The organism is Citrobacter sp. CRE-46, assembly GCF_059615875.1.
This window is the reverse complement of the sequence record NZ_CM184341.1, coordinates 3,902,879-4,018,221: the sequence shown is the minus strand read 5'-3', so window position 1 is coordinate 4,018,221 and position 115,343 is coordinate 3,902,879. Positions and strand designations below refer to the sequence as shown.

Genomic DNA, 115,343 nt, shown 5'->3' with positions numbered 1-115,343 from the left:
AATAGTTATGCTCTTCTTCCAGCCCTTTCGCCTGCGCCAGACGTACCGTTTCCAGTGAGCAGGTACGGTAGATCAGATCTTTATTCATATTGATCTGCTTCTCGCGCTGTTTGTCCGCAGACAGCGCCAGCCAGCTCTCTGACAGCGAGTAATCGTAGACTACCCGATTCCCTTTCGCCTGCACGTTCTCAATGGTAATGAATTGGTCGATTTTCAGTCTCGGCTGCCCACGCATTTTTTTCTTATCTTCTGCTGCGGCATATTGGGCCAGGGTATTAATATCCATACTGGCTATCTTCTGTTTATAAGTCTCGACATAGGCGGCGGGTTGCTGATAATGCTGAGCGTAAGCATTTCTTAATTCCCCGTCGCTCATCGTACAACCCGCCAGAAACAGAGGTAATAGCAGTGCCAGTTTTATTTTAGTCATAATGCTGTCCCGTTTATTATTGGATGTAGTCGCCCATAACATAATAGAAAATGAATGATCACAGGAGATAGTTAAGGTTGTATAAACCGGTGCGCGAAGGCACAAGTTCAATAGTCTTAAAATGGCGGAACAGGCGGGAAACCCTGCCAGAATTGGCAGGGTTATTAAAAATTAATGGCCGATCATTTTAGCCTTCGGGATCAGCTGGAAATACATGTGTTCGGGCACCGGCGTATCCCAGACATTGGCATAAACCGCATAGCCAATGGTGGCAAAAAGGATACCCAGCACCAGGATAGTCATGACAACGCCTGACAATGCCGTTTGCCGCCATAACGATTTGCCGTTTCCTTGTTCCCCCGCAGGGGTGTGCAGTGAAAAGCTCAGCGTAGAGGCCACCGGGCAGGATTCAACGCAGGTCATACAGCCGGTACATTCCACGGTACGCACTTGAATCAGTCGATCGACCGGGATAGTAGACGGGCAGTTTTTCGCACATTTCCCGCAGTCAATGCAACTGTCTGCATTACGCCGGATTTTAAACGGCGAGAGCAGAGAGAACAGGCCAAGCAGTGCGCCATAAGGGCACAGATAACGGCACCAGGCATTGCGAATAAACACGCTCAGGACGCTGATAATTATCAGGAAAATAAGCGTGGCGGAGCCGATATGACGAAAGAAATCGAGCATCTTCACGTCAATGATCATGCCATAGGCCGACATCAGAAAGTACTGGATTCCCTGGGCGGGCATCGACAGAGCGATATACAGAAAGAATCCCAACAGCAGATACTTCAGACTGAGCAGTGGGATATCCAGCCAGCGCGGCAGCGTGAAGTTGCGACCCAATACTTTTTTTCCCAGAGTACCAAGCAGTTCGGAAAGCGTGCCAACCGGGCATAGCCACGAACAGAAGGCTTTTTTTAACAACAAGCTAATCAGGATAAACGCAACTAACAGCAGCATGGAGGCGGCATGGATGGGCGGGAGAAAACCGGTCTCCAGCGTGTAGCGGATATTCATCAAACCCGCGATCGGCAGCCACCCCTCAATACCGCCGGGTCTTGGAATATAGACGCTGGTACCGGCAGTTTCAAAATAGCGGACCCAATAATAAAACGTCACGCCAATATAGATATTGCTGGCCAGCAGGAGAAACTGGGTGGCTTTTCGCCAGGTACTGGCGTTACGCCAGTCATTCCACGGCAATTTGCCTCCGGTCGTGCCTGGGCGGCGCTGCCAGCGCGTGCTCTTTTTCCCGTTCATGGTTTTACACTATCCCTCATATTTCCCCTCCCGCATTCAGAAGGCGTCATCATCGGGATATGCTAGCGCTATTCAGATTTAGTGTATTTGACTTACATCTTATTAAGCGGCTGTTATTTTTATAGCGCCAATAGGCCTGAATAAAAATAACAGCCCGATACTTATCGCAGGTCAGATAAATACCCTTAACGGGGTATTTATTTCTCCGTGGGAAAATAGGTTATTCCTGAAATATCTCTACGCGGTCGCGGCCATTACTTTTCGCCAGGTACAGCGCCCGATCGGCTTTATCAACCAACTGCTTGTAGTCAGGATGGTAGTCATATTCAGCGATGCCAATACTGACGGTGACAGAAAATACTTCTGTCGCTGAGGCCGCCATGCGCATCTCGGCAATTTTCATACGCAGCGTTTCGAGGATAATACTGGCCTGAGACTGATCTGACTCGACAAGCAGAATCATAAATTCTTCACCGCCGTAGCGGAAAACATAATCGCTGCTGCGAATATGATCATAAATAACCGCCGCGACGTTTTTGAGCGTCATATCACCGGTGTTATGCCCATAGTTGTCGTTAATTTGCTTAAAGTAGTCGATATCCAGCATCGCCAGGGTAAAGGGCTTCCGGGTATGTAACGCCAGCGAGATCTCACGGCGCATAATGGTCGGGATAAAGCGTCGGTTAAGTAATTGAGTCAATGAGTCTTTACCATTTTCCTGCTTGACCAGCGCGTCGAACATTGAGGCGAGCAGGAAATGGATTTTTGCCGAGAGCTGGCGTACATCCTGCAGCAAGCTCATCCGTTCAGGCTCTGTCGCCTGATGCTGATGCGACAGCGTGGTTGTCAGGCGGTTGTCGATTTCCGCAATCAGCGACTCCATTTCTTTCAGCAGATTGCTGTTACCCAGAATGTATTTTCCCTTATGCGCGAACCACATACCAAAATCAGAATTCGCCAAAAGGACCAGCTCACCGAAAGGCATTCCGGTGGCTATGTTATAGATAAACTGGTTTTCCCAGTCGGTAAATGAACGTATTTGCCGCTCGCGTTCGACGTTGACGTCATCGTAAATGGTCTGCAGGCGATACTGTTCCTGGGTATGCAGTGAGTTTTGATAGCTGGGAGAATAGGAGACGGTCATGGCCTCCAGGGCGGTATCCATTGCCAGACTGCTGAAACAGATGGCATCGCTCAGCAGGGCGGGCGAGTATTCCGCTTTCTTTTTCAGGACCCGATACAACTCATCTTTCAGCTTGCGCGCGCCGCGATTAACCAGATCGATAGGCAGCCCGATGCGGGCATGCACCACGCCAATTTTGCGCTGTTTTGCCAGCAGTTGTGAGAGGTCTTCATTCGCGCTACCAAGTACGCTGCGTAGCCAGTCAAACATACTGCCGCTGAGACGGGTGCTGACCTGTTCCGTATTGAGGAACAATGCGCTCTCCGCATGGGAGAGCATATAGTCATAAAAAACGCTCACTAAATGGCGGATCTCTTCGTCGCTTAATGATGTCAGGATCGTGTGAACTTCAGGGGATGTTTGACGTAACAACGCCTGCCATTCTGTAAGGAGTAATGTGTCGTTTACCGGAGCAACCTGTTCCATCTCACTGCCACTCAAAATGCGATTTAAAATTCAGGCGGTATTACGGACAATTACGTCACGATGGTCAAGTTAAACTCGCTTAACGATGGCTGATACCTTCATAAATAAGCCTGAGCGCGAAAACGCCGATAATGGCGCCTATCACCCGGCTGGCAACCCGCTGGATTCGTCCATACGCACGGCGTACGGTGGGCAAAGAAAACGCCTGGCTGAGAAAAATACGCCAGATAACGGAAGACAACACAATACCTGCCCAGGCCATGAGCCTCGCCCACGTAGGCGTTTCTGCGCTGAGGGTGACAGAGAAGATACTAATAAAAAACAGAACGGTTTGCGGATTAGATAAATCCGTTAATAACCCGCGGCGGAAAAATACATACCAGGGGGCGGAAATCGGCTGCTGTAACGTTGGCATTTGCGGTGTAGCCTGATGGCGAACACTATTCCAGGCAAACCATAGCAAGTAGGCGCCGCCGACAATTTTAATCAGTGAAAATATCTCTTCGCATTGGGTAATCAGCGTCGCCATGCCAAAGAGCCCGAGACCGGAGTAGAACGCATCGCCTAAGGCCACGCCCAGACCGGTCATCACCCCTGCGCGTCGTCCTGACGCCAGGCTGGTTTGCACCACCACGAACAGGTTAGCGCCGGGATTAAAAAAGGTTAAAACAAACAGGCTGATGGTAAGTACGACGGCGTGTAAAGGTTCCATAGACAACGATTCCATTAGTAAGAGCGGGCCTGGGGCATGCTTAGACTGCTAACACTATAATTTTAGCGCGCTCATCATTCTGCGTATTTACTCACACTGTATTGTGAAATGCGCCTAAATTTGCCAATAGCGTCTACGCCTGGTTTCTGTAACCAAGCAGCGCCGGATAATGCCGCGGCGTGGGATCTTCTGTTATACGCGATACGCAAAATATCTTTATATTTCCGCCAGCTCTGGATCTTTTTTGCGGCCTGAACTACTTATTAATCATCCTTGAATCGCATGGCGAATGTTCAGGGGGCGATGATGGCATATATAACAAAACCTGGAGCTTTTATATGAAAACTGGAATTAAAGTACTTATTGGTGCGTTAGCTTTTGTTGTGTCCAACGCGTATGCCGCGGAATTTATGACGAAGGTTGAGTTTGAAAAGGTTGAGTCGCAATATACCAAAATCGGCGATATTTCAACAAGTAATGAAGTATCAGCCGCTGATGCGAAAGAAGACCTTCTGAAGAAAGCCGAAGAGAAAGGCGCAGATGTGGTGGTATTAACCTCCGGCCAAACGGACAATAAAATCCACGGTACAGCCAATATTTACAAGAAAAAATAATGCGCGGTACTGAAAGATAACGTACCCGCCAGTCATTGCACTGGCGGGTTTTCTTTTAGCCTGCGCCAGAACGTAGTTCTGCTGATCCCAAGATATCTCGCCGCCGCGGTTTTATCGCCATTGAATTGCGCCAGCACCTGCTGCGGCGTCAGTGATGAAGTGACCTGCGGTGGGGCAGCAACAGCGGCCAGTTCAGGTAATAGCTGCTGTAGAAATTGTACGTTCAGCTCCGGCTGCGGTTCGACGCTTAAAAACAGCGCCAGACGCTCCATCATATTGCGTAACTCGCGGATATTTCCCGGCCAGCCATAATTGAGCAGCGTAGGCTGGCTCAGGGCTAATCCCTTACGCACGGGTTCAGAAAACGGTACATCCAGTTCTGCCAGCGACTGTTTTAAAAAGCCTTCCGCCAGCGGCAGAATATCGGGCAGCCGCTCGCGTAGCGGCGGCAGTTTAAGGCGCAGAATGCTCAGGCGATAAAACAGATCGGTACGAAATTCTCCCTGTTTCATCTCTTGTTCCAGGTCGCAGTGCGTGGCGCTGATCACCCGCACATCGACCGGAATCGGCTGATGTCCACCGACCCGGGTGACCTCTTTTTCTTCCAGCACGCGCAATAACCGGGTTTGTAACGGTAGCGGCATTTCGCCTATCTCATCAAGAAACAGCGTCCCGCCGTGGGCAATTTCAAACAGGCCCGCGCGTCCTCCCCGGCGGGAGCCGGTAAACGCGCCATCCTCATAGCCGAACAGCTCCGCTTCCAGCAATGATTCGGTGATGGCGCCGCAGTTGACGGCAACAAACGGCGGCGAAGGTTTTCCGCGCCGATTCTCCTGACGCGTAAAATACTCACGATGAATAGCCTGCGCCGCCAGCTCTTTACCTGTGCCGGTTTCACCCTGAATCAGCACCGGCGCACGCGAACGGGCGTAGAGCATAATAGTGTGCCGCACCTGTTCCATTTGCGCAGAGTGACCGCGCATATCTCCCAGCGCATAGCGGGTGCGCAGCATATCGCCAGAGGCGTATTGCCCGTTTCTGCGCAGCGTCAGACGGGTCATATCCAGCGCGTCGACAAAAGCCTGACGCACGGTGGCCGCCGAATAGATAAAAATGCCGGTCATGCCCGCTTCTTCCGCCAAATCGGTAATCAACCCCGCGCCGACCACCGCCTGGGTGCCGTTGGCCTTCAGCTCATTGATTTGTCCACGAGCATCTTCTTCGGTGATATAGCTGCGCTGTTCAAGCTGCAAATTGAAGGTCTTTTGAAAGGCGATTAGCGCGGGGATGGTTTCCTGATAGGTAATGACGCCAATCGACGAGGTCAGTTTTCCCGCTTTCGCCAGCGCCTGGAGTACGTCAAACCCGCTGGGTTTAATCAGGATCACTGGAATCGATAAACGGCTTTTCAGATACGCGCCGTTGGAGCCTGCCGCAATGATGGCATCGCAACGCTCGGTGGCCAGCTTCTTACGGATATAGGCCACCGCTTTTTCGAAACCCAGCTGAATAGGGGTAATGGTCGCCAGGTGGTCGAACTCCAGACTGATGTCGCGAAACAGTTCGAACAGGCGCGTGACCGAAACCGTCCAGATAACCGGTTTGTCATCGTTCACTCGCGGCGGAAGATGCGTATCAGCCATAAGCAACCCAAAAAGTAAGGAACCGAGTATAAGGGTTTAGTTGTGTTTCATAAATGTTGCAATGAAACATTCAAGTCGGTTTCATGAAACGATAGCTGACACGCTTTTGTGCAATAAAAACACAGACTCTAAATGTAATCATCTGATTCAAAAAGTAAAAATTGAATTTGAACAAAAATTTCGGTCTTTGGCATACCCCTTGCTTTAGGTAAATCAACGAATGGTAACAAGTTGATAACAAGAGGACGGATATGTCTCTACACTCCCCCGGGCTGGCGTTTCGCGCCGCGCTCAGCAAAGAAAATCCATTACAAATCGTCGGCACCATTAACGCCAATCACGCTCTGCTGGCTCAGCGTGCCGGATATCAGGCGATTTATCTCTCCGGCGGCGGCGTCGCGGCGGGGTCGTTGGGATTGCCGGATCTCGGTATTTCTACCCTTGATGATGTACTGACCGATATTCGTCGTATCACCGATGTTTGCCCGCTGCCATTGCTGGTGGATGCGGATATTGGTTTTGGATCGTCGGCGTTCAACGTGGCGCGTACCGTGAAGTCGATTGCCAAAGCCGGGGCCGCCGCGCTGCATATTGAAGATCAGATCGGCGCCAAGCGTTGCGGGCATCGTCCGAACAAGGCGATCGTCTCTAAAGAAGAGATGGTCGACAGGATCCGCGCCGCCGTGGATGCCCGCACCGATCCCAACTTTGTGATTATGGCGCGCACCGATGCATTGGCGGTGGAAGGGTTAGAGGCGGCTATCGATCGTGCCCAGGCGTATGTCGAAGCGGGGGCCGACATGCTGTTCCCGGAAGCCATTACCGAGCTGGCGATGTACCGCCAGTTTGCTGATGCGGTGCAGGTTCCGATCCTCGCTAACATTACCGAATTTGGCGCCACGCCGCTGTTCACTACCGATGAACTGCGTAGCGCGAACGTCGCCATGGCCCTGTATCCGCTGTCTGCTTTCCGCGCCATGAACCGTGCGGCTGAACGGGTCTACAACGTGCTGCGCCAGGAAGGCACGCAAAAGAGCGTGATCGACATTATGCAGACGCGCAACGAACTGTACGAAAGCATCAACTACTACCAGTTCGAAGAGAAACTCGACGCGCTGTACACAAAAAAGTAACCGTCGTAGGCCGGATAAGGTGAAGCCGCCATCCGGCAATAAATTTGTACCCTACATATTATAAAAATGACGAGGACAACATGAGCGACACAACAATCCTGCAAAACAACACGCATGTCATTAAACCTAAAAAATCGGTTGCGCTGTCAGGCGTCGCCGCCGGAAATACCGCGTTATGCACCGTGGGTAAAAGCGGTAATGACCTGCATTATCGCGGCTACGATATTCTCGACCTGGCGCAGCAGTGCGAATTTGAAGAAGTCGCGCACCTGCTGATCCACGGGAAATTACCTACCCGCGACGAGCTCACCGCCTATAAAAACAAACTTAAAGCGCTGCGCGGCTTACCCGCAAACGTGCGCACCGTGCTGGAAGCGCTGCCTGCCGCATCCCACCCGATGGATGTGATGCGCACCGGCGTCTCCGCGCTGGGTTGTACATTGCCGGAAAAAGAGGGACATACCGTTTCCGGCGCGCGCGATATTGCCGACAAGCTGCTGGCGTCCCTCAGTTCGATCCTTTTGTACTGGTATCACTACAGCCATAACGGCGAGCGCATTCAGCCGGAAACGGATGATGATTCCATCGGCGGGCACTTCCTGCATCTGCTGCATGGCGAAAAACCGTCGCAAAGCTGGGAAAAGGCGATGCACATTTCACTGGTGCTGTATGCCGAGCACGAATTCAACGCGTCCACCTTCACCAGTCGTGTGATTGCGGGAACCGGCTCCGATATGTATTCCGCGATTATCGGCGCGATTGGCGCGCTGCGTGGGCCGAAACACGGCGGGGCGAATGAAGTTTCGCTGGAGATCCAGCAGCGTTATGAAACGCCGGATGAAGCCGAAGCGGATATCCGCAAACGCGTGGAAAATAAAGAAGTGGTGATTGGGTTTGGTCACCCGGTTTACACCATTGCCGACCCGCGCCATCAGGTGATTAAACGCGTGGCGAAACAGCTTTCTCAGGAAGGCGGTTCGCTGAAAATGTACAACATCGCCGACCGTCTGGAAGAGGTGATGTGGGAAACCAAAAAGATGTTCCCTAACCTCGACTGGTTCTCGGCGGTCTCCTACAACATGATGGGCGTCCCGACCGAAATGTTCACTCCGCTGTTTGTTATCGCCCGCGTGACCGGCTGGGCGGCGCACATCATCGAACAGCGCCAGGACAACAAAATTATCCGACCCTCCGCCAACTACACCGGCCCGGAAGATCGCGTATTTGTACCGATCGAAAAGCGTTGCTAATTAAAACCTCTAAATATAAAAACAGGAGTTGTACCCTATGTCCGCACATATTTCGAACGTTCGCCCAGACTTTGACCGTGAAATCGTTGATATCGTTGATTACGTTATGAATTACGAGATCACCTCAAAGGTGGCGTACGACACCGCGCATTATTGCCTTCTCGACACCCTTGGCTGTGGCCTGGAAGCGCTGGAATATCCGGCCTGTAAAAAACTGTTAGGACCGGTGGTGCCGGGGACCGTAGTGCCGAACGGCGTTCGCGTACCGGGCACCCAGTTCCAGCTTGATCCGGTGCAGGCGGCGTTTAACATCGGCGCGATGATTCGCTGGCTGGACTTCAACGACACATGGCTGGCCGCGGAATGGGGCCATCCTTCCGATAACCTCGGCGGCATTCTGGCGACAGCTGACTGGCTGTCGCGCAACGCGGTGGCGGCGGGGAAAGCGCCGTTGACCATGAAAAAAGTGCTGACCGGGATGATCAAAGCTCATGAAATTCAGGGCTGTATCGCACTGGAAAACTCCTTTAACCGCGTTGGTTTGGATCACGTTCTGTTGGTAAAAGTCGCCTCCACGGCGGTGGTCGCGGAGATGCTTGGGCTGAGCCGGGATGAAATCCTCAACGCCGTTTCGTTGGCGTGGGTCGACGGCCAGTCGCTGCGTACCTATCGTCATGCGCCAAATACCGGCACGCGTAAATCCTGGGCGGCAGGCGATGCGACCTCCCGCGCGGTACGTCTGGCGTTGATGGCAAAAACGGGCGAGATGGGATACCCGTCTGCGCTGACGGCGAAAACCTGGGGCTTTTATGACGTCTCCTTCAAAGGGGAATCGTTCCGCTTCCAGCGTCCATACGGCTCTTACGTGATGGAAAACGTGCTTTTTAAAATCTCCTTCCCGGCTGAGTTCCACTCGCAGACTGCGGTAGAAGCGGCAATGACGCTGTATGAGCAACTGCAGGCCGCGGGTAAAACGGCGGCGGATATCGAAAAGGTGACCATTCGCACCCACGAAGCCTGTATCCGCATCATCGATAAAAAAGGCCCACTGGATAACCCGGCGGATCGCGATCACTGCATCCAGTATATGGTCGCCATCCCGCTGCTGTTTGGGCGTTTAACCGCGGCAGATTACGAAGACGGCGTGGCGCAGGACAAACGCATTGATGCCCTGCGCGAGAAGATCACCTGCTTCGAAGATCCGGCCTTTACCGCCGATTATCACGACCCGGAAAAACGCGCCATTGCTAACGCCATCACTCTCGAGTTCACCGACGGTTCACGTTTTGAAGAAGTGGTGGTGGAGTACCCAATCGGTCATGCGCGCCGTCGCCACGACGGTATGCCGAAGCTGGTCGAGAAGTTCAAAATCAACCTGGCGCGTCAGTTCCCGACCCGTCAGCAGCAGCGCATTCTGGATGTCTCCCTGGACAGAGCCCGCCTGGAGCAGATGCCGGTCAATGAGTATATGGATCTTTATGTAATCTAAACCTGCGTGCGGCAAGGCGTAAGTTCAACAGGAGAGCATTATGTCTTATAGCGAGTTTTATCAACGTTCGATTACGCAACCGGAGTCGTTCTGGGCCGAGCAGGCCCAGCGTATTGACTGGCAGCAGCCGTATACGCAGGTGCTGGATCACAGCAACCCGCCGTTTGCCCGCTGGTTTTGCGGCGGTAAGACCAATTTGTGTCATAACGCCATTGACCGCTGGGTGGAGAAACAGCCTGAGGCGCTGGCGCTGATTGCGGTGTCATCGGAAACCGAAGAAGAACGTACCTTTACCTTTCGTCAGCTGTACGACGAAGTGAACGTGGCGGCGGCAATGTTGTTGTCTCTGGGCGTACAGCGCGGCGACAGGGTATTGGTTTATATGCCGATGATCGCCGAGGCGCACATTACGCTGCTGGCCTGCGCTCGCATTGGGGCGATCCATTCGGTGGTGTTCGGTGGCTTTGCCTCGCACAGCGTGGCGGCACGTATCGACGACGCCCAACCGGTGATTATCGTTTCGGCGGATGCCGGCGCGCGCGGGGGTAAGATCCTGCCGTATAAAAAGCTGCTCGATGATGCAATCAGTCAGGCGCAGCACCAGCCACGTCATGTGGTATTGGTCGATCGTGGTCTGGCGAAAATGGCGCGGGTAGAGGGGCGCGACCTCGACTTTGCCGCGCTGCGCCAACAGCATCTTGGCGCGCGGGTGCCGGTGACGTGGCTGGAATCGAATGAAACCTCCTGCATTCTCTATACCTCCGGGACAACCGGTAAACCGAAGGGCGTCCAGCGTGACGTTGGCGGCTATGCGGTCGCGCTGGCAACCACGATGGATACCATTTTCGGCGGTAAAGCGGGCGGCGTGTTCTTCTGCGCGTCGGACATCGGCTGGGTGGTTGGGCATTCGTATATCGTGTATGCCCCACTGCTGGCGGGGATGGCGACGGTGGTGTACGAAGGGCTGCCAACATATCCGGACTGCGGCGTGTGGTGGAAGATTGTTGAGAAGTATCAGGTTAGCCGGATGTTCTCCGCGCCAACGGCGATACGCGTACTGAAGAAATTCCCGACCGCGCAGATCCGCAATCACGATCTCTCCTCGCTGGAGGTGCTGTATCTGGCCGGGGAACCGCTGGACGAACCGACCGCCAGTTGGGTAACGGAAACGCTGGGCGTCCCGGTTATCGATAATTACTGGCAGACCGAATCCGGCTGGCCAATTATGGCGATCGCCCGTGGGCTGGACGACAGGCCGTCGCGGTTGGGCAGCCCTGGCGTGCCGATGTATGGCTATAACGTGCAGTTGCTCAATGAGGTCACCGGCGAACCCTGCGCAGCGAATGAGAAGGGTATGCTGGTGATTGAAGGGCCACTGCCGCCAGGGTGTATTCAGACCATCTGGGGCGATGACACACGGTTCGTAAATACCTACTGGTCGCTGTTTTCTCGTCAGGTATACGCCACTTTTGACTGGGGCATTCGCGATGCCGACGGCTATTACTTCATCCTTGGTCGGACTGATGACGTCATTAACGTCGCCGGACATCGACTGGGTACGCGTGAGATAGAGGAGAGTATTTCCAGCTATCCAAACGTCGCAGAAGTGGCGGTGGTCGGCGTGAAAGATGCACTGAAAGGGCAGGTGGCGGTTGCATTTGTCATTCCGAAGCAGAGCGATAGCCTGGAAGACCGTGACATCGCGCATTCAGAAGAGAAGGCGATAATGGCGCTGGTGGACAGCCAGATTGGTAATTTTGGCCGTCCGGCACACGTCTGGTTTGTGTCGCAGTTGCCGAAAACGCGCTCCGGTAAAATGCTGCGTCGCACCATCCAGGCAATCTGTGAAGGCCGCGATCCCGGCGATCTGACGACCATTGACGATCCGGCGTCGCTGCAGCAAATTCGCCAGGCGATCGAGGAGTAGCCGTTATTCATTGGCCCGGTGGCGCGATGCTTACCGGGCCTGAATTTTAATCGACTTTCTTATACGGTCCATGATAGTAATCAAACGGCGCATAGACCGTATCTGCCACAAAAGACAGTGGTACATCGATAAATAACAGCGCTAAATCGAAATAGTTATAATCATAAGCGCCTGGATTTTTTAGTTTAGCCATGTCGTGGTGCGTACCCACATAATAGGTATTCGAATCCTCGCCTTCCGTGCGCGCATTAATGCTGCCACATCCTGAAAGTAATGCGCTGATAAAGAACGCCATTACCGCAACCGTCTTTCTGCTCATCCTGTGACCTGGGTTTACCGTCTCGTTTACCATAGCAGGTTAAAAGCGGCTTTTTGCCCGCAAAACTTAAACCACCGGGTCAGGACTCACAGAGTGAGAATTGCACGTTGTAGGCCGGATAAACCGCGTGAGTGGTGCATCCGGCAAAGAGGCTTTTACAGCGCGACGCTTTCGCGACGACGCAGCAGGGAAAATGGCCCCGGTCCACTTAGGGTAAATACGGAGATCAGCGTGAAGCTCAATGCAATTATCCCCAGCACCAGATAAGCCCCCTGGAAACCAATGTTCTCATACATTTTCCCGGCCAGAACTGACATGAAAATCATTGCCAGCTGTTTGAAGAAACAGAAACACACCAGGTAAATCGTGGCCGAGAAACGCACTTCAAACTGACTGGTGATGTATTTGAAGCAACCGACAATCAGGAACGGTATCTCGAACATATGCAGCGTTTTGAGGATAACGACTTCCAGCGCCGTGGTGGCGAATGATGAACCAATGATCCGTACCGACATGATCGTACCGGCCAGCAGCAGGGCGTTCTTTCCGCCGATGCGGTTCACGATCAGCGGAGCAAAGAACATGATCGAGGCGTTGAGTAATTCCCCCATGGTTGTGACGTAGCCAAACACACGGGTGCCCTGTTCGCCAGTGGCAAAGAACGAAGTAAAGAAGTTGGCGAACTGCTGGTCAAACACATCATAAGTACAGGAAACGCCGACCACGTACAGGGAGAGAAACCAGAGTTTTGGTTGTTTGAATAATTCCAGCGCCAGCTTCAGGCTGAATGCTGAGTTGTTGGCGCCTACCGCATCCGCGACTTTTGCAGAAGAGGGGGCATCTGCTTTTGAAAAGAACAGCAGCAATGCCAGAATGACCGCACAGCCAGAACCTAACCAGAAGACAAACTGGTTATTGATGGTGAACATAATTCCTGCAATCGAGGCGCACAGCGCCCAGCCCACACAGCCAAACATGCGTGCGCGACCAAATTCAAACTTGCTTCGGCGGCTGGCCTTTTCAATATAGGCTTCAATCGCCGGAGCGCCGGCATTGTAAATAAAGCCAAGATAAATCCCGCCGACAATCGACCCCAGTAAAATATTAACCTGCAATAGCGGGCCAAAAACGTAAATAAAGAACGGGGCAAACATTACCAGCATTCCAGTAATTACCCACAGCAGGTGTTTTCGCAGGCCAAGCTTATCGGAAAGTAGTCCGAAAACAGGCTGGAATAATAATGAAAACAGTGAAATACAGGCGAAAATGATCCCTGTGTCGCCTTTACTGATATGGTTCACATCGTGTAACCAGATCGGAAAGAAGGGGAAATAAGCACCCATAATGAAAAAGTAAAAGAAAAAGAAAAAGCCGAACATCCAAAAGTTAGTGTTTTTTAAATAATACATGACAGACTTCCTCAGGAAAAATAAGGGCAGGTCATAACCTGCCCATTATTATTATGTTTAACCCCAGATAACCTGGTAGTGATAACGTCCGGCACTCAACAAAAACTCCGGCGACACGGAAGGACTCCATGAATCATCGCCGCCGACACCCATATGGAAGCCATCAATATTGAGCCAGGTACCCGCCTCCGGTTGCAGCAGATGACGGTGGCTGGTTTCCATTAGTTGCTGTTGGCTAAAGCGGCTGATGTTGAACAGGAAGTCGCCACGCCATTGATGCGTGCCGTATCGCAGTTCGCGCGTGCCGCAGCGCAGACCGTTTTCGCTCGGGAAAACATACGGGGTGTACATCTCATCGAGTGACAGATCCCAACGGTCAAAACAGGCGGCGCTCAGGCGATCCGGGTAGTTCTCATGCGGGCCGAGACCTAACCAGTTCACACGCTCGGCGACCTGCGACAACTGGCAGCTCAGGCCAATACGCGCCGGATGCGGCGTGCCGCTGGCAACATCGACATCCACCGCTACCTGCATCTCGCCATGACCGTTGATACGATACGATTTACGGCTGATAAACAGCGTTTCACCCTGATACTGCCACGCATGTTCGGTGGTAATCAGTACTGCGTTGCTGAGCGCGTCGGCAGCACAGTGCAGTAACGTTGCTGCAACCTGATAATGACCGGCGGCCTTCCAGCGTTCAACCCAGGCATTCGGGTCAATGCGGGTTGACTCGCTGACGCCGATGTCGTTGTCCAGCGGCGCGCGGGTGAACTGGTCGGTCAGTGGGGATAACAACTGGGCTGTATCATCAAGCCAGTATTGTGTCAGCAGGCCAGACCGACGGTCGAATTGCCAACGCTTGTTGTCGTTCTCAACAGTAAAGCTGTTTTCGCTAACGTTGAGCTGTGGCGCGGTGCGGACAGTTGGCAGCCGCGCCAGGCTGAGTTTCTCTTCCAGTTTCCACTGCTGCCAGGCGCTGATGTGCCCGGCGTCTGACCAGGCGGTGGCGCGAGGCTGTTCCACGCGCACCGACAGCCACAGTTGGCCTGCGGTTTCCGGCATCGGGCAATCTGGTAGGGTAATCACCTGGCGGCCCTGCGGGGCAATATCCAGAACGATTTGTCCGGCGGCCAGCGGGTTGCCGTCCTGGGCAATCGACCAGTGCAGAACTTCGTTATCGCTGCGGCGGAACAGATATTCGCTGGTCACTTCAATCTGGCGTTCAGCGCCCGGCAGTAACGTAAACTGGAAAAACTGCTGTTCATGTTTGGCCTCGTATAACGCCGGATGCGGGGTGCGATCGGCGAACACCAGTCCGTTCATGCAAAATTGACGATCGTTAGGCGTGTCGCCAAAGTCGCCACCGTAGGCTGACCATGCCTTGCCATTATCATCGTGTTTAATCAGCGATTGATCCACCCAGTCCCAGACAAACCCGCCCTGCAGGCGCGGATACTGACGAAATGCCTGCCAGTATTTGGCGAAGCCGCCGAAACTATTGCCCATCGCATGGGCATATTCACAGAGAATGAGTGGACGCTGCTCGCCGGGCATCGACAGCCACTTTTTAATCGACCATTTAGGTACCGCCGGGAAGGGCTGATCCTGATCGACGCGGGCGTACATCGGGCAAATAATGTCGGTCGCCGCGGTATTCGCGCCGCCGCCTTCGTACTGTACCGGGCGTGACGGGTCTTCTGATTTTATCCAGCGATACAGCGCGTCGTGATTGACGCCATGACCGGATTCATTGCCCAGCGACCAGATGATAATGCTCGGATGGTTGCGATCGCGCTGCACCATGCGCGTCACGCGCTGGCTCATGGCAGGCAACCATGTGGGATCGTCGCTCAGGCGATTCATTGGCACCATGCCGTGGGTTTCGATATTGGCTTCGTCGACCACGTACAGGCCGTAGCGATCGCACAGGGTGTACCACAACGGATGGTTCGGGTAATGGGAGCAGCGCACGGCATTAAAGTTGTTCTGCTTCATCAGCAGAATGTCCTGCACCATCGTCGCCTCGTCCATCACCTGACCGTTGACCGGATGGTGTTCATGACGGTTGGTGCCGCGAATCAACAGCGGCTTACCATTTAACAGTAGTAGGCCGTTTTTGATATCAATCTGACGAAAGCCGACGTCACAGGCTTCTGCTTCAATCAGCACTCCATCCGCGTTATGTAATTGCACAACGGCACGGTACAGATTGGGCGTTTCAGCACTCCACAGCGCTGGCTTTTCGACGTTCAGCCGCAGGCTAACCCGGTCATGATAAGCGCCGCGTTCATCAATAATCTCGCCGCCGAGTGGGGAGGTCGTTTCGTCAGTCAGCGTTTCAGCTTCCCACAATTGTAGGGTAACGCGTAAATCTTCGCTCGCGTTGCCCGCCACTTTGACTTCCGCTTCCAGCACGGCGCGGCTGAAGTCATCGTTAAAACGGGTGTTAATGCGCAGGTCGCTGATTTGCGTGGTGGGCTTATGCAGCAAAGATATGTCGCGAAAGATACCGCTCATGCGCCACATATCCTGGTCTTCCAGATAGCTGCCGTCGCTCCATCGCAGCACCATCACGGCCAGGCGGTTTTCGCCGCGCAGCAGATAATCGCTCAGATCGAATTCAGACGGCAGACGACTGTCCTGACCGTAGCCGACCCAGCGACCGTTGCACCACAGATGAAATGCGGAATTGACGCCGTCAAAAATAATGCGCGTCTGACCTTCATCTAACCACGCGTCTTCGATATTAAATGTGAGCGAGTAACATCCCGTTGGGTTCTGTGCCGGAACGTACGGGGGATTAACCGGAATCGGGTAGGTGACGTTGGTATAAATTGGCGCGTCGTAACCGTCCATCTGCCAGTTAGAGGGGACGTTGATAGTGTCAGCCTGTGGCAGATCGCTTGTCAGCCAGCTTTCCGGCACAGCCTCCGGCGCGGGAAACCACGCGAATTGCCACTGGCCATTCAGCGAGCGTAACTGAGTTGAGCGTTGATTAGTTCGCGCATCATCTGCTGAGCGCCAGCTACAGAAAGGTGGGTGCGCCTCCAGGCGGTTGAGCTGCGTGACGCCGGGATTTTCCCAGTCGCGGCGGGCCAGAACAGCGGAGAGTGAATCTGTGTTCAGGTTCATAACGGTATCCTGTTTGAATTTGTTATTCGCTCACAATTTCAATCAAAATACGGATAAGCGCTCCCGGCTGTAAAGGATGGGGCGTTTAATGAGTGAACTGACTCACATAATTGTTATGCGTTCACATTTTGGGTGTGAGCTGAGAAACTTGCCGCGCAAGCTGGATGAGTGAATCCGCCAGCGCCTGGGGAGAGGTGGTTTGCGTATCAGGAGGCAGAACCGTTTTGCGCTTCACCAGAGTTACGGGCAGCAGTTGGTTGCCCTCGGTTGATTCGCCATGGGGATGTTGCAGCAGCCTGTCGACGCTGGTTTCACCCAATAATGGAAAATCCTGCCTGATGGTGGTTAGCGGTGGAATGTAGCAGGCGCTGTCTTCTGTGTCATCGTAGCCGATCACCGAGATATCCATCGCCACCCGCAGGCCGAACTCGCTGATTGCCCGCATCGCGCCCAGCGCCATTTGATCGTTAGCAACCAGCATAGCGGTGGGGAGATTACCGCTATTGAGCAGTTGCAGTGTTTGTTGAAAACCAGACATCGCGCTCCAGTCGCCTTCCAGCTCCGCGACGGGTTGCAACTGGTAGTACGCCAGATATTTATGCCACCCCGCATGCCGAAGCCTTGCCGAAACCGAAGTGTGCGGCCCGCTCAGCAGGGCGATACGCTGATGTCCGTGCTGTACCAGATGTTCAACGCCAAGGCGTGCGCCGTCATCATGGGAGAAAATCACACTGTTAATTGGCGTCTGGTCAGAGACATCGAGAAACAGCACCGGCACCGTACCGCAGGCGGCAGCCACGGCAATGGCGTCTTCTTCATCCAGCGGATAGTTAATGATAAGTCCGGTTACGCGTTGGGAAAGCAGGTTGTGGACCGCGGCTTTGCATGCTTCAACGCCGCTGCGCTCGACCATGGCGATCACCACGCTGGCACCGGACTGGTCGGCGCGGGATTTTATGGCGGCAACGATTTGTGAAGGGGCGTGCAGGGCAAGATTCGCCGTCACGACGCCAATAAGCGACGTCTGTTTACCTGCCAGTTGCTGTGCGACGCGGTTAGGGATGTAATTGAGTTCCGCCATCGCGGCCTCAACTTTCTGTCGGGTTTTTGCAGAAACGTGGCTGGCCTGATTTACGACGCGCGAGACGGTCTGGTAAGAGACTCCTGCATGGTCTGCCACATCGTATAGCGTTACCGGTTTCACGTTTATCACCCCTGTCATGATGTTTTCTACGCGCTATGATGCCACAGCGGAACAGTTTTGGGGGATTTGCGCATGGGTTCTGCGAGGCGCATTCCAGGGTTGCGTCTCTGGCAGCGGAGGATTTATCGTCGTGATTATTAACAGAATAAAAAAGTGAGTACATCGTGAGCGACGTTGCGGCAAACAACATTCTGTCCATCTACCGACGTCATGCGGATGCCTTTGCTAGTCAGCGCTCTCGTACACTGTTCGAGAAAAGCTGGCTGGATAAGTTCATCACCGTGATGGGCGGGCAGGGCAGCATTGTGGATATTGGCTGCGGGAATGGTCAGCCGATTGCCGGGTATTTTATCCAGCAAGGTTTTCAGCTCACAGGGATTGATGGTTCCGCAGCGATGCTGGCCCGCGCCCGGCAATCCTTTCCCGCGCAGCGCTGGCTGGAGCAAGATATGCGGGAGTTGGTACTTAACGAGACGTTCGACGGCCTGATCGCGTGGGACAGCTTTTTCCATTTAACCCAGCAAGACCAACGAAAGATGTTCCCGATCTTTGACCGGCTTAGCCATCCCGGCAGCGCGCTGATGTTTACCAGCGGTACCGGGAACGGCATTGCGATGGGGCAATTTGAAGGCGAGCCGCTATTTCACGCCAGCCTCGCGCCGGACGAATACCGCGCATTGTTGTCAGCGCATGGCTTTGCGGTGGTCGAGATGGTGATGGAAGATCCGGAATGCGCAGGGCACACGGTGTGGCTGGCGAAAAAAAGCTAAATGCCGCGAAAGGTTTTGCGCCATTCGGCGGGGCTGACGCCGAAATGAGATTTAAAATGCTGACGCCAGGTGACCGGCGACTGAAAACCGACCTGTTCGGCGATGCGTTCAACGGGCAACTGACTGGACTCCAGTAACGCCTGGCTGCGGCGAAGACGCTCGACAATCAACCACTCTGCCACGCTCGATCCGGTGGCTTTCATAAAGTGACGGGTTAACGTGCGACGGCTCATCATCAGCCGCTGCGCCAGCTCATCGATACTATGCTGCTCGTGGATATGCAGGCGTAAATAATCAAGCAGGGCATTTATGCGCTGATCCTGGGTATTTTTCGCCACCGGCTGTTCGATAAATTGTGCCTGACCACCTTCGCGATGCGGCGGCACAATCATCCGCCGCGCAATCTGATTCGCTGCCGTGCTGCCAAAACGTTGGCGGATCACGTACAAACAGCAATCCAGCGCGGCGGCAGTGCCTGCTGAGGTAATAATACCGTCGTCATCCACATACAGAGCGTTGATATCCACACGCGCCGCCGGGAAGCGGGCCTGAAAATCCTGCTCGAACTCCCAGTGCGTGGCAGCCCGTTTGCCATCCAACAGACCGGCATAGCCGAGGACAAATGCGCCCAGACACAGCCCGACAATTTGCGCGCCGTTTTGTCGGGCGTGGTTGAGCGCATCAAGCAACCCTTGCGGCGGGCGATGTGCGGTAGTGCCCCAGTAAGGGATTACCACGATGTCGGCTGCCTCCACCGCTTCATAGCCATGAGCTGCGTTAATCGAGAAACCGTCCTGCGAGGAAACAATACCGGGCTGTTCGGCGCACAATTGCACGTCGAAGCGCTTTTTCGCCGCTACTTTGTCACTGAAAATGATGCACGGCACCGAGAAGTGAAACGGGCTGAAATCTTCCACGGCGACAATAGCGACGGTAAGCGGCTGCATACGATTCCTCTGCGGATATTAAAACGTCAGGGTTTCACCATCTTCCGGCACGTTGACGCATTGCGCAATCTGGTTGTCGCTGGCGTATGACTTCAGCGCGGCGCGGGTCAACAAACAGTGGTTTATCGCCTCCATATGCGTGGCCACAATTTGTGCGTTGGGAAGGGTGAAGTGGGTTTTTAGTACATCTTCTGCGCCCATAATAATTGGGCCAAAACCGATAACGTGGGCAAAACCGGCGTTCAAAATCACCACGTCCGGTTGGAAAGTCAGCATGTTGGCTTCCACTTCGTCACGCCAGATAGTGTCTCCAACCAGATACAGCGTTTTTTCCGCCGGATGCTGAAAGATTACCCCGCAGGCATCGCCTAAACGTTCCGCCATTTGCGGGATGGCGTAAGCGCGATCTGAGCCATGCTGGCCGCCGGTTTTACGCAGGATGATGTCGCCCAGCGTGGTGTTGTGCGTCAGTACGATCAGGTGTGTGAAACCCTGATCTCGCAGTACCTGCGCATCTTGCTCATTTTGCACGTAAATCGGTTTGTCTTTCGGCACGACGTGTGCTGCAACCTCATCCCAGTGATCTTCATGCAGGTGGGTCACGATCAGCGCGTCAACGTTGAGCAGGGTGTCGATATCGACGGGCAGATCAACGGTTGGGTTGCGGATCTCCGCACGTGCCGTTCCGGCAAAGCCCGGATAAGCACTTTTTGCCGCCAGCATTGGATCGATTAGAAAGGTCTTGCCGCCAAAGGTGATGTACTGCGTGGCGTTACGGATTTGCGTGATGTTCATGGTGTTTGCTCCACGTGTTGGGTCAGTGGTGTCATCGTAGAGTGTTGTGCATAAGTTGAATGTGGGCAAATGGGCGACTAGCGATGGGATTGGGCCAATTGCAGAGGCCGATAATGTAATTAGATTTAACGTAATAGAATATTTACTTTATAGCTCTCGGGTTAATTTGTTGCTATTGTACCGACCTAAATAAAAAAACAGATATATAAATAAAGATTAATTAAATGCGAAGCGGCTCCAGAAAATAGTGTTGATATATGTAATGTGTAACAGCCAATAAAACAGATCGCGAACCATGAAATAACAATGCTATCATTCACATCAGACGTGGCAGACAACTGCTGGCACACGCATTCACCCCGGAGCACCTCATGAATAACGACATTCCGCTAAAATATTATGATATCGCCGACGAGTACGCGACCGAAGCCGCAAAGCCGGTAAACGATGCCGAACGCGATGCGCTGGCGCACTACTTCCAGCAACTGATCACCCGTTTAATGAACAACGAAGAGATTAGCGAAGAAGCGCAGCAGGAGATGGCAACCGTGGCCGGTGTCGACGCGCAGCGTATCGACGATATCGCGGAGTTCCTCAATCGCTGGGGTAACGAGTAGCCAAAGACGTGGTCTGTGTTTTACACTGCGCGCAAATTCAGTAGATATACTCTGCGAGTATTAGATTTAATCAGGTGGAAACAGCAATGAACGGAACAATCACAACGTGGTTTAAAGATAAAGGCTTTGGATTTATCAAAGATGAAAATGGCGATAACCGCTATTTTCATGTGATTAAGGTTGCTAATCCTGAGCTAATCAAGAAAGACGCGGCGGTAACCTTTGAACCGACCACCAACAACAAAGGTCTGTCTGCCTATGCGGTGAAAGTCATACCAGACAGCAAATACATCTATATCGCGGGCGAGCGTCTGAAGCTCACGGCGATCAAGTCGTACCTGGTATACAGTGAAGAAGTTCCTGTCGAAACCCGTATTGATAAAGAAAACGCGGTGCTGTCTGTCGGCGTGCTGATGAACAGCATCCGGCCGAAATCAGAGGTGAAGCCAGGCGAAATGCGTAAGCTGAAAAAACTGGCTATCACCACTTTCCAGGGTACGACGCTGATCTTCTCTGAAGATGAAATCGACATCGATGCGACAGTAAAATTGCTTAAGGTCTGAAGCTCTTCAGACTGATAAGTGCCGCAACTCTGTTATTCATTGCCCCATGCGGATAGTGTTGCTCTGAGCGCTGAGGATGCAAGAAACCGCTCGCCCAGAGCAGAACACTTTATGTAATTGCTGAAGCCGCCGCTGGCTTCGCGTCCTTATTATTGCAGTGGTCCAATTAGTTAGGATAAAAACAAAAGAACCAGCAGGGAGTCTGGTAATAACCTATTCATAATGTTAATTATTAATTAAATAAAAGTAGCAGCTCATGAAGTTTTGATATTTTCATTTCTCATAGACGAGAATTTACACATCATGATATAATATGGTGGAGAAAGCTCGCGGTTTATTAATCTGCGCGTAATGTAAATAAATTTTCGGGGAGTGTATTCCAGTGGGACGTAAATGGGCCAATATTGTTGGTAAAAAAACGGCTAAAGACGGTGCAACGTCTAAAGTATATTCAAAATTCGGTGTGGAAATCTATGCTGCCGCTAAACAAGGTGATCCAGACCCAGAATTAAACACAGCTTTAAAATTCGTTATTGAACGTGCGAAACAAGCCCAGGTTCCCAAGCACGTTATTGATAAAGCTATTGATAAAGCCAAAGGTGGCAGCGACGAAACGTTCATGCAAGGGCGTTATGAAGGTTTTGGCCCAAGCGGTTCCATGATTATCGCTGAAACCCTGACATCAAACGTTAACCGCACGATTGCTAATATTCGCTCAATCTTCAATAAAAAAGGCGGGAATATCGGGGCGGCAGGTTCTGTCAGCTACATGTTTGACAATACTGGTGTAATCGTATTTAAAGGCACTGACCCTGACCATGTTTTTGAAATTTTGCTTGAAGCTGAAGTTGATGTTCGTGATGTCACCGAAGACGAAGGAAATATCATTATTTATACTGAGTCTACCGACCTTCACAAAGGCATTGCAGCGTTAAAAGCAGCGGGAATTACAGAGTTTTCAACAACAGAATTAGAAATGATTGCTCAATCAGAAATTGAACTGTCGCCAGAAGATTTAGAAATCTTTGCAGGGCTTGTTGATGCTCTTGAAGATGACGACGATGTTCAAAAAGTATATCATAACGTTGCAAATCTCTAATTCTAAATTAAAGAAATCTGTCATTGTGGCAGATTTTTTTAACGATTAGATTTGTTATAAAAAGTATATCTGGCCTGACAGTACGGCAGAAAATAAAATTAAATATCTGCTGGCTCAATTCTGGCTCTGTCTCGCCAGCCACTGACCGACGATAGGCCATAATTTATCCGCACTCCGCGTTCGAAAAAAGCCCATGTGTCCAACTGAAGAAAGACCATAATCTGCGTGCCGAATTTCGCGATGTTCGATTTTTGCGTTTTGCACTGGCTCCATCAGGGATGCAATGGCTTCAGGGTTAGCCCACGGGTCGTCATCAAAACCCATCACCAGTAAAGGCAAGGTTATCTCACTTGCCCGTTGGCGTGCATCCCAGTCTGGATCGTCGTAGAAATAACCCGGCATTGCGCTCCAGCGTCCCCACTGAAGCATCACTGGAGCTGGCAAATCTTCGCCCAGCCCAAGGCGCCTGGCAGGCATATACCCGAAGATTCGGCAAAGAACCGGGGCCAGAACACGCAGCAGGCACCAGACCCGCACTTTCTCTGCCGTTTGTTTTATTGTGCTCGTTACCCCGGCATGGGAGGCCACAATGACGGCCGCGTGCAGGGCGGAAGTGGCCGTGGAAAGCAGAACCGCATGCCCGCCGACACTGTGTCCTACCGCCAGCAGGTTAAGTCCGGGAAAACGCGTTTTAGCCCAGGCAGTAATGCAGCCCACGTCCTGCTCGATCCAGTCTGACATTGAGATGCTGTAGCTACGGAGCTTCCCGGATTTCGAGCGGCCCGTTCCCCGATAATCGTAAGTGACGACACTGAATCCCTGGTTAAAAAGGTACTCTGCGAACCCCTCATAAAACGCCTGTACAACCGCCGTGGCTGGATGAAGAATAACGATCGCTTTGGCATCGCTTCTTTCCCAAATCGTGGCGGACAGAAATCCGCCTTCATTTACGGGTATTATTATTGAATTCATTCATTGAGCCTTATCTGTGTGGTCATACCAGTTGGTTCTGAATTCAATGTAGCTTTAACTAGCGAATCTGGCGATTTTTTTGTTCTGTATCCCGGTCTCGTTAAAGGAGACCGGGAATGCGGAAGGTTATTTAAGCTTTGGATAATCCGCCAACAAATGTGATCTACTTCACCTCCCGGCAACCAAAATCTCTTGTGACTCCACGCCGTCCTCTATCTGTTTCGCCACTTTTTGTAAGGCCGGAAGATGCTTTTCCGCTGCCTGCTCGATGGTCATGGCGCTGGCCATATACACCAGGTTCAGACAACCAATAACCCGCTGTTCGCTGCGGATGGGAACGGCGATGGAGGCGATTTTTTCTTCCTGATCCCACCCGCGATAGTTCTGTCCAAAGCCGTCTTTACGTGCGCGGGCCAGAATAGCGTCGAGCTTTAGCGGTTCGCGGGCTAACTGGAACTCTTCTCCTGGTCTTGAGGCAAGCATTTCAATCAGTTGCTGACGTTCATTCTCCGGGCAAAATGCCAGCCAGGTCAGGCCGGATGCGGTTTTTAATAGCGGTAAACGACGTCCGACCATCGCCCGGTGAAACGACAGGCGGCTGAAGCGGTGGGTGGTTTCACGCACTACCATCGCGTCAACGTCCAGCGTGGACACGTCGGTCGGCCAGATGACTTCGCGCAGCAAATCCCCCAACAGCGGGGCGGCGAGCGCAGAAATCCACTGCTCGTCACGAAATCCCTCGCTGAGCTGACGGACTTTAATGGTTAAGCGAAAGCTATCATCGGACAGGCTGCGCCGGACGTAACCCTCATCCTGCAACGTTTCCAGCAGACGTCTGACCGTGGTGCGGTGCAGGCCGCTCAGCTCTGCCAGCAGGCCAACGCTGGCCCCGCCGTCAAGCCGATTTAACATATTTAATAACATTAACCCGCGCGTTAACCCGCGCACGGTTTTGTATTCGGTACCGTCGTCACTTTTCATATTCATTGACAAATATATAGGTAAAACAACGTTGTGCACTTAGTGCACATCCAGGCATGTTTTGATTGTAGCGCAAAAACTCACTTCTATACTGACCGCACAATAAAAACTATTCACATATTTTTAACAAAACAAATTGCGCCTCACCAGGGCCTGCAATTGCGTTTTGTCCGAGTAGTGAGGTTCTGAAATGACAACTATAAATCCTGATATCCAACCCGCAGTGCAGCACACCGCGCAGGTAGCGATTGCTGGAGCCGGCCCGGTAGGGCTGATGATGGCGAACTATCTTGGCCAGATGGGCATTGAGGTGCTGGTGGTAGAGAAGCTCGACACGCTGATCGACTATCCCCGCGCCATCGGTATTGACGATGAAGCGCTGCGCACCATGCAGTCCGTTGGTCTGGTCGAGAACGTTTTGCCACATACCACGCCGTGGCACGCGATGCGCTTTCTTACCCCGAAAGGCCGCTGCTTTGCCGATATCCAGCCGATGACCGACGAATTTGGCTGGTCGCGCCGCAATGCGTTCATTCAGCCGCAGGTGGATGCGGTGATGCTGGAAGGGCTGTCGCGTTTCCCCAACGTGCGTTGCCTGTTTTCTCGCGAACTGGAAGCCTTCAGCCAGCAAAATGGTGAAGTGACGCTGAACCTGAAAGCGCCGGACGGCCAGCGGGAAACGGTGAAGGCCCAGTGGCTGGTGGCCTGCGACGGTGGCGCCAGCAACGTCAGGCGCTCGCTGAATGTGCCATTTGAAGGTAAAACCGCGCCGAATCAGTGGATTGTAGTGGATATCGCCAACGATCCGCTGAGTACGCCGCATGTGTACCTGTGCTGCGATCCGGTGCGCCCGTATGTTTCTGCCGCGCTGCCGCATGCGGTGCGCCGCTTTGAATTTATGGTGATGCCGGGGGAAACCGAAGCCCAGCTTAGCGAGCCGCAGAATATGCGCCAACTCTTGAGCAAAGTGCTGCCGAACCCGGATAACGTCGAGCTGATCCGCCAGCGCGTGTACACCCATAACGCCCGGCTGGCCGAACGCTTTCGTATTGACCGTGTGCTGCTGGCGGGCGACGCGGCGCACATTATGCCGGTCTGGCAGGGGCAGGGGTACAACAGCGGTATGCGCGATGCCTTCAATCTGGCGTGGAAACTGGCGCTGGTGATTAATGGCAAAGCCGGTGATGCGCTGCTGGATACCTACCAGCAGGAGCGCCGCGATCATGCCAAAGCGATGATCGATTTGTCGGTTACCGCAGGCAACGTGCTGGCGCCGCCAAAACGCTGGCACGGCGCGGTGCGCGACGGAGTTTCCTGGCTGTTGAACTACATTCCGCCGGTCAAACGTTACTTCCTTGAAATGCGCTTTAAGCCGATGCCGCAGTACCACATCGGGGCGTTGGTGCGTGAAGGTGACGCGAAAACCTCGCCAGTCGGCAAGATGTTTATCCAGCCGAAGGTCACGCTGGAAACCGGCGAAGTGACGTTGCTCGATAACGTCATTGGCCCGAATTTCGCGGTGATTGGCTGGGGCTGTAATCCGCTATGGGGCATGAGTGAAGCGCAGATCCAGCAGTGGCAGGCGCTGGGGACGCGGTTTATCCAGGTGGTGCCGGATACGCAGATACATACCGATCAGGATAACCATGACGGCGTTACCCGCATTGGCGATACGCAAAACCGTCTGCGCGCGTGGTTTGCCCAACACAATGCCGCGCTGGTGGTGATGCGCCCGGACCGCTTTGTCGCCGCCATCGCTATTCCGCAAACCCTGGGCAACACCCTGAATAAACTGGCGTCGGTGATGACGCTCACCCGCGTAAATACCGATCTTCCTGTTGAAAAGGTAGCCTGATATGCACGCTTATCTTCACTGTCTTTCCCACTCGCCGCTGGTGGGCTATGTCGACCCGGCGCAGGCCGTGCTCGATGAAGTTAACGGCGTGATCGCCAGCGCCCGCGCACGTATTGCGGCGTTCGATCCTGAGCTGGTGGTGCTGTTTGCCCCCGATCACTACAACGGTTTTTTCTACGATGTGATGCCGCCGTTTTGTTTAGGCGTAGGGGCCACCGCAATCGGCGATTTCGGCAGCGCCGCCGGGGAACTGCCGGTGCCCACCGATCTCGCTGAGGCCTGCGCCCATGCGGTGATGAAAAGCGGTATCGATCTTGCCGTGTCCTACAACATGCAGGTCGATCACGGCTTTGCGCAGCCGCTGGAGTTTTTGCTCGGCGGTCTGGATAAGGTCCCGGTATTACCGGTGTTTATTAACGGCGTCGCCACGCCGCTGCCGGGCTTTCAGCGTACCCGCATGCTCGGTGAAGCCATTGGTCGTTTCGCCAGTTCGCTGAATAAACGCGTGCTGTTTTTAGGTTCCGGCGGCCTGTCGCATCAGCCACCGGTGCCGGAGCTGGCAAAGGCCGATGCCCATATGCGCGACCGCCTGCTCGGCAGCGGCAAACAGTTACCCGAAAACGAGCGTGAATTGCGCCAGCAGCGAGTGATCAGCGCCGCCGAGAAATTTGTGCAAGACCAGCACACGCTGCACCCGCTTAACCCCGTCTGGGATAACCGCTTTATGACCCTGCTTGAGCAGGGACGTTGGCAGGAACTGGACGCGGTCAGCAATGAAGAGCTATCCGCGATGGCGGGCAAATCAACGCACGAAGTGAAAACCTGGGTTGCCGCCTTCGCCGCCATTTCTGCCTTTGGCAACTGGCGCAGCGAAGGTCGTTATTATCGCCCGATCCCGGAGTGGATCGCCGGATTCGGCTCCCTGAGCGCCACCACACAGAACTGAAACAGAACTGAATATGCAGGAGAAGAACATGACTTACCAACCGCAAACCGAAGCCGCCACCAGCCGTTTTCTGGAGGTGCAGGAAGCAGGCGAAACCTTACGCGCGCATTTCAATGACTGTGGGCAGGGCGAAGAGACCGTGGTGCTACTGCACGGCTCAGGTCCTGGCGCGACGGGCTGGGCGAACTTCAGCCGCAACATCGATCCGCTGGTTGAGGCCGGATACCGGGTGATCCTGCTGGATTGTCCTGGCTGGGGGAAAAGCGATGGGATCGTTAACCGCGGGTCACGATCCGATCTCAACGCTCGCATTCTGAAAAGCGTGGTCGATCAACTGGATATTCAGAAAATCCACTTGCTGGGCAACTCAATGGGTGGCCACAGTGCAGTGGCGTTTACTTTGAGCTGGCCGGAGCGCGTGGGCAAGCTGGTGCTGATGGGCGGTGGAACGGGCGGCATGAGCCTGTTTACCCCGATGCCGACCGAAGGCATCAAGCGTCTGAATCAGCTATATCGTGAGCCGACCATCGAAAATCTGAAGCTGATGATGGAGATTTTTGTCTTCGACACCAGTGACCTGACTGAAGCGCTGTTTGAGGCGCGCCTGAATAACATGCTGTCGCGCCGCGATCACCTGGACAACTTTGTCCAGAGTCTGGAAGCCAACCCGAAACAGTTCCCGGACTTCAGCCCGCGTCTGGGTGAAATCAAGGCCCAGACCCTGATTGTCTGGGGCCGCAACGACCGGTTCGTGCCGATGGACGCCGGCCTGCGCCTGCTCTCCGGGATTGCCGGTTCTGAACTGCACATCTACCGCGACTGCGGGCACTGGGCGCAGTGGGAACATGCGGATGCCTTTAACCAACTGGTGCTGAACTTCCTCGCACGCCCTTAAGGAACGGACATGACGAATCTTAATCTTGAGCAGTTAGCCGCCGATTTACGCCTGGCAGAGGAAAAAGGAGAAGCTATCGCCCCGCTGCGTGAACTGATTGGCGTGGACAATGCCGAAGCGGCCTATGCCATTCAGCGCATCAACGTGCAGGACAACGTGGCGCGCGGGCGGCGCGTGGTTGGGCGCAAAGTGGGGCTGACGCACCCGAAAGTGCAACAGCAATTGGGGGTCGATCAGCCAGACTTCGGAACGCTGTTTGCCGACATGTGCTACGGCGATAACGACACCATTCCGTTTTCACGTGTACTGCAACCGCGTATTGAAGCGGAGATTGCGCTGGTGCTGAACCGCGATCTACCCAATGCCGACACCACTTTTGATGAGCTATATAACGCCATAGAGTGGGTGCTGCCCGCGCTCGAAGTGGTCGGCAGTCGTATCCGCGACTGGTCAATAAAGTTTGTTGATACCGTGGCGGATAATGCCTCCTGCGGCGTGTATGTGGTCGGCGGGCCGGCGCAGCGTCCGGCCGGGTTAGATCTGAAAAATTGCGCAATGAAAATGACGCGCAATAACGAAGAGGTCTCCAGCGGGCGCGGCAGCGAATGTCTGGGGCATCCGATCAACGCCGCCGTCTGGCTGGCGCGCAAAATGGCCAGCCTCGGCGAGCCGCTGCGTGCGGGGGACATCATTCTCACCGGGGCGTTAGGCCCGATGGTATCAGTGAATGCGGGCGATCGTTTTGAAGCCCATATCGACGGTATTGGTTCAGTTGCCGCCACTTTTTCAGCGGCGGTTACAAAAGGAAGTCAGTCATGAGTAAGCGTAAAGTCGCCATTATCGGCTCCGGCAACATCGGCACCGATTTGATGATTAAAATTCTGCGCCACGGTGTGCATCTGGAGATGGCGGTGATGGTCGGTATTGACCCGCAATCCGATGGTCTGGCGCGCGCCAGACGTATGGGCGTTGCCACCACCCATGAAGGGGTGACAGGGCTTATCGCCATGCCGGAATTTGCCGATATCGACATCGTGTTTGATGCCACCAGCGCGGGCGCACATGTGAAGAACGACGCCGCGCTGCGCGCCATTAAACCGGGGATCCGCCTGATCGACCTGACGCCCGCGGCGATCGGTCCATACTGCGTGCCGGTGGTGAATCTGGAGGCTAACGTTGATCAGCAGAACGTCAATATGGTGACTTGCGGCGGGCAGGCGACCATCCCGATGGTGGCGGCTGTCTCTCGCGTGGCAAAAGTCCATTACGCCGAAATTATTGCCTCGATCGCCAGTAAATCTGCGGGACCGGGCACTCGCGCCAATATTGATGAGTTCACCGAAACCACCTCAAAGGCGATTGAAGTGGTCGGCGGCGCCGAAAAAGGTAAAGCCATCATTGTGCTCAACCCGGCCGAACCGCCGCTGATGATGCGTGACACAGTGTATGTGCTAAGCGAAGCGGCCTCCGAGATTGAAGTTGAAGCGTCTATCAACGAGATGGCGGCGGCGGTACAGGCCTATGTGCCGGGTTATCGCCTGAAACAGCGCGTACAGTTTGAAGTTATCCCGCAGGATAAACCGGTGAATCTGCCGGGTATCGGCCAGTTTTCCGGGCTGAAAACCGCGGTATATCTGGAAGTGGAAGGCGCGGCGCACTATTTACCTGCCTATGCGGGCAACCTCGACATAATGACCTCCAGCGCGCTGGCGACCGCTGAGAAGATGGCGCAGTCACTCACCCGTCAGTCAGGAGAAGCAGCATGAACGGTAAAAAACTCTATATCTCTGACGTGACCCTGCGTGACGGTATGCACGCCATTCGTCACCAGTATTCGCTGGAAAACGTGCGCCAGATTGCGAAAGCGCTGGACGATGCGCGGGTCGATTCTATTGAAGTGGCGCATGGCGACGGTTTACAAGGTTCCAGCTTTAACTACGGCTTTGGCGCGCACAGCGATCTCGAGTGGATTGAAGCGGCGGCAGACGTGGTGCAGCACGCTAAGATCGCCACGCTGTTACTGCCGGGGATCGGTACGATTCACGACCTGAAAAATGCGTATCAGGCCGGGGCGCGGGTGGTACGCGTGGCGACCCACTGCACCGAAGCGGACGTGTCGGCCCAGCATATTCAGTATGCGCGCGAGCTGGGTATGGATACCGTCGGCTTTCTGATGATGAGCCACATGACCACGCCGGAAAATCTGGCGCAGCAGGCGAAGCTGATGGAAACCTACGGCGCGACTTGTATCTACGTGGTCGATTCCGGCGGGGCGATGAACATGAGTGATATTCGCGCCCGCTTCCGCGCCCTGAAAGCGGTACTGAAGCCGGAGACGGAAACCGGAATGCATGCGCACCACAATCTCAGTCTCGGTGTGGCGAACTCGATTGCTGCGGTGGAAGAGGGCTGCGATCGTATCGACGCCAGCCTGGCGGGGATGGGCGCAGGCGCGGGCAATGCGCCGCTGGAAGTGTTTATCGCTGCAGCGGATAAGCTCGGCTGGCAGCATGGCACCGATCTGTATGCGCTGATGGATGCTGCCGACGATCTGGTGCGTCCGCTGCAGGACCGCCCGGTGCGGGTGGATCGCGAAACGCTGGCGCTGGGCTATGCCGGGGTGTACTCCAGCTTCCTGCGTCATTGTGAAGTGGCGGCGGCGCGTTATGGCCTGAGCGCGGTTGATATTCTGGTTGAACTGGGCAAGCGCCGAATGGTGGGCGGCCAGGAAGATATGATCGTCGACGTGGCGCTGGATCTGCGCCACAGCAAATAAAAATGATTACGCGGCTGGCAACGTATCAGCCGCGATTCACCTGCATCGTGACCTCAGAGGTACATCTTATGACTACCCGTACCCCCGCATCCTGGCGCCTGACGTTGACCGTCGGGCTGTGTTTTTTAGTCGCCCTGATGGAAGGGCTGGATCTCCAGGCCGCCGGGATCGCTGCCGTCGGTATCGCTCAGGCGTTTGCGCTGGATAAAATGCAGATGGGCTGGATCTTCAGCGCCGGTATTCTCGGGCTGCTGCCCGGCGCGTTGGTGGGCGGTATGCTGGCCGATCGCTATGGCCGCAAGCGCATTCTCATTGCCTCCGTGGCGTTGTTCGGCCTGTTCTCGCTGGCGACGGCGATTTCCTGGGATTTCTCATCGCTGGTATTTGCCCGTCTGATGACCGGCGTCGGGCTGGGCGCGGCATTGCCGAATCTGATCGCGCTGACCTCCGAAGCGGCGGGGCCACGTTTTCGCGGCACGGCGGTGAGCCTGATGTACTGCGGCGTGCCGATTGGCGCGGCGTTAGCGGCGGCGCTTGGGTTTAGCGGTCTCGCCTCCGCCTGGCAAACGGTGTTCTGGGTTGGCGGGGTGATCCCGCTGCTGCTGGTTCCGCTGTTGATGCGCTGGTTGCCGGAATCGCAGGTTTATACCCAACAAACGCAGGTAGCTGCCGCGCCGTTGCGCGCCCTGTTTGCGCCAGCAGCAGCGAGCGCTACGCTGCTGCTGTGGCTGTGCTATTTCTTCACCCTGCTGGTGGTGTATATGCTGATCAACTGGCTGCCGATGCTGCTGGTGGAGCAGGGATTTCAACCCTCGCAGGCGGCAGGCGTGATGTTTGCTCTGCAAATCGGTGCAGCCAGCGGGACGTTAATTCTCGGGGCGTTGATGGACAAACTGCGTCCGGTGGTGATGTCGCTGCTGATCTACACCGGGATGTTGGCTTCGCTGCTGGCGCTGGGGACAGTATCGACATTCAGCGGCATGCTGATGGCGGGATTTGTGGCGGGGATGTTTGCCACTGGTGGGCAAAGCGTGCTGTATGCGCTGGCGCCGTTATTTTACAACACGCAGATCCGCGCCACAGGCGTGGGCACCGCCGTTGCTGTCGGACGTTTGGGCGCGATGAGCGGCCCGCTGCTGGCCGGGAAAATGTTAGCGCTGGGCACTGGAACGGTGGGCGTGATGGCGGCGTCTGCGCCGGGGATTTTGCTGGCGGGCCTGGCGGTATTTATCCTGATGAGCCGTAAATCGCAGATGTCGATTCCGGCTAACGGTGCTTAAGCGATCGTCTGATGCAGAGTTGACGCATCGCCATAATTGCGGGTGAGCGCGGAGCCTTGCGGGTATGGCTGTGATAGTGTGAGGGCTTATTTCCGTCAAAACAGGAGCCAGAACATGTCGCAGAATAATCCGTTAAGCGCCATCCTCGACAAACAGGATTTCCTGTTACTGGATGGTGCGATGGCGACGGAGCTGGAAGCGCGCGGTTGTGATTTAGCAGACAGCCTGTGGTCAGCCAAAGTGCTGGTCGAAAATCCGCAGCTTATCCGCGAAGTGCATCTTGATTATTTCCGGGCGGGGGCGCAATGCGCGATCACCGCCAGCTATCAGGCCACGCCGGCAGGTTTTGCCGCGCGCGGCCTGAATGAAGCGCAGTCGAAAGCGCTGATTGGCAAAAGCGTGGAGCTGGCGCGTAAAGCGCGTGAAGCCTGGCTGGCTGAGAACCCGCAGGCGGGTACGCTGCTGGTGGCAGGCTCCGTCGGGCCTTATGGCGCGTATCTGGCGGATGGATCAGAGTATCGTGGCGATTACCAACGTAGCGCTGAAGAATTTCAGGCGTTTCACCGTCCGCGCGTGGAAGCGTTGCTGGATGCCGGGGCCGATCTGCTGGCCTGTGAAACCCTGCCGAATTTTACCGAGATTGGCGCGCTGGCTGAGCTGTTGACCGCGTATCCGCGTGCCAGGGCGTGGTTCTCGTTTACTCTGCGCGACAGCGAGCACCTGAGCGACGGTACGCCGCTGCGTGACGTGGTGGCGTTGCTGGCGGGTTATCCGCAGGTGGTGGCGTTAGGCATCAACTGTATTGCGCTGGAAAAGACCACCGCCGCATTGCAGCATCTGCACGGCTTAACGGCGCTGCCGCTGGTAGTGTATCCAAACTCAGGCGAGCATTATGATGCGGCAAACAAAACCTGGCATCATCACAGTGAGCATTGTGCGCAGTTGGCGGATTATTTGCCGCAGTGGCAGGCCGCTGGCGCACGGTTGATCGGCGGGTGCTGTCGCACCACGCCGAAAGATATTGCCGCGCTAAAAGCGTGAAGCTGAGAATTTATCAGGCCTACATCGTTCACTGTAGGCCTGATAAGCGCAGCGCATCAGGCATTGCCGGATGGCGGCACAAGCGCCTGATCCGACCTACAAAGCAACAAAACCTTATGCCGCATCTGCCAGCACAAACATGCCGTACGGGTGGATTTCGAGGTAATACTGCTCGCCGACGTCCGGCTGCAGGCGCGTGGCGTTGACCTGTAACAAGATCTCCTGTCCATGCCACTCCACCGTGACTTCATACTGAGGGCCCATATAGGCGACATGGCGGATCGCGCAGCGCTGGCTCTCCTCGCCGCGATCGCTGAGCGTGATCGCTTCCGGGCGCACGCCGACCATCCCTTCTCCGTGATCGTTAAAGTGCGGCGGTCGCGGCAAACGATAGCCGTAGATATCAACGTATCCTGCGCTAAAGGTGGCCGGAAACAGGTTGGCATCGCCCATGAAACTCGCCATAAAACGTGAGGCAGGCTGACGATAGAGCTCCTGTGGCGAACCGATCTGCATGATGTGTCCTTTATTCATCACCAGTACGGTATCGGAAACCGCAAAGGCTTCGCTCTGATCGTGGGTAACGTACAGCGAGGTGATATCAAACTGCTTTTGAAGCTCGCGGATCTTGTCGCGCATACTGCGACGCAGGTTGGCGTCCAGGTTGCTCAGCGGCTCATCAAACAGCAGCACCTTCGGTTTGAGGATCAACGCGCGGGCCAGTGCCACGCGCTGCTGCTGACCGCCGGAGATCTGATCGACATAGCGCTCTTCGAACCCCTCCAGATCGACCATCGCCAGCGCGTCTTTCACCCGTGCCTTCACTTCGCTGCGCGACACGCCAAGCATCTTCAGGCCATAGCCGACGTTCTCTCCCAGCGACATGTGCGGAAACAGAGCATACGACTGAAACACCATGCAGATGTCGCGTTGCTGAATGGAACGATGGGTGACGTCTTCGCCATCAATAAAAATCTGGCCTTCACTCGGTTTTTCCAGCCCGGCGACAAGGCGCAAAATGGTGGTTTTGCCACAGCCGGAGGGGCCGAGCAGCGTCACCATTTGCCCCTGCGGAATGGTGAGGTTGATGTTGTCGATAACCGTGTTGCTGCCAAATCGTTTAGTGACGTTGCGCAGTTCAACGAAATTTTTCTGAGTCATAGTGCGCTCCATTACGCCTGGTTTTTAGCTTTTGAACGGGAGGTACGTGATTCGCCGATCAGCCAGTCAAAGATGAAAATAATCGCCAGCATCACCACGATCAGAATCGAACCGTAGGCAATCGCCACCCCGTACTCGCCGTCTTCCACGCGGTTGAGGATGTAGGCCGTCGCCACGCGGGTATCCGGCGTCACAAGGAACACAATGGCGCTGACGGTGGTAATGGCGCGCACAAAGCTGTAGATCAGCGCCGAGAGGATCGCTGGGCGCAGCAGCGGCAGCAGGATATGCGTAATGGTCCGCAGGGAACCGGCACGCAGGCTAAGCGAGGCTTCATCCAGCGATTTATCGATTTGGCCTAAGCCCGCGATGCCCGCCCGAATTCCGACCGGCACGTTACGCATCACCATTGAGATAATCACGATGGCGGCGGTGCCGGTGAGGTACACCGGGGCGCTGTTAAAGGCCAGAATGTACGACACGCCCGCTACGGTGCCAGGAACGGCAAAGCACAGCATGGTGGTGAACTCGATGGTTTTTTTACCTTTAAACTGCTGGCGCACCACAATCCACGCGATCAGCAGACCAAAGATCGCGGTGATCGGCGCGGCAATCCCGGCGTAGAGCAGAGTGTCGAGCAGTGAAGGCCACGCGCCGTCGCTCATCCCCTGACCGAACAGTTTGGTAAAGTTCGCCAGCGTCAGGGTGTAGTCCACGCCCCAGTTAACGGTGAAACTGCCGTAGAAAATGCTGCCGTAGAGCAGGGCGTTAAAGGCAATCCACACCGCCAGCAGCGCAACCACGCTCCACACCAGCGTCACTGGCAGCGGCTGGACGTCGCCCCGGTAGGATTTACCGGAGACCGTCACGTAGGAGCGCTTGCCGATCCACATGTACTGCACACAGAATACCAGCAGCGAGAACAGCAGCAGGAACGCGCCCAGCGTACTGGCGGCCTGATAATCGAGCTGCGAGCCGGTGATATAGAAGTAAATTTGCGTTGCCAGCACGTCGAAGTTACCGCCGAGCACCAGCGGGTTACTGAAGTCGGCCAGCGACTGTACCACCACAATTAAAAAGGCGTTCGCCAGCGCCGGTTTCAGTAGCGGGACAAACACGCCGTTAAAGGTCTGCCAGCGGCTGGCACGCAGGGTGTATGACGCTTCTTCCAGCGACGGATGAATGGTCTTGATCGCCCCGTCGAGGATCATAAACGCCATCGGCGTAAAGGCCAGCACCTGCGCCAGCCAGATGCCGGTAAAACCGTACAGCCAGTTGGTGTTGGTTAAGCCGAACCAGTCGACCATAAATTCGGTGATGTAACCAGAGCGACCCATCATCAGCGTAACGCCTAAACCGACGACAAACGGCGGGGTAACGATCGGCAGAATCGAGAAGATACGTCCGATGATGGCGCTACGTCTGGCGATACGGGTCGTGTAGATAGCCAGCACCAGGCCAAAGAAGGTACAGCCGACGCCGACGGCAATCGACAGCATAATCGAGTTGAGGATCACCTGAATGATATGCGCCTGCGACAGCACATTCATAAACGCCAGTGGCGCAAATTCCCCGGCGTCGTTGGTGAACATCGGAATGAAAATAGCGATGCTCGGCCAGACGATAAAAATACCGATCAGCGCGACAATCGCGGTCAGCGAGCCGATGACAAAACGGTCGCCGCCCAGCCATTCAAGACGGGTAAGCGCCAGGGTCATAATTGCGCCCAGCGCCACAAACAGCACGATGGTGGCATAGCCTAAGCCGCGACCTTCAAGCGTGGCGCTGGCGACGATAAAGGCCATGCAGAAGAATGCCCAGCCTGCGTCAAGATAATGGCGGCCGCGCTGTTCGCGTCTGGCTTCATGGAACGGGCGTACCAGCAGCAGGCTCGGTAGCAGATACCATAACCAACTGATATTGAATTGTGACCAGCCGTAGGCGGCGAGAATTTCTTCGCCCGTCGACTCCAGCAGACCGTAGTCCAGGCTCCAGCTTGGCAGCAGGGCAAACGCCAGCCAGCCGAGCAAAACCCAAAGAAATATCGCATCCCGTTTTTTCACGGGATGGAGTGCAAGTGTGTGTGACATAGCGGTTCCGGTATTTCAGGCCGGGCGGGCGCTTACGCCGCACCCGGCAAATGAACGCAACGTGGGCTTATTTACCCATCTTTACTTCGCTAACCCACTTATTGATCAGGGCTTTACGTACGTCGGTCGAGCCGTACTTATCCATGTCGTAGTTGATAAGCTTCAGGTCGTCGAGCTTCAGCGAGTTCGGCGAGGTCTCGGCGGTGGTGTTGGTCAGGATCTGATAGGATTTACCTTTCTTCCATGCCAACTCCTGGGCGTCTTTCGACAGCACCCAGTCAACGAACAGTTTGGCGTTGTCGAGGTTACGCGCGCCTTTCAGGATGCTGACGCCGCCAATTTCATAGCCGGTGCCTTCGCACGGGGAGATCAGCTCCAGCGGGGCGCCCTGTTCTTTTTCCAGCGAGTAGTCATGCAGGAAGCCAATGCCGATCGCCGTTTCGCCACGGGCGGCATTACGCGCCGGAGCAATGCCGGATTTGGTGTACTGGGAGACGTTGGCGTTGAGCTGTTTCAGGTAATCAAAAGCCTGATCCTCACCCCAAAGCTGGGCGAAGGTCGCCAGCGCGGTGTAGGCGGTGCCTGAACTCTGTGGGTCAGCAATCTGGATTTCCCCTTTGTATTCTGGTTTGGTCAGATCCTTCCAGCATTTCGGTACCGGCAGGTTTTTCTCTTTCAGGCGTTGAGTATTAACGCCAAAGCCCAGAATACCGACATACACCGCCGAGGAGAGGTTACCCTTTACTTTTGCGGGATCGCGGAACTTCTCCATGATCTGCGCGAGGTTAGGTGATTTGTACGGCTGCAGCAGGCCCATTTCGCCGGCCTGGGATTGTGGATCCAGCGTACCGCCGTACCACACATCCGCCTGCGGGTTTTTCTTCTCGGCATCGACCTTCGCCAGCGTGCTGCCGGAGCCGTTACGAATAAATGAGGTTTTCACATCATATTTGTCGCCGAAGGCTTTGGTTTCGGTTTCGCACATCTCGTTGGTGGCGCTGCAATACACCACCAGACGTCCTTGAGCTTGTGTCGCACTGCTGAAGGCCGCCAGCGTCAGAGCGGAGGCAATCAGGGTAGAGGTAAGCGTCAGTTTCATTGTTTTATCCTTTGACTGAGAGAAGGGGTAATGCCCGCAATGAGCAATGGCATCAGCAATAAACCCATAAAAACAGCGGCAACCGAGAGCAAACTGAACATTCCCGACCAGCCGTAGTGTTCTATGACCAGCGACAGCGGCCAACCCGCCAGCGCGGCCCCCAGATAGGCGAACAGCCCGAGAAAACCGGTGATTGAACCTGCCGCCGCTTTGTGTCCGCATTCGACAGCAGCCAGACCAATCAACATCTGCGGGCCAAACACAAAAAAGCCCACGGTAAAGAAACAGACTGCCAGCAGCGCATAGTGGTGCACCGGGGCCAGCCACAGGGCGGCGACGGAGACCATCAGCCCCAGCGTGAACAGCAATATCATCGGCGCGCGCTGACCGCTGAACAGCAGATCCGATCCCCATCCGGCAAATAGCGCGCCGAGCAAGCCGCCGACTTCAAACAACATCACCGTGGCATTGGCGCTGAGTAGATTCACGCCGTGGCTTTCCGTCAGCCAGATGTTGCCCCAGTCGTTGAGCGCAATGCGGATCAAATAGACCAGTACATACGACACGCCAAGCAGCCAGATCATCGGATTTTTCAGCATGGTGGTGCGTAACATTTGCCACAGCCCCATCGGCGGGCTCTGCTGCTCCTGACGTAGCTCCAGCGGATCGTGCCGCCACTCTCCAACTGTCGGTAATCCCTCTTCCAGGGGCGTGCCTTTCAGTTGCAGGGTGAGCCAGATACCTAACGCCATGCTGATTATCCCTGGTGCCAGCATCGCTGCCTGCCAGCCCCACCAGAGGGCGGCAAAGGCGCTAATCAGCGGGATGATGGCCCCGCCGATGTTGATCGACATATTCCAGCAACCCCACCAGAAGCCGCGTTCGTTGCGCGAGTACCAGTGGGTCAGCAGGCGGGCGCAGGGCGGCCAGCCCCAGCCCTGGAAAAATCCGTTCAACGTCCAGACCGCCAGCAGCAGCGTCAGCGATTCACCAAAGGCGAACACCACGTTCAAAACACCAGTGGCGAACAGGCCGATTCCCATGAACGCGCGCTGCCCATGGCTGTCGTGCCACAATCCGGCGGCGAATTTCGACAGGCCGTAGGTCAGATAAAACAGCGAGCCCAGCAGACCGATATCGCCTTTATCCAGCCCCAGATCCGTTTGCAGCGCCGGGAGTACATAGTTGACGCTTTTGCGCGTCAGATAAAACGCGGCGTAGCCAATCACCATACACATCAGCAATTGTGGACGTAGCGTCCGGTATTGTTGGTCTGTTTCGCGTGCGTGCATGGCGGTCTCCGTTTGTGCTGACTATAGGAAAGTGAAAGCAAAAGGGGATGAGAGAAAGTCCGCAGTGACTAAGACTTTTTCCTGGTTAGCGGCTGGTTTGTTGCAAATTTGTGGGCAGGTTAACAATTACCCGCGTGCCGTGGTTCGATTCCAGCGTGAGTTCGCCACCGAGGGCGCTTACCCGCTCACGCATGCCCTGGATACCGAAACCGGGGATTTTTTCCGGGAGGATACCCACGCCGTTGTCATCGACTTCCAGTGACAGACGGTGTTCCCGCTGGCGTAGCGTAATCGATACCTCGCTGGCATCGGCATGCTTACAGATGTTATTGAGCAGTTCCTGCATCAGGCGATACAGCGTGAAGCGCACCGTTTCATTTTCTGGCGTATTTTCCAGATGGTAATTAAATCGGCAGTGGATGCCCCGCTCGGCAAAGGCAAATTCATTCACCAGATGATACAGCGCATCTTTGAAAGACAGTTCATCAAGCGCGGGCGGGCGCAACTGGCGCAGAAGCTGGCGGGTGGAGTGGTGAATGCGCCGGGCAAGATCGTTGATCTGATTCGCCGCCTCAAGCGTTTGCTCGCGACCCGGCGCGCGTTTGACCAGTTGCGTCTGAATCTGGATGGCGGTGATGTTCTGGCCTATTTCGTCATGCAGTTCACGCGCTAAACTTTTTCGCGTGTCTTCCTCGGTACGAATCAGCTGTTCGGTCAGCGCACGGCGTGCCGCCAGTTCGGCTTCCAGACGCTGGCGATAATGGTGCAAGTTTTGCGCCAGATGCTGCTGGCGGCTGATGGCGATGCCAAGACCAATACCCAGCAACGCCTGCGTCGCGAGAAAAATCTCCAGTTCAAGAAGATTACTGAACCCCACGCCTATCTGCCGGGCGATGGTGATCATCATGCTGCCGAGCAATCCAGACAACACGCCGCCCTGCCAGCCGAATTTCCATGCCATCACCACGTTTGGTAAAAACACCACGATCAGCAGCAGGCGCTCGATATCCGGCGACAGTACCATCTGCGTGCCAATGCCAATAATAAAAAACAGGCTGCACCAGATGATAAGCGAGGTGCGCAGCGGGGGATTGGTGGTATCCAACCCGAGCAAATGATAACGGTGCTGCTGGCGCAGAAATTCATAGATCAGATAGACAAACGGCGTCAGCAGCACGCCGCCGGTAAACGACGCCAGGCCAATTAACGTTGCCGGGCTTGCGATAAACGGTGACAGCAGGGCGGTATTAAGCAATGAGGTAATTGTTACCGCGGCCAGCAGCAGCGTTAAGCGCTGCCAGTACAGGGGGAAGCGGTGCCAGTATGACTGACCGATGCTTGCCGGAAGAAGGCTAATTAATGGGGCTACCAGCAAAATATAGCCATTCAATAATTGCTCGCTGTGCAGCCAGAACAGCATCAGTACCGGCGGCAGCACCAGCGCGGGCCAGTAGCGGCGAGAAAGCAGAATCAACAGTGCAAGATAGACCCCGTGTGGCAGGAATAATGCCGCCTGCTGACCGTTGTGGGTCAGGTAAAACCCCAGCGTCCACAGCATCAACCAGCCCGATCCCCAGGCCAGCAGAATAAACAGGGAGATTACCCAATGACGAAGGTTACGCGACATTAATGCCCCGTCAGTAGCTGGTGGTCGAGGGCAAAATGCACCAACTCGATAGTGCTGTGGCATTGCAATTTGCCCAGCACGTTCGCGCGGTGGACGTGAACCGTTTTGTGGCTGAGATCGAGCTTAAAGGCAATCTCTTTCACGCTGTCGCCTTTGACCAATAGATCAAACACTTCGCGCTCGCGCGGGGTCAGTACCTCCAGGACCTGCGCGGGCTGCTCGCCGCCGCGTAACGCCCGCAGCGCATCGGCGCACAGATAATGCCCGCCCATACCCACCGACCGTACCGCTTGCACCAGTTCTTCGGGTCCGCAGCGTTTGGTCAGATAGCCGCTGGCGCCAGCATCCAGTGCACTTTGTACAAACGTCGGCGAGTCATAAATGCTGAGAATAATGGCGCGAAAACCGGGCTTCTGCGCCCGCAGTCGTTTTAGCAGGCTCAGGCCATTTTCATCCGGCATGGCGATGTCCATCACCGCGACGTTGACGTCATCATGCAGTAATGCAGGCCAGGCCTCCGCCGCGCTACTGAACTGACCGGTGACGTTGAGATCGTCTTCGAGACTGAGTAATTGCGCAAAGCCGGAACGCACCACCACATGGTCATCCACCAGCACAACATGAATCATGATATTGCTCTCTTGCCTGACAATAGCGTCTATGATGCCTGCCAGCGCAGCGCTGGCAATCATCCAGGCGCAGTTATGTAACGAATGTAACAAAATCGCAATACACTTCATCCTTCAAGCTGCCTCTTTGTTGGCTGCACTCAGAAACCCCAGTCACATAGTTATCTATGCTCCTGGGGATTTCTTCCCTTGCCGCCTCGACGCATCTTGAATGATTTTGTGTATAAGCATTGCCGGTTTTTTTCTAAAAACGCTTTGTTCTTAGCCAGAATTTTTAATTCCTTTATCAAAGTGGGCCGCAACGAAATACTGCCTCCTATAACAAGACAGGGGAGCAGACAATCATGGCTAATTCATCGCGTAACGCACTTCTTGCCGCACTGGCATTCATCGCATTTCAGGCGCAGGCGGTGAACGTCACCGTCGCGTATCAAACTTCCGCCGAACCCGCCAAAGTGGCGCAGGCGGATAACACCTTTGCTAAAGAGAGCGGAGCCACCGTTGACTGGCGCAAGTTTGACAGCGGCGCGAGTATTGTCCGCGCGTTGGCATCCGGCGACGTACAGATCGGTAACCTCGGCTCCAGCCCGCTGGCGGTAGCGGCCAGTCAGCAGGTGCCGATTGAGGTTTTCCTGCTGGCATCAAAGCTCGGCAATTCTGAAGCGCTGGTGGTGAAGAAAAACATCAGTAAACCGGAAGATTTGATTGGTAAGCGCATTGCCGTGCCGTTTATCTCCACCACCCACTACAGCCTGCTGGCAGCGCTGAAACATTGGGGGATTAAACCCGGCCAGGTAGAGATTGTGAACCTTCAGCCACCGGCGATTATTGCCGCCTGGCAGCGCGGAGATATTGACGGCGCGTACGTCTGGGCACCTGCAGTCAATGCGCTGGAAAAAGACGGCAAGGTACTGACTGACTCGGAAAAAGTCGGTGAATGGGGGGCGCCAACGCTGGACGTGTGGGTGGTACGCAAAGATTTTGCCGAGAAATACCCTGAGGTAGTGAAAGCATTTGCGAAAAGCGCCATCGATGCGCAGCAGCCCTATATCGCCAACCCGGATGCCTGGCTCAAACAACCGGAGAATATCAGCAAGTCGGCGCGCTTAAGCGGTGTGCCAGAGGCGGATGTGCCGGGGCTGGTGAAAGGTAACACCTATCTGACTCCGCAGCAGCAAACCGCCGAGCTTACCGGACCGGTAAATAAAGCGATTATCGACACCGCGCAGTTCCTTAAAGAGCAGGGCAAAGTGCCCGCCGTAGCGACGGATTATAGCCAGTACGTGACCGATCGTTTCGTGCAATAAAGGGGACGCTGATGCTGCAAATCTCTCATCTTAATGCCAGTTACGGCGGCAAACCGGTGCTTGAGGATATCAACCTGACGCTCGATAGCGGTGAACTGCTGGTGGTGCTGGGACCTTCCGGTTGTGGGAAAACCACATTGTTAAATCTGATTGCCGGATTTGTACCGTATCAACACGGCAGCATTATGCTGGCGGGCAGTAAGGTCGAAGGACCTGGCGCAGAACGTGGAGTGGTGTTTCAGAATGAAGGTCTGTTGCCCTGGCGCAACGTACAGGACAACGTCACCTTCGGTCTGCAACTGACGGGCATGGAGAAGCCGCAGCGTCAGCGTATTGCTCAGGAAATGTTGCAGAAAGTGGGGCTGGAGGGCGCGGAAAAACGCTTTATCTGGCAGCTTTCCGGTGGGCAACGTCAGCGTGTCGGCATTGCGCGGGCGCTGGCGGCCAACCCGCAGCTGTTGCTACTCGATGAGCCGTTTGGCGCGCTCGACGCCTTTACCCGCGAGCAGATGCAAACCCTGCTGCTGAAACTTTGGCATGAAACGGGGAAACAGGTGCTGTTGATTACCCATGATATCGAAGAAGCGGTGTTTATGGCCACGGAACTGGTATTGCTGTCGCCAGGCCCTGGCCGGGTGCTGGAACGATTGCCGCTTAATTTCGCCCGGCGTTTTGTGGCCGGAGAGGCGAGTCGCAGCATTAAGTCCGATCCGCAGTTTATCGCCATGCGCGAGTATGTGTTAAGTCGTGTCTTTGAACAACGGGAGGCCTTCTCATGAGCGTGGTGATTAATGACAAACCCCGCCGCCCGCGGGCGCTGAACTGGCGCTGGCCGTTCTCGCGCCAGATGACTTTAAGCCTCGGTACGCTGGCCGTCATTTTGGCGCTGTGGTGGACGGTGGCGGCGCTGCAGTTAATCAGCCCGTTGTTTCTGCCGCCGCCGGGCCAGGTTTTGCAAAAACTCATCAGTATTGCCGGGCCGCAGGGGTTTATGGATGCCACGCTGTGGCAGCATCTGGCGGCCAGTTTGACGCGTATTGTTATCGCGCTGCTGGCGGCGGTGGTGTTGGGGATTCCGGTCGGCATCGCCATGGGGCTGAGTCCGACGATTCGCGGCATTCTCGATCCAATCATTGAATTGTATCGTCCGGTTCCGCCATTGGCTTATTTGCCGCTGATGGTTATCTGGTTTGGTATTGGTGAAACCTCCAAGATCCTGCTGATTTACCTGGCGATTTTCGCCCCTGTGGCGATGTCGGCGCTGGCGGGCGTAAAAAGTGCGCAGCAGGTGAGAATCCGGGCCGCGCAGTCGCTGGGGGCCAGCCGTGCGCAGGTGCTGTGGTTTGTGATTTTACCAGGTGCCTTGCCGGAGATTTTGACCGGACTGCGCATTGGACTGGGCGTGGGGTGGTCGACCCTGGTGGCGGCGGAGCTGATTGCCGCGACGCGAGGTTTAGGATTTATGGTGCAATCAGCCGGTGAGTTTCTGGCAACAGATGTTGTGCTGGCGGGGATCGCGGTAATTGCCGTTATCGCGTTTATTTTAGAGCTGGGTCTGCGCGCGCTTCAGCGCCGTCTGACACCCTGGCATGGAGAAGTACAATGAGTGAACGTCTGAGCATTACCCCGCTGGGGCCATACATTGGCGCACAAATTACCGGCGCGGATTTAACGCGCCCATTAAGCGATAACCAGTTTGAACAGCTTTATCATGCTGTATTGCGCCATCAGGTGGTGTTCCTGCGCGAGCAGGTGATTACGCCACAGCAGCAGCGCGCGCTGGCGCTACGTTTTGGCGACCTGCATATTCACCCGGTCTACCCACATGCCGAAGGGGTGGACGAAATAATCGTGCTGGATACCCACAACGATAATCCGCCCGATAACGACAACTGGCACACTGATGTGACGTTTATCGACACGCCGCCCGCCGGAGCGATTCTGGCGGCGAAAGAGCTGCCATCGACAGGCGGAGACACCCTGTGGACCAGCGGGATTGCTGCTTATGATGCTCTTTCCCAGCCGTTTCGCCAGCTGCTGAGCGGCCTGCGGGCAGAGCATGATTTTCGTAAATCATTTCAGGAATATAAATATCGCCAGACGCCAGAGGAGCATCGGCGCTGGCTGGAGGCGGTCGCCAAACATCCACCGTTATTGCATCCGGTGGTGCGTACCCATCCTGTGAGTGGCAAGCAAGCGCTGTTTGTGAATGAAGGGTTTACCACGCGAATTGTTGATGTGACGGAAAAAGAGAGCGAGGCGCTGCTGGGCTTTTTGTTCGCGCATATCACCAAACCGGAGTTCCAGGTGCGCTGGCGCTGGCAGCCTAACGATGTGGCGATTTGGGATAATCGCGTGACGCAGCACTATGCCAACGCGGATTATCTGCCGCAGCGGCGCATTATGCACCGGGCGACAATTCTTGGAGACAAGCCGTTTTATCGGGCCGGGTGAATAACCGCTGGCGCTTCGCTGACCGGACCTGGCGATAACAGGCCGGATAAGGCGAAGCCGCCATCCGGCACAAGGTCAATTAACGCAGGATTTTTTTCTCAGCCAGATCCAGCGCAAAGTAGCTGAAGATCAGATCCGCGCCCGCGCGTTTGATCGAACCTAAGCTTTCCAGCACCACTTTCTCTTCATCGATAGCACCCGCCATCGCCGCGAACTTGATCATCGCGTATTCACCGCTGACCTGATAAGCGCCAATTGGCAATTCGGTGCGTTCGCGGATATCACGCAGAATATCGAGGTACGCGCCGGCCGGTTTCACCATCAGGCAGTCTGCACCCTGGGCTTCATCCAGCAGTGATTCGCGAATCGCCTCGCGGCGGTTCATCGGGTTCATCTGATAGGTTTTACGATCGCCCTTCAGCGCTGTACCTGCTGCTTCACGGAACGGGCCATAGAAAGAAGAGGCAAACTTAGTGGAGTAGGACATGATCGCGGTATCGGTGAAGCCCGCGGCATCCAGCGCCTGGCGAATCGCCTGCACCTGACCGTCCATTGCGGCGGAAGGGGCGATGAAATCTGCACCCGCAGCGGCAGCAACGACTGCCTGTTTGCCGAGGTTGGCAAGGGTTAAATCATTATCGACGCCGTGATCGCACAACACGCCGCAGTGACCATGCGAGGTGTACTCACAGAAGCAGGTGTCGGACATGACGATCATTTCCGGTACGGTCTGCTTACAGATACGCGACATGCGCGCCACCAGACCATCTTCTTTCCAGGCATCGCTGCCGGTGTCGTCGGTGTGGTGGGAAATGCCGAAGGTCATAACCGAACGGATACCTGCATTGGCAATGCGTTCAATTTCGCGCGCCAGGTGTTTCTCTGGAATGCGCATCACGCCCGGCATGGCGTCGATGGCTTTGTAATCGTCGAGTTCTTCTTCAACAAAGATCGGCAACACCAGGTCATTTAAGCTGAGTGTTGTCTCTTCAAACATAGCGCGTAGCGCAGGAGATTTGCGCAGGCGGCGAGGGCGATGGATTAGGTCTGTCATGGTATGCCTGATGTTTGTGGAATCGAAGGTCGCAGTATACCTGAACCTGAGGGCGGGTGGTTTACGAAAGTTGGCGTTATGCGAGTGAGGTTCCACTCTTAATAACCTCTTTTACATATATACTATTTATATTTTTGCGATGTTAATTATTTTAGATATCGATTGGTTTTAATCCTGGTTCAGCTTTGTTTAATGTTTAATTAAGTTGCGAGGGGGTGGTGGTATTTATTGCTTGCGTTTTTTATTTCTTTTTAAATCATAGGGTAAGTGTATGTGTTGGAGTTTTTTATTATTTTAATGCTCTGAATTTAAAAGTGTTTTAATTCTTCTTATAGAATTTTCTTAATTGTCTTATTTATGGTCTGCTTTCGGACTTAAGGCAAAGAATAATTGAACCTTTCATCCATGACGCCGCATAATCCTTCCTGCGAAACATAAAATGTTTTCTTTGCATTGATAATTGATGGATCAACAATATTACGTCCCTGAGGAGGGATGACAAATGCACACCTGGAAAAAGAAACTCGTAGTCTCACAATTAGCACTAGCCTGCACTTTGGCAATCACTTCTCAGGCAAATGCTACCACTTACGATACCTTTGGTTTTCACGACGATGCGACCACATATAACACGCCAGATGCTGACTACATGACCTACAATGGTTATGTTTATAACAACGCAGCAACCGATAGCAGCTATTTCGACACCTCATTCTCTGGCGATACGGTGAATGGCGTTGTTTCGACGTATTATCTGAACCGCGATTATGCAGACGATACGGCAAATACCGTGAATGTAACCAATTCCACGATTCACGGTATGATTACCTCTAAGCAGGTATCTGGCTTTAATGATGCGATTGCGCATGACTGGGTTGACGGTGATATCTTCACATTAAATATCAATAACTCGACGATTGATGATGACTATGAAGCATTTTATTACACCGATACCTATCTGGATGGCACAACATCGAAGTCAGTCTACGAAACATATTCTGTAGCTGGACTGGGAACGGCGGTAACGCTGGATGTCGAAAGCGCTATCAATATTAGTAATAATTCACATGTTGCAGGTATTAGCCTGGAGCAGGGTGATACCACCAATGCGGCGTATACCACTGGCGCAACTCAGTGGGATAACACCATTACGGTAAATGACTCAACCGTCACGTCGGGTTCTTATACTGCTGATGAATCAACGGGGCACTTTGGTAACTCTGCAGAGCCGAGTGATTACAGTAATTCCTCAACCCAGGATGATGTTGCACTATCGTTCACAGATAACAGCGCTTCTGCTAATCGTATGGTAAACACCGTCACGCTGAACAATTCTCAGTTGTTAGGCGATGTTGTGTTTACGAGTACCTGGAACAGCAATTTTGATTCCGCTGGCCATCTGGTTGATGGTTCTACTTCAGATTATACCCACGGCGGCTGGGATGATGACGATCAAAACGTCGATCACCTGACTCTGACGCTGAATAATAGCAGTTGGACGGGGGCAGCCAATATTGACTATGACACCGTGACCCCTTCACAGTTCTATGATATTGCAGCTAACAGCTTAGATCCAAATGCGACAAGTTCTGATAACTGGAACCGTGTTAACAGTGCAAACTCCTTCCAGAGCGGTATATTTGATATCGCACTGAATAATGGATCTGTATGGAATACCACGAAAACGTCTCTGATTGATACCCTGGCTATCAACAGCGGTTCTCAGGTTAATGTTGCCGACGGTTCCAGCGTAACGTCTGATTCCATTACCCTGAACGGTGCTTCTACGATGAATATCGGCGAAGACGGCGCGGTTGATACCGATCACCTGACGATTGACACTAACAGTACCGTGACACTGTCTGATGACGTCAGCTCTGCATGGTCAGGGGCTGCTTTGTATGCCAACACCATTACCGCAACTAACGGCGGTATGCTGAATGTCGAAACCAGCAATAATGGTGCTTCCAGTCTGTTTACCGCCGGTACGCTGGAACTGACCAGCGGAAATGTGGCTGATAACAACGGCAACGTGTACGCCGGTGTATTCAATATTAACAGCAACAACTACGTACTGAATTCAGATCTCGTCAACGATCGTACCTGGGACACCACTCAGGCTAATTATGGTTACGGTATCATCGCGATGAATTCTGATGGTCACCTGACCGTCAACGGGAATGGTGATATCAATAGCGGCGACGAAGCTGATGCCAGCAGCACCAGCGATAACGTTGTTGCTGCAACCGGTAACTACAAAGTTCGCATTGATAACGCAACGGGTGCAGGTTCTGTTGCTGATTATAAAGGCAAAGAGCTGATTTACGTTGATGACGTAAACACCAACGCCACCTTCTCTGCAGCCAATAAAGCTGACCTGGGCGCTTACACCTATCAGGCACAGCAGCAGGGGAACACCGTTGTTCTGCAGCAGATGGAGCTGACGGACTACGCTAACATGGCGCTGAGCATCCCCTCTGCCAACACCAATATCTGGAACCTGGAACAAGATACCGTGGGTACTCGTCTGACCAACGCACGTCATGGTCTGGTCGATAACGGTGGCGCATGGGTCAGCTACTTCGGTGGTAGCTTCGACGCGGATAACGGCACCATTAACTACGATCAGGATGTTAACGGCATCATGGTCGGTGTTGATTCCAAAATTGATGGTAACAACGCGAAGTGGATTGTCGGTGCCGCGGCAGGCTTTGCCAAAGGAGATATGAGCGACCGTACCGGTCAAGTGGATCAGGACAGCCAGACTGCCTATATCTACTCTTCTGCTCGTTTTGCCAACAACCTCTTTGTTGACGGTAACTTAAGCTACTCTCACTTCAACAACGATTTGTCTGCCAGCATGAGCAACGGTCAGTATGTTGATGGTAGCACTTCTTCTGATGCCTGGGGCTTTGGCTTGAAACTGGGTTATGACCTGACGCTGGGTGACGCTGGCTACGTAACGCCTTATGGTAGTGTATCCGGCCTGTTCCAGTCTGGTGATGACTATAAGCTGAGCAACGACATGAAAGTTGACGGTCAGTCTTATGACAGCATGCGCTATGAACTGGGGGTTGATACAGGTTATACCTTCGCGTACAGCGATGACCAGGCGCTGACCCCGTTCTTCAAACTGGCCTATGTTTACGATGACTCGAACAACGATTCTGACATAAACGGCGACTCTATCGACAATGGCGTAGAAGGTTCTGCGGTACGTGTCGGACTGGGTACGCAGTTCAGCTTTACCAAAAACTTCAGCGCGTACACCGATGCTAATTATCTCGGTGGTGGCGATGTCGATCAAGACTGGTCTGCAAATGTTGGTGTTAAATATACCTGGTAAGAAATCTATCGCAGAGAAAAAATAATTTAATCTGGAAAATGCCCGTCACGGATTTGACGGGCATTTATTGCAAGGAACGAGCAATGTTATCTACGAATAAACCTCTTCCTGAATTTAGTAAGCTTGATAAATGTTTATCGAAATATGGCAAGCACTTTGAATGTGATAACGATAAAGAAACTATATATTCCAGTGAGGTAAATAACGATGATACCGTTATTATTTTAAGCGGTGTAGTTTCCCTGAGACGCGGGGAGAATGTACTCGTCGGCATTGCGCAGGCACCATTTATTATGGGGCTTTCAGATGGTGTGATGAAAACCGATGTGCAATACAGATTAATGACCGAAAGTTATTGTACGGGATATCATCTTCCTGCCTTACAAACGATTAATATAATTGAACAATGCCAGCTTTGGCGCGAAGCATTCTGCTGGTTGGCCTGGCAGAACCGCATGCTTGAAATGCGCGATCTGCAGCTGATTGGTAATAACTCCTACGATCAGATCCGCGCGACGTTGATATCCATGACGAAGTGGGACGAAGGCCTGCGTTCGCGTATTGGCGTTATGAACTATATTCACCAACGCACACGAATTTCACGCTCAGTTGTCGCTGAGGTCCTCGCGGCATTGCGTAAGGGTGGTTACATTGAAATGAATAAAGGCAAACTGGTGAGCATTAAACGTTTGCCTTTTGAGTATTGAATCAGGATGCGGGAATAACCTGCGGTTTGTTTCCGCTCAACTCTGTGACCAGATCGTTAATACCGTCACTCATATTGGTAAAGCGCGTCAGCGGAGAACGGGTCACCACGACAAATGCCCCAACGTTTTTCTGCGGGATCATTGCCATATAGGTAATAAAACCACCGCCACCACCGGTTTTTTGAATAATTCCCGGGTGGCCATTCTTCGGTGCCATATACACCCAGCCCAAACCAAGCGCATCGGCTTTGCCCGGAACGTCCATCCCTATCACTTTGGTTAACTGCGTACGCTGATAAATCAGCGTCTGCATACGGTCGGCTTGCTGGCTGCGATGATAAAAATCAGAAGAGAGATACTGTTGCATCCAGCGCATCATATCGCCGGGCGTTGAATAGACGCCGCCGCTACCCATCGCCGCCAGGGTATTGTTACAAGGGCTGGCGCCTTTTTCCGCGACCATCAGACGTCTGCACTGATCGGGGGATGGGGTAAAGGTGGTGTCTTTCATTCCCAGCGGTCGGGTGATTTTTTCTTCAAACACCTGCGGATAAGGCTTACCGGCGGCTGTCCCCAACGCGTCGGCCAACAGGTCGAATGCCAGATTTGAATAAGAAGCCTGCGATCCTGGCGCGGCTTTAAGCGTGGCGGTTGAGAGATAGCTCCAGCGTTGTTCGCGGGTTGGCCAGACAAACACCGGGCGATGTGCTGCGCCGCCAGGCTGTTCGCGCGGCAGCGCGCTGGTATGCGTCGCCAGATTCACCAACGTGATTGGCGTTCCCTGATAAGTCGGCACGCGTGCGCCAGGTGGTGCATATTTACTCAAGGGATCGTTGAGTTTAACCGTGCCCTGATCGAGTAATTTCACCAGCACTTCGCTGGTCATTAATTTAGTGATAGAGGCAATGCGAATCACGGAATCCAGTTGTGGATGAACATTATTGCCGGGGCGCGTTTCGCCGAAGCTACGAAATACGCGTTGATTACCATCAATCACCACGAGCGCCATCCCCGTGGCACCACTGCCGTAAAATATATGGTCGGCATAACGATCGACGATATCTGAGGCGAAGACCGGATCGGTTATAGGCTGTGCCGCCTGGACAGATGTCAATGACGCCGCACACAGCGCGGCAGAAAAAAGCAGACTACGTTTCAACGGTGGTGTCCATGAGTTAGAAAAAGTGAAAAAGGATGTCGTGCGTATGCGTATTTATACTACTCAACGGCGTATTGCAAAGCGCTTATCAGCCAATAATAGTGTGAAAAACGTAACGATGAGTAAACGTGAGTGTTTCCCGGATTGTGGATGTTCGCTTTTGTGATCTCACGCTGTGATAATCTGCACATGCTGGAACGTTGTCGAGTGTGAAAACCACAGAAACAATTCTTCATCGCCGTGGGGCGAACTATGTGCCACGGTTTTGGTCACAATTGTCGGTTTCAGCTTGTGTTTTTTGGCGTAAGCCGTCTCGCCGCCGCATTTCCCGGTGGCAAACGCACAGCAGTCGTCATAACGATAAGAAGTTAGCAGGAGAGCACTATGTTTAAGTCTTTTTTCCCAAAGCCGGGACCGTTCTTTATTTCGGCATTTATTTGGGCACTGGTCGCTGTTGTATTCTGGCAAGCAGGTGGGGGAGCCTGGGTGGCGCGCATTACCGGCGCGTCGGGGGATGTACCGATTAGCGCGGCGCGTTTCTGGTCGCTGGATTACCTGATTTTTTATGCTTACTACATTCTTTGCGTTGGGGTGTTCGCGCTGTTCTGGTTTCTCTACAGCCCGCACCGCTGGCAGTATTGGTCCATTCTCGGCACCTCGCTGATAATTTTTGTGACCTGGTTTCTGGTTGAGGTCGGCGTCGCCGTCAACGCCTGGTATGCGCCATTCTACGATCTCATTCAAACCGCGCTCAGCGCACCGCATAAGGTGAAGATTGAGCAGTTCTATAATGAAGTGGGGATCTTTCTCGGCATTGCGCTGATTGCCGTGGTCATTGGCGTGATGAACAATTTCTTCGTCAGTCACTATGTGTTCCGCTGGCGTACCGCGATGAACGAACACTATATGGCGCACTGGCAGCATCTGCGTCATATCGAAGGCGCAGCACAGCGTGTGCAGGAAGACACCATGCGTTTTGCCTCCACGCTGGAAAATATGGGCGTCAGCTTTATCAACGCCATTATGACGCTGATTGCCTTCTTGCCGGTACTGGTTACGCTGTCGGCGCATGTTCCTGATCTGCCGATTATTGGACATGTTCCTTATGGGCTGGTGATTGCCGCGATTGTCTGGTCGCTGATGGGCACCGGCTTACTGGCGGTAGTCGGGATCAAACTTCCGGGTCTGGAGTTTAAAAACCAGCGTGTGGAAGCGGCTTACCGTAAAGAACTGGTATACGGTGAAGATGATGCCAGTCGTGCAACGCCGCCGACGGTGCGTGAACTGTTCCATGCGGTGCGGCAAAACTATTTCCGTCTCTATTTTCACTACATGTATTTTAATATCGCCCGTATTCTGTACCTGCAGGTTGATAACGTTTTCGGTTTGTTCCTGCTGTTTCCGTCAATTGTTGCCGGTACGATTACGCTCGGTTTGATGACGCAAATTACCAACGTGTTTGGCCAGGTGCGCGGCTCGTTCCAGTATCTGATTAACTCCTGGACAACCTTAGTTGAACTGATGTCTATCTATAAGCGTCTGCGCAGCTTTGAACGTGAACTTGATGGCCAGGATATTCAGGAAGTTACCCATACGCTTAGCTAACAAAAGGAGATGTTATGTCGACGGTTTCCCGTCTTTACCCCTGGTCCGGACTGGCAGCATTGGTGCTGGTGGGATGTAGTAGCCAACCCGCGCAGCCGTTAAAAAAAGGGGAGAAAGCCGTCGATGTGGCGAGCGTGGTGCGCCAGAAAATGCCCGCCAGCGTGAAAGACCGGGATGCCTGGGCGCAGGATCTGGCGAAGACGTTTGAAAGTCAGAAGCTGGCGCCGACGGTTGAAAACATCTGTTCGGTGCTGGCGGTCGCGCAACAGGAGTCAAACTACCAGGCTGACCCGGCGGTTCCTGGCTTAAGTAAAATCGCCTGGAAAGAGATCGACCGTCGCGCCGAGCGCATGCATATTCCGCTGTTTGTGGTGCACACTGCGCTGAAGATTAACTCCCCAACGGGGAAAAGCTACAGTGAGCGTCTGGATACGGTGAAGACGGAAAAACAGCTTAGTGCCATCTTTGATGATTTCATCAATATGGTACCGATGGGGCAGACGCTGTTTGGTTCACTGAATCCGGTGCATACCGGCGGACCGATGCAGGTCAGCATTGCGTTTGCCGAGCAGCACGCCAGCGGCTATCCATGGAAAATGGCAGGGACGGTCCGTCAGGAAGTGTTCAGTCGACGCGGCGGACTGTGGTTTGGCACTTATCATCTGCTCAATTATCCGGCGAATTACAGTGCGCCCATCTTCCGCTTTGCAGATTTTAATGCCGGCTGGTACGCCAGCCGCAATGCGGCTTTCCAGAATGCAGTCAGTAAAGCCAGCGGAGTGAAGCTGGCGCTGGACGGAGATTTGATTCTCTACGGCAGCAGCGAGCCGGGGAAAACGGAGCTGGCGGTACGCAAGCTGGCCGGGAAGCTGGGGATGAGCGAGAGTGAGATCCACCGGCAACTGCAAAAGGGCGATAGCCTGGCCTTTGAAGAGACTGCACTGTACGAGAAGGTTTATAAGCTGGCGGAAGCGAAGAGCGGTAAATCGCTACCTCGTGAAATGCTGCCTGGCATTCAGTTGGAAAGCCCGAAGATCACGCGTAATCTGACGACCGCGTGGTTTGCTAAACGCGTGGACGATCGTCGGGCGAAGTGTATGGCTCAGTCATCGTTATGATGACGGCGGCGCCAGCGGATAATTGTCGCGACGGCGCCAAGAATCAGGCTACCGACCAGGAAAGGGATCAGCCCAAACAGGGTACCGACGCCTAAACCAATTTCAACGCGCGGGCGTCCTGTTTCTTGCATTTGCAACTGCATCAACTGCTCATAGATACCGGGTGCGTGGGCCAGCAAATTTAAAATCTGCGCGCCTGCCCAAAAGCAAAACAGCACAAATATGGCATACGCAATGTTGCCGGGCAGGGAGGAGGTATCCCGATGCTTGCCCTTAAACAGGGATTTTGAGAGCGTAAAATCAGCCATAAAGACCTCCGGAAATAACCTGCTTTTTTGGCGTAATGCCTGTAACTGAGTGTGAGTCTGACAGGTGATTAGGAATGTCAATATCAGAATGTTGGTAATTTCAGGTGGAGATTATTCCTGGATTTCGGTTTTTTGTGGTATATCACAATTATTTAACCTTAAGTTAAATTGAGTTACATTTCAGAAATTACGCCTATGCCACAGACGCCCATGGGGAAATGTGCGAGGATGCTTTCCCATGTTGTATATCCACCGGAGCCGTTATGAACCTGCCTGTAAAAATCCGCCGAGACTGGCACTACTATGCCTTCGCTATTGGGCTTATCTTTATTCTGAATGGCGTGGTCGGGTTATTAGGCTTTGAAGCGCAGGGATGGCAAACCTATGCGGTGGGGCTGGTTACCTGGATAATCAGCTTTTGGCTGGCCGGATTAATTATCCGTCGCCGCGTGGAAAATGAAGATGATGAAGCTAAGGATGCCCAATAGTTATCAGGCATCCTGGCGGGTTTACATACTGGTTTTCAGCGCGCTATCCGCAGCGTGGCGCTCCAGCGCCAGTTCGATCAGACGCGTGATCAAATCGGTATAGCCTAAGCCGCTCGCCTGCCACAGTTTTGGATACATACTGATGTTGGTGAAGCCCGGCAGGGTGTTGATCTCATTGATCACAACGTCGTTGTCTGCGGTTAAGAATACATCTACACGCGCCATGCCGGCACATCCCAGTGTCTGGTACGCCTGAATGGCGATCTGGCGGATCTTGTCGTTAATCTCTGGCGCGATCGCTGCCGGAACAACTACTTTGGCGCCATTATCGTCAATGTATTTGGTATCGTATGCGTAAAAATCACTGTTCAGCACGATCTCACCACAGGTGCTGGCCTGCGGATGATCGTTGCCCAGTACCGCGCATTCGATCTCACGGCCTTTGATCCCTTGCTCTACCACGACTTTATGATCGAACTCAAATGCCAGCGCGACAGCCTGGTTGTATTGTGCTTCACTGGTCACTTTGCTAACGCCAACGGACGATCCCTGGTTGGCGGGTTTCACGAACAACGGCAGACCCAGGCGGGATTGCACCTCAGCAAAGCTAATATTGTTGCGGTTCGCGCGAGTGAGTGTAATAAATGGCGCGATATTTAATCCGGCATCGCGCAGCAGACGTTTGGTTACGTCTTTATCCATACAGGCTGCGGAACCCAGGACATCAGAACCGACGAACGGCAGATTCGCTACGCGCAGCATACCCTGCAAAGAGCCATCTTCACCCAGCGTACCGTGGACGATCGGGAAAATAACATCGACCGTCGGCAGCGGCTGACCGTTTTGCGCATCGATCAACTGGTGCTCTTGTTTACCCGGAACCTGAGCCAGGCTGGTCGCGGAAGGACGCAGCGCAATGTGCGCCGGATCGTCTGAATTGAGCAGATAGTTACTGGCATCGCTAACGTGCCATTGCCCTTGTTTATCAATACCTAACAGCACAACGTCAAAGCGAGTCTTGTCGATGGCATCGACAATATTTTTTGCCGATTGCAATGACACTTCATGTTCCGCTGATTTACCACCAAATACGATTCCTACCCGCAACTTTGCCATCTTAAAAACCCATTCCATGAATGCAAAGCACATACATTACCACGACAAAACGCAGGTTTCCTCGGCTTCTGGCAGATTGTTTGTCTGGGCAACAGGGGAATAGATACGCGCAAACGCGTTGATCTCGCATCAAGCATAATTCCCTGCTTGTATTGTGGGTTTGATGTGAGGCGTATCACAAATATGATGAGCGGGAAGATAAAATTCTAAACTGTGATATATCGCACCTGTGGATCCTTATTTGGCTAAGTAATTTGTTAAGCTGCTCGCAGTTTTCAGCTACTTATCGTTATGAGTCCTTATGGAATCCTGGAGAGTAAACCTTATTTCCGTCTGGTTCGGATGCTTTTTTACCGGACTGGCGATTAGCCAAATCCTGCCTTTTTTACCGCTCTATATCTCCCAATTGGGCGTCACCTCGCACGAAGCGCTCTCTATGTGGTCCGGATTAACGTTCAGCGTCACCTTCCTTATTTCAGCCATTGTTTCACCAATGTGGGGCAGTTTAGCTGACCGTAAAGGGCGCAAGCTGATGTTGTTACGAGCTTCGCTGGGGATGGCGATTGCGATTTTACTGCAGGCATTTGCCACCAACGTCTGGCAGCTTTTTCTGCTGCGTGGGGTGATGGGGTTAACCTCAGGCTATATTCCGAACGCAATGGCGCTGGTGGCATCACAGGTTCCGCGTGAACGCAGCGGATGGGCATTGAGCACGCTTTCTACAGCGCAAATCAGCGGCGTTATTGGCGGTCCGTTAATGGGCGGTTTTATTGCCGACCATATTGGCTTACGGGCGGTGTTCTGTATTACTGCTGCTTTGTTGGTGGTCAGTTTCCTTGTCACGCTGTTTTTGATCAAAGAGGGTGTGCGCCCGACGACCAAAAAAAGCGAACGCCTGAGCGGGAAGGCCGTCTTTGCCTCGCTGCCTTATCCGGCGCTGGTGATCAGCCTGTTTTTTACGACGATGGTGATTCAGCTGTGTAACGGCTCTATCGGGCCAATTCTGGCGCTGTTTATCAAATCAATGGTGCCAGACAGTTCTAATATTGCCTTTCTCAGCGGGCTAATCGCCTCAGTACCTGGCATCTCGGCCCTGATTTCCGCGCCCCGGCTTGGCAAATTAGGCGACCGTATTGGCACTGAGCGGATTTTAATGGCGACGTTGATGTTCGCTGTCGTGCTGTTTTTTGCCATGTCGTGGGTCACCACGCCATTGCAGTTGGGGGTATTACGTTTTCTGCTCGGCTTTGCCGACGGCGCGATGTTGCCAGCGGTACAGACGCTGCTGGTGAAATACTCCAGCGACCAGATAACCGGGCGTATCTTTGGTTATAACCAGTCATTTATGTACCTGGGCAATGTCGCCGGGCCATTGATGGGAGCAACAGTATCAGCCATGGCGGGATTCCGCTGGGTGTTTATTGCTACGGCGAGTATTGTACTGATTAACATCTGGCAGTTGGCCATCGCGTTGCGACGTCGGCGTCACGCGCGCTGACTTCCTGATAAACAACGCTGCCAGTCGGCGTTGTTTATCGATAATTCTGCATTATATCTCTATGTGATTATTCATAATCTTACCTTTTGATATTGAATGATTCTGCTTTACGTCTCATCTCTCCCTTATTTTGTGATGTGATTGTTTTCGCAAATAGTTTAATTTCTTCTAAAAATAAAACTTTTATCACCTAGGCAGTTATGAGCCTTAATGTTAACGTGGCTTATATTTTGTTAAGGGAATACGCAAATGAAAAATCTCGTCACTGAGTTGTTGCTTAAGCTCGCCCAAAAAGAAGAAGAGTCAGAAAACCTGGCCGCGCAGGTTGAAATGTTAGAGCAGGTAATCACCGAAATGCTGCGCAATATGGCGTGGAGCGATCGGCAAATATTGCTGCGTCAAATTGAAGGGGCTCTGGCAGGTGTCAACCCCGTGCCAGCGTTTATGACGACCCTGCATAACGCTGGCGAAAGCGTGTCAAAACGTTTTGATTAATCTGTGGGACGTCCCCACAAATTATCATAAAAGTGTCACATCAAATACTTATAGTCGCTTTGTTTTAATTTTACCGTATTTATACATGGAGAAAATAAAGTGAAACAAAGCGCACTCGCTATTGCCCTGTTACCTTTGCTGTTTACCCCGATTATTAATGCAGAAACATCTACCGTAGCGGTTATGGATAATCGTGCCGCTCAGGGTGATATCACCACGCCAGGCGGCGCCCGCCGCTTGTCAGCCGATCAAACGGCGGCTTTACGCGAATCTCTGAACGATAAACCTGCCAAAAATATTATTTTACTTATTGGCGATGGGATGGGCGATTCAGAAATAACGGCAGCGCGAAATTATGCCGAAGGCGCGGGCGGTTTTTTTAAAGGTATTGATGCCTTACCGTTGACCGGACAATACACGCACTATGCGTTAGATAAGAAAACGGGCAAGCCGGATTATGTGACGGACTCAGCGGCCTCAGCGACGGCGTGGACCACCGGGGTTAAAACTTACAATGGCGCGCTGGGCGTTGATATACATGAAAAAGATCACGCAACAATTTTGGAAATGGCAAAAGCGGCAGGTCTGGCCACGGGCAACGTTTCTACCGCTGAATTGCAGGATGCAACCCCAGCGGCACTGGTTGCTCATGTGACTTCACGTAAGTGCTATGGCCCTGACGTGACCCGTGAAAAATGCCCAACCAATGCGCTGGAAAAAGGCGGCAAAGGGTCAATTACAGAACAATTGCTGAATGCCCGGGCTGACGTCACGTTGGGCGGTGGGGCAAAAACGTTTGCCGAAACCGCTGCGGCAGGGGAGTGGCAGGGCAAAACGTTGCGTGAACAAGCCCTGGCGCGCGGTTATCAGATGGTAAGTGATGCCGCGACGCTGGCTGCGATTACCGAAGCTAACCAGGATAAGCCGTTGCTGGGCCTGTTCTCCGACGGCAACATGCCGGTACGCTGGGAAGGTCCGAAAGCGTCCTATCATGGGAATCTGGATAAACCAGCGGTGACCTGTACGCCAAATCCAAAGCGTGATGACACCGTACCGACGCTGGCGCAGATGACGGATAAAGCGATTGAACTGTTAAGCAAAAATGAGAAAGGTTTCTTCCTGCAAGTTGAAGGGGCATCCATCGATAAACAGGATCACGCTGCCAATCCGTGCGGACAGATTGGTGAAACGGTTGATCTGGACGAAGCGGTACAGCGCGCGCTTGCCTTTGCGAAGCAAGACGGCAACACCCTGGTGGTGGTAACCGCTGACCACGCGCATGCCAGCCAGATTGTCGCACCTGATACCAAAGCGCCTGGTCTGACTCAGGCACTGAACACCAAAGATGGCGCGGTGATGGTCATCAGCTACGGCAATTCTGAAGAGGAATCTCAGGAGCACACCGGTAGCCAACTGCGCATCGCCGCTTATGGCCCGCATGCGGCGAATGTGGTCGGTCTGACCGATCAAACTGATCTGTTTTACACCATGAAAGCGGCGTTAGGGCTGAAGTAACTCTACCCCCGGTGACAATAGTTTTGCCGCCGGGTGGTATTTTTATCGTTAGCAGCCAAACTTACCTGTGTGTCGTCGTTCAGAAAAGGATGGTGCTATGAAAATTACATTATTAATGACGCTGCTCTTTGGACTGGTTTTTTTAACTACCGTCGGTGCTGCCGAGAAGACGTTAACCCCGCAACAACAGCGTATGACCACCTGCAATCAGCAGGCAACTGCGCAGGCTTTAAAAGGGGATGCGCGAAAGACGTATATGAGTGATTGCCTGAAAAACAGCAAATCTGCGCCTGAGGAAAAGAGTTTAACCCCCCAGCAGCAGAAGATGCGTGAATGCAACGTCAAGGCGACGGAGCAGTCACTGAAAGGCGACGATCGTAACAAGTTTATGAGCGCTTGCCTGAAAAAAGCTGCGTAGCACTTACGGGTGAGCAGGTAAAAACGCTCACCCGAAATTTCATACTCCCGCCAGCAGACCCCTACCTATAATTTGGGAAATTTGTTTCAGAATGTTCCCAAATACGATGAATGATGCAAACTTTTTCCAAAAGAAGGTCGTCGCGGATGAAGCGTTTATATCACTTCATCAAAACGACCACCAACGTTCCGGTCTGCGATTTGCCCGACGGATCAGGCTGCCGCGAGCGGTGGGATTGGGGGGGATGTTTTTCCCTATCGCGTCGGTATTAGTTTCCCAGCCTATTACTGGAGGCTGGTGGCTGTTACTGGTGGGATGGGCATTTGTCTGGCCACATCTTGCCTGGCAGTTGGCAAGTAAAGCAGACGATCCTCTGCATAGTGAATTTACCAATTTAAAAGCCGATGCCATCCTCGCCGGAATGTGGCTGGGAATTATGGGGGCAAACCTGTTGCCGTCCACGGCGCTGCTCATGATTACTTGCATCAACCTGATGGGCGCAGGGGGAATGCGAGTATTCCTCGCGGGCGTCGTGTTGATGGCGGTGTCATGCCTGGTGACGTTACAGTTAACCGATATTCCCGTCGCTGTTAGCAGCAGTCAACTGAGCGTGATGTTATCACTGCCGGTACTGGTGATGTACCCGCTGCTGTTTGCCTGGGTCAGCTATCAGACGATCATCAAGCTGGCGGAACATAAACGCCGCTTACAGGTGATGAGTACGCGAGATGGGATGACCGGCGTTTATAACCGACGTCATTGGGAGTTATTACTACGTAATGAATTTGATAATTGCCGCCGCTATCAGCGTGATGCCACGTTGCTTATTATTGATATCGACCATTTCAAGAGCATCAATGATACCTGGGGTCATGACGTCGGGGATCAGGCTATTGTCGCGCTGACCCGCCAGTTGCAGATGACTTTACGCGGTAGCGATGTGATTGGCCGTTTTGGTGGTGATGAATTTGCGGTGATTATGTGCGGTACGCCCGCAACCAGCGCAATTGCGGCCATGTCGCGCGTGCATGAACGACTTAGTCAGTTGCGTTTATCCTGCGCTCCGCAGGTCGCCTTACGTATTAGCGTTGGCGTAGCGCCGCTGACTTCTGAAACTGAGCATTATCGGGAATGGTTAAAATCGGCGGATATGGCGCTTTATAAAGCAAAGAATTCCGGACGTAACCGCACCGAAGCGGCGGCCTGACGTCCGGTGATATTAACTCAGGATCGGCTGAGTTTTTCTGACTGTTCCATGCACTTAACCATCGCTTCAATCACTGATGAACGAAAACCGCGTTCTTCCAGGACGCGTACCGCTTCGATAGTGGTTCCGCCTGGCGAGCACACCATATCCTTCAGTTCCCCAGGATGTTTACCCGTTTCCAACACCATTTTTGCCGAGCCCATTACCGCTTGCGCTGCGAATTTATAAGCCTGCGCACGGGGCATACCGCCTTGCACGGCGGCGTCCGCCATCGCTTCGATAAACATAAAGACATAGGCCGGCGCAGAACCGCTGACGCCGACAACCGGGTGAATCATCGATTCTGCAATCACTTCGGCTTCGCCAAAGCAGCGGAAGATATTCAGTACGTCGGCCGTATCTTCCGGCGTTACTAAGGCGTTCGGCGTGACGGAGGTCATTCCGGCATTAACCAGTGACGGGGTATTAGGCATTGCGCGAATGATTTTGCGATCATGACCCAGCGCACGGGCGAGCTGATCGAGGGTAACACCAGCGGCAATCGAGACAACCAGAGAGTCTTTGTTCAGGCTGGAGGTGATTTCACTCAGTACCTTAATCATGATGCCTGGTTTTACGGCCCCAAAAACAATGTCGGCGATTTGCGCGACTTCTTGCGCAGACTGCGCTGCATTAATGCCATACTGGTCGTGCAACGCAGCGACTTTATCGGGGGAAGGGGTATAGACCCAGATTTGTCCCGGGAGAACCTGGCCGCTGGCGATCATGCCGCCAAGAATTGCTTTGCCCATATTACCGCAGCCGATAAAACCAATTTTTTTGTCCATCTTGTCACTCCCTATGGATGATATTCATTGTTTTATACCCGTCATACTTCAAGTTGCATGTGCGTTGGCTGCGTTCGCTCACCCGAATCACTTACCAGAGTAAGCTCATCGGGACTCACTCTCTTGCCGCCTGCCTGCAACCCGAATTATTTAGGGTAAATCTGGGAAAGCTAAGCTTAGCGCGGAATGAATATGTGCAGAAGGAGAAACAGCACTTTGCCTGCAAGTAAAAGCACGAGACAATGCGCGATTACACACGAGTGGGGAGAGATTATGACAATATGGGTGGATGCCGACGCGTGTCCGAACGTGATTAAAGAAATTTTATACCGCGCCTCTGAGCGCATGCAGATGCCGCTTATTCTGGTGGCGAACCAGAATTTGCGCGTCCCGTCTTCGCGTTTTATCCGTACATTACGCGTTCCCGCCGGGTTTGACGTTGCTGATAACGAGATTGTACGACAATGTAGCGCCGGTGATTTAGTGATCACGGCGGATATTCCGTTGGCTGCTGAAGCCATTGAAAAAGGGGCGGCTGCGCTTAATCCACGCGGCGAACGTTATACCGAAGCGACGATCCGCGAACGTCTGATGATGCGTGATTTTATGGATACGCTACGCGCCAGCGGCATCCAGACCGGGGGACCGGATAGCCTTTCTCCCCGCGACCGGCAGCATTTTGCGGCTGAGCTGGATAAGTGGTGGCTGGAAGTTCAGCGCAGAAAATAGTATCTGTAATTTATTTTTTACACTTTCATCCGTGTGAATTCTTGTTATAGTAGGGTTTAATTGACACCATCACTGTTTGTGTAATTTTTTCTTTACGATTTGGTGGTGTACTAGTTTGGTGATATGATTATATCTTTAATTGCATCAGATCCCGCTCGTCGGCGGTTCTCTGGGGAAATTCTGTGATGACGCAACCTCTTTTTCTTGTTGGCCCCCGGGGGTGTGGTAAAACGACAATCGGTATGGCGCTGGCGAAGGCCATCGATTACCAGTTCGTTGATACCGATCGCTGGTTGCAGTCGCACGTGCAGATGACCGTAGCGGAAATCGTCGAAAGAGAAGGATGGGAAGGGTTTCGTGCCCAGGAAACGACCGCTCTGCAGGCCGTCACGGCTCCGACAACGGTTGTTGCGACCGGTGGCGGCATCATTCTGACCGAATTTAATCGTCATTATATGCGTAGCCACGGTGTGGTTATCTATTTAAGCGCGCCGGTATCGGTACTGGTTGAGCGTCTGGAGGCTACGCCTGAAGAGGGGTTGCGCCCAACCTTAACCGGCAAGCCGCTGACTGAAGAAGTAGAAGAAGTGCTTGCCCAGCGTGATGTTCTGTACCGTGCAGCGGCGCATTATATTGTTGATGCGACCAATCCGCCTTCGCAGGTGGTGGACGACATTTTTGGGATACTGTCGCAGGCAGCGCCACGCTTACAGGGTGGTGTCTATACTTAAAGCTCATTCAGACAAAAGGAAGAGCTATGCCGACAAAACCACCTTATCCGCGTCAAGCAACCATTGTTACCGTTGAAAAGGGGACGCCAGGCCAGACGGTAACCTGGTATCAACTTCGCGCCGATCACCCGGAACCGAATTCGCTGATCAGTGAGCATCCTTCCGCTCAGGAAGCCATGGATGCTAAAAAACGCTACGAAGATCCCGATAAAGACTGATATTAAGCACCGTCCTGGCACGAGTCTGAAAAGTGCCAGGACGGGCGTACATCACATTTTTTTAAATATCGCCGTATACAGTAAAAATTGAAAATTAAACAATAACAATACAGTACTGGAATGATTTGGAATCTTTACAAAATACACCGCCGATCTGCTGCTACGCTTTTGAGCGTTTGTAGCGCAGGTCAGCGCCCGGCAATTATTCGGGAATTCACAGCAAAGTAAGAAGACGGTGGAGCAAAAAATGGGTACGTCGTTGGCTATCCTCACGATTGGCGTGGTGCCGATGCGTGAGGTGTTACCGCTCCTGACGGAATATATCGATGAGCAGCACATCACTCACCACAGTCTGCTGGGGCAGATGCGGCGAGAGGATGTGATGGCCGAGTACGGCGTCTCTCCCGGTGACGAGCCGCTTTTAACGCTGCTCAGCGACCATCAGCTTGCCCATGTTTCGCGCCAGAAAGTGGAACGATCACTACAAGGTATCGTAGAAGTACTCGATAATCAGGGCTTTGACGTGATCCTGCTGATGAGTACGGCCTCAATTGCCCGCCTGACCGCCCGTAAGAGTATGTTACTGGAACCTTTACGTATAATTCCTCCACTGGTCGCCTCGATTGTGGAAGGGCATCAGGTCGGGGTTCTTGTCCCCGTCACGGAATTGCTTAAAGCCCAGACGCAAAAATGGCAGGTGTTGCAAACGCCGCCAGTGTATGCCGTGGCGAATCCGATTCACGGTTCCGAACAACAACTGATTGATGCCGGTAAAGAATTGCTTGAGCAAGGCGCGGATGTGATCATGCTGGATTGTCTGGGTTTTAATCAACGTCATCGCGATTTACTGCAAAAATCGCTGGATGTCCCGGTTCTGCTGTCCAATGTGCTGATCGCCCGGCTGGCTTCGGAATTGCTTGCGTAATTTTGCGTGACAGGTGCAACGCCAGCCCCCTATATTGGTTGTTAACTTAATCACAAGATAGGGTCAGTTGTATGCTTCAAAGTAATGAATACTTTTCCGGCAAAGTAAAATCCATCGGTTTTACCAGCAGCAGTACTGGCCGTGCCAGTGTTGGCGTGATGGCTGAAGGCGAATACACCTTTGGTACTGCGGCGCCTGAAGAGATGACGGTCGTCAGCGGCGCACTGAACGTGCTGCTGCCGGGGGAAACTGAGTGGAAAGTCTATGCCGCAGGGGACGTGTTTAACGTACCAGGCAGCAGCGAGTTTCATCTGCAGGTGGCAGAGCCAACATCCTATCTTTGCCGCTACCTGTAAGCGTAAAAATGACGAATGGCGACATTGAGCCGCCATTCGGTAAACACGGCTTAACGTTGCGCTTCGCCGCCTAATCCTTCTACCAGACTTTTAATCAGCGCCGCCAGTTCGCCCGTCATCAGGATGAAATCGGCATCAAAACGCTGAGCGTAGTCCTCGCGGTCAATATCTTCGTTCTGATCGCGCAATTCGTCGCTAAACTTCAGACGCTTAATCGAGCCGTCGTCACACATAACGAACTGAATGCGCTGCTGCCAGTCCAGCGCCAGCTTGGTGACCAGTTTGCCCGCTTCGATATGTACGGCGATTTCGTCGCAGACCAGATCCTGTTTTTTCGCGCGGATCACGCCGCCGTCTTCAAGGATCGCTTTCAGTTCTGCTTCATCCAGCAACTGGAAGCCCTGCGCCGTTGTACCGGAGCGAACCCATTCGGTTAGCGTCAGCTCAATAGGGTTTTCCATCGTCAGCGGAACGACCGGCAGCGAGCCGAGGCTCTTACGCAGCAGCGCCAGCGTATCTTCCGCTTTCTTCGCGCTCGCACAATCAACCATGATCAGATCGTTAACGGTGTCGATCCACATCATCGTTTGGCTGAAGCGGCTAAAGGCGCGCGGCAGCAATGAGTGCAGAACTTCATCTTTCAGCGAGTCTTTTTCGGTCTTCTTAAGCTTGCGACCTTGCTCAGCTTCCAGTTTGAATATTTTGGCTTCCAGCGCCTGTTTGATAACCGGCGACGGCAGAATTTTTTCTTCTTTGCGGGCGCAGATAATAATTTGGCCATTGGCGGTATGCGTTAATGCATCGCTGTGCGATCCCATCGGCGGAACCCAGCCCATTTTTGCCATATCCTGGCTACCGCAAGGGGTGAACGTCATTGATGCCAGCTGTTTTTCCATCTCTTCGGCACGCAAAGAAACATCGCGGCTAAGACGGTAAACCATTAAATTTTTGAACCACAGCATGATAATTTCCACGGCCTTGTCGTTAAATCCAGCGGGCATGATAGCGAATTGTCGCTATGCTTGCATTGTTAATCGGGAAGAGGAGCAAACAGTGCGTATAGGTATCGATTTGGGCGGTACAAAAACGGAAGTTATTGCGCTTGGCGATGCAGGCGAGCAGCTTTTTCGCCATCGCCTGCCCACACCGCGTGAGGATTATCAGCAAACGATAGAAACCATTGCTGCGCTGGTGGTGATGGCGGAGCAGGCTACCGGGCAAACGGGAACCGTGGGGATGGGGATCCCTGGTTCAATTTCGCCTTACACTGGGGTAGTCAAGAATGCCAACTCAACCTGGCTTAACGGGCAACCCTTTGATAAAGACTTAAGTATGCGTTTGAACCGTGAAGTGCGCCTGGCGAATGATGCCAATTGCCTGGCGGTTTCTGAAGCGGTGGATGGCGCGGCGGCAGGGGCGCAAACCGTATTTGCGGTAATTATTGGCACCGGATGCGGCGCGGGTGTGGCGTTGAATGGTCGGGCGCACACGGGTGGCAACGGTACCGCGGGCGAGTGGGGGCATAATCCGCTGCCGTGGATGGACGAAGATGAGCTGCGTTATCGCCAGGAAGTACCCTGCTATTGCGGCAAGCAAGGCTGCATTGAAACCTTTATTTCCGGGACCGGTTTTGCCACCGACTACCAGCGTCTGAGCGGTAAGTCGCTCAAGGGCAGCGACATTATCGATCTGGTTAACGTGCGGGATGCGGTGGCGGAGCAGGCATTGAGCCGCTATGAGCTGCGTCTGGCAAAATCGCTGGCGCATGTGGTGAATATTCTCGATCCGGACGTCATTGTACTGGGTGGGGGAATGAGTAATGTCGACAGGCTATATCAAAACGTTCCCACGTTGATGAAGCAATTTGTCTTTGGCGGCGAGTGTGAAACGCCCCTACGCAAGGCGCTGCATGGTGACTCCAGCGGCGTACGCGGTGCGGCCTGGCTGTGGCCGCAGGCGTAATCTGTTTTACGTCGCGGCTGCAACTTGTTGCACGCCGCGCTTCAGGTAGCCGTAAATCAGCAGCGATGACATGGCGGAGAACGACAGCAACGCAGCCGGCAGCGTCACATAGTTGTAGGCAAAGCCCAGCGTCAGCATCATACCGCCGCACCAGGCGCCAATTGCGCTACCGAGGTTAAAGGCAATTTGTCCGCCTGCCGCGCCCAGTAGTTCACCTCCTTTGGCATTTTGCAGCAGCAAAATTTGCAGCGGCGCCGATAGGGCGAACAGGCCCGCGCAGCAAATAAAGGCGAAGGTCAGCGATGCGGCTTTGATACCGCCAAAAACAAAAAGCAGCAGCAGAACCAGCACAATGGTGAAGTCGGTTATTACCGCAATGCGCAGCGGCGTATAGCGGCCAGAAAGCTGACCGCTCAACAGATTCCCTAATACCATCCCCAATCCCACCAGCATCATGATGAAGGTCATCAGCGCCTCGGAAAAGCCGGAGATGTACATCATGTACGGCTTGACGTAGCTGAACCAGGCGAAAACCCCGGCGTTGCCAAACATGGTGGCGGAAAAGATCAACCACGGGGCGGGGCTTTTCAAAAAGTGAAATTGCTCGCGCAGATTCCCTTTCGCTTCATCGCTGATGTTGGGCACCCAAAAAGATATCGAGACAATAACGGCGATATTAAAGACGGCAATCAGCAGGAACGTATAGCGCCAGCTAAATTCCTGGCTCAGCCAGGTACCGACGGGAATGCCAATCAGATTGGCAACGGTCATCCCTGAAACCATGCCCGCGACGGCGGCGGTGACTTTTCCTGGGCGCGCCAGCTTCGACAGAATAATAGCTCCAACGCCAAAAAATGCGCCGTGCGGGAAGCCGGAAACCAGCCTGCCCACCGCCAACATAAAATACGAGGAGGAAAGGGTGAAGATGGCGTTGCCAATCACGCACAGCGTGACCAGAAACAGCAGAATATGCTTAAGCGAAAAGCGGCTGGAAAAGAGCGCAATAATCGGCGCGCCCAACACTACGCCAAAGGCGTAAAACGAAATCATATGACCAGCGGCCGGGATAGAAATGCCCACGTCCCGCGCCAGCTCGGTGAGTACCCCCATGATGCCGAACTCGGCCATGCCCAGCCCAAATGTCCCCAGCGCTAAAGAGAAAACGACTTTTTTCATACCACCTGCCAACAAGAAAGACGCCGGATGTGCGTCATAGCGGCGAACGTTCGCCGCCAACAGAGATAGCTTGCGGATAAGCGAAGTGGAATGCCATTTCATATCCGTCTTTGAGTATGCAATATTGTGCTACATATTGTGCCGGATAGCTCCGGCCTGGAGATTTATGCTGATCCCACCGCAAACAGCTTGTCGAGTTTGCTGTAGCCCAGCCCGTTGATTTTTTTAACCTTGATCTGCACCGGAATGCGTTCTTTCATCGCTTCAACGTGGCTGATCACTCCAATGGTTTTGCCGGTGGCGTTCAGCGCATCCAGCGCGTCCAGCGCGGTATCCAGCGTTTCGCTGTCCAGCGTGCCGAAACCTTCATCGAGGAACAGGGAGTCAATTCGCGTTTTGTGGCTGACCAAATCGGATAACGCCAGCGCCAGCGCCAGACTCACGAGGAAGCTCTCGCCGCCGGAAAGCGTACGGGTGTCGCGCACGGCATCGGCCTGCCAGGTATCAACCACTTCCAGCTCCAGCGCTTCGCTGGCCTTACGCTTTAACAGATAGCGACCATGCAAACGAGTGAGTTGGTTGTTGGCAAGCCACACCAGGTTATCCAGTGTCAGTCCCTGGGCAAACTTGCGGAATTTATCTCCCTCTTTCGAGCCGATCAGCGCATTCAGATAGCCCCAGTCTTCAACCTGCTGCGTGACGTTTTCAATCTCCTGCATCAGCGCCTGCTGCTGCTGGCGATGTTCAGTATCCTGTTTCAGCTGCTGGCGAATTTCGCCCTGACGCGTGGTATTTTCCCGTAGCTGCTGGGTGAGCTGCGCCAGCGCGTCGCGAAGCTGTTGTGCCGTGAGCGTGAGATCCGCCCCGGTTGGCAACTGCTGGTGATGGCTCGCCAGCGCCTGCTGAGCCTGATTAAGCAGCGTTTGTGCCTGCTGCTGCTGCTTTTCCAGCGATTGCGTTAACTGCTCCAGACGGCTAAAGGTTTCTTCATCCAGCAGTGCGGCAACAAAGGCGTCACGATCGGCAAAGATGCTGGCCTGCAGTGCGGCATCAAACTGTGCCTGAATTTCTGCGGCGCGCTGTAGGTCCTGCGCCTCCTGCTGTTGCAAGGTTTGCCACTGGCCTTGTAAAGACAGGCAATCGTCATGCACCTGTCGCCAGTTTTCCAGCGACAGATTCTCAGTACTTGCAGACAGCGTATCGCTCTCAGGCAGCGTTTCCAGCAACGGCGTGAGCTGAGCTATTCGCGCCTGTAACTCGGTGAGTTCGTTCTGGCGCTGCTGCCACATTTGCGCTTCTCTCGCCCGCTCACTCAGCCACGAATTAGCGTCATCTGCAGCAGGAAGGGACAGTCCATGGCGGGCCAGCTCGGCGGTTAACGTCGCCTGGCGCTGGTCAATTTGCTGCTGGAGCTGGGTAATCTGCTCGGTATGCGCCGTGATTTGCGCCTGCAGGGTATGACGCAGGCTCAACTGGTGAAGTTGTTGTTCGTATTCTTCCTGGGCGGCAAACCACGGGGCGATATCATCCTGCGGTTGCAGCGTCACGCTAAGGCTGGTAGTGACTGTCTGCCACTCTTGAGTAAGCGCTTGCTCCTCTTGAGAAAGCGTCTGTGCTTCACGCTCATCGCGCTGGAGTTGCTGGGTTATGGCCTCAAGCTGACCGCGTAACGTTGAGCCCTCATCAGCCAGGGTTTTAACCTCTTTTTCCAGTGCTTCACGTCGTGCCTGATTAACACTCAGTTCGAGCGTTTGATAGCGCTCAATCGCCGGATGCGTGGTGGAGCCGCACAGCGGACAAGGCATGCCGGATTGCAATAATGCCCGCTGGCTTTCCAAATCTTTGATGCGGGCTTCCTGCTCGCAAATGATCCTCACATCGGCAAGCTGCTGATTTTTATCTTTATAGCGCTGACGTTTTTCGGCAAGCACCGCGTTGCGCTGCGTTAGCTCTTGCTGACGTTGCACCAGCGTCGCGCGTAACTGCGCCAGCTGCTTTTGCTTCGGGGCGATTTGCCCATGCAGATTGCTCAGACGTTGGCGTAACGGACGGAGCTGCACATGTTGCGCCAGCGCCGCCGTGACCTCCTGCGGCGAAAGTGTCAGCGTGGGAAGCGCCAGCGCATCCAGTTTACGCGTGTCGTTTTCCCGTAATTGCTGCCACTGGCGTAGCTGGGCGCTGGCGTCGGAGTGTTGCGCCAGCAGGGCCTTCCACCCAGCCAGTTCGCTGCCCCACAAGCGGAAGCGATCATGTTCGTTCAGCCAGTCGATTAACGTCTGTTGTCCGGCGAGCAAGGCGGTCGACTGCGTGTGCGCCTGCTGACGGATGCGCCCGCGCAGCGCTAAGCTGCTTTGTAAGCGAGCATTCACTTCCTGAATATTCTGCCGCGTACGCGCTATCGTAGCCGTTTGTTCCTGGATTCGCTCCCAGTGAGGGCGTAACGCTCTGGCCGGTTGTGCCAGACTCAGCGCCGCCAGCTGTGGCTGCGCGTCTTCTTGCGCCTGTTTTGCGGCCTGTAACGCCTGTTGGTGACGGTTGATTTCTGCCTGTAGCTCATTTTGCCGAATGAGCCAGTTGAGATGCTGTTGCTGAGTCTGCTGGCTTGCAAGGTGTTGTTTTTCCTCGTCAGTAAGTACCTGCAAACTCTCTGTCAGGGACTGCACCTGCTCCGCAGCGAGCAGTGCCACGCCGTTGGCCTGCGCCTGCAGTTTTTCCAGCTCTGTACGCGCTGCTTTATGCTTTTCAAACACCATGGCGGAAATTTGGCCGTAGATCTCAGTCCCCGTCAGCTCTTCCAGCAGTTCGGCACGCTCTTTCGGTTTGGCATTTAGAAATGCGGCAAATTGCCCCTGAGACAGCAGCATCGAACGGGTGAAACGACCGTAATCCAGCCCGGTAAGTTCGGCGGTCATTTCCAGCTTGTCTTTGACTTTATCGGCGAGGATTTTACCGTCGGCGCAGCGGGCAAGTTCTACGCGCGGAGCCTGTAGGTTGCCTTCAGGCTGATTGCGCGCGCGGTTCTGGCTCCAGAATGCGCGATAGGCTTCGCCCCGGACTTCGAACTCGACCTCGGCCAGACACTCGGCGGTGTCGCGGGTCATCAGATCGTTTTGCGATTGAGACACGGTATTGAGCCGCGGCGTTTCGTGATACAGCGCGAGACAAATGGCGTCCAGCAGGGTGGTTTTTCCCGCGCCCGTTGGACCCGTGATGGCGAACAGCCCATTGCTGGCAAAGGGCTCAGCCGTGAAATCGACTTTCCATTCTCCTTTCAGAGAATTGAGGTTTTTCAAACGCAGGCTGAGAATTTTCATGCTTCGGTCTCCCCGGCAAGCGTGTGTAAGGTGGTGCTAAACAGTTGATTCAGGCGCTCGCGTTGCGATTCTTCGAGTTCTTCCAGCGCCAGGCGACGGGCAAAAACGTCCGTCACGCTCAGCTCGCTTAGCGTTTCACGTCGTTCATTCGCCATAATACGTTCGCGCTGTTCCCGGCTACGGCGCACCAATAACACCTCTACCGGTAAATCTTCGGTTAATGCCTGAATCTTACGCTGCATGTCGTGCAGATAGTCATCGGTGGTGATTTCGATATCTAACCAGACTGGCGGTTCCTGCTGCACACCGCGCCACTGCTCTAGTTGGGCGGTAATCGCGGCTAAATCACCTTTCAGCACCGCCAACGGCTGGGTGACCGGTACGGTGAGGTGTTCAACAGCGCTCAGCTTGCCGTTTTCGAAGCTCACCAGATGGACGCATTTGCTTTTGCCGCACTCGTCAAAACTGAGCGCAATTGGCGAACCGCAGTAGCGAATATGCTCTGTTCCGCCGATAACCTGCGCCCGATGAATATGTCCCAGCGCGATGTAATCGGCGGGTGGAAAGTTTTGCGCCGGAAAGGCGTCCAGCGTACCAATATAAATGTCACGTACAGCGTCACTTTTACTGGCGCCAACGGTGGTCAGATGCCCGGTCGCAATGATGGGCAGATTCTGGTCGCCGCGCAGCGTACAGGCGTCATGATATTGCTGTTGGTAATAGTCGGTGATAGCCGATAGCAAATGCTGCTGTTTCTCTTGTCCCGTTAGCCCGGCCTGGCTGGTAATGATGTCACGCGGGCGTAAAAAAGGCACCGGACACAGGATCGCGCCCGGCGTGCCGTCGCGTTGAGACAGCACCTGCGGCGCATGGCCAGCGCTGGCGATCACTGTGGTATTGAGAAACGCCAGAATATCGCGGGATTCGTTGAGCGTGGCGACGGAGTCGTGGTTACCTGCCAACACCACCAGATGACAGCCGGTTTGCTGCAGATTAACGACAAAACGGTTATACAGCTCACGGGCATAGCTTGGCGGTGAGCCGGTATCGAAAATATCGCCCGCCACAATAATGGCATCCACCTGCTGGGATTGTGCCGTTTCCAGCAGCCAGTCGAGAAAGGCCTGATGTTCAGCGGCGCGGCTCTTGCTGTAGAAATTTTGGCCCAGATGCCAGTCAGACGTGTGAAGGATGCGCATAAGAGTTCCATGACGATAAAACAGTGGCGGGGATTATAACCCTGCAAGGACGGTAATATCTTGTTTAAGGGCTGTCATAATTCGCGGGGCTGCGTTAAACCTGGACTATCTTTTCATAAATCTGTCATAAAACTGACGCATAATGGCACCGTATTGATGGCAAACGATTTAATTATAAACAGGGCAAATCATGGCGAGACGTATTCTGGTCGTAGAAGATGAAGCTCCAATTCGTGAAATGGTCTGCTTCGTGCTCGAGCAAAACGGTTTTCAAACCGTAGAAGCCGAAGACTATGACAGTGCTGTGAACCAACTCAATGAACCCTGGCCGGATCTCGTCCTGCTTGACTGGATGCTACCCGGCGGCTCGGGCCTACAGTTTATTAAACATCTCAAGCGCGAAGCGATGACGCGGGATATTCCCGTCATGATGCTGACGGCGAGGGGAGAAGAGGAAGATCGTGTACGGGGTCTGGAAACGGGCGCGGATGATTATATTACCAAGCCGTTTTCTCCCAAGGAGCTGGTGGCGCGTATTAAAGCTGTTCTGCGTCGTATTTCCCCCATGGCGGTGGAAGAGGTTATTGAGATGCAGGGGCTGAGCCTTGACCCAACCTCGCATCGCGTGATGACCGGCGAGGATCCATTGGATATGGGGCCGACAGAATTCAAACTGTTGCACTTCTTTATGACCCACCCTGAACGCGTCTATAGCCGTGAGCAATTACTCAATCATGTCTGGGGTACCAATGTGTACGTGGAAGACCGGACAGTGGATGTGCATATCCGCCGCTTGCGTAAAGCGCTGGAGCACAGTGGACATGATCGTATGGTGCAGACGGTTCGTGGGACGGGATATCGTTTTTCGACCCGCTTCTGACTAACATGAATAGGGGCCTGACGGATTAGGCTGTTAATGGAGTAAGACGTTTGCTAGAACGATTGTCATGGAAAAGGCTGGTACTGGAGCTGATCCTCTGCTGCATACCGGCGTTTATCCTTAGCGCTTTTTTTGGTTACCTGCCCTGGTTTTTGCTGGCGTCGGTAACCGGCCTGCTTGTCTGGCATTTCTGGAATTTATTACGCTTGTCCTGGTGGTTATGGGTCGACAGAAGCATGACCCCGCCGCCGGGGCGCGGAAGTTGGGAGCCGTTGCTGTATGGGCTGCATCAAATGCAGCTGCGCAACAAAAAGCGCCGTCGGGAACTGGGTAATCTGATTAAACGTTTTCGCAGTGGGGCGGAATCGCTACCCGACGCGGTGGTGTTGACGACTGAAGAGGGGGGCATTTTCTGGTGTAACGGCCTGGCCCAGCAGGTTCTGGGACTGCGCTGGCCGGACGATAGCGGGCAAAATATACTTAACCTGCTGCGCTACCCGGAATTCACGCAATATCTGAAAACGCGTGATTTTAGTCGGCCAATCAATCTGGTGCTCAATACCGGACGGCATCTGGAGATTCGCGTGATGCCCTATACCGATAAGCAATTGCTGATGGTCGCGCGCGATGTTACCCAGATGCACCAACTGGAAGGTTCGCGGCGTAACTTTTTCGCCAACGCCAGCCATGAGTTGCGTACGCCGCTGACGGTGCTACAAGGTTATCTGGAAATGATGCAGGAGCATCCGCTGGAAGGAACGACGCGTGAAAAAGCGCTGCATACCATGCGTGAGCAAACGTACCGCATGGAAGGGCTGGTGAAGCAGTTGCTGACGTTGTCGAAAATAGAGGCCGCGCCAGCGCTACTGCTTAATGAGAAGGTGGACGTGCCGATGATGCTGCGCGTGGTTGAACACGAGGCGCACACGCTGAGTCAGAATAATCATACGTTTACTTTTGATATTGATAGCCACCTGAGCGTGCGGGGAAATGAGGAGCAACTGCGTAGCGCGATTTCGAATCTTGTGTATAACGCGGTGAACCATACCCCCGCGGGTACGCACATCACCGTGCGCTGGCAGCATGTTGCCTCTGGGGCGGAATTTAGCGTCGAGGACAATGGGCCTGGTATTGCTGCGGAGCATATTCCTCGTTTGACCGAACGCTTCTATCGCGTGGACAAAGCGCGATCCCGACAAACGGGCGGGAGTGGACTGGGTCTGGCCATCGTGAAACATGCTCTGCAACATCACGATAGCCGCCTGAATATCGAAAGTACGCCAGGCAAAGGGACGCGATTTAGTTTCGTCATCCCGGAACGTTTAATGGCCAAAAGTAACGATTAACCCGTATTCGTAAGATAATCTTTCCAAAAGCCAGCGCGAGCTGGTTTTTTTATGTGGTCAATAGTTACATCCTGAATTTTGCGACGTTTGATTGTTTTTTGTTCGAACTATTACCCATACCTTTTTCCATGAAATGGTTTTTTGTGCTAACTGCATTTTTCATATCGCTATATTGTTCTGGTTTTTGGATCCCACCTTGCTTTAAAACGTTATAAGCGTTTAAATTGCGCTCCAGATGCTGTCATACCGACTGCATTTACGCGGTAAATCGAAAAACTATTCTTCGCCGCGCCAGGTCGGGAGTGTTTCCCGCTGGAATTGAGCAAAAATGCCGCTGTATTGTCCCCCAGGGAAAGGCAAAAATTTATTATTTTCAACACCACATCCACAGGCTGTAAGACTTTATGACCCATCAGTTAAAATCGCGCGATATTATCGCTTTGGGATTTATGACATTTGCACTGTTCGTTGGTGCAGGTAACATCATCTTCCCCCCAATGGTTGGTTTGCAGGCAGGCGAACACGTCTGGACTGCGGCTTTTGGCTTTTTGATTACCGCCGTTGGTCTTCCGGTACTTACCGTTGTCGCGCTGGCGAAAGTCGGTGGCGGTGTGGACAGCCTGAGTACGCCTATCGGTAAGGTTGCTGGGTTGCTGCTGGCTACCGTCTGCTATCTGGCGGTTGGTCCATTGTTCGCGACGCCGCGTACCGCAACGGTCTCTTTCGAAGTCGGGATTGCGCCGCTGACCGGTGACTCTGCACTGCCGCTGTTCATCTACAGCGTGGTCTATTTTGCGATTGTTATTTTGGTGTCGCTGTATCCAGGCAAACTGCTGGATACCGTCGGCAACTTCCTTGCTCCGCTGAAAATCCTTGCGCTGGTGGTACTGTCTGTCGCCGCGATTGTCTGGCCGGCAGGCCCGATCAGCAATGCGATGGAAGCCTATCAAACCGCAGCATTTTCGAATGGTTTCGTAAATGGTTATCTGACCATGGATACGCTGGGCGCGATGGTATTTGGTATTGTTATTGTTAACGCCGCCCGCTCGCGTGGCGTTACCGAGTCGCGTCTGCTGACCCGTTACACCGTTTGGGCTGGTTTGATGGCGGGTGTGGGCTTAACGCTGCTGTACCTTGCGTTGTTCCGTCTGGGCTCCGATAGCGCAATTCTGGTCGATCAGTCAGCTAACGGCGCGGCGATTCTGCATGCGTATGTTCAGCACACCTTTGGCGGCGCAGGAAGCTTCCTGCTGGCGGCGCTGATTTTCATCGCCTGTCTGGTGACTGCGGTTGGCCTGACCTGCGCGTGCGCAGAGTTCTTTGCCCAGTACGTTCCACTGTCTTATCGTACGCTGGTATTTATCCTCGGCGGCTTCTCAATGGTGGTCTCTAACCTGGGGCTGAGCCATCTGATTCAGATCTCTATTCCGGTGCTGACGGCTATCTATCCGCCATGTATCGCACTGGTTGTATTAAGTTTTACCCGCTCATGGTGGCATAATTCTTCCCGCGTCATTGCACCTGCGATGTTTATCAGCCTGATTTTTGGTATCCTTGATGGCATTAAAGCTTCTGCAATTGGCGACGTGTTACCGGCCTGGACCCAGCGTTTACCGCTGGCGGAACAAGGGCTGGCGTGGTTGATGCCAACAGTCGTGATGGTGATCCTGGCAATTATCTGGGATCGCGCCGCGGGTCGACAAGTGACCTCCAGCGCGCACTAATCACTGACAATAAGTTTTAACCACGGGGCTATTAATATGGCCCCGTGGTTTTTTTATTGTGTTAACAGGTTAGGAATCGATGGAAAGTAATAACAAGCTAAAGCGTGGGCTGAGCACCCGGCACATTCGCTTTATGGCATTAGGTTCGGCAATTGGCACCGGGCTGTTTTACGGCTCTGCCGACGCGATCAAAATGGCGGGGCCGAGCGTGTTGCTGGCCTATATTATCGGTGGCGCTGCGGCATATATCATCATGCGCGCGCTGGGCGAAATGTCTGTGCATAATCCTGCAGCCAGCTCTTTCTCGCGCTATGCGCAGGAAAACCTCGGGCCGTTGGCGGGTTACATTACCGGCTGGACCTACTGTTTTGAAATCCTGATTGTCGCTATTGCCGACGTTACTGCCTTCGGCATTTACATGGGGGTCTGGTTCCCGGCGGTACCGCACTGGATATGGGTACTCAGCGTGGTGCTGATTATTTGCGCCATCAACCTGATGAGCGTGAAGGTGTTTGGCGAGCTGGAGTTCTGGTTCTCGTTCTTTAAAGTCGCCACTATTATCATCATGATTGTCGCCGGGTTCGGCATCATCATTTGGGGCATTGGCAACGGCGGTCAACCTACCGGTATCCATAACCTGTGGAGTAACGGCGGCTTCTTTAGCAACGGCTGGCTCGGCATGGTGATGTCGCTACAAATGGTGATGTTCGCTTACGGCGGGATAGAGATTATCGGTATTACTGCAGGTGAAGCGAAAGACCCGGAAAAATCTATTCCGCGTGCTATCAATTCCGTACCGATGCGTATCCTGGTATTTTACGTGGGGACGCTGTTCGTCATTATGTCTATTTACCCGTGGAACCAGGTTGGCACCGACGGGAGTCCGTTCGTCCTGACGTTCCAGCATATGGGCATTACCTTTGCCGCCGGGATCCTCAACTTTGTGGTTCTCACCGCATCGCTGTCGGCTATCAACTCTGACGTCTTCGGCGTGGGGCGTATGCTGCATGGTATGGCGGAGCAGGGCAGTGCGCCAAAAATGTTCGCCAAGACGTCGCGTCGCGGTGTGCCATGGATCACAGTGATGGTGATGACTATCGCGCTGCTGTTTGCGGTTTATCTTAACTACATCATGCCGGAAAACGTCTTCCTGGTGATCGCCTCACTGGCGACCTTCGCCACGGTGTGGGTGTGGATTATGATCCTGCTGTCGCAGATTGCCTTCCGCCGCCGTCTGCCGCCGGAAGAGGTCAAGGCGCTGAAATTTAAAGTACCTGGTGGGGTAACAACGACCGTTGTTGGCCTGATTTTCCTCGTCTTTATCATCGCGCTTATCGGCTACCATCCGGATACCCGCATTTCACTGTATGTTGGTTTCGCGTGGATTGCCCTGCTGCTGGTGGGGTGGGTATTTAAACGCCGCCGCGAGCGTCAACTGGCTGAAGCACAGTAATTTTTTGCCGGGTAACGCGTCGCGTCGCCCGGCAATTTTCTCCTCCCCCGAACTCCTCCCCTAATAAACGTTAAGATGATGAGTGATCCTGCTCTTTGCTATGGCAAGGTGGCTTCATTTTCATCAAAGGGGATACGTGATGTTGAACGCCTGGCACCTTCCGGTTGCCCCATTTGTTAAGCAAAACAAAGATCAACTGACAATTACGCTGTGGCTGGCCGGGGAAAATCCACCTCAGCGGGTGACGCTACGCGCAGAAAACGATAACGAAGAGATTTCGCTCTCCATGCACAAGCTGCGCAGCCAGCCGCAGCCGGGCGTGACCGCGTGGCGAGCGGCGATCGATCTTGCCAGCGGCCAACCTCGTCGGCGCTATAGCTTTAAATTATTGTGGCCCGATCGTCAGCTGTGGTTTACACCGCAGGGATTCAGCCGTTTTCCGCCTGCGCGTCTGGAGCAGTTTGCTGTTGATGTGCCGGATAACGGTCCGCAGTGGGTAGCTGACCAGATTTTCTATCAGATTTTCCCGGATCGCTTTGCCCGCAGCCAGTCGCGTGAGCCGGCTCCAAACGTCTATTACCACCACGCAGCCGGGCATGACATCGTGCGTCGCGAGTGGGATGAACCGCTGACCGCTCAGGCCGGAGGATCGACATTTTATGGCGGCGATTTAGACGGCATCAGCGAAAAGCTGCCGTATCTGAAAACGTTAGGGGTGACGGCGCTGTATCTGAACCCGGTATTTACCGCGCCGAGCGTGCATAAATACGATACCGAAGATTACCGTCATGTTGATCCACAGTTTGGCGGCGACAACGCGCTGCTGCGCTTGCGTCACAACACGCAACAGCAGGGCATGCGTCTGATTCTGGACGGTGTCTTTAACCACAGCGGCGATTCACACCCCTGGTTTGATCGGCATAACCGTGGGACGGATGGGGCGTGTTACAACCCGCACTCCCCCTGGCGTGACTGGTATCATTTCTCTGCCGACGGTGTGGCGCTTGACTGGCTGGGCTATGCCAGCCTACCCAAGCTGGATTTTTGTTCGCAAAGCCTGGTCAATGAGATTTATCGTGGGGAAGACAGTATCGTTCGTCACTGGCTGAAAGCACCGTGGAGTATGGACGGCTGGCGTCTTGATGTCGTGCATATGCTGGGAGAGGGCGGCGGGGCGCGCAACAACCTGCACCATGTGGCGGGGATTACGCAGGCGGCAAAAGAAACCCAGCCTGAAGCGTATGTTGTGGGTGAACATTTTGGTGATGCGCGCCAGTGGTTGCAGGCGGATGCAGAAGATGCCGCCATGAACTATCGCGGTTTTACTTTCCCCATCTGGGGATTTCTGGCCAATACGGATATCTCCTACGACCCGCAATCTATTGATGCCCAAACCTGTATGGCGTGGATGGATAACTACCGCGCGGGTCTGTCGCATCAGCAGCAACTGCGGATGTTCAATCAGCTCGACAGCCACGATACCGCCCGTTTTAAATCCTTGCTTGGCAAAGACGTGGCGCGTTTACCGTTGGCGGTGGTATGGCTGTTTACCTGGCCTGGCGTGCCTTGTATTTATTACGGTGACGAGGTGGGGCTGGACGGTAATAACGACCCGTTCTGTCGTAAGCCGTTCCCGTGGCAACCTGAAAAACAGGACACTCATTTGCTTGAGCTGTATCAGCGGCTGGCAAAATTACGCCATCAAAGCCAGGCGTTACGCCATGGCGGTTGTCAGGTGATTTACGCCGAAGATAACGTGGTCGTGTTTGTGCGGGTGCTCAACCGCCAGCGCGTGCTGGTGGCGATTAACCGTGGTCAGGCCTGTGAAGTGGTCCTGCCAGCCTCGCCACTACTGCGTGTCGCTCAATGGCAGCACAAAGAGGGTAACGGCCTGCTCGCTGACGATATCCTGACGCTGCCGGCGATCTCCGCCACGGTGTGGATCGGTCATTGATACAAGCGCGCAATCTCCGGGCTCGCCAGCAGCGTTTCTCGCCACCAGCGCTGCGCCAGCCCGTCGCGGCTGTTACGCCATGCCATATAGGCCACATCTTTTTGGCGAAATGAGATGACCGTTTTTTCCACCAGTTCGCCTGTGGCAAGCCACGGGCTGGCAATGTGGCGGGGAAGAAATCCGCAGCCCATGCCGGCTCGCAGTAACATCACCTTACTGTGGAAGTCATCGACGCGAATCTGCGCCTGCTCGTCCATCAGATTGGTTTGCAGCGGATGGCAAAAGCGGGCGCTGTCGCTGATAACAATGGCCCGATGCAGGCACAGCTGTTCGTTTGTCAGGCCATCTGGCGCGGCGGCCAGCGGATGTTCGGGTGCCACGACAAATACATTATCCAGCGTGCCGAGCATTTTGTAGGACCAGGCGGCTGACGTTGGCGGTTCATTAATCGCCCCCAGAATGATGTCTGCGCCATTATGGGTCAGTTCCTCCCAGGAGCCTGCCAGCGTATGGTGGGTAAAACTCAGCCGGGTTTGCTTATTCAGCGCGTGAAATTCATCAATAATGGGCAGCAGCGTGGCGAAAGGAAAAGAGTCGTCCAGCGCGATTGCCAGCTCTTTTTCCCAGCCTGAACTCAGCTGTACCGCCTGCTTTTCGAGATCTTTGGCCGCACTCAGCAGCAAACGTCCCTTTTCCAGCATCATCAGCCCGGTGTCGGTAAATTTCGCCCGGTGCCCGGAGCGGTCAAGCAGCTCAATATTCAAATCGCTTTCCAGCTTCTGAATCATATAGCTGAGTGCCGCAGGGGTTTTAAACAGCGATTCGGCTGCTGCGGCAAATGAACCCTGTTTGTCGAGTGCGTCGAGGATGAGCAAAACATCCAGATTGATGCGCATAAGCAGAAAATATCCTGAAAAATAAACTCCTCTGTTGTACCGAATGAAGAAAAACAATGCCAGTGAATAAATTAGATGAGTCATGCGCATTTTTTTGATGTTGTTTAGGATATATCGCAACACAGAATTAATAGTTTCACAGGATGGTTAGTTTTCTTTAATAACTCGTTAGAAATTTCCCGCTATACTCAACAAGCTTTCTGATTCAGGATCCTGCTGCTGACGGCAGATACAGACCGTTGCCTTTTAACTTATTGATTAAGAAGGTGTGTTATGTCTATTCGGGAACTGATTGACCCTCAAAACTCTACGCTGATTTTTATTGATCATCAGCCGCAAATGTCATTTGGTGTGGCAAATATTGATCGCCAGACTTTGAAAAATAATACTGTGGCATTAGCGAAAGCCGGCAAGATATTTAATGTTCCAGTGATTTATACCTCTGTGGAAACAAAAAGTTTTAGCGGCTATATCTGGCCGGAATTGTTAGCGGTTCACCCCGATGTGAAGCCTATTGAACGCACGTCTATGAACTCCTGGGAAGATGCGGCGTTTGTGAAAGCCGTGGAAGCGACCGGACGCAAAAAATTGATTATCTCCGCGCTGTGGACCGAAGTCTGCCTGACCTTCCCGGCGCTGATGGCGCTGGAAGCGGGTTATGAAGTGTATGTGGTGACCGACACGTCCGGCGGCACGTCTGTGGATGCCCACGAGCGTTCTATTGACCGGATGGTGCAGGCGGGCGCAGTCCCCGTAACCTGGCAACAGGTTCTTCTTGAGTACCAGCGTGACTGGTCCCGCAAAGAAACCTACGACGCCGTAATGGATTTGGTGCGCGAACATAGCGGCGCCTACGGTATGGGCGTGGATTACGCCTATACCATGGTGCATGGCGCGCCGGAACGTAAAGCCTAAATACACTTCATCCTTCATGCTGCATCTTTGTTGGCTTCGCTTGCGTACCCCGGTCACTTACTGATGTAAGCTCCCGGGGATCCACAACCGTGCCGCCTCGATGCACCATGAATGGTTTTGTGTATTGCTTTCCTGGCCTAAGCGGTCTGTTTCCTCTCAACAAGGAACCCTTCATGGCGCAGAACAAACATGTGACGTTGGTGATTACCCATACCCTGCAGCCTGAGCAGGCGCGGCGGTATGAGCAGTGGCTGGGGAAAATCATGCCGGTGGCGGCCGAGTTTCCCGGTCATCTCGGGGCGAATGTGATTCGCCCTGCGGAGGGCGAGAATCTGTGGAACATTATTATCCGCTTCGACACGCTGGAGCATTTGTACAACTGGACCCAGTCCGATACGCGCCGTGTGCTGGTGGAAGAGATAGCTCCGCTGCTGGCAGAAGGTGACAAAACCGAAATTCGTACCGAAGCGGCGTTCTGGTTTACGCCGCCCGCGCCCCATGTACGCCAGCCCAGGCGCTGGAAACAGTTCCTGATAACTCTGCTGGTGATTTTTCCCAGCACTAACCTGGTGCCGTGGTTGACCGGCATTGTGCTGCCTGCAATGAAGGGCTCGTTACTCCTGCATCTTATCAATGATGCGTGTGTGGTTGCGCTGGTGGTCTGGTTCTGGATGCCCATCGTAACCCGTCTGTTTGCCGGATGGCTGAAAAAAGCCTGACCGGTTTCTCAGGAGATTGTTATGTCGCAAACTGCCACACTGATTCTGACTCACGGAAAAATTCATACTCTCGACAGACAAAGCCCACAGGTCGAGGCGGTCGCGATCGCCAACGGGAAGATCCTGGCGACCGGTAACCACGACCGGATCATGAGCTTTGCCGCCGAAGGAACGCAGATTGTCGATCTGCAAGGACATACGGTGATCCCCGGCTTAAATGATTCACACCTGCACCTGATTCGCGGTGGTCTGAATTACAACCTGGAACTGCGTTGGGAAGGCGTACCGTCGCTGGCGGATGCACTACGCATGCTCAAAGAGCAGGCTGACAGAACGCCGTCGCCGCAATGGGTGCGCGTGGTAGGCGGCTGGAGCGAATTCCAGTTTGCCGAACGGCGCATGCCGACTCTGGAAGAACTGAATGAAGCCGCGCCAGATACCCCGGTATTTGTTCTGCATCTGTACGACAGGGCGTTGCTGAATCGCGCGGCGCTGAAAGCCGTGGGCTACACCAAAGCGACGCCGGATCCGGCAGGCGGTGAGATTGTGCGTGATAGCAACGGCAACCCGACCGGAATGCTGATCGCCAAACCCAACGCCATGATCCTTTATTCGACGCTGGCGAAAGGGCCAAAGCTGCCGCTGGAAATGCAGGTCAATTCGACCCGCCAGTTTATGCGCGAGCTGAACCGTCTGGGACTGACCAGCGCCATTGATGCGGGCGGCGGCTTTCAGAACTACCCGGAAGATTACGAGATCATTGAGCAGTTGCACGCCAACAAGCAGATGACGGTGCGCATCGCCTACAACTTGTTTACTCAGCGTCCTAAGCAGGAGCTGGAGGACTTTGAACGCTGGACCGATATGCTCAAGCCCGGACAGGGCACCGATTTCTACCGTGCTAATGGCGCAGGGGAAATGTTGGTCTTCTCGGCCGCTGATTTTGAAGATTTCCTGCAACCACGTCCGGATCTGCCGGAAGGTATGGAAGAAGAACTGGAACGCGTGGTTCGCCACCTGGTGGAGCATCGCTGGCCGTTCCGTCTGCATGCCACCTATGATGAATCCATCAGCCGCATGCTGGATGTGTTCGAGAAGGTGAATCGCGATATCCCGTTCAATGGCCTGCACTGGTTCTTCGATCACGCCGAAACGATTACCGAACGCAATATCGAGCGCGTCAAAGCGTTGGGCGGCGGGATAGCGGTTCAGCACCGAATGGCGTTCCAGGGGGAGTATTTTGTCGATCGCTATGGCAAAGACGCGGTCAAGCATACGCCGCCGGTGGCGAAAATGCTGGCGGCTGCTGTTCCGGTAGGGCTGGGGACTGACGCCACCCGCGTGGCCAGCTATAACCCGTGGACCGCGCTGTACTGGCTGGTTTCGGGCCGTACCGTTGGTGGTATGGCGATGTATGATGATAACAATCGCCTGCCGCGCGATGTGGCGCTGGAACTGTGGACGGCCGGTAGCGCCTGGTTCTCCAGCGAACAGGGTAAGAAAGGGCGTATCGAGAAAGATCAACTGGCCGACCTGGTGGTGCTGTCTAAAGATTATTTCAGCGTGCCGGAAGAAGAGATCAAAGGCATCGAGTCGGTGATGACTATTGTCGATGGTAAAGTCGTGTACGCAGCCGGGCATTTCACGCCGCTGGCACCGCCAGCCATTCCGGTTGTGCCGGACTGGTCGCCGGTGGTGAAGGTGCCGGGGCACTATCGCTCAGCGCCGCCTGCTGCGGCGAAAATTGGCGCAATGGTACAGATGCACCAGTGCTGTGGTAGCTGCGGCGTACACGGTCATCAGCATGACATCGCGCGTAAGTCGGGGATTCCGGTGTCAGATGACAGGGCTTTCTGGGGCGCGCTGGGTTGTTCCTGTTTTGCGTTTTAATCTCTCATCACAGCCCCTGGCCAAACGCAGGGGCTGATTGGCTTTTCTGAAAAGCGGGTCATAGTGTTAACAGATATGGCACAGCTGCAACAATTTGTGTCATTCTGGTCTGTCTTTACACAGTGAAGGTGGAAACATGGATGAGCTGCTAACCCTTGGCTGCATTGTTTTATTCTTCGCGTTGGTCGTGGTTCCTGGTCTCGCGATCGTGGCATACAGACGCAGTGCGGCGGTACGTTCTGAGCTGGCGGCCTTGCGCCGTCGGGTAGAGGAACTTGAGCTGCGCGGTGTAGCGTCAGAGTCTGTGGCACAGGCTGCCGCCGATGCGCCAACGCCTGCGATGAGCAGCGTGGCGCCGGAACCTGACGCTGAGCCGACGCCTGAACCCGTTAACCCGTGGTCTTCACAGCAAAAGCCGGATAAAGCGGCGGTCTCCACGCCCAACGCCCAGCGGCCTTCTGCTTTTGGCGGGGTGATATCATCGCTGGTGCGCTGGTTTATGCAGGGCAACCCGTTGGCAAAGCTCGGTATATTGCTCCTGTTCCTGGGACTTTCTTTCCTGCTGCGTTACACCGTCGAACATTCTCTGTTTCCGCTTGAGCTGCGCCTGGTGGCGGCCGCGCTGTTTGCTATTGTCCTGTTGGCGCTGGGCTGGCGGTTGCGGCATAAGCAACCGGTCTATGCGCTGATCTTACAGGGCGGGGCCACGGGAGCACTCTATCTCACCGTCTTTGGCGCGTTCCGGCTGTGGCAAATGCTGCCAATGACGCTGGCATTTGCGCTGCTGGTGGCGATTTGCGCGGCGAGCGTGGGTCTGGCTATTTTGCAAAAGGCACTCAGCCTGGCGATGCTGGCAAGCCTTGGTGGCTATCTCGCGCCGCTGCTGCTTTCCTCCGGCGGCGGCAGTCATGTCGCGCTTTTCTCTTTCTATCTTCTGCTCTCGGTCGGCATTCTCGCCATTAGCATCTGGCAGCACTGGCGGGAGCTGAATCTGCTCGGCCTGCTGTTTACCTTTGGCGTTGGCGGTTTGTGGGGGCTGGAGGACTATCGACCTGAGTATTACCTGAGCTGCCAACTGTTCCTGATCGCCAACACCCTTATTTTTGGCGTGCTGAGCGTGGCGCTGTCGCTTCGTGCGCAGGAAAAAGGCAAGCAGATTATTGATGGCGTGCTGCTGTTTGCCCCTCCGCTGGTAGGTTTTGGCATGCAGTACGCCATTACGCGGCATATGGCATATGGTCCGGCGCTGAGCGCGCTAGGCTACGGTGGTTTCTATCTGGTGTTGGCGACGCTGGCGTTGCGGCGTTCGTCTTTGCCGGGGAGACCGCTGGTATTGGCTGCCCTGGCGCTTGGCGGCGCATTTACTACCCTGGCTATCCCGTTGGCGCTTTCAGCCCGTTGGACGGCGATGGCCTGGTCGCTGGAGGGACTTGGGATCCTCTGGCTGGGTATCCAACAGCAGCAGCGACGCATGAGTTATAGCGGTATGGCGCTGCTCGTGCTGGCCGTGGGCAGCGCGCTATGGGCGCTGGCGAACGGCACAACTGCGCTCTCAGTGATGCTGATATTTGCCGTGCTTAGCCTCAGTTGGCTGGCTGCCGCATGGCTATGGCGCAGCATTCGGATGCAGGGCAGTTGGGGGCTACTCGCTGGCGGTTTACTTTTCTGGATTACTGCCCTCGTTGCGCTATCGCAGCTCGTCCTGAAGCAGGAGCGGTGGGTGCTGTCTGGCGTGTTGGCATTAATGGCGGTATCGGTCTGGGGCTGGCGTACGATTGCTGGTCGCCTGGCATGGCGGGAGCTGGATGCCAGTAAATGGCTGTTATGGCCGACGATGCTGGTGATGCTGATGTATCAGATCTCTTGGCAGCAGATTTTTGCTGCGGGCTGGCCGAATCTGGCCTGGTGCGCGGCGCTAATTGTTGCAGTGGCGCTGCTCTGGCGTGACGCACAGATATTACCGCCAACGCTTTCCCGGCTGGCGCATTTGTCATTCTTCTGGATGATTGTACTGGCGCTGGCGGTTGAGCTGTTCTGGTTCGCCCAGGCGCTACCGTGGGGGAAGGCCGCGTGGGGAAGCGGCCTGATGATGGCGGCTGGCGGGTTGCTGATTTTCCTGGTTTATCAAGCTGTTCAGCGCAAGCTCTGGCCATTTCGTATCTGGCCAGCCTTATATTCTGTGCAGGCGATGGTTCCCGTTGCGCTGGTGCTGGTCGGTCTGCTCGTGTTGACGAATTTACAGGATGGCGTGGTTTATCGTCAGACGTATCTGCCGTTGCTCAACCCGCTGGAAGAGGGCGCAGCTTTTGCCCTGCTAGGGTTGATCATGTTTTATCGCGCGTCTGAACGCTATTTCCCGGTGCAGCTTTCGGTGTGCCGCCCATGGCCGGTTGTGGCGCTGATGGCGCTCTGCTTTTGGTGGCTTAATGGTTTGTTGCTGCGCGCGTTGTCCTGGTATGGTGAAGTTGCGTGGAATGTACACGCCCTGTGGGATTCGCGGTTGATTCAAACCTGTTTTGCTCTGTTCTGGATGCTCACGGCATTGGTGGTGATGCTGCAGGCAACCCGGCGTCGCTCGCGGCAGGAATGGCTGTGTGGAGCCGTTTTGCTGGGGATAGTCATTATTAAACTGATGCTGGTGGACAGCGCGGGAGGCGGCGGCCTGGCGCGCGCGGTCGCGTTTATTGGCGTCGCCATTCTGGTGCTGATTATCGGGTATTTTTCACCCTTACCGCCGAAAGCTGGAGAAGAAAAATGAAATGGATTAAAGCGGTTCTCTGGAGTGCTCTGTTAGGAGCAACCGGCGCGGCGTGGGGCAGTAATACGGTTACGGATGCGCCTGCAGACTACGCGAACGGCATGAAGCTCTTAACGCCGGGGTCAGAGCAATGGTATAGCCTGCCTCTCCCTTTAGCGGTGTACCATGAGGCAGTCTGGCCGGATTTACGTGATATCCGGGTGTTCAACCGTCAGGGCGAGGTAGTGCCTTTCACTCTGCTGGCAGAAAAAACGCAGGCAACGTCCCCGAGAACGATTCCTCTGCGCCTTTTTCCGTTTGATTCTACGGTGCAACAGGTGACGCCAAAGCAAGATGATGAAAGACCCGCAGTCCTGCTTCGTGCTAAAAATGGCATCGAAATTCGCTTCGAAAGTGAAAACCTTCAATCCATCGGGCAGAGTTATTTAATCGCCTTGCCAGACGATGTCAAAGAGACGCCATCGCTGTCCCAGTTGCGTTTGAACTGGGATGCGCCAGCGAAAAACTGGCAGGGAACGGCATCGCTTTATTACAGCCGAGATTTACGTGACTGGAGGTTGATTACAGGAAATGCGCCGCTGATGGATCTAACGCATAGCGACGACCGGTTGAAAATGGACACCTTAGGCGTCGATGATTTGCGCATGTCCGCTGGTGGTGTCCCCTGGCTGTTGCTGATTCTTGATTCGCAAAGCCCTGCGTTAAATCTGACCGGCGTGAGTGCGATAACCCGTGAGGAGCCTCCGCTTACCCGGCCTGTTTCGATGGATGCTGAAGCGGAGAGAATTGCCGAAAACCAGGCGATTTGGCGCTGGTCCAGGCCGCAACCGTTGACCTCATTAAAGATTTCACTGGATTACGAAGGCGTATTGCCGGTTGAACTTGAATGGCGCAAGGGAGAAAAAGACGCCTGGCAGCCTTTAACCCGAACGGTTCTCTACAATCTGGAAAATCAGTATTCGGATGATATTCCGCTTTCCGGTGAATTAGTTGAGGCGGTCCGGATGACGACGCTTCAGGCGCGTTTACCCGCCACCTTACCCGTATTGAGAGGGGAGCGCGACAGCTATAAAGTGATTTTTAACGCGCAAGGTCAAAGCCCGTTTATCCTGGCATGGGGAAACAAAGCGGCGGAACCCGCGAGCATCAGTCTGGCGATGCTGGTCCCGGAGGCGTTACGTAAGCACAACGATCCCGATAAAATGCCGCAGGCATTGGAGGATGAACGGGTTACTCTGGGCGGTGAGGGTCGGCTGACGGCAACGTCAGTCGCTGAGCAACAAAGCCAGTGGAAAACGCTGTTGGTGTGGGGGGCGTTAATCCTTGGCGTCGCCGTACTGGCGCTGATGGCGTGGCGAATCTGGCGTGAAGTGAAAAAGGGTAATCCGACATAAACCCATAAAAAAGGCCCGCATTGCGGGCCTTTTGTCGATTCATGCCAATTACAGGCTGGAAACGTTCTCGGTCAGGTATTTTGCCACGCCGTCCGGAGACGCGTTCATACCTTCTTTACCTTTTTCCCACTGCGCCGGGCAAACGTCGCCGTGCTCTTCGTGGAACTGCAGCGCGTCAACCATGCGCAGCATTTCGTCGATGTTACGACCCAGCGGCAGATCGTTAACCACCTGGTGACGAACAACGCCGTTAGCGTCGATCAGGAAAGAACCACGCAGAGCAACGCCCGCTTCCGGGTGCTCGATGCCGTAGGCTTTCTGGATTTCGCGTTTGATGTCAGCAACCATTGCGTATTTCACCGCACCGATGCCGCCTTTGTCGACAGGGGTGTTACGCCATGCGTTGTGGACAAATTCAGAGTCGAAAGAAACGCCAACAACTTCAACGCCGCGCTTCTGGAATTCTTCGTAACGTTTGTCGAATGCGATCAGTTCAGACGGGCAAACGAAAGTGAAGTCCATCGGCCAGAAGAACAGAACGGTGGTTTTACCGTTGGTATGCTGTTTGAAGTTGAAGTTTTCAACGATCTCACCGCTACCCAGTACCGCAGCTGCTGTGAAATCCGGAGCCTGACGAGTTACCAGTACCATATAATTCTCCTGCAATGTTAAGGGGTTTTTGGAACGCAACGCGGGCCAGTATAGAGAGTGTTCGTGAATAAGACAAAGAGGCGCTGGCAATCAATGAGACAGGTTTTGTCTATCAATCTTTTACCGGATGGTGGCTAAGGCTTATCCGGCGCGTTATGCGGGCTACAATCAAAGGGTTTTACGCTGCGCCTGTTCCATCATCTGCGGATAAAACTGCCAGAAACGTTCTTCTAACGCATCATAATGCGTATCCAGGTCATACCATGAGGCGCGCAGGGCATCGAGACGCGGACGGCGGCTGGCCATGCCGTTCAGGACGTTCTGGATAAAATCCATGTCACGATAGCGCTCAAGCCATTTTTCTGACCATATATAGTTGTTTAAGTTAATAAAGCGCGGCGGCGATTCCGGCAAAATTGTGGTCACCTGGGTGCGGGCATAGCGCACAAAGTCTACCAGCGGGAAGTCTGGGGAGATTTCCGCCCAGTGGCGCGACAGAAAGTGATCCCACATCACGTCCAGCGTAATTGGCGCGACGCGGCGCGTTTCGCTACGAAACCACTCTTTGGCTTCACGCACCTGCGGCAGATTATCGGTCATCACATCGATACGACGGTGCATGAAGATGCCTTCCACCACCTCAGGCGAAAAATGCGTTTCCGGATTACCCCGGACAAAATCGGCCAGCAGATTGCCGGAAAGCGAGCTGTCGGCAAGATGAGCGAGATGCAAATGTGCAAGAAAATTCATAGTTAAACGTTTATCCAGAGGGGTAAAGGTTGCAGGGAGAACGCCCCGGCACTAGACTACCCGCCTCTTATTTTAGTCTGAGTCAGTGTCATGCGCGTTACCGATTTCACCTTTGAACTACCCGAATCCCTGATTGCCCACTATCCGCAAGCTGAGCGCAGTAGCTGCCGCTTGCTGTCATTGGACGGGCCGACGGGCGCGCTGACGCACGGTACTTTCACCGATTTGCTCGATAAGCTCAACCCTGGCGATTTGCTGGTCTTTAACAACACCCGCGTCATTCCTGCGCGTCTGTTTGGCCGTAAAGCCAGCGGCGGTAAGATTGAAGTGCTGGTCGAACGCATGCTGGATGACAAGCGTATCTTGGCACACATTCGCGCCTCGAAAGCGCCGAAGCCGGGTGCCGAGCTGCTATTGGGCGACGATGAAAGTATTAAAGCGACGATGGTTGCCCGTCACGACGCGCTGTTTGAAGTGGCGTTTGACGACGAACGCAGCGTGCTTGATATCCTCAATGCCATCGGCCATATGCCGTTGCCGCCGTATATTGACCGCCCGGACGAAGACGCCGACCGCGAGCTGTACCAGACCGTGTATAGCGAAAAACCGGGTGCCGTCGCTGCGCCGACCGCGGGGCTGCACTTTGACGAGCCGCTGCTGGCGAAACTGCGCGCTAAAGGCATTGAAATGGCGTTCGTTACGTTGCACGTCGGCGCGGGTACCTTCCAGCCGGTGCGCGTAGACACTATCGAAGACCACATTATGCACTCTGAATATGCGGAAGTGCCGCAGGATGTGGTTGACGCGGTGCTGGCGGCGAAAGCGCGTGGCAACCGCGTGATAGCCGTGGGCACAACGTCCGTTCGCTCACTGGAAAGCGCGGCGCAGGCTGCCAAAAATGATCTCATTGCGCCGTTCTTCGGCGATACGCAGATATTTATTTATCCAGGTTATAAATACCAGGTGATTGATGCCCTGGTCACCAACTTCCACCTGCCGGAATCGACGCTGATCATGCTGGTTTCTGCGTTTGCTGGTTATAAAAACACCATGCACGCCTACCACGAAGCGGTAAAAGCGGAATATCGCTTTTTTAGTTACGGAGATGCGATGTTTATCACGTACAATCCGCAGGCTATTTCTGAGCGTGTCGGGGAATAAATTTCCGGCATGAGTATTTAACGTCGGACTGTTTTTCTGACGCAGGAGTTAAGATGAAATTTGAACTGGACACCACAGACGGTCGCGCGCGTCGCGGCCGCCTGGTTTTTGATCGTGGCGTAGTGGAAACGCCAGCCTTTATGCCCGTTGGTACTTACGGCACCGTAAAAGGCATGACGCCGGAAGAAGTTGAAGCCACCGGCGCGCAGATCATTCTCGGCAACACTTTCCACCTGTGGCTACGCCCGGGTCAGGAAATCATGAAGCTGCACGGCGATCTGCACGATTTCATGCAGTGGAAAGGGCCAATCCTTACCGATTCCGGCGGCTTCCAGGTTTTCAGTCTGGGCGATATCCGCAAGATCACCGAGCAGGGCGTGCATTTCCGCAACCCGATCAACGGCGATCCGATTTTCCTCGATCCTGAGAAATCAATGGAGATTCAATACGATCTCGGTTCCGATATCGTGATGATCTTCGACGAATGTACACCGTACCCGGCCGACTGGGACTATGCTAAACGCTCAATGGAGATGTCTCTGCGTTGGGCGAAGCGCAGTCGCGACCGTTTTGACAGTCTCGGCAACAAAAATGCGCTTTTTGGCATCATTCAGGGCAGCGTTTACGAAGATTTACGTGATATCTCTGTCAAAGGTCTGGTAGATATCGGCTTTGATGGCTACGCTGTCGGCGGTTTGGCTGTCGGTGAGCCGAAGGAAGATATGCACCGCATTCTGGAGCATGTTTGCCCACAGATTCCGGCAGATAAACCGCGTTACCTGATGGGCGTCGGCAAACCAGAAGATCTGGTTGAAGGCGTACGTCGCGGTATCGATATGTTTGACTGCGTGATGCCAACGCGAAATGCCCGTAATGGTCATTTGTTTGTGACTGACGGCGTGGTAAAAATTCGTAACGCGAAACATAAAAGCGACACCAGTCCGCTCGATGCTGAGTGTGATTGCTACACCTGTCGCAATTATTCGCGCGCTTACTTGCATCATCTCGACCGTTGCAACGAAATATTAGGCGCGCGTCTCAACACGATTCATAACCTTCGCTACTACCAGCGTTTGATGGCGGGTTTACGCAAGGCTATTGAAGAGGGTAAATTAGAGAGCTTCGTGACCGATTTTTACCAACGTCAGGGTCGACCAGTTCCACCTGTGAACGTTGATTAATTTTAATAATGAGGGAATTTGAATGAGCTTTTTTATTTCTGATGCGGTAGCGGCAACAGGTGCTCCGGCGCAGGGCAGCCCGATGTCTCTGATTCTGATGCTGGTGGTGTTTGGTCTGATTTTCTACTTTATGATCCTGCGTCCCCAACAAAAGCGTACCAAAGAACACAAAAATCTGATGAACTCCATTGCGAAAGGCGATGAAGTGCTGACTAACGGTGGTCTGGTGGGTCGCGTGACCAAAGTAGCAGAATCTGGCTACATCGCTATTGCGCTGAACGATACCACTGAAGTGGTTATTAAACGTGATTTCGTAGCTGCCGTTCTGCCGAAAGGCACCATGAAGGCGCTGTAATTTATTGTTTTCCCAAAGGGAACTGCCGTGTTAAACCGTTATCCTTTGTGGAAGTACATTATGCTGGTCGTCGTGATTGTCGTCGGCCTGCTTTACGCACTTCCCAACCTGTATGGTGAGGATCCGGCTGTTCAAATCACTGGCGTGCGCGGTGCCGCCGCCAGTGAGCAAACGCTGATCCAGGTCCAGAAAACGTTACAAGAAGATAAAATCACACCTAAGTCTGTGGCTCTGGAAGAGGGTGCTATTCTTGCGCGCTTCGACTCCACTGATACCCAACTGCGCGCACGTGAAGTGCTGATGGGCGTGCTGGGCGATCAATACGTCGTGGCGCTTAACCTTGCTCCGGCAACCCCGCGCTGGCTGGCAGCCATTCACGCAGAACCGATGAAACTCGGCCTTGACCTGCGTGGCGGCGTTCACTTCCTGATGGAAGTGGATATGGATACCGCGCTGAGTAAGTTGCAGGAACAAAATATCGATAGCCTGCGCAGCGATCTGCGTGAAAAAGGCATTCCTTATACTACCGTTCGTAAAGAAGATAACTACGGCCTGAGCATCACCTTCCGTGACAGCAGCGCCCGTGATGAAGCTATCTCTTATCTGAGCAAGCGTCACCAGGATCTGGTTATTTCCAGCCAGGGCAGCAATGCTCTGCGTGCGGTGATGACCGATGCGCGACTGAGTGAAGCCCGTGAATACGCGGTACAGCAGAACATCAATATTCTGCGTAATCGTGTGAACCAGTTGGGTGTTGCTGAGCCGGTGGTACAACGTCAGGGCGCTGACCGTATTGTCGTCGAACTGCCGGGTATTCAGGATACCGCGCGCGCGAAAGAAATTCTGGGTGCAACCGCGACGCTGGAATTCCGTCTGGTAAACACCAACGTTGACCAGTCTGCTGCGGCATCCGGGCGCGTGCCGGGTGATTCGGAAGTGAAACAGTCTCGTGAAGGTCAGCCGGTTGTGCTGTACAAACGCGTGATCCTGACCGGTGACCATATCACCGATTCCACTTCCAGCCAGGACGAATACAATCAGCCGCAGGTTAACATCTCGCTGGATAGCGCGGGTGGTAACATCATGTCCAACTTCACCAAGGACAACATCGGTAAGCCGATGGCGACCCTGTTTGTGGAGTACAAAGACAGCGGTAAGAAAGATGCCAACGGTCGCGCTGTGCTGGTGAAACAGGAAGAGGTGATTAACATCGCCAACATCCAGTCTCGTCTGGGTAACAGCTTCCGTATCACCGGTATCAACAACCCGAACGAAGCGCGTCAGCTTTCTCTGCTGTTACGTGCCGGTGCATTGATCGCGCCGATTCAGATTGTTGAAGAACGTACCATCGGCCCAACCCTGGGTATGCAGAACATCAAACAGGGTCTGGAAGCCTGTCTGGCCGGTCTGGTGGTGTCTATCCTGTTCATGATCTTCTTCTATAAGAAGTTCGGCCTGATTGCGACCAGCGCGCTGATCGCTAACCTGGTGCTGATTGTCGGCATTATGTCGCTGTTGCCGGGAGCCACGCTGAGTATGCCGGGGATTGCAGGGATCGTCTTAACCCTTGCCGTCGCGGTTGATGCTAACGTACTGATCAACGAACGTATCAAAGAAGAGTTGAGTAACGGTCGTTCGGTACAGCAGGCCATCAATGAAGGTTATGCGGGCGCATTTAGCTCCATCTTCGATGCGAACATTACGACGCTGATTAAGGTCATTATCCTGTACGCAGTCGGCACCGGGGCAATTAAAGGGTTCGCGATTACTACCGGTATTGGGGTAGCGACGTCGATGTTTACCGCAATTGTCGGTACACGTGCCATCGTAAACCTGTTGTATGGCGGCAAGCGCGTCAAAAAGCTGTCAATCTGAGGAGTGCGAAGTGGCACAGGAATATACTGTTGAACAATTGAACCACGGCCGTAAAGTCTGGGACTTTATGCGCTGGGACTACTGGGCTTTCGGCATTTCAGGTTTTCTGCTGATCGCGGCCATCGTGATTATGGGCGTGCGCGGCTTTAACTGGGGTCTCGATTTCACCGGTGGTACGGTCATTGAAATCACGCTGGAAAAACCAGCTGAAATGGACGTGATGCGCGATGCGCTGGAGAAAGCGGGCTTTGTTGATCCGCTTCTGCAAAACTTCGGCAGCAGCCACGACATTATGGTGCGTATGCCGCCAACTGAAGGCGCAGACGGCGGTCAGGTGCTGGGTAGCAAAGTGTTGAGTGTGATTAATGAATCCACCAACCAAAACGCCGCGGTGAAACGAATTGAATTCGTGGGGCCGAGCGTGGGTGCAGACCTGGCGCAAACCGGTGCGATGGCGCTGATGGCGGCGCTGATCTCAATCCTGGTGTACGTCGGTTTCCGCTTTGAGTGGCGACTGGCAGCAGGGGTAGTTATCGCGCTGGCGCACGACGTAATCATCACACTTGGGATCCTGTCGTTGTTCCATATCGAGATTGACCTGACTATCGTCGCATCGCTGATGTCGGTAATCGGTTACTCGCTGAACGACAGTATCGTCGTCTCTGACCGTATTCGTGAAAACTTCCGCAAAATTCGTCGCGGTACGCCTTACGAAATCTTTAACGTGTCATTGACGCAGACGCTGCACCGTACGTTGATTACGTCCGGTACGACGTTGATGGTTATTCTGATGCTTTTCCTGTTCGGTGGTCCGGTACTGGAAGGCTTCTCGCTGACCATGCTTATCGGTGTTTCCATCGGTACCGCGTCTTCTATCTACGTGGCATCGGCGCTGGCGCTGAAGCTGGGTATGAAGCGTGAGCACATGCTGCAGCAGAAGGTCGAGAAAGAAGGGGCGGATCAACCGTCGATTCTGCCTTAAGCGACGCAGAGCGTGTGAAGCGTAAGAACTGGAATCCCGATCGCAAGGTCGGGATTTTTTTTGCTTATGCTTTAGCGGCTGAGCATTATCTTTTTCTGTCGCCACACTACTGACAGTATGCTGTCAGTAGCCCTGTCTTATAGTCCTTCTGAGATTACCCACACAGGCAGGAGGAAGTATGAACAACGTAATTAACTGGTTTGAAATTCCCGTGGCACAAATGGAGCGCGCCATCGCTTTTTATGAGCCAGTGATGCAGGTTTCTTTGCGTCGGGAGAATATGGACTGCGCCGAGCTGGCCGTATTCCCGCATCAGGATCCCGCTCCTGGCGGGGCGTTGGCTAAATTTGACGGTATTTCGCCTTCAGCGCAGGGCGCTATTATTTATCTGCATACGGACAATTTGGCTGCCACGCTTGAACGCGTCGCCACCGCTGGCGGTCAATGCGTGTTTGGCCCGCTCGAACTGGGGCAGGACATTGGTACGATTGCGCTATTTACTGACAGTGAAGGCAATCGTGTTGGTTTACATCAACCCGCGTAATATTTTCAGGCCAGAGGATTAAAATGAGTAGACGCGCCGACCGTTTGTTTCAGATTGTACAAATCCTGCGTGGCAGGCGAGTGACAACGGCGGCGCTGCTGGCAGAACGTCTTGACGTTTCTGAACGGACGATTTATCGCGATATTCGCGATCTCTCTTTATCCGGCGTGCCCATTGAAGGCGAAGTGGGCAGCGGATACCGCTTAATGGCCGGGTTTGATCTGCCACCGTTGATGTTAACCCATCACGAATCAGAAGCATTGATGGTCGCGATTCGGTTGCTGAAAACATGGGGCGGGGATTCACTTTCACAGGCACTGGAGTCCGCGCAGGAAAAAGTGCTGGCGATATTGCCGCCAGAGAGTCGCCGCAGGGCCGAGCAAACGCGGATTTTTGCGCCAGATTTTGGTAATCAGCCGCATTCACGCAGTGCCTTCGATCTCATACATCGCGCGGTTTCGGCGCAGCAGACGCTGGCGCTGCATTATCGAGATGAGTCCGGGAACCTCTCCTGGCGCGACGTTCAGCCGCTGGGATTATTTTTCTGGGGCGAGCACTGGCTTCTGGTTGCCTGGTGCGAGAAGCGTGACGATTATCGCTGCTTTCGCGTTGATCGCTGTCTGAAGATCACGCTGCTCGACAGGCATTTTCGTGAATCGGCAGATCGCTCGCTAAGTGACTTTTTACGTAAAGTACGTTGTGAAGACCAGCCGTAAAAAAGCCAGCGGTTAAGCTGGCTTGTCTGCGATAAATTGTCTGGATTAGAAGTTGTAACCTACGACCAGATAACCACCCCAACCGGTTGATTTCGCGCTGAAGTCGCCTTCGCCCCAGTTCAGGGTATCCCCACCTTTCCACTGGCCGCCGTTATGGAAATAACGCGCGACTACGGAGTAGTGCCAGTGATCGTAGTTCAGCGCCAGCACGTGGCTGGAAGCGATAGAGTTGCTGGTACGGTTAGGATCATCACCCAAATCTGAACCCCAGTCGAAGTTGGTGAAGCCAATATAGGTCAACTGACCGCCCCAAACCTGGGTGATCGGCACAAAGTATTTCACTTTGAAACGGTAACCATCCCACTCGTTTTCGTTGGATGCGCCATAGTTCTGCCACTGGTATTTAGCATACACGTTCAGGGACAGACCCATCGGCAGCCCGGTGTCGATATCGGTACCCAGACCCATATACCAGGTGCTCTGGCGGCTGGCTTTGTTATCACCCATATCGTAGATGTAGTTGTTGGCGAAGTACCATTCTTTGAATGGTCCAAAGCTCAGGTCAGCACCGGTCAGCTTGTCGATGGAGAAACGCGGTTCGATTTCCATAAACAGCGGAGAACCGTCAGACCAGATACCTTTGTCGTTACCGTTACCCCAGTCGAAGGTTTTCGGGATATCGATGTAGCCATAGAAATCAAACCAGTCTTTTTTGGCAAACGCTTCGTATTCCAGATACACGTCGTTGTTCAGTTTCGGAGAGAAACGGGTGTGGTAGCTGCCCACCACGTTGACGCTTTGGTGCCACCAGTCGGACAGATATTGCGGTTTGTCATTTTCTGCTGCATTGGCAGTAAAAGACGAGGAGAGCGCCAGCACTGCACCGGCTGCAAGTAATGTTTTTTTCATATGTATGCCACGGTTTGAAATCCCTTTCGGGAGTGAAAAATGCGCAAATTGCGTTTCTAAATATTTCGTAATTCTTCGGAGCCTATTATAAAAATCATTGTTCACAAAAATATGTCTTGTTTCACAGTTCTATCATTTACGTAATCGATTGCGTTCACGTTTGCGTACTTTAGGCGGCGAATTGTACTGGCTCTGATGAATGTTGCCAAGTTTTGCCAGAAATATCGGTTATGTCAGGGGAGTAACAAAAGGGGACGAATTGATGTTGCGGAACGCACAAAACGTTCCGCAAAAAAGTTTATTGGCTAACAGGCTGTACGTCGTGAATGCGAACAAATCCCAACTGGTCGGGGGAGAGACCATTTATCTGCAACGGAATGTCTACGTCGCTGGGGGCAAGAATACTTGCCGGGGCATTGACCAGTTGATTTTGAACATTCACTTCCTGGTAATTCTCTGTAGTGCCCTGAATTTGTCCGTACTCTACGGTGGCGCTGAAGGCGGGCAAGGGCGTATTGGACTCGCCCTGAATGCGTAGCGTTAACCGTGTGCCATCGGCGTTTGGCGCAATATTCACCAGCGACATACGTAGCGTGCCGATCTGGCTTTCCAGCCGGGCAGGCGTTTTGGAGCCCGGCAACAGATAGGCGCCACTGGTCGATTTGGCATTCAACATATTTTGTTGCGTAATTTTTACCGTTTCCTGATTAAGCTGCGTCATCTCTTTATTTAGCGTGCTTACGCTTTGATGCATCTGGCGTACTTCGCTTTGCTGTGCGCAGGCGCTAAGACTAAAGAGGCTTCCCACCAGGAGAATTCTTAGGTAACGTCTTGTCATTGTGATTACTTCCTTCATTGTCGCGATAGCATAATGGTAGTGTGCACAGAGCACGAAGGCATCGATCCTTTGTCTCAAAAGCGCTGCGCCTTTGTTGTCACGCCAGTTCAGGGTAAAATAGATTTCTGTGAACCACTGAGGTACAGGACGCCGTATGCATTGCCCATTCTGTTTCGCCGTAGACACTAAGGTAATTGACTCTCGTCTTGTAGGCGAGGGCTCCTCAGTACGCCGCCGTCGGCAGTGTCTGGTCTGTAACGAACGTTTCACCACTTTTGAAGTGGCTGAACTTGTCATGCCGCGCGTTGTGAAGAGCAACGATGTGCGTGAACCCTTTAATGAAGATAAGCTGCGCAGCGGCATGCTCAGAGCGCTGGAGAAACGCCCGGTCAGCTCAGATGACGTCGAAATGGCGTTAAACCATATCAAATCACAACTGCGTGCGACTGGCGAGCGTGAGGTGCCGAGTAAGATGATCGGCAACCTGGTGATGGAGCAGTTGAAAAAGCTCGATAAAGTCGCTTACATCCGCTTTGCTTCGGTTTACCGCAGTTTCGAAGATATCAAAGAATTTGGCGAAGAGATTGCTCGCCTACAGGACTAAGCCATGCAGGATGAATTGTACATGGCGCGCGCGCTGAAGCTTGCTGCGCGCGGACGTTTCACTACTCACCCAAATCCCAACGTCGGCTGCGTGATTGTTAAGGACGGGGAGATTGTCGGTGAAGGATATCATCACCGCGCGGGCGAGCCGCATGCCGAAGTCCATGCCCTGCGCATGGCCGGAGAAAAAGCGCAAGGGGCAACCGCCTACGTGACGCTTGAGCCCTGTAGTCATCATGGCCGTACGCCGCCGTGCTGCGATGCATTGATTGCGGCGGGCGTAGCACGCGTCGTTGCCGCGATGCAGGATCCCAATCCACAGGTAGCAGGCCGTGGCCTCTACCGTTTGCAGCAGGCGGGCATTGACGTCAGCCACGGGCTGATGATGAGCGAGGTTGAGCTGCTTAATAAGGGCTTTCTCAAGCGCATGCGTACAGGATTCCCGTATCTGCAGCTTAAGCTTGGCGCATCGCTCGATGGCCGTACGGCGATGGCCAGCGGGGAAAGCCAGTGGATCACCTCGCCGCAGGCGCGCCGCGATGTGCAACGGCTGCGCGCGCAAAGCCATGCCATTTTAACCAGCAGCGCGACGGTACTGGCCGACGATCCTCAGCTTACCGTGCGCTGGTCGGAGCTTGGGGAGTCAACTCAGGCGAGTTACCCGCAGGAAAATCTGCGCCAGCCGATCCGCATTGTCCTTGATAGCCAGAATCAGGTCACGCCGGAGCACCGAATTGTGCACCAGCCGGGAGAAACCTGGATTGTCCGAACGAAAGACGATACCCGCAGTTGGCCGGAGTCGGTTCGCAGTATCAAGGTGCCGGAACATAACGGGCATGTGGATTTGGTCGTGCTGATGATGCAACTGGGTAAACAGCAAATTAACAGTATTTGGGTGGAAGCTGGCCCAACGCTTGCGGGCGCGTTATTACAGGCCGGTTTGGTGGACGAGCTAATCGTGTATGTTGCGCCTAAACTGTTAGGCAGCGATGCGCGAGGATTATGTGTGCTGCCTGGGCTTGAGAAACTGGCCGACGCCCCCCATTTCAAATTCAACGAGATACGCCAGGTGGGCCCGGACGTTTGCCTGCATTTAACCACTGCGTGAGGCTTTCTGAATTAGAGGAAGCAGCGCCCAGAATATTATGATAAAATCCGCCCCCCTTACGGGGCCATAAATCGAACCCGAAGGAAGAATATGAACATTATTGAAGCTAACGTTGCTACTCCGGACGCTCGCGTCGCCATCACCATTGCGCGTTTCAACAACTTTATCAATGACAGCCTGCTGGAAGGTGCGATCGACGCCCTGAAACGTATTGGCCAGGTTAAAGATGAAAACATTACCGTCGTTTGGGTTCCAGGCGCGTATGAGCTGCCGCTAGCGGCTGACGCACTGGCGAAAACCGGTAAATACGATGCGGTGATCGCGCTCGGTACGGTGATCCGTGGCGGTACCGCGCACTTCGAATATGTGGCTGGCGGTGCAAGCAATGGCCTGGCGCATGTCGCGCAGGACAGTGGCATTCCGGTAGCCTTCGGTGTACTGACCACCGAAAGTATTGAACAAGCCATCGAACGTGCTGGCACGAAAGCCGGCAACAAAGGCGCAGAAGCTGCACTGACTGCGCTTGAAATGATTAATGTATTGAAAGCCATCAAGGCCTGATTTTTGTAAGGGGAAATCCGTGAAACCTGCTGCTCGTCGCCGCGCCCGTGAGTGTGCCGTCCAGGCGCTCTACTCCTGGCAGTTGTCCCAGAACGACATCGCTGATGTTGAATACCAGTTCCTGGCGGAACAGGACGTTAAAGATGTCGACGTTCTGTATTTCCGTGAGCTGCTGTCCGGGGTGGCGACTAACAGCGCGTACCTGGATGGATTAATGAAGCCTTACCTGTCTCGTCTGCTGGAAGAGCTGGGTCAGGTAGAAAAAGCCGTACTGCGTATTGCGCTGTTTGAACTGTCTAAACGTAGTGATGTGCCGTACAAAGTGGCTATCAACGAAGCGATTGAACTGGCGAAAACCTTCGGCGCCGAAGACAGCCATAAATTCGTTAACGGCGTACTGGATAAAGCAGCACCTGTGATTCGCCCCAACAAAAAGTAATCCCGAGGCCGGCGGAGAGTGGAACTTGTTTCCGCTATCCCCGGCTTTTTCTTTTTTTCTGCTGAGGCATAACGTATGGCATGCGGCGAATTTTCCCTGATTGCCCGTTATTTTGATCGCGTAAGAACGTCTCGTCTTGATGTCGAAACCGGTATTGGCGACGATTGCGCACTCCTGAACATCCCTGAAAAACAGACATTGGCGATCAGTACCGATACGCTGGTGGCAGGCAACCACTTCCTCCCCGACATTGATCCTACCGATCTGGCCTGGAAAGCCCTGGCGGTGAATTTAAGCGATCTGGCGGCGATGGGGGCCGATCCTGCGTGGTTGACGCTGGCACTGACGTTACCCGACGTTGATGAAGCCTGGCTTGAAGCTTTCAGCGATGGCCTGTTTGAACTCCTTAATTACTACGATATGCAACTGATTGGCGGTGATACCACGCGTGGGCCGCTGTCGATGACGTTGGGTATTCATGGCTACGTTCCTGTTGGGCGAGCCTTAAAACGTTCCGGGGCAAAACCGGGCGACTGGATTTATGTGACCGGCACGCCGGGCGACAGTGCGGCGGGACTGGCGATTTTGCAGGACCGACTGCAGGTGACAGAACCAAAAGACGCGGAGTATCTGCTGCAACGCCACCTGCGCCCAACTCCGCGTATTTTACAGGGACAAGCCCTGCGCGATCTGGCCAGTGCGGCTATCGATCTCTCCGACGGCCTGATTTCCGATCTGGGACATATCGTCAATGCCAGCGGCTGCGGCGCGCGGGTTAACGTTGACGCGCTGCCATATTCCACGGCATTCGCCCAACACGTTGAGCCGGAACAGGCGCTGCGCTGGGCGCTCTCGGGGGGGGAGGATTATGAGTTATGCTTTACCGTACCGGAAATCAACCGTGGCGCGCTGGACGTCGCGCTGGCACATCTCGGGACCTCGTTTACCTGCATCGGTCAGATGAGTGCGGATGTAGAAGGCGTCCACTTTACGCGCGATGGAAAACCCGTCACGTTCGACTGGAAAGGATATGACCATTTTGCCGCGCCTTAAAAAAGATGTCGCCAAAAGCCGCCTGAATATGCGTAATCCGTGGCATCTGTTAGCCACCGGTTTTGGTAGTGGGCTGAGTCCAATTATTCCTGGCACTATGGGATCGCTGGCGGCGATCCCGTTTTGGTATTTAATGACATTTCTGCCATGGCAGCTGTATTCGCTGGTGGTCATGCTGTCTATCTGTATCGGCGTTTATCTGTGTCATCAAACGGCGAAAGACATGGGCGTGCACGATCACGGCAGCATTGTCTGGGACGAATTTGTCGGTATGTGGATAACCCTGATGGCGCTACCGACCCTCGACTGGCAATGGGTTGCCGCCGGATTTGTGATTTTCCGTATTCTGGATATGTGGAAGCCGTGGCCGATTCGTTGGTTCGATCGCAATGTGCATGGCGGGACGGGGATCATGATCGATGATATTGTCGCCGGGATACTCTCTGCAGGTATTTTGTATTTTATCGGCCATCACTGGCCGATCGGTATCATTTAACGGGTTTGCCGGATGGCGGCGTAAACGCCTTATCCGGCTTACAATCTACAATCGCGCTTATTTAAATCCCACCACCGGGTGCTGTTTATACGGCGTCTCCAGCTCGGCAATTTGCTCCGGCTTCAGCGTTAAATCCACCGCATTGAGCAATTCATCCAGTTGTTCTTCACGCGATGTACCGATAATGGGCGCAGCCACGCCTGGTTTGCTCAGCAGCCATGCCAGCGCGACCTGCGCCCGCGTAACGCCCAGCTCCTCACTGATGCCAGCCAGCCGGGCGGCAATTTGCGCGTCGTTTTCATCGCTCTCGTTATATAAATTTTTACCGACTTCATCGGAAACCAGACGTGCGGTCGTTTCTCCCCACGGGCGGGTCAGGCGACCACGCGCCAGCGGACTCCACGGGATCACCGCGACACCTTCCTGATAGCAGAGCGGCAACATTTCGCGTTCTTCTTCGCGGTAGATCAAGTTGTAGTGATCCTGCATGCTGACGAACTGCGCCCAGCCGTGTTGCTTCTGCAAGGCCAGCGCCTGAGCAAACTGCGAAGCATGCATGGATGAGGCGCCGATATAGCGAGCTTTACCGGCTTTGACTACATCGTTAAGGGCTTCCAGCGTTTCCTCGATTGGCGTGTTGTAATCCCAGCGGTGAATTTGCAGGATGTCTACATAGTCCATGCCCAGGCGTCTGAGGCTGTCGTCGATTGAGCGCAGGATTTGTGCGCGGGATAATCCTTCTGCTAAATCATCCACCTGGTGAAAAACTTTGGTCGCGACCACGACATCTTCGCGGCGGGCGAAATCACGCAGCGCGCGGCCGACAATCTCTTCGCTGCTGCCAGCGGAGTAGCTGTTGGCGGTATCGAAAAAGTTAATGCCGCCCTCAAGGGCGTGTTTGATTATCGGGCGGCTGCTCTCTTCAGGCAGCGTCCAGGCGTGATTACCGCGATTGGGCTCGCCAAACGTCATGCAGCCCAGGCAAAGGCGGGAGACCCGGAGGTCGGTTTTTCCTAAGGTGTTGTATTGCATTCATTCGCTCCTGCTTAGCGTGTTATTCATTAAGCATAGCAGGAGCGGGGAGGGGATTATGCCAGCCAGGCCTTGATTTTGGCCTCAATGCCTGCGGCATTAAGACCCAGATCGGCGCGAGCCTCATCCTGAGTGCCCTGTGGGATGAAGAAGTCAGGCAGGCCGATGTTCAGCACCGGAACGGGCTTGCGATGGGCCATCAACACTTCGTTTACGCCACTGCCTGCGCCGCCCATAATGGCGTTCTCTTCAATAGTAACCAGCACGTCGTGTCGGGCCGCCATTTCGAGGATCAACGTTTCATCCAGCGGTTTCACAAAGCGCATGTCAACCAGCGTGGCGTTCAACGACTCTGCGACCTGAGCAGCTTCCGGCATCAGGGTGCCAAAGTTAAGAATCGCCACTTTTTCCCCGTGACGCTTCACGATGCCTTTACCTATTGGCAGGTGTTCCAGCGGCGTCAGCTCAACGCCCACCGCATTACCGCGTGGATAGCGCACGACCGATGGCCCGTTGTTGTAGTGATAGCCGGTAAACAGCATCTGGCGGCATTCATTCTCATCGCTCGGGGTCATAATGACCATTTCCGGGATGCAGCGCAGGAAGGAGAGATCGAACGCCCCCTGGTGGGTTTGCCCATCTGCGCCAACGATACCTGCCCGGTCAACGGCGAACAGGACCGGCAGTTTCTGGATGGCCACATCATGCAGCACCTGATCGTAGGCGCGTTGCAGGAAGGTAGAGTAAATAGCCACGACCGGCTTGTAGCCGCCAATCGCCAGACCTGCTGCAAAGGTCACTGCATGCTGCTCGGCAATCGCCACATCGAAGTAGCGGTCCGGGAACTTACGTGAGAATTCCACCATACCGGAGCCTTCGCGCATCGCCGGGGTAATCGCCATCAGCTTATTGTCTTTCGCTGCGGTCTCACATAACCAGTCCCCGAAGATTTTTGAATAGCTTGGCAGGCCGCCGCTGCTTTTCGGCAGACAGCCGCTGGATGGATCGAATTTGGGTACGGCGTGGAACGTGATCGGGTCTTTTTCCGCTGGCTCATAGCCACGACCTTTTTTGGTCATGATGTGCAGGAACTGCGGGCCTTTCAGATCGCGCATGTTCTTCAGCGTGGTGATAAGCCCCAGCACGTCGTGCCCGTCCACCGGGCCGATATAGTTAAAGCCCAGCTCTTCAAACAGCGTGCCCGGCACGACCATGCCTTTGATGTGCTCTTCGGTACGTTTGAGCAGCTCTTTAATCGGCGGTACGCCGGAGAACACTTTCTTCCCGCCTTCGCGCAGCGAAGAGTAGAGTTTGCCTGAGAGTAATTGCGCCAGGTGATTGTTCAGCGCGCCGACGTTCTCTGAAATCGACATTTCGTTGTCGTTGAGGATAACCAGCATATCGGGCTTAATATCACCCGCATGGTTCATCGCTTCAAACGCCATCCCGGCGGTGATAGCGCCGTCGCCAATCACACAAACGGTACGGCGATCTTTGCCTTCTTTCTCGGCGGCAACCGCAATACCAATGCCAGCGCTAATGGACGTTGAGGAGTGCCCAACGCTCAGTACGTCATACTCGCTCTCACCGCGCCACGGGAACGGATGCAAACCGCCTTTCTGACGAATGGTGCCGATTTTATCGCGGCGGCCGGTCAGAATTTTGTGCGGATAAGCCTGATGTCCCACATCCCAGATTAACTGGTCAAACGGGGTGTTATAGACGTAGTGCAGCGCGACGGTAAGTTCCACCGTGCCCAGACCAGAGGCGAAGTGCCCGCTGGAACGGCTTACGCTGTCGAGCAAATAGCGGCGCAGTTCGTCGCAAAGCTTTGGCAGGCTCTCTTTTGGCAGCAGGCGTAACTCCTGGGTGGAGTCGACCAGCGCCAGGGTCGGGTATTTGGCTATATCAAAACTCATCGCAAGCTCATGGGATATGTTGGTTTATTTATCACGCTGGATTATATAGTCCGCTAGCGCTTCCAGTGCCGAGGTATCGAGAGACTGCGCGGCCAGCAAACTTAACGACTGGCGGGCATCTTCGATTAAATCCCGGGCTTTATTCCGGGCTTGCTCAAGACCCAGAAGTGCAGGATAGGTACTTTTGCCAAGCTGCTGGTCAGCACCCTGACGTTTACCCAATGTTGCAGTATCGCCTACCACATCCAGTATGTCATCCTGAACCTGGAAGGCCAGACCGATGCTTTCTGCGTATTTGTCGAGAATTGGCAGGCATTCCCGCCCTTTATCGCCTGCGCTTAATGCACCCAGACGCACGGCGGCACGAATCAATGCCCCGGTTTTATGGCGGTGAATACGCTCCAGCGCATCCAGCGCAACCTGATGACCTTCCGCTTCCAGATCCAGCGCCTGGCCGCCGCACATGCCGGCGATACCGCTGGCCTGCGCCAGTTCAGAGATCATCGCGATGCGGTCACGGTCAGATACTTCCGGCATCGGGGCGTCGCTGATAATGGAAAACGCCAGCGTTTGCAGCGCATCTCCGGCCAGGATCGCGTTTGCCTCGCCAAATTTTACATGGCAGGTTGGCAGACCGCGACGCAGGTCATCGTCGTCCATCGCGGGTAAATCATCATGCATCAGCGAATAGGCATGGATGCACTCGACGGCGGCAGCGGGAGCATCAAGCGTACTCAGGCTGACGCCAAACATCTGACCGGTCGCATACACCAGGAATGGGCGCAGACGTTTACCGCCTAATAATGCGCCATATTGCATGGTTTCGACCACGGGAGTGTTCTGAAAGGGCAGTGGCGTGATAAAACGGCTCAGTGCCTGATTGGCCTGCTCAACGCAAGCCTGTAGCTGCTGCGTAAAATCCATTTACTCATTATCCGGTGTAAAAGGCGTAAGGGCGGCGTCTTCGGTGTCTGACAGCAGGATTTGTACGCGCTGTTCAGCCTGTTGCAATTTGACCTGTCCCTGACGCGCCAGTTGTACGCCACGTTCGAATTCGTTCAGCGCTTCTTCCAGCGGCAGGTCGCCGCTTTCCAGGCGGGTAACAATCTGTTCCAGCTCGCTCAGCGCTGTTTCAAAACTGGCTGGCGCTTCATTTTTCTTCGGCATAATGAATGTCTGACTCTCTGTATTGGCAGCACAAGACTATGGTAACGGACTCGCACTGATAAGCAAATAACGCGCAATGGTAAGGCGATGTGCACAGGATGACCATGATAGTGGTATACTTGCGCGCCTGGATGCAGCCGCAGGGTATGGGCTGCTGTATTTTTTTCCATTACAAGTCATTCAGACTTGCCAAAGAACCATTGCCGCCATGAAGTTTATCATTAAATTGTTCCCAGAAATCACCATCAAAAGCCAATCTGTGCGTTTGCGCTTTATAAAAATTCTGACAGGGAACATTCGTAACGTTTTAAAGCACTACGATGAAGACCTTGCCGTTGTCCGTCACTGGGATCACGTTGAGGTTCGCGCTAAAGATGAAAGCCAGCGTCTGGATATTCGCGACGCGCTGACCCGTATTCCGGGTATCCACCATATTCTCGAAGTAGAAGACGTGCCGTTTACCGACATGCACGATATTTTCGAGAAAGCGCTGGTGCAGTATCGCGATCAACTGGAAGGAAAAACCTTCTGTGTACGCGTTAAGCGTCGCGGTAAGCATGAGTTTAGCTCCATTGAGGTGGAACGTTATGTTGGCGGCGGGTTGAACCAGCATATTGAATCCGCGCGCGTGAAGCTGACGAAACCGGACGTGACGGTGAATCTTGAAATCGAAAATGACCGTCTGCTGCTGGTTAAAGGCCGCTATGAAGGTATTGGCGGTTTCCCGATTGGTACGCAGGAAGACGTCCTGTCGCTGATCTCCGGTGGTTTCGACTCCGGCGTATCGAGTTACATGCTGATGCGTCGTGGCTGCCGCGTACACTATTGCTTCTTTAACCTCGGCGGCGCTGCGCATGAAATCGGCGTTCGTCAGGTGGCGCATTATCTGTGGAACCGCTACGGTAGCTCGCATCGCGTACGTTTTGTCGCGATCAACTTTGAGCCGGTGGTGGGCGAGATCCTGGAGAAAGTCGACGACGGTCAGATGGGCGTGGTCCTTAAACGTATGATGGTACGCGCGGCATCGAAAGTCGCTGAGCGCTACGGCGTACAGGCACTGGTAACCGGTGAAGCGCTGGGCCAGGTGTCCAGCCAGACGCTGACCAACCTGCGCCTGATTGATAACGTTTCGGATACCCTGATCCTGCGCCCACTTATCTCCCATGATAAAGAGCACATCATCAACCTGGCGCGTGAAATTGGTACCGAGGACTTTGCGCGTACCATGCCGGAATACTGCGGCGTAATTTCAAAAAGCCCAACGGTGAAGGCGATTAAAGCGAAGATTGAGGCCGAAGAAGAAAACTTCGATTTCTCTATCCTCGATAAAGTGGTCGAAGAAGCGAACAATATCGATATTCGCGATATCGCCCAGCAGACTCAGCAGACCGTGGTGGAAGTGGAAACCGTGAGTGGTTTCGGCTCAAACGACGTGATTCTGGATATCCGTTCTGTGGATGAACAGGATGACAAGCCGCTGAAGGTGGAAGGTGTGGACGTGGTTTCACTGCCGTTCTACAAGCTGAGCACCAAATTCGGCGATTTAGACCAGAGTAAAACCTGGCTGCTGTGGTGTGAACGCGGCGTGATGAGCCGCCTGCAGGCGCTGTATCTGCGCGAGCAGGGCTTTGAAAACGTGAAGGTGTATCGTCCTTAATTTCCGCTTGCCCCGGCCTCAGGCGTCGGGGCGCTATTCGCCCTGCAAATGCAGCGGAGTGAGTATTTCCACCAGTTGACGGGCAATCCGTGGGATCGCCTCGTCGCTGAAAAAACCCATCGTAACCGCAATGGCCAGCAGCTTTCCTTGCTTATCGCACAGCGGACAGGCAATTGATTGTGCGCCCGGAATCCCGTCAGTGGGATGATAGCGTACCGCATAGCCCTGTGTTCTAACTTGTGCAATACACTGTGCCTGTGCTTCACTTTGCGCCTGATAATCTGTGAAGCTCATAAACACCTGTCCCGCCGCGCTGGCTAAAAGCGGAACAGGCGTGTTTGGCAGAAAATCGATATCGACATGGCGAAAGCTGCGGTTGTAATGCTTCAGCACAAGCCCATTATCGGTGGTGGCGACGACGACGCCGGTTGAGTGGTTAAAGGCGTTACGAAACGCGATTAGCGTCGTGTTCAATTCCGCAATCGGATCGCGTTGGCCCGTCTCCATTCCCGCCAGCTGCCGTGCCGTCGCGCCCAGCGCATACAGCCCCTTTTCGTTTTGACGCAGCATGCCGGTTCGACACAGCGAAACCAGATATTTGTGTAGACGACTTTTAGATAAGCGGCATCCCGTGGCGATATCGATGGCTCGCGCCTGGCCGCTATGCGCGGCAACGAACGTCAAAATGCCGACGGCAATATCAACCGAATTAACCCCTTGCGATGTTTCAGACATATCAAATCTCTTTTTAAATTCTTCACAATTATACCACCAGCGCGCAGAGCCTGACTGCCTTCGCAATTTAAAAAGATCCTTACGCCTATGTGATGAGATCTTGATACGTCTCAAGTTAATCATTGGTGTACTTTGATTCACTAATGGTGAATTATCTGGAGGCAAGATCATGGAAGCATTGAACAACATACGGTTAAAAAGAAGAACCTTGTTAAAAGGGCTTGGGGTCGTGGGGCTGGCGTCTTTAGGACCTTCGTTTTTGGGGCTGCGCCAGGCTAACGGCGCGCCGTTACCCCGTTTTCGGCTGAAGCAGTCGGATTACCAGACCTATCGCTCAACCTGTGCGATGGAGTGCCTGCACTGTAACCTCACGGCCTATGTATGGAAGGATCGCCTGATGAAAATAGAGGCGACCAAAGGCTTTAACGTTAAGTGCTGTCTGCGTGGGATCAGCCGGACGAAATGGGTCTATCACCCGCTGCGGCTGACGCAGCCCCTGCTTCGCACGGGGGAGAAAGGCGAAGGCAAGTTTAAGCCGATTAGCTGGGATGCGGCGTTGGATCTGATCGAAAAGAAAATCCGGGAAACGATCGCTGCCGACGGCAACAAAGGTTTATTGTTTACCGCCGCCTCGGGAAATATGGACTCAATTAAAAACGATATGGGGAAGGCGTTTTTTGATTATCTTGGCGGCTCGACAAAACATGTCGGTTCGCTGTGCTGTGCTGCTGTCACCGCGGCGATGATGCCAATGGTTGGGTTACGTTATGCCGATACCCGCGACACTATCGCAGACAGTCGCTATATCTTGTGCTGGGGGAATAACCCGGCCGTCACCATGCATGCCTATTTCAAAAACTACTCGCAGGCGCAGCGTAACGGGGCGCGGCTGGTAGTTATCGATCCCCGTTTTAACGAAACCGCAGCTAAAGCGGATGAGTGGGTGCCGATTGTTCCCGGCACGGACATAGCCCTGGCGCTGGGAATGATCAACATCATTATGCAGGAGCAGCGCTACGACGCCGATTTTTTACGGGTACATACCGGGGCCGTTTATCTGGTGGATCGGCAAGGGCAACTCATGCGCGCCGACCCACAGGATCCCAATAGTTATTTGGTGTTTGATACCGTCAGCCAAACGCTGGCTCGCCATGATGCCGCCGGAATAGTCCCCGCTTTGCTTGGCGATGAGCTTCCGGCGGATAGCGTGTTTTCTACCGTGCTGGATGCGGTGTGGGAGCAGGCGAAACCCTGGACGGCGCAGAAAGTGGAGCAGGAAACCGACGTTCCCGCCCACACGGTGCTGCGGCTGGCCCGTGACTATGCCTCGACGCAGCCAGCCATGATTGTGCAGAACATGTCTGGCGCGCAAAGAACCGAGTTTGGCACCTACGTAGCGGCCAGTCAGTTCTATCTGGCATTAATCACCGGCAATATCGGTAAACGTGGCGCAGGGGTTTGCGATGCGGGAGGGGTCAGGCAGATGGCCAAATTCTCGCCCATTATTCCGCCCGCGCCTCATGCCGCCAAAATCCCGCCGATTCCCATCGCCAAACTCGGCGACTGGATTGTCAACGAGAAGCCGCATGCGATTAAGTTCTGGTGGAACATGACGCTGGGGGCGATGACTCAGTTGCCGAATACCAATCAGGTCCGGGAAGCGTTTAAAAAAGTGCCGTTTGTGGTGGTGGCGGACAACCTGATGAGTTCGTCTGCACTGTATGCCGATCTGGTACTTCCGGTGACGACCATTTTTGAAGATGTCAGTTTAATGGCGGGGGTCCGTAGCCATTATGTACAGTTGATGGAAAAAGCGGTTGAACCGCCGGGAGAAGCCAAACCTGATTATTGGATTTTTGCCCGCCTCGCCGAGCGTTTTGGATTTGGAGACGTCTTTAATCAGCCCATTGAACATTACATTGATACTTGCCTCAAAGGGTCGGGTATCACCCGCGAAATGTTAAAAAAAGGGCCGGTATGCCCCGTTATAGAAGACTGGATCCCCTTTAAGGATGGGCAGTTTTGTACCTCAACCGGAAAGGCGCATTTTTATATTGAGGAGTGGGCCAAAAAAGACTTCCTGCCGGTGGTAACCTGGAAACAGGTGAAAGAGTCAGTGAAAGGTTCACCTGAACTGGCAAGCCACTATCCGTTAATGGCGGTACAGCGCAAACTGGCACGTAGCGTACATTCGAGCCACGGTATGAATGAATGGATCCTCGAGGTTCAGCGTAATCGCCCAAACGTTATGATTCACCCGGAAGATGCCCGTAATCGTCAGATCCAGGCCGGAGAGTGGGTTGTTGTGTTTAATCATCGTGGAGAGCATAGAGCAATTGCCGATGTTACAACGCATATAAAACGGGGAGTTGTAAGCCTGGATAATGGCTGGTGGGAGCAGCAGGGAGGAAGTAGCAGCCATGTCACCAACGATCAGGTAGAGCTGTTGGGTAATGGACACTGTTGTAACAGCACGTTGGTTGACGTGAGAAGGGAGGCATAATCATGACGAAACAGTATGGATTTCTTATTGACATGCAGAACTGCTATGGCTGCAAGACCTGTAGTATGGCCTGCAAATCGGAAAATATGACGCCGCTTGGTGTGTTATGGCGCCGAGTGCGCGAGCGCAATACGGACGAACCTAATACTCAAGCGTTTATCAGCATGTCGTGTAACCATTGCGATGACCCTCAGTGCATGAAAGTGTGCCCTGCCGGGACTTATACCAAACGAGCTGACGGGATTGTTGTACAGGACCACGAACGTTGTATCGGTTGCCGGATGTGTATTATGGCCTGCCCCTGGAGTGCACCGGTTTACGATGCGGAAGAGGGGAAAACCAGTAAATGTAATTTGTGTGCGGAACGCCTGGATGAAGGTTTGCAACCACGCTGTGTTGAATCTTGCCCTGCGGGGGTTTTGCGATTTGGTGAGATAGAAGATCTTCGCAAAGAGCATACCACCCAATGGACTGTGCTAGAGAAGCTCTACAACTTACCCGATCACAACATCAGTAAGCCCAATATTGTAATTATTGCGCCACGGGACTGAGGAGAGAGAAATGGAACACTATGAATTGCCATTAGTCTTTTTTACGGTCTTTGCTCAATGGGGGATTGGCGGTGTCCTGGCACTAACGTTGTGTCAGAGTTTTGGCACGCTGAAATTTAATGCTGAACAATATCGTCGGCTTGCGCTGCTATTTTGGGTCATCACTGTGCTGGGTTCTTTGGCATCCCTTGCACACCTGGGAACACCTACAGGCGCATACCGTTCGATGGCAGGGTTGGGAATATCCTGGTTGAGCCGGGAAGTAGTGGCATTTATAGTATTGAATGCCGTGATATTTTGCTGGTTAGCGTTATGTTGGCTCAAGCCTGGGCATCCAGGGGCGAATCTTCTGGGTGGTGTGACTGCGCTTGTTGGCCTGGTGTCAATTTTTGTGACGTCTCAGGTGTATTACCAAATGGCGCTGCACTCGCTTTGGCATACCATAGCTACGCCGCTTGGCTTCCTGGCAACGGCAGTATTGCTGGGTTTTATGAGTGTGGCGGTGGCGGGTGGCTATTGGCATAAATCCTCTTCAACGGTGTGTAATGCAGGGATCATCATTGGAATCGTGTTGACGGCAGGCGGGCTGTGGTTTCGCTATCATGTGCCTGGCGCTGATGCGTCAAGTCCTCTGCTATGGTGGCAGCTATTTGCCAGTATCTGCGTTGCTGTGTGGGGAATATCGCGTCTGAACTACGGCCAACAGAGTTGGTTATGGGTCGTATTAATGGCGACGGGGGAACTGGCGGGAAGAATGTTGTTTTATAGCAACGTTATGAGCGGAGTGCCTTGGTTTTAAATATTTTACCGGATGGTTGAAACCATCCGGCAATCATTATTATTCGTAGTAGTTATAAATTCCCGCCGCAATTACCAGATGTGACGCCACTTCATGAGCCTTCTCGCGGTTTACCAGTAGATCAATGATTTTTAAACCAAAATCAATGGATGTTCCCGGACCCTGGCTGGTTAACAGGTTAACGCGCGGATCCCAGACGACACGCTTGTCTTGCCATTGATCTGCGGGAATTTTGTCCTTCAACGCCGGGAAACCCGTCATATTTCCGATGGGGAAGAGATCGTGCGGGACAAGTACGGTGGCGGCAGCGGCGCAAATTGCTGCGACAATACGCCCGGAGCGATGAAACTGCTTCACGGTTTCGACAAGCAAAGGGCTATCGCGAAAACACTCCGCGCCTTTAATACCGCCAGGCAATACGATGATGTCGAAATCGCCGTCAGCCACTTCGACCAACGGTGCGTCAGCCAGCAGCTTCACTCCGCGTGAGCACACAATCGTCAGGTCGCCATCGCTGGCGACGCTTGCTGTAGTGACCTTAATTCCGCCGCGAACCAGCAGATCGATAGTAGTGACCGCTTCGGTCTCTTCACTACCAGGGGCGAGACAAACCAGTGCTTGAGCGCTCATACTCACTTTCCTTTCTCTTTACCATTTCAAACAGGTGGGCATTTTCCGGGACGGCGATGCCGTGCGCGCGGGCGCGTTTCAACAGGTAACCGGTAATATAGTCGATCTCTGTATGGCGCATGGCACGAATATCCTGCAGCATTGATGAGATATTTTCCGCCGTACTATCAATGACTTGCTCGACATAATAGCGTAAATCATCCGCTGATGTGTGGTGGCCTTCGCGTTCAATAACTGCTGCTACTTCCTCACAGATTAGCGCTATTTTTTCCGGATGCTGACGCAGTTCGCCGTTTGGGCAGTCCCAGAGCGCCGTCAGGGGATTAATGACGCAGTTCACCGCCAGTTTGCGCCACAGTTCGGCACGAATATTATTGTGCCAGGCGACATCCGGTAGTACTTCTTGCAGTGTTTCAGCCAGATAGCTGAAATCACCGTCCTGCTCACGTGCCGGACCGATGCGCGTTGTGCCCTGAGCGACATGAATGATGACATTTCCGTCGCGACGTGCTGCGTGGGTGGTGGTGCCCATCAGCAGAGGCTGTTTAATGTTTTGCAGCTCTTCAATCGTCCCCATACCGTTGTGAATCAGCAAAATTGGGGTAGTTTCAGGCAGAATTGCGGCCAGACCTTTTACCGCATCGGAAACCTGCCAGGCTTTAAGTGTAACCAGCAACAGGTCGCTTTTTGCCAAAAAGTCGGGGTCGTTTGCCGTCAGGGATTCATTAAAAACCGATCCATCCGTGTCGATCAGGTTCACGCTGCAGTAGGGCTGTGGCACGCGTAGCCACCCTTGCACCTCATGTCCATGTTTGCACAGCGTGGTAAGCCACAGCTGTCCTAACGCTCCACATCCCAGTACGGTAATTTTCATTCTTCCTCCTCACCTGCAACAGCACCAGGTGTTAATCCATATCGGCCGTACCCCTTTATTGTTCGCAGGTATCAGTTCCGCGTACAATTAAAGGATACAGCCTAGTATAGCGCTGTCTGTTGAGTAACTTTGCAGGTATTATGCTTCGCATCAAAAATGAAGGGAGAGGAAAAGATGCCATCTTTCGATATTGTCTCTGAAGTTGATCTTCAGGAAGCCCGTAACGCGGTAGAAAACGCCAGCCGCGAAGTAGAGTCACGCTTTGATTTTCGTGGTGTTGAAGCGACTTTTGAGCTGAATGAGTCAAATAAGACGATTAAGGTGCTGAGCGAGTCAGATTTCCAGGTCAATCAACTGCTGGATATTTTACGTGCCAAGCTGCTGAAACGCGGGATTGAAGGCACGTCGCTGGACGTACCGGAAACCTTCGTGCACAGCGGTAAAACCTGGTTTGTGGAAGCGAAGCTGAAGCAGGGTATTGAAAGCGCGGTGCAAAAGAAAATCGTTAAGCTGATTAA

105 protein-coding genes (2 of these 105 running past the window's edge) are annotated in these 115,343 nt (G+C 53.7%); 65 read left to right on the top strand and 40 right to left on the bottom strand.

What is annotated here, in order from left to right:
- The 4 genes from AC534G_RS19665 to AC534G_RS19650 form a co-directional block, all read right to left on the bottom strand.
- Positions 1–430: the 5' portion of a hypothetical protein gene (locus AC534G_RS19665; RefSeq protein ID WP_038637968.1), read on the bottom strand. It extends 80 nt beyond the left edge of the window; only the first 430 of its 510 coding nucleotides appear in the window; the start codon lies at positions 428–430; its stop codon lies beyond the left edge, outside the window.
- 171 nt (positions 431–601) lie between these two features.
- On the bottom strand, positions 602–1,696 hold the full coding sequence (locus AC534G_RS19660) for a 4Fe-4S binding protein (protein ID WP_087857009.1): 1,095 nt from the start codon (positions 1,694–1,696) through the stop codon (positions 602–604).
- A gap of 220 nt (positions 1,697–1,916) precedes the next feature.
- Complete coding sequence (locus AC534G_RS19655; protein WP_038637972.1) at positions 1,917–3,305, bottom strand: diguanylate cyclase; 1,389 nt, start codon at positions 3,303–3,305, stop codon at positions 1,917–1,919.
- 79 nt (positions 3,306–3,384) lie between these two features.
- A complete protein-coding gene (locus AC534G_RS19650; RefSeq protein WP_110498665.1) occupies positions 3,385–4,017 on the bottom strand; it encodes a LysE family transporter in 633 nt (210 codons plus the stop codon).
- 338 nt (positions 4,018–4,355) lie between these two features.
- Here AC534G_RS19650 and yahO point away from each other — a divergent pair, with 338 nt between their 5' ends.
- Positions 4,356–4,631 carry a DUF1471 family periplasmic protein YahO gene (gene yahO, locus AC534G_RS19645; RefSeq protein ID WP_006685820.1) on the top strand — a complete coding sequence of 92 codons (276 nt, stop codon included), beginning with the start codon at positions 4,356–4,358 and terminating at the stop codon, positions 4,629–4,631.
- Positions 4,632–4,663: 32 nt separating this feature from the next.
- On the opposite strand, the gene prpR is transcribed toward yahO, so the two are convergent.
- The gene (gene prpR / locus AC534G_RS19640) at positions 4,664–6,274 is read right to left on the bottom strand and encodes a propionate catabolism operon regulatory protein PrpR (RefSeq protein ID WP_110498664.1); all 1,611 of its coding nucleotides are present in this window, start codon (positions 6,272–6,274) and stop codon (positions 4,664–4,666) included.
- 251 nt (positions 6,275–6,525) lie between these two features.
- On the opposite strand from prpR, the gene prpB reads away from it, so the two are divergent.
- The 4 genes from prpB (at position 6,526) to prpE (ending at position 12,073) form a co-directional block, all read left to right on the top strand.
- Positions 6,526–7,407 (top strand): methylisocitrate lyase, encoded by an 882-nt coding sequence (prpB, locus tag AC534G_RS19635; RefSeq protein ID WP_069323901.1) that lies wholly within the window; start codon positions 6,526–6,528, stop codon positions 7,405–7,407.
- 80 nt (positions 7,408–7,487) lie between these two features.
- Positions 7,488–8,657 carry a bifunctional 2-methylcitrate synthase/citrate synthase gene (gene prpC / locus AC534G_RS19630; protein WP_069323902.1) on the top strand — a complete coding sequence of 390 codons (1,170 nt, stop codon included), beginning with the start codon at positions 7,488–7,490 and terminating at the stop codon, positions 8,655–8,657.
- 37 nt (positions 8,658–8,694) lie between these two features.
- Entirely contained in the window at positions 8,695–10,146 is a 1,452-nt protein-coding gene (locus AC534G_RS19625) for a bifunctional 2-methylcitrate dehydratase/aconitate hydratase (protein WP_042310272.1), read from the top strand.
- Positions 10,147–10,186: 40 nt separating this feature from the next.
- Complete coding sequence (gene prpE / locus AC534G_RS19620; protein WP_042310270.1) at positions 10,187–12,073, top strand: propionate--CoA ligase; 1,887 nt, start codon at positions 10,187–10,189, stop codon at positions 12,071–12,073.
- 46 nt (positions 12,074–12,119) lie between these two features.
- Here prpE and AC534G_RS19615 read toward each other — a convergent pair whose 3' ends face one another.
- The 4 genes from AC534G_RS19615 to AC534G_RS19600 form a co-directional block, all read right to left on the bottom strand.
- Positions 12,120–12,392, bottom strand: coding sequence for a YceK/YidQ family lipoprotein (locus tag AC534G_RS19615; protein ID WP_110498663.1), 273 nt, complete (start codon positions 12,390–12,392; stop codon positions 12,120–12,122).
- A 155-nt stretch (positions 12,393–12,547) separates the two neighbouring features.
- Complete coding sequence (locus tag AC534G_RS19610) at positions 12,548–13,801, bottom strand: MFS transporter (protein ID WP_069323906.1); 1,254 nt, start codon at positions 13,799–13,801, stop codon at positions 12,548–12,550.
- A 57-nt stretch (positions 13,802–13,858) separates the two neighbouring features.
- Positions 13,859–16,936 (bottom strand): beta-galactosidase, encoded by a 3,078-nt coding sequence (locus tag AC534G_RS19605; protein ID WP_110498662.1) that lies wholly within the window; start codon positions 16,934–16,936, stop codon positions 13,859–13,861.
- Between the two features lie 121 nt (positions 16,937–17,057).
- Entirely contained in the window at positions 17,058–18,149 is a 1,092-nt protein-coding gene (locus AC534G_RS19600; protein ID WP_162620744.1) for a LacI family DNA-binding transcriptional regulator, read from the bottom strand.
- A 155-nt stretch (positions 18,150–18,304) separates the two neighbouring features.
- On the opposite strand from AC534G_RS19600, the gene AC534G_RS19595 reads away from it, so the two are divergent.
- Positions 18,305–18,910, top strand: coding sequence for a class I SAM-dependent DNA methyltransferase (locus AC534G_RS19595; protein WP_038638003.1), 606 nt, complete (start codon positions 18,305–18,307; stop codon positions 18,908–18,910).
- Here AC534G_RS19595 and AC534G_RS19590 read toward each other — a convergent pair.
- Both AC534G_RS19590 and AC534G_RS19585 read right to left on the bottom strand, forming a co-directional pair.
- A complete protein-coding gene (locus AC534G_RS19590) occupies positions 18,907–19,857 on the bottom strand; it encodes a GlxA family transcriptional regulator (protein WP_110498660.1) in 951 nt (316 codons plus the stop codon). The genes AC534G_RS19595 and AC534G_RS19590 overlap by 4 nt on opposite strands.
- A gap of 18 nt (positions 19,858–19,875) precedes the next feature.
- Positions 19,876–20,652 (bottom strand): MBL fold metallo-hydrolase, encoded by a 777-nt coding sequence (locus AC534G_RS19585; RefSeq protein ID WP_110498659.1) that lies wholly within the window; start codon positions 20,650–20,652, stop codon positions 19,876–19,878.
- A 371-nt stretch (positions 20,653–21,023) separates the two neighbouring features.
- Between AC534G_RS19585 and AC534G_RS19580 the strand changes: the two genes are divergently transcribed.
- From AC534G_RS19580 to AC534G_RS19570, 3 genes are all read left to right on the top strand, one after another.
- Positions 21,024–21,269, top strand: a complete 246-nt coding sequence (locus AC534G_RS19580; protein WP_069323914.1) for a YmjA family protein — start codon at positions 21,024–21,026, stop codon at positions 21,267–21,269.
- A gap of 86 nt (positions 21,270–21,355) precedes the next feature.
- Positions 21,356–21,832, top strand: a complete 477-nt coding sequence (locus AC534G_RS19575) for a cold-shock protein (RefSeq protein WP_038638021.1) — start codon at positions 21,356–21,358, stop codon at positions 21,830–21,832.
- 382 nt (positions 21,833–22,214) lie between these two features.
- Positions 22,215–22,931 carry a YebC/PmpR family DNA-binding transcriptional regulator gene (locus AC534G_RS19570; protein WP_038638023.1) on the top strand — a complete coding sequence of 239 codons (717 nt, stop codon included), beginning with the start codon at positions 22,215–22,217 and terminating at the stop codon, positions 22,929–22,931.
- 114 nt (positions 22,932–23,045) lie between these two features.
- On the opposite strand, the gene AC534G_RS19565 is transcribed toward AC534G_RS19570, so the two are convergent.
- Positions 23,046–23,903 (bottom strand): alpha/beta hydrolase family protein, encoded by an 858-nt coding sequence (locus AC534G_RS19565; protein ID WP_087857015.1) that lies wholly within the window; start codon positions 23,901–23,903, stop codon positions 23,046–23,048.
- 168 nt (positions 23,904–24,071) lie between these two features.
- Positions 24,072–24,884 (bottom strand): DNA-binding transcriptional regulator, encoded by an 813-nt coding sequence (locus AC534G_RS19560; RefSeq protein ID WP_051594508.1) that lies wholly within the window; start codon positions 24,882–24,884, stop codon positions 24,072–24,074.
- A 190-nt stretch (positions 24,885–25,074) separates the two neighbouring features.
- Between AC534G_RS19560 and AC534G_RS19555 the strand changes: the two genes are divergently transcribed.
- From AC534G_RS19555 to mmuM, 8 genes are all read left to right on the top strand, one after another.
- Complete coding sequence (locus AC534G_RS19555) at positions 25,075–26,739, top strand: bifunctional 3-(3-hydroxy-phenyl)propionate/3-hydroxycinnamic acid hydroxylase (RefSeq protein WP_038638028.1); 1,665 nt, start codon at positions 25,075–25,077, stop codon at positions 26,737–26,739.
- 1 nt (position 26,740) lies between these two features.
- Positions 26,741–27,685 carry a 2,3-dihydroxyphenylpropionate/2,3-dihydroxicinnamic acid 1,2-dioxygenase gene (mhpB, locus tag AC534G_RS19550; RefSeq protein WP_110498658.1) on the top strand — a complete coding sequence of 315 codons (945 nt, stop codon included), beginning with the start codon at positions 26,741–26,743 and terminating at the stop codon, positions 27,683–27,685.
- 28 nt (positions 27,686–27,713) lie between these two features.
- Positions 27,714–28,580: a 2-hydroxy-6-oxonona-2,4-dienedioate hydrolase gene (mhpC, locus tag AC534G_RS19545; RefSeq protein ID WP_110498657.1), complete on the top strand. Its 867-nt coding sequence runs from the start codon at positions 27,714–27,716 to the stop codon at positions 28,578–28,580.
- A gap of 9 nt (positions 28,581–28,589) precedes the next feature.
- Positions 28,590–29,399 carry a 2-keto-4-pentenoate hydratase gene (gene mhpD, locus AC534G_RS19540; RefSeq protein WP_069323919.1) on the top strand — a complete coding sequence of 270 codons (810 nt, stop codon included), beginning with the start codon at positions 28,590–28,592 and terminating at the stop codon, positions 29,397–29,399.
- Complete coding sequence (mhpF, locus tag AC534G_RS19535; protein WP_038638040.1) at positions 29,396–30,346, top strand: acetaldehyde dehydrogenase; 951 nt, start codon at positions 29,396–29,398, stop codon at positions 30,344–30,346. Before mhpD ends, mhpF begins: the two co-directional genes overlap by 4 nt.
- Positions 30,343–31,356, top strand: a complete 1,014-nt coding sequence (mhpE, locus tag AC534G_RS19530) for a 4-hydroxy-2-oxovalerate aldolase (protein WP_069323921.1) — start codon at positions 30,343–30,345, stop codon at positions 31,354–31,356. Before mhpF ends, mhpE begins: the two co-directional genes overlap by 4 nt.
- 68 nt (positions 31,357–31,424) lie before the next feature.
- Positions 31,425–32,636 (top strand): 3-(3-hydroxy-phenyl)propionate transporter MhpT, encoded by a 1,212-nt coding sequence (gene mhpT / locus AC534G_RS19525; RefSeq protein ID WP_038643046.1) that lies wholly within the window; start codon positions 31,425–31,427, stop codon positions 32,634–32,636.
- A gap of 114 nt (positions 32,637–32,750) precedes the next feature.
- Positions 32,751–33,677, top strand: a complete 927-nt coding sequence (mmuM, locus tag AC534G_RS19520; protein ID WP_110498656.1) for a homocysteine S-methyltransferase — start codon at positions 32,751–32,753, stop codon at positions 33,675–33,677.
- A gap of 114 nt (positions 33,678–33,791) precedes the next feature.
- Here the strand turns inward: mmuM and fbpC are convergent, their stop codons facing one another.
- The 6 genes from fbpC to AC534G_RS19490 form a co-directional block, all read right to left on the bottom strand.
- Entirely contained in the window at positions 33,792–34,838 is a 1,047-nt protein-coding gene (fbpC, locus tag AC534G_RS19515; RefSeq protein ID WP_110498655.1) for a ferric ABC transporter ATP-binding protein, read from the bottom strand.
- Between the two features lie 11 nt (positions 34,839–34,849).
- Positions 34,850–36,928, bottom strand: a complete 2,079-nt coding sequence (locus tag AC534G_RS19510; RefSeq protein WP_038638053.1) for an ABC transporter permease — start codon at positions 36,926–36,928, stop codon at positions 34,850–34,852.
- 67 nt (positions 36,929–36,995) lie between these two features.
- The gene (locus AC534G_RS19505) at positions 36,996–38,027 is read right to left on the bottom strand and encodes an ABC transporter substrate-binding protein (RefSeq protein WP_038638056.1); all 1,032 of its coding nucleotides are present in this window, start codon (positions 38,025–38,027) and stop codon (positions 36,996–36,998) included.
- Positions 38,024–39,319, bottom strand: a complete 1,296-nt coding sequence (gene uhpC / locus AC534G_RS19500; protein ID WP_110498654.1) for an MFS transporter family glucose-6-phosphate receptor UhpC — start codon at positions 39,317–39,319, stop codon at positions 38,024–38,026. The genes AC534G_RS19505 and uhpC overlap by 4 nt, the downstream gene beginning before the upstream one ends.
- 85 nt (positions 39,320–39,404) lie before the next feature.
- Positions 39,405–40,946, bottom strand: a complete 1,542-nt coding sequence (locus tag AC534G_RS19495) for an MASE1 domain-containing sensor histidine kinase (RefSeq protein ID WP_110498653.1) — start codon at positions 40,944–40,946, stop codon at positions 39,405–39,407.
- Positions 40,946–41,575, bottom strand: a complete 630-nt coding sequence (locus tag AC534G_RS19490; protein WP_038638064.1) for a response regulator transcription factor — start codon at positions 41,573–41,575, stop codon at positions 40,946–40,948. Before AC534G_RS19490 ends, AC534G_RS19495 begins: the two co-directional genes overlap by 1 nt.
- A gap of 344 nt (positions 41,576–41,919) precedes the next feature.
- On the opposite strand from AC534G_RS19490, the gene tauA reads away from it, so the two are divergent.
- Genes tauA through tauD form a run of 4 tightly spaced genes read left to right on the top strand, consistent with a single transcriptional unit; the run spans position 41,920 to position 45,336 of the window.
- On the top strand, positions 41,920–42,882 hold the full coding sequence (gene tauA, locus AC534G_RS19485; RefSeq protein ID WP_496594456.1) for a taurine ABC transporter substrate-binding protein: 963 nt from the start codon (positions 41,920–41,922) through the stop codon (positions 42,880–42,882).
- An 11-nt stretch (positions 42,883–42,893) separates the two neighbouring features.
- A complete protein-coding gene (gene tauB / locus AC534G_RS19480; RefSeq protein ID WP_069323927.1) occupies positions 42,894–43,661 on the top strand; it encodes a taurine ABC transporter ATP-binding subunit in 768 nt (255 codons plus the stop codon).
- Positions 43,658–44,488, top strand: a complete 831-nt coding sequence (gene tauC / locus AC534G_RS19475; protein WP_038638077.1) for a taurine ABC transporter permease TauC — start codon at positions 43,658–43,660, stop codon at positions 44,486–44,488. The genes tauB and tauC overlap by 4 nt, the downstream gene beginning before the upstream one ends.
- Positions 44,485–45,336, top strand: coding sequence for a taurine dioxygenase (tauD, locus tag AC534G_RS19470; protein ID WP_110498652.1), 852 nt, complete (start codon positions 44,485–44,487; stop codon positions 45,334–45,336). Before tauC ends, tauD begins: the two co-directional genes overlap by 4 nt.
- Before the next feature lie 79 nt (positions 45,337–45,415).
- Here tauD and hemB read toward each other — a convergent pair whose 3' ends face one another.
- Positions 45,416–46,390 (bottom strand): porphobilinogen synthase, encoded by a 975-nt coding sequence (hemB, locus tag AC534G_RS19465; protein ID WP_085047660.1) that lies wholly within the window; start codon positions 46,388–46,390, stop codon positions 45,416–45,418.
- Positions 46,391–46,892: 502 nt separating this feature from the next.
- On the opposite strand from hemB, the gene AC534G_RS19460 reads away from it, so the two are divergent.
- Together AC534G_RS19460 and iprA are read left to right on the top strand one after the other, a co-directional pair.
- Positions 46,893–49,736, top strand: a complete 2,844-nt coding sequence (locus AC534G_RS19460; RefSeq protein WP_110498651.1) for an autotransporter YaiT-related protein — start codon at positions 46,893–46,895, stop codon at positions 49,734–49,736.
- A gap of 83 nt (positions 49,737–49,819) precedes the next feature.
- Positions 49,820–50,443, top strand: a complete 624-nt coding sequence (gene iprA / locus AC534G_RS19455; RefSeq protein ID WP_069323929.1) for a hydrogen peroxide resistance inhibitor IprA — start codon at positions 49,820–49,822, stop codon at positions 50,441–50,443.
- Position 50,444: 1 nt separating this feature from the next.
- On the opposite strand, the gene ampH is transcribed toward iprA, so the two are convergent.
- A complete protein-coding gene (gene ampH, locus AC534G_RS19450; RefSeq protein WP_110498650.1) occupies positions 50,445–51,602 on the bottom strand; it encodes a D-alanyl-D-alanine-carboxypeptidase/endopeptidase AmpH in 1,158 nt (385 codons plus the stop codon).
- Between the two features lie 384 nt (positions 51,603–51,986).
- Here ampH and sbmA point away from each other — a divergent pair, with 384 nt between their 5' ends.
- Positions 51,987–53,207 (top strand): peptide antibiotic transporter SbmA, encoded by a 1,221-nt coding sequence (sbmA, locus tag AC534G_RS19445; protein WP_038638093.1) that lies wholly within the window; start codon positions 51,987–51,989, stop codon positions 53,205–53,207.
- Between the two features lie 14 nt (positions 53,208–53,221).
- Positions 53,222–54,325, top strand: a complete 1,104-nt coding sequence (locus tag AC534G_RS19440) for a DUF1615 domain-containing protein (RefSeq protein WP_069323930.1) — start codon at positions 53,222–53,224, stop codon at positions 54,323–54,325.
- Here AC534G_RS19440 and AC534G_RS19435 read toward each other — a convergent pair.
- Positions 54,310–54,633 (bottom strand): YaiY family protein, encoded by a 324-nt coding sequence (locus AC534G_RS19435; protein ID WP_069323931.1) that lies wholly within the window; start codon positions 54,631–54,633, stop codon positions 54,310–54,312. The two genes, AC534G_RS19440 and AC534G_RS19435, sit on opposite strands and share 16 nt — an antisense overlap.
- A gap of 263 nt (positions 54,634–54,896) precedes the next feature.
- Between AC534G_RS19435 and AC534G_RS19430 the strand changes: the two genes are divergently transcribed.
- On the top strand, positions 54,897–55,121 hold the full coding sequence (locus AC534G_RS19430; protein WP_038638102.1) for a DUF2754 domain-containing protein: 225 nt from the start codon (positions 54,897–54,899) through the stop codon (positions 55,119–55,121).
- Positions 55,122–55,142: 21 nt separating this feature from the next.
- Here the strand turns inward: AC534G_RS19430 and ddlA are convergent, their stop codons facing one another.
- Complete coding sequence (ddlA, locus tag AC534G_RS19425) at positions 55,143–56,237, bottom strand: D-alanine--D-alanine ligase (RefSeq protein ID WP_038643049.1); 1,095 nt, start codon at positions 56,235–56,237, stop codon at positions 55,143–55,145.
- Between the two features lie 301 nt (positions 56,238–56,538).
- Here ddlA and AC534G_RS19420 point away from each other — a divergent pair, with 301 nt between their 5' ends.
- The 5 genes from AC534G_RS19420 (at position 56,539) to adrA (ending at position 61,370) form a co-directional block, all read left to right on the top strand.
- Positions 56,539–57,735 carry a multidrug efflux MFS transporter gene (locus AC534G_RS19420; RefSeq protein WP_069323932.1) on the top strand — a complete coding sequence of 399 codons (1,197 nt, stop codon included), beginning with the start codon at positions 56,539–56,541 and terminating at the stop codon, positions 57,733–57,735.
- A 249-nt stretch (positions 57,736–57,984) separates the two neighbouring features.
- Entirely contained in the window at positions 57,985–58,230 is a 246-nt protein-coding gene (locus tag AC534G_RS19415) for a sigma-S stabilization anti-adapter protein IraP (RefSeq protein WP_496594455.1), read from the top strand.
- Positions 58,231–58,329: 99 nt separating this feature from the next.
- A complete protein-coding gene (gene phoA, locus AC534G_RS19410; RefSeq protein WP_038638110.1) occupies positions 58,330–59,745 on the top strand; it encodes an alkaline phosphatase in 1,416 nt (471 codons plus the stop codon).
- Between the two features lie 97 nt (positions 59,746–59,842).
- Positions 59,843–60,163: a phosphate starvation-inducible protein PsiF gene (psiF, locus tag AC534G_RS19405; protein ID WP_038638114.1), complete on the top strand. Its 321-nt coding sequence runs from the start codon at positions 59,843–59,845 to the stop codon at positions 60,161–60,163.
- A gap of 91 nt (positions 60,164–60,254) precedes the next feature.
- On the top strand, positions 60,255–61,370 hold the full coding sequence (gene adrA / locus AC534G_RS19400; protein ID WP_074458499.1) for a diguanylate cyclase AdrA: 1,116 nt from the start codon (positions 60,255–60,257) through the stop codon (positions 61,368–61,370).
- Positions 61,371–61,387: 17 nt separating this feature from the next.
- On the opposite strand, the gene proC is transcribed toward adrA, so the two are convergent.
- Positions 61,388–62,197, bottom strand: a complete 810-nt coding sequence (proC, locus tag AC534G_RS19395) for a pyrroline-5-carboxylate reductase (protein WP_038638118.1) — start codon at positions 62,195–62,197, stop codon at positions 61,388–61,390.
- A gap of 273 nt (positions 62,198–62,470) precedes the next feature.
- Between proC and AC534G_RS19390 the strand changes: the two genes are divergently transcribed.
- The 5 genes from AC534G_RS19390 (at position 62,471) to ppnP (ending at position 65,156) form a co-directional block, all read left to right on the top strand.
- Positions 62,471–62,926: a YaiI/YqxD family protein gene (locus AC534G_RS19390; protein WP_038638120.1), complete on the top strand. Its 456-nt coding sequence runs from the start codon at positions 62,471–62,473 to the stop codon at positions 62,924–62,926.
- Positions 62,927–63,111: 185 nt separating this feature from the next.
- Positions 63,112–63,657 carry a shikimate kinase AroL gene (aroL, locus tag AC534G_RS19385; protein ID WP_110498649.1) on the top strand — a complete coding sequence of 182 codons (546 nt, stop codon included), beginning with the start codon at positions 63,112–63,114 and terminating at the stop codon, positions 63,655–63,657.
- A 26-nt stretch (positions 63,658–63,683) separates the two neighbouring features.
- Complete coding sequence (yaiA, locus tag AC534G_RS19380; RefSeq protein WP_038638127.1) at positions 63,684–63,875, top strand: protein YaiA; 192 nt, start codon at positions 63,684–63,686, stop codon at positions 63,873–63,875.
- Between the two features lie 247 nt (positions 63,876–64,122).
- A complete protein-coding gene (locus AC534G_RS19375; RefSeq protein WP_038638130.1) occupies positions 64,123–64,800 on the top strand; it encodes an AroM family protein in 678 nt (225 codons plus the stop codon).
- 71 nt (positions 64,801–64,871) lie between these two features.
- The gene (gene ppnP, locus AC534G_RS19370) at positions 64,872–65,156 is read left to right on the top strand and encodes a pyrimidine/purine nucleoside phosphorylase (RefSeq protein WP_038638136.1); all 285 of its coding nucleotides are present in this window, start codon (positions 64,872–64,874) and stop codon (positions 65,154–65,156) included.
- A 50-nt stretch (positions 65,157–65,206) separates the two neighbouring features.
- Here ppnP and rdgC read toward each other — a convergent pair whose 3' ends face one another.
- Positions 65,207–66,118 carry a recombination-associated protein RdgC gene (gene rdgC / locus AC534G_RS19365; RefSeq protein ID WP_003021479.1) on the bottom strand — a complete coding sequence of 304 codons (912 nt, stop codon included), beginning with the start codon at positions 66,116–66,118 and terminating at the stop codon, positions 65,207–65,209.
- Positions 66,119–66,209: 91 nt separating this feature from the next.
- Between rdgC and mak the strand changes: the two genes are divergently transcribed.
- Positions 66,210–67,118 (top strand): fructokinase, encoded by a 909-nt coding sequence (gene mak / locus AC534G_RS19360; RefSeq protein ID WP_110498648.1) that lies wholly within the window; start codon positions 66,210–66,212, stop codon positions 67,116–67,118.
- 6 nt (positions 67,119–67,124) lie between these two features.
- Here mak and araJ read toward each other — a convergent pair whose 3' ends face one another.
- From araJ to sbcD, 3 genes are all read right to left on the bottom strand, one after another.
- Positions 67,125–68,294: an MFS transporter AraJ gene (gene araJ, locus AC534G_RS19355; RefSeq protein WP_110498848.1), complete on the bottom strand. Its 1,170-nt coding sequence runs from the start codon at positions 68,292–68,294 to the stop codon at positions 67,125–67,127.
- Between the two features lie 164 nt (positions 68,295–68,458).
- Positions 68,459–71,608: an exonuclease subunit SbcC gene (gene sbcC, locus AC534G_RS19350; RefSeq protein ID WP_110498647.1), complete on the bottom strand. Its 3,150-nt coding sequence runs from the start codon at positions 71,606–71,608 to the stop codon at positions 68,459–68,461.
- Positions 71,605–72,807, bottom strand: coding sequence for an exonuclease subunit SbcD (sbcD, locus tag AC534G_RS19345; RefSeq protein ID WP_069323940.1), 1,203 nt, complete (start codon positions 72,805–72,807; stop codon positions 71,605–71,607). Before sbcD ends, sbcC begins: the two co-directional genes overlap by 4 nt.
- A 190-nt stretch (positions 72,808–72,997) precedes the next feature.
- On the opposite strand from sbcD, the gene phoB reads away from it, so the two are divergent.
- The 5 genes from phoB to malZ all read left to right on the top strand — a co-directional run bounded on the left by phoB (position 72,998) and on the right by malZ (position 80,164).
- Positions 72,998–73,687, top strand: a complete 690-nt coding sequence (gene phoB, locus AC534G_RS19340; protein ID WP_069323941.1) for a phosphate response regulator transcription factor PhoB — start codon at positions 72,998–73,000, stop codon at positions 73,685–73,687.
- Positions 73,688–73,737: 50 nt separating this feature from the next.
- Positions 73,738–75,033, top strand: a complete 1,296-nt coding sequence (phoR, locus tag AC534G_RS19335; RefSeq protein WP_069323942.1) for a phosphate regulon sensor histidine kinase PhoR — start codon at positions 73,738–73,740, stop codon at positions 75,031–75,033.
- A gap of 404 nt (positions 75,034–75,437) precedes the next feature.
- Positions 75,438–76,757 (top strand): branched-chain amino acid transporter carrier protein BrnQ, encoded by a 1,320-nt coding sequence (gene brnQ / locus AC534G_RS19330; protein WP_038638153.1) that lies wholly within the window; start codon positions 75,438–75,440, stop codon positions 76,755–76,757.
- 79 nt (positions 76,758–76,836) lie between these two features.
- Positions 76,837–78,210 carry a proline-specific permease ProY gene (gene proY, locus AC534G_RS19325; protein ID WP_110498645.1) on the top strand — a complete coding sequence of 458 codons (1,374 nt, stop codon included), beginning with the start codon at positions 76,837–76,839 and terminating at the stop codon, positions 78,208–78,210.
- A gap of 139 nt (positions 78,211–78,349) precedes the next feature.
- Positions 78,350–80,164, top strand: a complete 1,815-nt coding sequence (malZ, locus tag AC534G_RS19320; RefSeq protein ID WP_110498644.1) for a maltodextrin glucosidase — start codon at positions 78,350–78,352, stop codon at positions 80,162–80,164.
- Here the strand turns inward: malZ and AC534G_RS19315 are convergent.
- Complete coding sequence (locus tag AC534G_RS19315; RefSeq protein ID WP_085047650.1) at positions 80,158–81,060, bottom strand: LysR family transcriptional regulator; 903 nt, start codon at positions 81,058–81,060, stop codon at positions 80,158–80,160. The two genes, malZ and AC534G_RS19315, sit on opposite strands and share 7 nt — an antisense overlap.
- A 273-nt stretch (positions 81,061–81,333) precedes the next feature.
- Here AC534G_RS19315 and AC534G_RS19310 point away from each other — a divergent pair, with 273 nt between their 5' ends.
- From AC534G_RS19310 to AC534G_RS19290, 5 genes are all read left to right on the top strand, one after another.
- Positions 81,334–81,975: a hydrolase gene (locus tag AC534G_RS19310; protein ID WP_003021513.1), complete on the top strand. Its 642-nt coding sequence runs from the start codon at positions 81,334–81,336 to the stop codon at positions 81,973–81,975.
- Positions 81,976–82,148: 173 nt separating this feature from the next.
- Positions 82,149–82,694 carry an antibiotic biosynthesis monooxygenase gene (locus tag AC534G_RS19305; RefSeq protein ID WP_038638169.1) on the top strand — a complete coding sequence of 182 codons (546 nt, stop codon included), beginning with the start codon at positions 82,149–82,151 and terminating at the stop codon, positions 82,692–82,694.
- Positions 82,695–82,715: 21 nt separating this feature from the next.
- Positions 82,716–84,584: an amidohydrolase gene (locus tag AC534G_RS19300; protein ID WP_110498643.1), complete on the top strand. Its 1,869-nt coding sequence runs from the start codon at positions 82,716–82,718 to the stop codon at positions 84,582–84,584.
- 136 nt (positions 84,585–84,720) lie between these two features.
- On the top strand, positions 84,721–87,342 hold the full coding sequence (locus AC534G_RS19295) for a DUF2339 domain-containing protein (protein WP_110498642.1): 2,622 nt from the start codon (positions 84,721–84,723) through the stop codon (positions 87,340–87,342).
- The gene (locus AC534G_RS19290; RefSeq protein ID WP_110498641.1) at positions 87,339–88,736 is read left to right on the top strand and encodes a DUF3999 domain-containing protein; all 1,398 of its coding nucleotides are present in this window, start codon (positions 87,339–87,341) and stop codon (positions 88,734–88,736) included. The genes AC534G_RS19295 and AC534G_RS19290 overlap by 4 nt, the downstream gene beginning before the upstream one ends.
- A 48-nt stretch (positions 88,737–88,784) precedes the next feature.
- Here AC534G_RS19290 and AC534G_RS19285 read toward each other — a convergent pair whose 3' ends face one another.
- Positions 88,785–89,387 (bottom strand): peroxiredoxin, encoded by a 603-nt coding sequence (locus AC534G_RS19285; protein ID WP_003021524.1) that lies wholly within the window; start codon positions 89,385–89,387, stop codon positions 88,785–88,787.
- Positions 89,388–89,555: 168 nt separating this feature from the next.
- Positions 89,556–90,137, bottom strand: coding sequence for an ACP phosphodiesterase (acpH, locus tag AC534G_RS19280; protein WP_038638179.1), 582 nt, complete (start codon positions 90,135–90,137; stop codon positions 89,556–89,558).
- A gap of 90 nt (positions 90,138–90,227) precedes the next feature.
- On the opposite strand from acpH, the gene queA reads away from it, so the two are divergent.
- From queA to AC534G_RS19245, 7 genes are all read left to right on the top strand, one after another.
- Complete coding sequence (gene queA, locus AC534G_RS19275; RefSeq protein WP_069323950.1) at positions 90,228–91,298, top strand: tRNA preQ1(34) S-adenosylmethionine ribosyltransferase-isomerase QueA; 1,071 nt, start codon at positions 90,228–90,230, stop codon at positions 91,296–91,298.
- 53 nt (positions 91,299–91,351) lie between these two features.
- A complete protein-coding gene (tgt, locus tag AC534G_RS19270; protein WP_003021535.1) occupies positions 91,352–92,479 on the top strand; it encodes a tRNA guanosine(34) transglycosylase Tgt in 1,128 nt (375 codons plus the stop codon).
- Between the two features lie 22 nt (positions 92,480–92,501).
- Complete coding sequence (gene yajC / locus AC534G_RS19265) at positions 92,502–92,834, top strand: preprotein translocase subunit YajC (protein ID WP_003021544.1); 333 nt, start codon at positions 92,502–92,504, stop codon at positions 92,832–92,834.
- Between the two features lie 27 nt (positions 92,835–92,861).
- Positions 92,862–94,709: a protein translocase subunit SecD gene (secD, locus tag AC534G_RS19260; protein WP_071888113.1), complete on the top strand. Its 1,848-nt coding sequence runs from the start codon at positions 92,862–92,864 to the stop codon at positions 94,707–94,709.
- Positions 94,710–94,719: 10 nt separating this feature from the next.
- Positions 94,720–95,691, top strand: a complete 972-nt coding sequence (gene secF, locus AC534G_RS19255) for a protein translocase subunit SecF (RefSeq protein WP_038638190.1) — start codon at positions 94,720–94,722, stop codon at positions 95,689–95,691.
- Positions 95,692–95,869: 178 nt separating this feature from the next.
- Positions 95,870–96,235: a VOC family protein gene (locus AC534G_RS19250; RefSeq protein WP_069323951.1), complete on the top strand. Its 366-nt coding sequence runs from the start codon at positions 95,870–95,872 to the stop codon at positions 96,233–96,235.
- 23 nt (positions 96,236–96,258) lie between these two features.
- Entirely contained in the window at positions 96,259–96,951 is a 693-nt protein-coding gene (locus AC534G_RS19245) for a helix-turn-helix transcriptional regulator (protein ID WP_038638197.1), read from the top strand.
- A gap of 45 nt (positions 96,952–96,996) precedes the next feature.
- Here AC534G_RS19245 and AC534G_RS19240 read toward each other — a convergent pair whose 3' ends face one another.
- Both AC534G_RS19240 and AC534G_RS19235 read right to left on the bottom strand, forming a co-directional pair.
- Positions 96,997–97,860 carry a nucleoside-specific channel-forming protein Tsx gene (locus AC534G_RS19240; protein WP_003021561.1) on the bottom strand — a complete coding sequence of 288 codons (864 nt, stop codon included), beginning with the start codon at positions 97,858–97,860 and terminating at the stop codon, positions 96,997–96,999.
- A 298-nt stretch (positions 97,861–98,158) separates the two neighbouring features.
- Positions 98,159–98,698, bottom strand: a complete 540-nt coding sequence (locus AC534G_RS19235; protein WP_069323953.1) for a SadB/YajI family lipoprotein — start codon at positions 98,696–98,698, stop codon at positions 98,159–98,161.
- Between the two features lie 154 nt (positions 98,699–98,852).
- On the opposite strand from AC534G_RS19235, the gene nrdR reads away from it, so the two are divergent.
- The 6 genes from nrdR (at position 98,853) to pgpA (ending at position 102,958) form a co-directional block, all read left to right on the top strand.
- Positions 98,853–99,302 carry a transcriptional regulator NrdR gene (gene nrdR / locus AC534G_RS19230; protein ID WP_016152032.1) on the top strand — a complete coding sequence of 150 codons (450 nt, stop codon included), beginning with the start codon at positions 98,853–98,855 and terminating at the stop codon, positions 99,300–99,302.
- A gap of 3 nt (positions 99,303–99,305) precedes the next feature.
- Positions 99,306–100,409, top strand: a complete 1,104-nt coding sequence (ribD, locus tag AC534G_RS19225) for a bifunctional diaminohydroxyphosphoribosylaminopyrimidine deaminase/5-amino-6-(5-phosphoribosylamino)uracil reductase RibD (RefSeq protein ID WP_038638204.1) — start codon at positions 99,306–99,308, stop codon at positions 100,407–100,409.
- A 90-nt stretch (positions 100,410–100,499) separates the two neighbouring features.
- Complete coding sequence (ribH, locus tag AC534G_RS19220; RefSeq protein ID WP_003021575.1) at positions 100,500–100,970, top strand: 6,7-dimethyl-8-ribityllumazine synthase; 471 nt, start codon at positions 100,500–100,502, stop codon at positions 100,968–100,970.
- Positions 100,971–100,989: 19 nt separating this feature from the next.
- The gene (gene nusB / locus AC534G_RS19215; RefSeq protein ID WP_000801129.1) at positions 100,990–101,409 is read left to right on the top strand and encodes a transcription antitermination factor NusB; all 420 of its coding nucleotides are present in this window, start codon (positions 100,990–100,992) and stop codon (positions 101,407–101,409) included.
- 75 nt (positions 101,410–101,484) lie between these two features.
- Positions 101,485–102,462, top strand: a complete 978-nt coding sequence (gene thiL, locus AC534G_RS19210; RefSeq protein WP_038638205.1) for a thiamine-phosphate kinase — start codon at positions 101,485–101,487, stop codon at positions 102,460–102,462.
- Positions 102,440–102,958: a phosphatidylglycerophosphatase A gene (gene pgpA, locus AC534G_RS19205; RefSeq protein ID WP_038638206.1), complete on the top strand. Its 519-nt coding sequence runs from the start codon at positions 102,440–102,442 to the stop codon at positions 102,956–102,958. Before thiL ends, pgpA begins: the two co-directional genes overlap by 23 nt.
- 57 nt (positions 102,959–103,015) lie before the next feature.
- Here pgpA and yajO read toward each other — a convergent pair whose 3' ends face one another.
- From yajO to xseB, 4 genes are read right to left on the bottom strand one after another with little or no spacing between them, the layout of a single operon-like run.
- On the bottom strand, positions 103,016–103,990 hold the full coding sequence (gene yajO / locus AC534G_RS19200; RefSeq protein WP_042310115.1) for a 1-deoxyxylulose-5-phosphate synthase YajO: 975 nt from the start codon (positions 103,988–103,990) through the stop codon (positions 103,016–103,018).
- Positions 103,991–104,046: 56 nt separating this feature from the next.
- On the bottom strand, positions 104,047–105,909 hold the full coding sequence (dxs, locus tag AC534G_RS19195) for a 1-deoxy-D-xylulose-5-phosphate synthase (protein ID WP_038638211.1): 1,863 nt from the start codon (positions 105,907–105,909) through the stop codon (positions 104,047–104,049).
- A gap of 24 nt (positions 105,910–105,933) precedes the next feature.
- Positions 105,934–106,833 (bottom strand): (2E,6E)-farnesyl diphosphate synthase, encoded by a 900-nt coding sequence (ispA, locus tag AC534G_RS19190; RefSeq protein ID WP_110498639.1) that lies wholly within the window; start codon positions 106,831–106,833, stop codon positions 105,934–105,936.
- Positions 106,834–107,076 (bottom strand): exodeoxyribonuclease VII small subunit, encoded by a 243-nt coding sequence (gene xseB, locus AC534G_RS19185; protein ID WP_038638224.1) that lies wholly within the window; start codon positions 107,074–107,076, stop codon positions 106,834–106,836.
- A 208-nt stretch (positions 107,077–107,284) separates the two neighbouring features.
- On the opposite strand from xseB, the gene thiI reads away from it, so the two are divergent.
- Complete coding sequence (gene thiI / locus AC534G_RS19180; protein WP_038638226.1) at positions 107,285–108,733, top strand: tRNA uracil 4-sulfurtransferase ThiI; 1,449 nt, start codon at positions 107,285–107,287, stop codon at positions 108,731–108,733.
- Between the two features lie 33 nt (positions 108,734–108,766).
- Here the strand turns inward: thiI and AC534G_RS19175 are convergent, their stop codons facing one another.
- Positions 108,767–109,468, bottom strand: coding sequence for a helix-turn-helix domain-containing protein (locus AC534G_RS19175; RefSeq protein WP_038638229.1), 702 nt, complete (start codon positions 109,466–109,468; stop codon positions 108,767–108,769).
- 169 nt (positions 109,469–109,637) lie between these two features.
- On the opposite strand from AC534G_RS19175, the gene AC534G_RS19170 reads away from it, so the two are divergent.
- The 3 genes from AC534G_RS19170 to AC534G_RS19160 are packed head-to-tail and all read left to right on the top strand — an operon-like array spanning position 109,638 to position 113,321.
- The gene (locus AC534G_RS19170) at positions 109,638–111,971 is read left to right on the top strand and encodes a molybdopterin-containing oxidoreductase family protein (protein ID WP_110498638.1); all 2,334 of its coding nucleotides are present in this window, start codon (positions 109,638–109,640) and stop codon (positions 111,969–111,971) included.
- Positions 111,972–111,973: 2 nt separating this feature from the next.
- The gene (locus AC534G_RS19165; protein ID WP_165353552.1) at positions 111,974–112,522 is read left to right on the top strand and encodes a 4Fe-4S dicluster domain-containing protein; all 549 of its coding nucleotides are present in this window, start codon (positions 111,974–111,976) and stop codon (positions 112,520–112,522) included.
- A 10-nt stretch (positions 112,523–112,532) separates the two neighbouring features.
- Positions 112,533–113,321 (top strand): dimethyl sulfoxide reductase anchor subunit family protein, encoded by a 789-nt coding sequence (locus AC534G_RS19160; RefSeq protein WP_038638231.1) that lies wholly within the window; start codon positions 112,533–112,535, stop codon positions 113,319–113,321.
- A 39-nt stretch (positions 113,322–113,360) separates the two neighbouring features.
- On the opposite strand, the gene yajL is transcribed toward AC534G_RS19160, so the two are convergent.
- The gene (gene yajL, locus AC534G_RS19155) at positions 113,361–113,951 is read right to left on the bottom strand and encodes a protein deglycase YajL (RefSeq protein ID WP_496594454.1); all 591 of its coding nucleotides are present in this window, start codon (positions 113,949–113,951) and stop codon (positions 113,361–113,363) included.
- Positions 113,914–114,825, bottom strand: a complete 912-nt coding sequence (panE, locus tag AC534G_RS19150; RefSeq protein ID WP_038638233.1) for a 2-dehydropantoate 2-reductase — start codon at positions 114,823–114,825, stop codon at positions 113,914–113,916. The genes yajL and panE overlap by 38 nt, the downstream gene beginning before the upstream one ends.
- Positions 114,826–114,999: 174 nt before the next feature.
- Between panE and AC534G_RS19145 the strand changes: the two genes are divergently transcribed.
- Positions 115,000–115,343, top strand: the 5' portion of a protein-coding gene (locus tag AC534G_RS19145) for a YajQ family cyclic di-GMP-binding protein (protein ID WP_038638234.1). Its footprint extends 148 nt past the window's final position; 344 of the gene's 492 nt are visible here — the first part of the coding sequence; its start codon is at positions 115,000–115,002; its stop codon lies beyond the right edge, outside the window.

Coding starts and splice junctions, on each gene's coding strand:
- AC534G_RS19660 (WP_087857009.1), bottom strand. CDS start 1,696: ATGAACGGGAAAAAGAGCACGCGCTGGCAGCGCCGCCCAGGCACGACC.
- AC534G_RS19655 (WP_038637972.1), bottom strand. CDS start 3,305: ATGGAACAGGTTGCTCCGGTAAACGACACATTACTCCTTACAGAATGG.
- AC534G_RS19650 (WP_110498665.1), bottom strand. CDS start 4,017: ATGGAACCTTTACACGCCGTCGTACTTACCATCAGCCTGTTTGTTTTA.
- yahO (WP_006685820.1), top strand. CDS start 4,356: ATGAAAACTGGAATTAAAGTACTTATTGGTGCGTTAGCTTTTGTTGTG.
- prpR (WP_110498664.1), bottom strand. CDS start 6,274: ATGGCTGATACGCATCTTCCGCCGCGAGTGAACGATGACAAACCGGTT.
- prpB (WP_069323901.1), top strand. CDS start 6,526: ATGTCTCTACACTCCCCCGGGCTGGCGTTTCGCGCCGCGCTCAGCAAA.
- prpC (WP_069323902.1), top strand. CDS start 7,488: ATGAGCGACACAACAATCCTGCAAAACAACACGCATGTCATTAAACCT.
- AC534G_RS19625 (WP_042310272.1), top strand. CDS start 8,695: ATGTCCGCACATATTTCGAACGTTCGCCCAGACTTTGACCGTGAAATC.
- prpE (WP_042310270.1), top strand. CDS start 10,187: ATGTCTTATAGCGAGTTTTATCAACGTTCGATTACGCAACCGGAGTCG.
- AC534G_RS19615 (WP_110498663.1), bottom strand. CDS start 12,392: ATGAGCAGAAAGACGGTTGCGGTAATGGCGTTCTTTATCAGCGCATTA.
- AC534G_RS19610 (WP_069323906.1), bottom strand. CDS start 13,801: ATGTATTATTTAAAAAACACTAACTTTTGGATGTTCGGCTTTTTCTTT.
- AC534G_RS19605 (WP_110498662.1), bottom strand. CDS start 16,936: ATGAACCTGAACACAGATTCACTCTCCGCTGTTCTGGCCCGCCGCGAC.
- AC534G_RS19590 (WP_110498660.1), bottom strand. CDS start 19,857: ATGCAGCCGCTTACCGTCGCTATTGTCGCCGTGGAAGATTTCAGCCCG.
- AC534G_RS19585 (WP_110498659.1), bottom strand. CDS start 20,652: ATGAACATCACGCAAATCCGTAACGCCACGCAGTACATCACCTTTGGC.
- AC534G_RS19580 (WP_069323914.1), top strand. CDS start 21,024: ATGAATAACGACATTCCGCTAAAATATTATGATATCGCCGACGAGTAC.
- AC534G_RS19575 (WP_038638021.1), top strand. CDS start 21,356: ATGAACGGAACAATCACAACGTGGTTTAAAGATAAAGGCTTTGGATTT.
- AC534G_RS19565 (WP_087857015.1), bottom strand. CDS start 23,903: ATGAATTCAATAATAATACCCGTAAATGAAGGCGGATTTCTGTCCGCC.
- AC534G_RS19560 (WP_051594508.1), bottom strand. CDS start 24,884: ATGAAAAGTGACGACGGTACCGAATACAAAACCGTGCGCGGGTTAACG.
- AC534G_RS19555 (WP_038638028.1), top strand. CDS start 25,075: ATGACAACTATAAATCCTGATATCCAACCCGCAGTGCAGCACACCGCG.
- mhpB (WP_110498658.1), top strand. CDS start 26,741: ATGCACGCTTATCTTCACTGTCTTTCCCACTCGCCGCTGGTGGGCTAT.
- mhpC (WP_110498657.1), top strand. CDS start 27,714: ATGACTTACCAACCGCAAACCGAAGCCGCCACCAGCCGTTTTCTGGAG.
- mhpD (WP_069323919.1), top strand. CDS start 28,590: ATGACGAATCTTAATCTTGAGCAGTTAGCCGCCGATTTACGCCTGGCA.
- mhpF (WP_038638040.1), top strand. CDS start 29,396: ATGAGTAAGCGTAAAGTCGCCATTATCGGCTCCGGCAACATCGGCACC.
- mhpE (WP_069323921.1), top strand. CDS start 30,343: ATGAACGGTAAAAAACTCTATATCTCTGACGTGACCCTGCGTGACGGT.
- mhpT (WP_038643046.1), top strand. CDS start 31,425: ATGACTACCCGTACCCCCGCATCCTGGCGCCTGACGTTGACCGTCGGG.
- mmuM (WP_110498656.1), top strand. CDS start 32,751: ATGTCGCAGAATAATCCGTTAAGCGCCATCCTCGACAAACAGGATTTC.
- fbpC (WP_110498655.1), bottom strand. CDS start 34,838: ATGACTCAGAAAAATTTCGTTGAACTGCGCAACGTCACTAAACGATTT.
- AC534G_RS19510 (WP_038638053.1), bottom strand. CDS start 36,928: ATGTCACACACACTTGCACTCCATCCCGTGAAAAAACGGGATGCGATA.
- AC534G_RS19505 (WP_038638056.1), bottom strand. CDS start 38,027: ATGAAACTGACGCTTACCTCTACCCTGATTGCCTCCGCTCTGACGCTG.
- uhpC (WP_110498654.1), bottom strand. CDS start 39,319: ATGCACGCACGCGAAACAGACCAACAATACCGGACGCTACGTCCACAA.
- AC534G_RS19495 (WP_110498653.1), bottom strand. CDS start 40,946: ATGTCGCGTAACCTTCGTCATTGGGTAATCTCCCTGTTTATTCTGCTG.
- AC534G_RS19490 (WP_038638064.1), bottom strand. CDS start 41,575: ATGATTCATGTTGTGCTGGTGGATGACCATGTGGTGGTGCGTTCCGGC.
- tauA (WP_496594456.1), top strand. CDS start 41,920: ATGGCTAATTCATCGCGTAACGCACTTCTTGCCGCACTGGCATTCATC.
- tauB (WP_069323927.1), top strand. CDS start 42,894: ATGCTGCAAATCTCTCATCTTAATGCCAGTTACGGCGGCAAACCGGTG.
- tauC (WP_038638077.1), top strand. CDS start 43,658: ATGAGCGTGGTGATTAATGACAAACCCCGCCGCCCGCGGGCGCTGAAC.
- tauD (WP_110498652.1), top strand. CDS start 44,485: ATGAGTGAACGTCTGAGCATTACCCCGCTGGGGCCATACATTGGCGCA.
- hemB (WP_085047660.1), bottom strand. CDS start 46,390: ATGACAGACCTAATCCATCGCCCTCGCCGCCTGCGCAAATCTCCTGCG.
- AC534G_RS19460 (WP_110498651.1), top strand. CDS start 46,893: ATGCACACCTGGAAAAAGAAACTCGTAGTCTCACAATTAGCACTAGCC.
- iprA (WP_069323929.1), top strand. CDS start 49,820: ATGTTATCTACGAATAAACCTCTTCCTGAATTTAGTAAGCTTGATAAA.
- sbmA (WP_038638093.1), top strand. CDS start 51,987: ATGTTTAAGTCTTTTTTCCCAAAGCCGGGACCGTTCTTTATTTCGGCA.
- AC534G_RS19440 (WP_069323930.1), top strand. CDS start 53,222: ATGTCGACGGTTTCCCGTCTTTACCCCTGGTCCGGACTGGCAGCATTG.
- AC534G_RS19435 (WP_069323931.1), bottom strand. CDS start 54,633: ATGGCTGATTTTACGCTCTCAAAATCCCTGTTTAAGGGCAAGCATCGG.
- AC534G_RS19430 (WP_038638102.1), top strand. CDS start 54,897: ATGAACCTGCCTGTAAAAATCCGCCGAGACTGGCACTACTATGCCTTC.
- ddlA (WP_038643049.1), bottom strand. CDS start 56,237: ATGGCAAAGTTGCGGGTAGGAATCGTATTTGGTGGTAAATCAGCGGAA.
- AC534G_RS19420 (WP_069323932.1), top strand. CDS start 56,539: ATGGAATCCTGGAGAGTAAACCTTATTTCCGTCTGGTTCGGATGCTTT.
- AC534G_RS19415 (WP_496594455.1), top strand. CDS start 57,985: ATGAAAAATCTCGTCACTGAGTTGTTGCTTAAGCTCGCCCAAAAAGAA.
- psiF (WP_038638114.1), top strand. CDS start 59,843: ATGAAAATTACATTATTAATGACGCTGCTCTTTGGACTGGTTTTTTTA.
- adrA (WP_074458499.1), top strand. CDS start 60,255: ATGTTCCCAAATACGATGAATGATGCAAACTTTTTCCAAAAGAAGGTC.
- proC (WP_038638118.1), bottom strand. CDS start 62,197: ATGGACAAAAAAATTGGTTTTATCGGCTGCGGTAATATGGGCAAAGCA.
- AC534G_RS19390 (WP_038638120.1), top strand. CDS start 62,471: ATGACAATATGGGTGGATGCCGACGCGTGTCCGAACGTGATTAAAGAA.
- aroL (WP_110498649.1), top strand. CDS start 63,112: ATGACGCAACCTCTTTTTCTTGTTGGCCCCCGGGGGTGTGGTAAAACG.
- yaiA (WP_038638127.1), top strand. CDS start 63,684: ATGCCGACAAAACCACCTTATCCGCGTCAAGCAACCATTGTTACCGTT.
- AC534G_RS19375 (WP_038638130.1), top strand. CDS start 64,123: ATGGGTACGTCGTTGGCTATCCTCACGATTGGCGTGGTGCCGATGCGT.
- ppnP (WP_038638136.1), top strand. CDS start 64,872: ATGCTTCAAAGTAATGAATACTTTTCCGGCAAAGTAAAATCCATCGGT.
- rdgC (WP_003021479.1), bottom strand. CDS start 66,118: ATGCTGTGGTTCAAAAATTTAATGGTTTACCGTCTTAGCCGCGATGTT.
- araJ (WP_110498848.1), bottom strand. CDS start 68,294: ATGAAAAAAGTCGTTTTCTCTTTAGCGCTGGGGACATTTGGGCTGGGC.
- sbcC (WP_110498647.1), bottom strand. CDS start 71,608: ATGAAAATTCTCAGCCTGCGTTTGAAAAACCTCAATTCTCTGAAAGGA.
- sbcD (WP_069323940.1), bottom strand. CDS start 72,807: ATGCGCATCCTTCACACGTCTGACTGGCATCTGGGCCAAAATTTCTAC.
- phoB (WP_069323941.1), top strand. CDS start 72,998: ATGGCGAGACGTATTCTGGTCGTAGAAGATGAAGCTCCAATTCGTGAA.
- brnQ (WP_038638153.1), top strand. CDS start 75,438: ATGACCCATCAGTTAAAATCGCGCGATATTATCGCTTTGGGATTTATG.
- proY (WP_110498645.1), top strand. CDS start 76,837: ATGGAAAGTAATAACAAGCTAAAGCGTGGGCTGAGCACCCGGCACATT.
- malZ (WP_110498644.1), top strand. CDS start 78,350: ATGTTGAACGCCTGGCACCTTCCGGTTGCCCCATTTGTTAAGCAAAAC.
- AC534G_RS19315 (WP_085047650.1), bottom strand. CDS start 81,060: ATGCGCATCAATCTGGATGTTTTGCTCATCCTCGACGCACTCGACAAA.
- AC534G_RS19310 (WP_003021513.1), top strand. CDS start 81,334: ATGTCTATTCGGGAACTGATTGACCCTCAAAACTCTACGCTGATTTTT.
- AC534G_RS19305 (WP_038638169.1), top strand. CDS start 82,149: ATGGCGCAGAACAAACATGTGACGTTGGTGATTACCCATACCCTGCAG.
- AC534G_RS19300 (WP_110498643.1), top strand. CDS start 82,716: ATGTCGCAAACTGCCACACTGATTCTGACTCACGGAAAAATTCATACT.
- AC534G_RS19295 (WP_110498642.1), top strand. CDS start 84,721: ATGGATGAGCTGCTAACCCTTGGCTGCATTGTTTTATTCTTCGCGTTG.
- AC534G_RS19290 (WP_110498641.1), top strand. CDS start 87,339: ATGAAATGGATTAAAGCGGTTCTCTGGAGTGCTCTGTTAGGAGCAACC.
- AC534G_RS19285 (WP_003021524.1), bottom strand. CDS start 89,387: ATGGTACTGGTAACTCGTCAGGCTCCGGATTTCACAGCAGCTGCGGTA.
- acpH (WP_038638179.1), bottom strand. CDS start 90,137: ATGAATTTTCTTGCACATTTGCATCTCGCTCATCTTGCCGACAGCTCG.
- queA (WP_069323950.1), top strand. CDS start 90,228: ATGCGCGTTACCGATTTCACCTTTGAACTACCCGAATCCCTGATTGCC.
- tgt (WP_003021535.1), top strand. CDS start 91,352: ATGAAATTTGAACTGGACACCACAGACGGTCGCGCGCGTCGCGGCCGC.
- yajC (WP_003021544.1), top strand. CDS start 92,502: ATGAGCTTTTTTATTTCTGATGCGGTAGCGGCAACAGGTGCTCCGGCG.
- AC534G_RS19250 (WP_069323951.1), top strand. CDS start 95,870: ATGAACAACGTAATTAACTGGTTTGAAATTCCCGTGGCACAAATGGAG.
- AC534G_RS19245 (WP_038638197.1), top strand. CDS start 96,259: ATGAGTAGACGCGCCGACCGTTTGTTTCAGATTGTACAAATCCTGCGT.
- AC534G_RS19240 (WP_003021561.1), bottom strand. CDS start 97,860: ATGAAAAAAACATTACTTGCAGCCGGTGCAGTGCTGGCGCTCTCCTCG.
- AC534G_RS19235 (WP_069323953.1), bottom strand. CDS start 98,698: ATGACAAGACGTTACCTAAGAATTCTCCTGGTGGGAAGCCTCTTTAGT.
- nrdR (WP_016152032.1), top strand. CDS start 98,853: ATGCATTGCCCATTCTGTTTCGCCGTAGACACTAAGGTAATTGACTCT.
- ribD (WP_038638204.1), top strand. CDS start 99,306: ATGCAGGATGAATTGTACATGGCGCGCGCGCTGAAGCTTGCTGCGCGC.
- ribH (WP_003021575.1), top strand. CDS start 100,500: ATGAACATTATTGAAGCTAACGTTGCTACTCCGGACGCTCGCGTCGCC.
- thiL (WP_038638205.1), top strand. CDS start 101,485: ATGGCATGCGGCGAATTTTCCCTGATTGCCCGTTATTTTGATCGCGTA.
- pgpA (WP_038638206.1), top strand. CDS start 102,440: ATGACCATTTTGCCGCGCCTTAAAAAAGATGTCGCCAAAAGCCGCCTG.
- yajO (WP_042310115.1), bottom strand. CDS start 103,990: ATGCAATACAACACCTTAGGAAAAACCGACCTCCGGGTCTCCCGCCTT.
- dxs (WP_038638211.1), bottom strand. CDS start 105,909: ATGAGTTTTGATATAGCCAAATACCCGACCCTGGCGCTGGTCGACTCC.
- ispA (WP_110498639.1), bottom strand. CDS start 106,833: ATGGATTTTACGCAGCAGCTACAGGCTTGCGTTGAGCAGGCCAATCAG.
- xseB (WP_038638224.1), bottom strand. CDS start 107,076: ATGCCGAAGAAAAATGAAGCGCCAGCCAGTTTTGAAACAGCGCTGAGC.
- thiI (WP_038638226.1), top strand. CDS start 107,285: ATGAAGTTTATCATTAAATTGTTCCCAGAAATCACCATCAAAAGCCAA.
- AC534G_RS19175 (WP_038638229.1), bottom strand. CDS start 109,468: ATGTCTGAAACATCGCAAGGGGTTAATTCGGTTGATATTGCCGTCGGC.
- AC534G_RS19170 (WP_110498638.1), top strand. CDS start 109,638: ATGGAAGCATTGAACAACATACGGTTAAAAAGAAGAACCTTGTTAAAA.
- AC534G_RS19165 (WP_165353552.1), top strand. CDS start 111,974: ATGACGAAACAGTATGGATTTCTTATTGACATGCAGAACTGCTATGGC.
- AC534G_RS19160 (WP_038638231.1), top strand. CDS start 112,533: ATGGAACACTATGAATTGCCATTAGTCTTTTTTACGGTCTTTGCTCAA.
- yajL (WP_496594454.1), bottom strand. CDS start 113,951: ATGAGCGCTCAAGCACTGGTTTGTCTCGCCCCTGGTAGTGAAGAGACC.
- panE (WP_038638233.1), bottom strand. CDS start 114,825: ATGAAAATTACCGTACTGGGATGTGGAGCGTTAGGACAGCTGTGGCTT.